General features: G+C 69.5%; 114 protein-coding genes and 1 riboswitch (2 of these 115 only partly in view). Of the genes, 73 read left to right on the top strand and 41 right to left on the bottom strand.

From position 1 onward, the window contains the following. Positions 1-92 carry the beginning of a 2-phospho-L-lactate guanylyltransferase gene (gene cofC, locus ACFYTQ_RS00545; RefSeq protein WP_387355824.1) on the bottom strand. 607 nt of this gene lie to the left of the window's left edge, so the window shows 92 of its 699 coding nt (coding positions 1-92); the start codon lies at positions 90-92; the stop codon falls past the left edge of the window. A gap of 95 nt (positions 93-187) precedes the next feature. On the opposite strand from cofC, the gene ACFYTQ_RS00550 reads away from it, so the two are divergent. The 3 genes from ACFYTQ_RS00550 to ACFYTQ_RS00560 are packed head-to-tail and all read left to right on the top strand — an operon-like array spanning position 188 to position 2,615. Continuing rightward, complete coding sequence (locus tag ACFYTQ_RS00550; protein WP_387355826.1) at positions 188-1,183, top strand: NAD(P)H-dependent glycerol-3-phosphate dehydrogenase; 996 nt, start codon at positions 188-190, stop codon at positions 1,181-1,183. Positions 1,184-1,217: 34 nt separating this feature from the next. After that, positions 1,218-2,291 carry a D-alanine--D-alanine ligase family protein gene (locus tag ACFYTQ_RS00555; RefSeq protein WP_387355827.1) on the top strand — a complete coding sequence of 358 codons (1,074 nt, stop codon included), beginning with the start codon at positions 1,218-1,220 and terminating at the stop codon, positions 2,289-2,291. Positions 2,292-2,315: 24 nt separating this feature from the next. Then, complete coding sequence (locus ACFYTQ_RS00560) at positions 2,316-2,615, top strand: DUF6191 domain-containing protein (protein WP_387355829.1); 300 nt, start codon at positions 2,316-2,318, stop codon at positions 2,613-2,615. Here the strand turns inward: ACFYTQ_RS00560 and ACFYTQ_RS00565 are convergent, their stop codons facing one another. Then, entirely contained in the window at positions 2,616-3,512 is an 897-nt protein-coding gene (locus ACFYTQ_RS00565; RefSeq protein WP_387355831.1) for an NAD-dependent epimerase/dehydratase family protein, read from the bottom strand. Between the two features lie 12 nt (positions 3,513-3,524). Then, the gene (locus ACFYTQ_RS00570; protein ID WP_387355832.1) at positions 3,525-4,622 is read right to left on the bottom strand and encodes a DUF1152 domain-containing protein; all 1,098 of its coding nucleotides are present in this window, start codon (positions 4,620-4,622) and stop codon (positions 3,525-3,527) included. 91 nt (positions 4,623-4,713) lie between these two features. On the opposite strand from ACFYTQ_RS00570, the gene ACFYTQ_RS00575 reads away from it, so the two are divergent. Beyond that, a complete protein-coding gene (locus ACFYTQ_RS00575) occupies positions 4,714-5,172 on the top strand; it encodes a pyridoxamine 5'-phosphate oxidase family protein (RefSeq protein WP_387355833.1) in 459 nt (152 codons plus the stop codon). Here ACFYTQ_RS00575 and ACFYTQ_RS00580 read toward each other — a convergent pair. Then, a complete protein-coding gene (locus ACFYTQ_RS00580; protein ID WP_387355835.1) occupies positions 5,169-5,759 on the bottom strand; it encodes a DUF3515 domain-containing protein in 591 nt (196 codons plus the stop codon). The genes ACFYTQ_RS00575 and ACFYTQ_RS00580 overlap by 4 nt on opposite strands. A gap of 132 nt (positions 5,760-5,891) precedes the next feature. On the opposite strand from ACFYTQ_RS00580, the gene ACFYTQ_RS00585 reads away from it, so the two are divergent. The 3 genes from ACFYTQ_RS00585 to ACFYTQ_RS00595 are packed head-to-tail and all read left to right on the top strand — an operon-like array spanning position 5,892 to position 7,875. After that, positions 5,892-6,857, top strand: coding sequence for a thiamine-phosphate kinase (locus ACFYTQ_RS00585; protein WP_387356948.1), 966 nt, complete (start codon positions 5,892-5,894; stop codon positions 6,855-6,857). A 39-nt stretch (positions 6,858-6,896) separates the two neighbouring features. After that, positions 6,897-7,574: a uracil-DNA glycosylase gene (locus ACFYTQ_RS00590; RefSeq protein ID WP_387355836.1), complete on the top strand. Its 678-nt coding sequence runs from the start codon at positions 6,897-6,899 to the stop codon at positions 7,572-7,574. 40 nt (positions 7,575-7,614) lie between these two features. Then, positions 7,615-7,875, top strand: coding sequence for a hypothetical protein (locus ACFYTQ_RS00595; RefSeq protein WP_387355837.1), 261 nt, complete (start codon positions 7,615-7,617; stop codon positions 7,873-7,875). Here ACFYTQ_RS00595 and ACFYTQ_RS00600 read toward each other — a convergent pair. Together ACFYTQ_RS00600 and rpmB are read right to left on the bottom strand one after the other, a co-directional pair. After that, positions 7,859-8,365 carry a GNAT family N-acetyltransferase gene (locus tag ACFYTQ_RS00600; protein ID WP_387355838.1) on the bottom strand — a complete coding sequence of 169 codons (507 nt, stop codon included), beginning with the start codon at positions 8,363-8,365 and terminating at the stop codon, positions 7,859-7,861. The genes ACFYTQ_RS00595 and ACFYTQ_RS00600 overlap by 17 nt on opposite strands. A 67-nt stretch (positions 8,366-8,432) precedes the next feature. Next, positions 8,433-8,624, bottom strand: coding sequence for a 50S ribosomal protein L28 (rpmB, locus tag ACFYTQ_RS00605; protein WP_011210730.1), 192 nt, complete (start codon positions 8,622-8,624; stop codon positions 8,433-8,435). Between the two features lie 407 nt (positions 8,625-9,031). Here rpmB and ACFYTQ_RS00610 point away from each other — a divergent pair, with 407 nt between their 5' ends. The 3 genes from ACFYTQ_RS00610 to ACFYTQ_RS00620 all read left to right on the top strand — a co-directional run bounded on the left by ACFYTQ_RS00610 (position 9,032) and on the right by ACFYTQ_RS00620 (position 14,316). Next, the gene (locus tag ACFYTQ_RS00610) at positions 9,032-10,921 is read left to right on the top strand and encodes a DAK2 domain-containing protein (protein WP_387355840.1); all 1,890 of its coding nucleotides are present in this window, start codon (positions 9,032-9,034) and stop codon (positions 10,919-10,921) included. Beyond that, positions 10,922-13,189 (top strand): ATP-dependent DNA helicase RecG, encoded by a 2,268-nt coding sequence (gene recG / locus ACFYTQ_RS00615; protein ID WP_387355842.1) that lies wholly within the window; start codon positions 10,922-10,924, stop codon positions 13,187-13,189. Between the two features lie 221 nt (positions 13,190-13,410). Then, the gene (locus tag ACFYTQ_RS00620; protein ID WP_387355844.1) at positions 13,411-14,316 is read left to right on the top strand and encodes a DMT family transporter; all 906 of its coding nucleotides are present in this window, start codon (positions 13,411-13,413) and stop codon (positions 14,314-14,316) included. On the opposite strand, the gene ACFYTQ_RS00625 is transcribed toward ACFYTQ_RS00620, so the two are convergent. The 3 genes from ACFYTQ_RS00625 to metE form a co-directional block, all read right to left on the bottom strand. Further along, positions 14,317-15,738, bottom strand: coding sequence for a short-chain fatty acyl-CoA regulator family protein (locus ACFYTQ_RS00625; RefSeq protein ID WP_387355847.1), 1,422 nt, complete (start codon positions 15,736-15,738; stop codon positions 14,317-14,319). A gap of 183 nt (positions 15,739-15,921) precedes the next feature. Then, complete coding sequence (locus ACFYTQ_RS00630) at positions 15,922-16,608, bottom strand: DUF4352 domain-containing protein (RefSeq protein ID WP_387355849.1); 687 nt, start codon at positions 16,606-16,608, stop codon at positions 15,922-15,924. A gap of 136 nt (positions 16,609-16,744) precedes the next feature. Next, complete coding sequence (gene metE / locus ACFYTQ_RS00635) at positions 16,745-19,000, bottom strand: 5-methyltetrahydropteroyltriglutamate--homocysteine S-methyltransferase (RefSeq protein WP_387356950.1); 2,256 nt, start codon at positions 18,998-19,000, stop codon at positions 16,745-16,747. A gap of 115 nt (positions 19,001-19,115) precedes the next feature. Then, positions 19,116-19,302, bottom strand: a riboswitch (cobalamin riboswitch). A gap of 167 nt (positions 19,303-19,469) precedes the next feature. On the opposite strand from metE, the gene ACFYTQ_RS00640 reads away from it, so the two are divergent. Then, complete coding sequence (locus tag ACFYTQ_RS00640) at positions 19,470-22,874, top strand: pyruvate carboxylase (RefSeq protein ID WP_387355850.1); 3,405 nt, start codon at positions 19,470-19,472, stop codon at positions 22,872-22,874. Between the two features lie 696 nt (positions 22,875-23,570). After that, positions 23,571-24,128, top strand: a complete 558-nt coding sequence (rsmD, locus tag ACFYTQ_RS00645; protein WP_387355852.1) for a 16S rRNA (guanine(966)-N(2))-methyltransferase RsmD — start codon at positions 23,571-23,573, stop codon at positions 24,126-24,128. 262 nt (positions 24,129-24,390) lie between these two features. Here rsmD and coaD read toward each other — a convergent pair whose 3' ends face one another. From coaD to ACFYTQ_RS00660, 3 genes are all read right to left on the bottom strand, one after another. Further along, positions 24,391-24,876 carry a pantetheine-phosphate adenylyltransferase gene (gene coaD, locus ACFYTQ_RS00650; protein ID WP_387355854.1) on the bottom strand — a complete coding sequence of 162 codons (486 nt, stop codon included), beginning with the start codon at positions 24,874-24,876 and terminating at the stop codon, positions 24,391-24,393. Positions 24,877-24,968: 92 nt separating this feature from the next. After that, positions 24,969-26,003 (bottom strand): hypothetical protein, encoded by a 1,035-nt coding sequence (locus ACFYTQ_RS00655; RefSeq protein WP_387355856.1) that lies wholly within the window; start codon positions 26,001-26,003, stop codon positions 24,969-24,971. A 617-nt stretch (positions 26,004-26,620) separates the two neighbouring features. Continuing rightward, the gene (locus tag ACFYTQ_RS00660; RefSeq protein WP_387355857.1) at positions 26,621-27,136 is read right to left on the bottom strand and encodes a GtrA family protein; all 516 of its coding nucleotides are present in this window, start codon (positions 27,134-27,136) and stop codon (positions 26,621-26,623) included. Between the two features lie 176 nt (positions 27,137-27,312). Between ACFYTQ_RS00660 and ACFYTQ_RS00665 the strand changes: the two genes are divergently transcribed. From ACFYTQ_RS00665 to ACFYTQ_RS00695, 7 genes are all read left to right on the top strand, one after another. Beyond that, entirely contained in the window at positions 27,313-28,059 is a 747-nt protein-coding gene (locus ACFYTQ_RS00665; protein WP_387355858.1) for a DivIVA domain-containing protein, read from the top strand. Between the two features lie 331 nt (positions 28,060-28,390). Next, positions 28,391-28,996, top strand: a complete 606-nt coding sequence (locus ACFYTQ_RS00670) for a YceD family protein (RefSeq protein ID WP_387355859.1) — start codon at positions 28,391-28,393, stop codon at positions 28,994-28,996. A 2-nt stretch (positions 28,997-28,998) separates the two neighbouring features. Further along, a complete protein-coding gene (gene rpmF / locus ACFYTQ_RS00675; RefSeq protein ID WP_387355861.1) occupies positions 28,999-29,181 on the top strand; it encodes a 50S ribosomal protein L32 in 183 nt (60 codons plus the stop codon). A gap of 23 nt (positions 29,182-29,204) precedes the next feature. Continuing rightward, entirely contained in the window at positions 29,205-29,942 is a 738-nt protein-coding gene (rnc, locus tag ACFYTQ_RS00680) for a ribonuclease III (RefSeq protein ID WP_387355863.1), read from the top strand. A gap of 1 nt (position 29,943) precedes the next feature. Further along, entirely contained in the window at positions 29,944-30,810 is an 867-nt protein-coding gene (mutM, locus tag ACFYTQ_RS00685) for a bifunctional DNA-formamidopyrimidine glycosylase/DNA-(apurinic or apyrimidinic site) lyase (RefSeq protein WP_387355864.1), read from the top strand. A gap of 55 nt (positions 30,811-30,865) precedes the next feature. Further along, on the top strand, positions 30,866-31,447 hold the full coding sequence (locus tag ACFYTQ_RS00690) for a dihydrofolate reductase family protein (RefSeq protein ID WP_387355866.1): 582 nt from the start codon (positions 30,866-30,868) through the stop codon (positions 31,445-31,447). Further along, a complete protein-coding gene (locus tag ACFYTQ_RS00695) occupies positions 31,447-32,490 on the top strand; it encodes a PHP domain-containing protein (protein WP_387355867.1) in 1,044 nt (347 codons plus the stop codon). Before ACFYTQ_RS00690 ends, ACFYTQ_RS00695 begins: the two co-directional genes overlap by 1 nt. Before the next feature lie 10 nt (positions 32,491-32,500). Here ACFYTQ_RS00695 and ACFYTQ_RS00700 read toward each other — a convergent pair whose 3' ends face one another. From ACFYTQ_RS00700 to ACFYTQ_RS00730, 7 genes are read right to left on the bottom strand one after another with little or no spacing between them, the layout of a single operon-like run. Then, the gene (locus ACFYTQ_RS00700; protein WP_387355868.1) at positions 32,501-32,953 is read right to left on the bottom strand and encodes a DUF350 domain-containing protein; all 453 of its coding nucleotides are present in this window, start codon (positions 32,951-32,953) and stop codon (positions 32,501-32,503) included. 39 nt (positions 32,954-32,992) lie between these two features. Then, positions 32,993-34,159 (bottom strand): glutathionylspermidine synthase family protein, encoded by a 1,167-nt coding sequence (locus tag ACFYTQ_RS00705; RefSeq protein ID WP_387355869.1) that lies wholly within the window; start codon positions 34,157-34,159, stop codon positions 32,993-32,995. Then, entirely contained in the window at positions 34,160-35,152 is a 993-nt protein-coding gene (locus ACFYTQ_RS00710; RefSeq protein WP_387355870.1) for a hypothetical protein, read from the bottom strand. Positions 35,153-35,176: 24 nt separating this feature from the next. Continuing rightward, positions 35,177-35,455 carry an acylphosphatase gene (locus tag ACFYTQ_RS00715; RefSeq protein ID WP_387355871.1) on the bottom strand — a complete coding sequence of 93 codons (279 nt, stop codon included), beginning with the start codon at positions 35,453-35,455 and terminating at the stop codon, positions 35,177-35,179. Next, complete coding sequence (locus ACFYTQ_RS00720; protein WP_387355872.1) at positions 35,455-35,889, bottom strand: OsmC family protein; 435 nt, start codon at positions 35,887-35,889, stop codon at positions 35,455-35,457. Before ACFYTQ_RS00720 ends, ACFYTQ_RS00715 begins: the two co-directional genes overlap by 1 nt. A 57-nt stretch (positions 35,890-35,946) precedes the next feature. Continuing rightward, entirely contained in the window at positions 35,947-36,648 is a 702-nt protein-coding gene (locus ACFYTQ_RS00725; RefSeq protein WP_387355874.1) for a response regulator, read from the bottom strand. Continuing rightward, positions 36,645-39,149 carry an ATP-binding protein gene (locus tag ACFYTQ_RS00730; RefSeq protein WP_387355876.1) on the bottom strand — a complete coding sequence of 835 codons (2,505 nt, stop codon included), beginning with the start codon at positions 39,147-39,149 and terminating at the stop codon, positions 36,645-36,647. Before ACFYTQ_RS00730 ends, ACFYTQ_RS00725 begins: the two co-directional genes overlap by 4 nt. A 251-nt stretch (positions 39,150-39,400) precedes the next feature. Between ACFYTQ_RS00730 and kdpF the strand changes: the two genes are divergently transcribed. Genes kdpF through ACFYTQ_RS00750 form a run of 4 tightly spaced genes read left to right on the top strand, consistent with a single transcriptional unit; the run spans position 39,401 to position 44,110 of the window. Further along, positions 39,401-39,475: a K(+)-transporting ATPase subunit F gene (kdpF, locus tag ACFYTQ_RS00735; RefSeq protein ID WP_387356952.1), complete on the top strand. Its 75-nt coding sequence runs from the start codon at positions 39,401-39,403 to the stop codon at positions 39,473-39,475. Beyond that, a complete protein-coding gene (gene kdpA / locus ACFYTQ_RS00740) occupies positions 39,475-41,148 on the top strand; it encodes a potassium-transporting ATPase subunit KdpA (protein WP_387355878.1) in 1,674 nt (557 codons plus the stop codon). The genes kdpF and kdpA overlap by 1 nt, the downstream gene beginning before the upstream one ends. Next, the gene (kdpB, locus tag ACFYTQ_RS00745; RefSeq protein WP_387355880.1) at positions 41,145-43,217 is read left to right on the top strand and encodes a potassium-transporting ATPase subunit KdpB; all 2,073 of its coding nucleotides are present in this window, start codon (positions 41,145-41,147) and stop codon (positions 43,215-43,217) included. Before kdpA ends, kdpB begins: the two co-directional genes overlap by 4 nt. Continuing rightward, positions 43,217-44,110 (top strand): potassium-transporting ATPase subunit C, encoded by an 894-nt coding sequence (locus tag ACFYTQ_RS00750; RefSeq protein WP_387355882.1) that lies wholly within the window; start codon positions 43,217-43,219, stop codon positions 44,108-44,110. The genes kdpB and ACFYTQ_RS00750 overlap by 1 nt, the downstream gene beginning before the upstream one ends. A 1-nt stretch (position 44,111) precedes the next feature. Here the strand turns inward: ACFYTQ_RS00750 and ACFYTQ_RS00755 are convergent, their stop codons facing one another. The 8 genes from ACFYTQ_RS00755 to ACFYTQ_RS00790 all read right to left on the bottom strand — a co-directional run bounded on the left by ACFYTQ_RS00755 (position 44,112) and on the right by ACFYTQ_RS00790 (position 51,003). After that, entirely contained in the window at positions 44,112-44,603 is a 492-nt protein-coding gene (locus tag ACFYTQ_RS00755) for a beta-class carbonic anhydrase (protein ID WP_387355884.1), read from the bottom strand. A 112-nt stretch (positions 44,604-44,715) separates the two neighbouring features. After that, on the bottom strand, positions 44,716-45,582 hold the full coding sequence (locus ACFYTQ_RS00760) for an alpha/beta fold hydrolase (RefSeq protein WP_387355886.1): 867 nt from the start codon (positions 45,580-45,582) through the stop codon (positions 44,716-44,718). Positions 45,583-45,618: 36 nt separating this feature from the next. Continuing rightward, positions 45,619-46,134, bottom strand: coding sequence for a peptide-methionine (S)-S-oxide reductase MsrA (gene msrA, locus ACFYTQ_RS00765; protein WP_387355888.1), 516 nt, complete (start codon positions 46,132-46,134; stop codon positions 45,619-45,621). Further along, complete coding sequence (gene msrB / locus ACFYTQ_RS00770) at positions 46,131-46,586, bottom strand: peptide-methionine (R)-S-oxide reductase MsrB (RefSeq protein ID WP_387355889.1); 456 nt, start codon at positions 46,584-46,586, stop codon at positions 46,131-46,133. Before msrB ends, msrA begins: the two co-directional genes overlap by 4 nt. Before the next feature lie 129 nt (positions 46,587-46,715). Then, entirely contained in the window at positions 46,716-47,606 is an 891-nt protein-coding gene (locus ACFYTQ_RS00775) for a short-chain dehydrogenase/reductase (protein ID WP_387355891.1), read from the bottom strand. Then, positions 47,603-49,066 carry a flavin-containing monooxygenase gene (locus tag ACFYTQ_RS00780; RefSeq protein ID WP_387355892.1) on the bottom strand — a complete coding sequence of 488 codons (1,464 nt, stop codon included), beginning with the start codon at positions 49,064-49,066 and terminating at the stop codon, positions 47,603-47,605. Before ACFYTQ_RS00780 ends, ACFYTQ_RS00775 begins: the two co-directional genes overlap by 4 nt. Before the next feature lie 18 nt (positions 49,067-49,084). Next, complete coding sequence (locus tag ACFYTQ_RS00785; RefSeq protein WP_387355893.1) at positions 49,085-50,110, bottom strand: PDR/VanB family oxidoreductase; 1,026 nt, start codon at positions 50,108-50,110, stop codon at positions 49,085-49,087. Further along, positions 50,110-51,003 carry a metal-dependent hydrolase gene (locus tag ACFYTQ_RS00790; protein WP_387355895.1) on the bottom strand — a complete coding sequence of 298 codons (894 nt, stop codon included), beginning with the start codon at positions 51,001-51,003 and terminating at the stop codon, positions 50,110-50,112. The genes ACFYTQ_RS00785 and ACFYTQ_RS00790 overlap by 1 nt, the downstream gene beginning before the upstream one ends. 95 nt (positions 51,004-51,098) lie before the next feature. Between ACFYTQ_RS00790 and ACFYTQ_RS00795 the strand changes: the two genes are divergently transcribed. Beyond that, complete coding sequence (locus tag ACFYTQ_RS00795; RefSeq protein WP_387355896.1) at positions 51,099-51,716, top strand: TetR/AcrR family transcriptional regulator; 618 nt, start codon at positions 51,099-51,101, stop codon at positions 51,714-51,716. On the opposite strand, the gene ACFYTQ_RS00800 is transcribed toward ACFYTQ_RS00795, so the two are convergent. Continuing rightward, complete coding sequence (locus tag ACFYTQ_RS00800) at positions 51,713-52,936, bottom strand: Ig-like domain-containing protein (protein ID WP_387355898.1); 1,224 nt, start codon at positions 52,934-52,936, stop codon at positions 51,713-51,715. The genes ACFYTQ_RS00795 and ACFYTQ_RS00800 overlap by 4 nt on opposite strands. A 157-nt stretch (positions 52,937-53,093) precedes the next feature. Between ACFYTQ_RS00800 and ACFYTQ_RS00805 the strand changes: the two genes are divergently transcribed. The 6 genes from ACFYTQ_RS00805 (at position 53,094) to thpD (ending at position 58,054) form a co-directional block, all read left to right on the top strand. Beyond that, positions 53,094-53,804, top strand: a complete 711-nt coding sequence (locus ACFYTQ_RS00805) for a response regulator transcription factor (protein ID WP_387355899.1) — start codon at positions 53,094-53,096, stop codon at positions 53,802-53,804. Position 53,805: 1 nt separating this feature from the next. After that, the gene (locus tag ACFYTQ_RS00810) at positions 53,806-54,816 is read left to right on the top strand and encodes an ATP-binding protein (protein ID WP_387355901.1); all 1,011 of its coding nucleotides are present in this window, start codon (positions 53,806-53,808) and stop codon (positions 54,814-54,816) included. A gap of 95 nt (positions 54,817-54,911) precedes the next feature. After that, a complete protein-coding gene (ectA, locus tag ACFYTQ_RS00815; protein ID WP_387356954.1) occupies positions 54,912-55,499 on the top strand; it encodes a diaminobutyrate acetyltransferase in 588 nt (195 codons plus the stop codon). After that, the gene (gene ectB / locus ACFYTQ_RS00820; RefSeq protein ID WP_387355903.1) at positions 55,496-56,758 is read left to right on the top strand and encodes a diaminobutyrate--2-oxoglutarate transaminase; all 1,263 of its coding nucleotides are present in this window, start codon (positions 55,496-55,498) and stop codon (positions 56,756-56,758) included. The genes ectA and ectB overlap by 4 nt, the downstream gene beginning before the upstream one ends. Before the next feature lie 2 nt (positions 56,759-56,760). Then, complete coding sequence (locus ACFYTQ_RS00825) at positions 56,761-57,153, top strand: ectoine synthase (protein ID WP_387355905.1); 393 nt, start codon at positions 56,761-56,763, stop codon at positions 57,151-57,153. A gap of 19 nt (positions 57,154-57,172) precedes the next feature. After that, complete coding sequence (gene thpD / locus ACFYTQ_RS00830; RefSeq protein WP_387355907.1) at positions 57,173-58,054, top strand: ectoine hydroxylase; 882 nt, start codon at positions 57,173-57,175, stop codon at positions 58,052-58,054. A 145-nt stretch (positions 58,055-58,199) separates the two neighbouring features. On the opposite strand, the gene ACFYTQ_RS00835 is transcribed toward thpD, so the two are convergent. Both ACFYTQ_RS00835 and ACFYTQ_RS00840 read right to left on the bottom strand, forming a co-directional pair. Continuing rightward, complete coding sequence (locus ACFYTQ_RS00835) at positions 58,200-59,318, bottom strand: acyl-CoA dehydrogenase family protein (RefSeq protein WP_387355909.1); 1,119 nt, start codon at positions 59,316-59,318, stop codon at positions 58,200-58,202. 1 nt (position 59,319) lies between these two features. Then, positions 59,320-60,552, bottom strand: a complete 1,233-nt coding sequence (locus ACFYTQ_RS00840) for an acyl-CoA dehydrogenase family protein (RefSeq protein WP_387355911.1) — start codon at positions 60,550-60,552, stop codon at positions 59,320-59,322. A gap of 112 nt (positions 60,553-60,664) precedes the next feature. Here ACFYTQ_RS00840 and ACFYTQ_RS00845 point away from each other — a divergent pair, with 112 nt between their 5' ends. The 3 genes from ACFYTQ_RS00845 (at position 60,665) to smc (ending at position 65,351) form a co-directional block, all read left to right on the top strand. Next, positions 60,665-61,165, top strand: a complete 501-nt coding sequence (locus ACFYTQ_RS00845; protein WP_387355913.1) for a DUF1707 domain-containing protein — start codon at positions 60,665-60,667, stop codon at positions 61,163-61,165. A gap of 60 nt (positions 61,166-61,225) precedes the next feature. After that, the gene (locus ACFYTQ_RS00850; RefSeq protein WP_387355915.1) at positions 61,226-61,654 is read left to right on the top strand and encodes a hypothetical protein; all 429 of its coding nucleotides are present in this window, start codon (positions 61,226-61,228) and stop codon (positions 61,652-61,654) included. 76 nt (positions 61,655-61,730) lie between these two features. After that, positions 61,731-65,351 carry a chromosome segregation protein SMC gene (gene smc, locus ACFYTQ_RS00855; protein ID WP_387355917.1) on the top strand — a complete coding sequence of 1,207 codons (3,621 nt, stop codon included), beginning with the start codon at positions 61,731-61,733 and terminating at the stop codon, positions 65,349-65,351. A gap of 4 nt (positions 65,352-65,355) precedes the next feature. Here the strand turns inward: smc and ACFYTQ_RS00860 are convergent, their stop codons facing one another. The 3 genes from ACFYTQ_RS00860 to ACFYTQ_RS00870 form a co-directional block, all read right to left on the bottom strand. Next, positions 65,356-66,258, bottom strand: a complete 903-nt coding sequence (locus ACFYTQ_RS00860; protein ID WP_387355919.1) for a glycoside hydrolase family 43 protein — start codon at positions 66,256-66,258, stop codon at positions 65,356-65,358. A gap of 61 nt (positions 66,259-66,319) precedes the next feature. Then, positions 66,320-67,150 carry an SAM-dependent methyltransferase gene (locus tag ACFYTQ_RS00865; RefSeq protein WP_387355921.1) on the bottom strand — a complete coding sequence of 277 codons (831 nt, stop codon included), beginning with the start codon at positions 67,148-67,150 and terminating at the stop codon, positions 66,320-66,322. Positions 67,151-67,222: 72 nt separating this feature from the next. Continuing rightward, positions 67,223-68,119, bottom strand: coding sequence for an NmrA family NAD(P)-binding protein (locus ACFYTQ_RS00870; protein WP_387355923.1), 897 nt, complete (start codon positions 68,117-68,119; stop codon positions 67,223-67,225). Positions 68,120-68,224: 105 nt separating this feature from the next. Between ACFYTQ_RS00870 and ACFYTQ_RS00875 the strand changes: the two genes are divergently transcribed. Further along, positions 68,225-68,986, top strand: coding sequence for a TetR/AcrR family transcriptional regulator (locus ACFYTQ_RS00875; RefSeq protein WP_387355925.1), 762 nt, complete (start codon positions 68,225-68,227; stop codon positions 68,984-68,986). A gap of 15 nt (positions 68,987-69,001) precedes the next feature. Here ACFYTQ_RS00875 and ACFYTQ_RS00880 read toward each other — a convergent pair whose 3' ends face one another. Beyond that, a complete protein-coding gene (locus ACFYTQ_RS00880; RefSeq protein WP_030513055.1) occupies positions 69,002-69,391 on the bottom strand; it encodes a DUF2237 family protein in 390 nt (129 codons plus the stop codon). Positions 69,392-69,477: 86 nt separating this feature from the next. Here ACFYTQ_RS00880 and ACFYTQ_RS00885 point away from each other — a divergent pair, with 86 nt between their 5' ends. The 24 genes from ACFYTQ_RS00885 (at position 69,478) to ACFYTQ_RS01000 (ending at position 92,776) form a co-directional block, all read left to right on the top strand. Next, positions 69,478-69,885, top strand: coding sequence for an RpiB/LacA/LacB family sugar-phosphate isomerase (locus tag ACFYTQ_RS00885; RefSeq protein WP_387355927.1), 408 nt, complete (start codon positions 69,478-69,480; stop codon positions 69,883-69,885). A gap of 57 nt (positions 69,886-69,942) precedes the next feature. Next, positions 69,943-71,334 (top strand): signal recognition particle-docking protein FtsY, encoded by a 1,392-nt coding sequence (ftsY, locus tag ACFYTQ_RS00890; protein WP_387355929.1) that lies wholly within the window; start codon positions 69,943-69,945, stop codon positions 71,332-71,334. 200 nt (positions 71,335-71,534) lie between these two features. Then, positions 71,535-72,935 (top strand): ammonium transporter, encoded by a 1,401-nt coding sequence (locus ACFYTQ_RS00895; RefSeq protein ID WP_387355931.1) that lies wholly within the window; start codon positions 71,535-71,537, stop codon positions 72,933-72,935. 4 nt (positions 72,936-72,939) lie between these two features. Further along, on the top strand, positions 72,940-73,278 hold the full coding sequence (locus ACFYTQ_RS00900; protein WP_387355933.1) for a P-II family nitrogen regulator: 339 nt from the start codon (positions 72,940-72,942) through the stop codon (positions 73,276-73,278). A 118-nt stretch (positions 73,279-73,396) separates the two neighbouring features. Continuing rightward, positions 73,397-75,787 (top strand): [protein-PII] uridylyltransferase, encoded by a 2,391-nt coding sequence (locus ACFYTQ_RS00905; RefSeq protein ID WP_387356957.1) that lies wholly within the window; start codon positions 73,397-73,399, stop codon positions 75,785-75,787. Positions 75,788-75,944: 157 nt separating this feature from the next. Next, positions 75,945-76,259 carry a hypothetical protein gene (locus ACFYTQ_RS00910; RefSeq protein ID WP_387355934.1) on the top strand — a complete coding sequence of 105 codons (315 nt, stop codon included), beginning with the start codon at positions 75,945-75,947 and terminating at the stop codon, positions 76,257-76,259. A 62-nt stretch (positions 76,260-76,321) separates the two neighbouring features. Beyond that, complete coding sequence (gene ffh, locus ACFYTQ_RS00915; protein WP_387355936.1) at positions 76,322-77,884, top strand: signal recognition particle protein; 1,563 nt, start codon at positions 76,322-76,324, stop codon at positions 77,882-77,884. 8 nt (positions 77,885-77,892) lie between these two features. Next, positions 77,893-78,987 (top strand): amidohydrolase family protein, encoded by a 1,095-nt coding sequence (locus ACFYTQ_RS00920; RefSeq protein WP_387356959.1) that lies wholly within the window; start codon positions 77,893-77,895, stop codon positions 78,985-78,987. Positions 78,988-79,199: 212 nt separating this feature from the next. Next, positions 79,200-79,745, top strand: a complete 546-nt coding sequence (locus tag ACFYTQ_RS00925; protein WP_387355938.1) for a Uma2 family endonuclease — start codon at positions 79,200-79,202, stop codon at positions 79,743-79,745. A 36-nt stretch (positions 79,746-79,781) separates the two neighbouring features. Continuing rightward, a complete protein-coding gene (locus ACFYTQ_RS00930) occupies positions 79,782-80,405 on the top strand; it encodes a Uma2 family endonuclease (protein ID WP_387355940.1) in 624 nt (207 codons plus the stop codon). Between the two features lie 192 nt (positions 80,406-80,597). Next, entirely contained in the window at positions 80,598-81,026 is a 429-nt protein-coding gene (gene rpsP / locus ACFYTQ_RS00935) for a 30S ribosomal protein S16 (RefSeq protein ID WP_387355942.1), read from the top strand. Further along, positions 81,026-81,268, top strand: a complete 243-nt coding sequence (locus ACFYTQ_RS00940; protein WP_387355944.1) for an RNA-binding protein — start codon at positions 81,026-81,028, stop codon at positions 81,266-81,268. The genes rpsP and ACFYTQ_RS00940 overlap by 1 nt, the downstream gene beginning before the upstream one ends. Beyond that, positions 81,269-81,793 (top strand): ribosome maturation factor RimM, encoded by a 525-nt coding sequence (gene rimM, locus ACFYTQ_RS00945; RefSeq protein ID WP_387355946.1) that lies wholly within the window; start codon positions 81,269-81,271, stop codon positions 81,791-81,793. Position 81,794: 1 nt separating this feature from the next. Then, entirely contained in the window at positions 81,795-82,478 is a 684-nt protein-coding gene (gene trmD / locus ACFYTQ_RS00950) for a tRNA (guanosine(37)-N1)-methyltransferase TrmD (protein ID WP_387355948.1), read from the top strand. Positions 82,479-82,512: 34 nt separating this feature from the next. Then, positions 82,513-84,927 carry a Tex family protein gene (locus tag ACFYTQ_RS00955; RefSeq protein ID WP_387355950.1) on the top strand — a complete coding sequence of 805 codons (2,415 nt, stop codon included), beginning with the start codon at positions 82,513-82,515 and terminating at the stop codon, positions 84,925-84,927. Between the two features lie 93 nt (positions 84,928-85,020). Beyond that, positions 85,021-85,890, top strand: a complete 870-nt coding sequence (locus ACFYTQ_RS00960) for a hypothetical protein (protein WP_387355951.1) — start codon at positions 85,021-85,023, stop codon at positions 85,888-85,890. Positions 85,891-86,076: 186 nt separating this feature from the next. After that, positions 86,077-86,418 carry a 50S ribosomal protein L19 gene (gene rplS, locus ACFYTQ_RS00965; RefSeq protein WP_387355953.1) on the top strand — a complete coding sequence of 114 codons (342 nt, stop codon included), beginning with the start codon at positions 86,077-86,079 and terminating at the stop codon, positions 86,416-86,418. Positions 86,419-86,545: 127 nt separating this feature from the next. Further along, positions 86,546-87,340: a signal peptidase I gene (gene lepB, locus ACFYTQ_RS00970; RefSeq protein ID WP_387355955.1), complete on the top strand. Its 795-nt coding sequence runs from the start codon at positions 86,546-86,548 to the stop codon at positions 87,338-87,340. A 118-nt stretch (positions 87,341-87,458) separates the two neighbouring features. Further along, complete coding sequence (locus ACFYTQ_RS00975; RefSeq protein ID WP_387356961.1) at positions 87,459-88,193, top strand: ribonuclease HII; 735 nt, start codon at positions 87,459-87,461, stop codon at positions 88,191-88,193. 43 nt (positions 88,194-88,236) lie between these two features. Then, complete coding sequence (locus tag ACFYTQ_RS00980) at positions 88,237-88,542, top strand: DUF2469 domain-containing protein (RefSeq protein ID WP_011210678.1); 306 nt, start codon at positions 88,237-88,239, stop codon at positions 88,540-88,542. 96 nt (positions 88,543-88,638) lie between these two features. After that, entirely contained in the window at positions 88,639-88,995 is a 357-nt protein-coding gene (locus tag ACFYTQ_RS00985; protein WP_387355957.1) for a YraN family protein, read from the top strand. A 1-nt stretch (position 88,996) separates the two neighbouring features. Further along, the gene (locus ACFYTQ_RS00990) at positions 88,997-90,505 is read left to right on the top strand and encodes a YifB family Mg chelatase-like AAA ATPase (RefSeq protein ID WP_387355958.1); all 1,509 of its coding nucleotides are present in this window, start codon (positions 88,997-88,999) and stop codon (positions 90,503-90,505) included. A 23-nt stretch (positions 90,506-90,528) separates the two neighbouring features. Next, on the top strand, positions 90,529-91,677 hold the full coding sequence (gene dprA, locus ACFYTQ_RS00995) for a DNA-processing protein DprA (RefSeq protein WP_387355960.1): 1,149 nt from the start codon (positions 90,529-90,531) through the stop codon (positions 91,675-91,677). A 265-nt stretch (positions 91,678-91,942) separates the two neighbouring features. Next, positions 91,943-92,776: a hypothetical protein gene (locus ACFYTQ_RS01000; RefSeq protein WP_387355962.1), complete on the top strand. Its 834-nt coding sequence runs from the start codon at positions 91,943-91,945 to the stop codon at positions 92,774-92,776. On the opposite strand, the gene ACFYTQ_RS01005 is transcribed toward ACFYTQ_RS01000, so the two are convergent. After that, positions 92,773-93,624 (bottom strand): SDR family oxidoreductase, encoded by an 852-nt coding sequence (locus ACFYTQ_RS01005; protein ID WP_387355964.1) that lies wholly within the window; start codon positions 93,622-93,624, stop codon positions 92,773-92,775. The two genes, ACFYTQ_RS01000 and ACFYTQ_RS01005, sit on opposite strands and share 4 nt — an antisense overlap. Positions 93,625-93,739: 115 nt before the next feature. Between ACFYTQ_RS01005 and ACFYTQ_RS01010 the strand changes: the two genes are divergently transcribed. The 7 genes from ACFYTQ_RS01010 to fadD8 are packed head-to-tail and all read left to right on the top strand — an operon-like array spanning position 93,740 to position 100,531. Further along, on the top strand, positions 93,740-94,195 hold the full coding sequence (locus ACFYTQ_RS01010; protein ID WP_387355966.1) for a Zn-ribbon domain-containing OB-fold protein: 456 nt from the start codon (positions 93,740-93,742) through the stop codon (positions 94,193-94,195). Between the two features lie 29 nt (positions 94,196-94,224). Next, positions 94,225-94,668, top strand: a complete 444-nt coding sequence (locus tag ACFYTQ_RS01015) for a Zn-ribbon domain-containing OB-fold protein (RefSeq protein ID WP_387356963.1) — start codon at positions 94,225-94,227, stop codon at positions 94,666-94,668. Next, positions 94,661-95,740, top strand: coding sequence for a lipid-transfer protein (locus ACFYTQ_RS01020; RefSeq protein WP_387355968.1), 1,080 nt, complete (start codon positions 94,661-94,663; stop codon positions 95,738-95,740). The genes ACFYTQ_RS01015 and ACFYTQ_RS01020 overlap by 8 nt, the downstream gene beginning before the upstream one ends. Beyond that, a complete protein-coding gene (locus tag ACFYTQ_RS01025) occupies positions 95,733-96,893 on the top strand; it encodes a thiolase domain-containing protein (protein ID WP_387355970.1) in 1,161 nt (386 codons plus the stop codon). Before ACFYTQ_RS01020 ends, ACFYTQ_RS01025 begins: the two co-directional genes overlap by 8 nt. Beyond that, on the top strand, positions 96,890-97,681 hold the full coding sequence (locus tag ACFYTQ_RS01030) for an enoyl-CoA hydratase-related protein (protein ID WP_387355972.1): 792 nt from the start codon (positions 96,890-96,892) through the stop codon (positions 97,679-97,681). The genes ACFYTQ_RS01025 and ACFYTQ_RS01030 overlap by 4 nt, the downstream gene beginning before the upstream one ends. A 14-nt stretch (positions 97,682-97,695) precedes the next feature. Then, positions 97,696-98,898 carry a Nonspecific lipid-transfer protein gene (locus tag ACFYTQ_RS01035; protein WP_387355974.1) on the top strand — a complete coding sequence of 401 codons (1,203 nt, stop codon included), beginning with the start codon at positions 97,696-97,698 and terminating at the stop codon, positions 98,896-98,898. A 13-nt stretch (positions 98,899-98,911) separates the two neighbouring features. Next, positions 98,912-100,531 carry a fatty-acid--CoA ligase FadD8 gene (gene fadD8, locus ACFYTQ_RS01040; RefSeq protein ID WP_387355976.1) on the top strand — a complete coding sequence of 540 codons (1,620 nt, stop codon included), beginning with the start codon at positions 98,912-98,914 and terminating at the stop codon, positions 100,529-100,531. A 4-nt stretch (positions 100,532-100,535) separates the two neighbouring features. Here the strand turns inward: fadD8 and ACFYTQ_RS01045 are convergent, their stop codons facing one another. Next, on the bottom strand, positions 100,536-102,086 hold the full coding sequence (locus ACFYTQ_RS01045; protein WP_387355978.1) for a succinic semialdehyde dehydrogenase: 1,551 nt from the start codon (positions 102,084-102,086) through the stop codon (positions 100,536-100,538). 73 nt (positions 102,087-102,159) lie between these two features. On the opposite strand from ACFYTQ_RS01045, the gene ACFYTQ_RS01050 reads away from it, so the two are divergent. Together ACFYTQ_RS01050 and ACFYTQ_RS01055 are read left to right on the top strand one after the other, a co-directional pair. Then, positions 102,160-102,834 (top strand): TetR/AcrR family transcriptional regulator, encoded by a 675-nt coding sequence (locus ACFYTQ_RS01050; RefSeq protein WP_387355979.1) that lies wholly within the window; start codon positions 102,160-102,162, stop codon positions 102,832-102,834. 78 nt (positions 102,835-102,912) lie between these two features. Next, complete coding sequence (locus ACFYTQ_RS01055; protein ID WP_387355981.1) at positions 102,913-103,836, top strand: tyrosine recombinase XerC; 924 nt, start codon at positions 102,913-102,915, stop codon at positions 103,834-103,836. Between the two features lie 143 nt (positions 103,837-103,979). Here ACFYTQ_RS01055 and ACFYTQ_RS01060 read toward each other — a convergent pair whose 3' ends face one another. Then, positions 103,980-104,483, bottom strand: a complete 504-nt coding sequence (locus ACFYTQ_RS01060; protein ID WP_387355982.1) for a DUF1990 family protein — start codon at positions 104,481-104,483, stop codon at positions 103,980-103,982. Between the two features lie 106 nt (positions 104,484-104,589). Here ACFYTQ_RS01060 and ACFYTQ_RS01065 point away from each other — a divergent pair, with 106 nt between their 5' ends. Together ACFYTQ_RS01065 and ACFYTQ_RS01070 are read left to right on the top strand one after the other, a co-directional pair. Then, entirely contained in the window at positions 104,590-105,351 is a 762-nt protein-coding gene (locus tag ACFYTQ_RS01065) for a siderophore-interacting protein (protein WP_387355984.1), read from the top strand. A gap of 349 nt (positions 105,352-105,700) precedes the next feature. Then, positions 105,701-106,582, top strand: a complete 882-nt coding sequence (locus ACFYTQ_RS01070; RefSeq protein WP_387355986.1) for a class I SAM-dependent methyltransferase — start codon at positions 105,701-105,703, stop codon at positions 106,580-106,582. A 566-nt stretch (positions 106,583-107,148) separates the two neighbouring features. Here ACFYTQ_RS01070 and ACFYTQ_RS01075 read toward each other — a convergent pair. Continuing rightward, positions 107,149-107,721 carry a TetR/AcrR family transcriptional regulator gene (locus ACFYTQ_RS01075; RefSeq protein ID WP_387355987.1) on the bottom strand — a complete coding sequence of 191 codons (573 nt, stop codon included), beginning with the start codon at positions 107,719-107,721 and terminating at the stop codon, positions 107,149-107,151. A gap of 103 nt (positions 107,722-107,824) precedes the next feature. Here ACFYTQ_RS01075 and ACFYTQ_RS01080 point away from each other — a divergent pair, with 103 nt between their 5' ends. After that, positions 107,825-108,712, top strand: coding sequence for an SDR family oxidoreductase (locus ACFYTQ_RS01080; RefSeq protein WP_387355989.1), 888 nt, complete (start codon positions 107,825-107,827; stop codon positions 108,710-108,712). Positions 108,713-108,783: 71 nt separating this feature from the next. Beyond that, positions 108,784-110,088, top strand: coding sequence for an alpha/beta hydrolase (locus ACFYTQ_RS01085; protein WP_387355991.1), 1,305 nt, complete (start codon positions 108,784-108,786; stop codon positions 110,086-110,088). 18 nt (positions 110,089-110,106) lie between these two features. Here the strand turns inward: ACFYTQ_RS01085 and ACFYTQ_RS01090 are convergent, their stop codons facing one another. After that, positions 110,107-110,649: a helix-turn-helix domain-containing protein gene (locus tag ACFYTQ_RS01090; protein ID WP_387355993.1), complete on the bottom strand. Its 543-nt coding sequence runs from the start codon at positions 110,647-110,649 to the stop codon at positions 110,107-110,109. Between the two features lie 61 nt (positions 110,650-110,710). On the opposite strand from ACFYTQ_RS01090, the gene ACFYTQ_RS01095 reads away from it, so the two are divergent. Beyond that, positions 110,711-111,577 (top strand): alpha/beta hydrolase, encoded by an 867-nt coding sequence (locus ACFYTQ_RS01095; protein ID WP_387355995.1) that lies wholly within the window; start codon positions 110,711-110,713, stop codon positions 111,575-111,577. Here ACFYTQ_RS01095 and ACFYTQ_RS01100 read toward each other — a convergent pair. Together ACFYTQ_RS01100 and ACFYTQ_RS01105 are read right to left on the bottom strand one after the other, a co-directional pair. Next, complete coding sequence (locus tag ACFYTQ_RS01100) at positions 111,537-111,809, bottom strand: winged helix-turn-helix transcriptional regulator (protein ID WP_387355997.1); 273 nt, start codon at positions 111,807-111,809, stop codon at positions 111,537-111,539. The two genes, ACFYTQ_RS01095 and ACFYTQ_RS01100, sit on opposite strands and share 41 nt — an antisense overlap. Before the next feature lie 62 nt (positions 111,810-111,871). Beyond that, entirely contained in the window at positions 111,872-112,258 is a 387-nt protein-coding gene (locus tag ACFYTQ_RS01105) for a hypothetical protein (RefSeq protein ID WP_387355999.1), read from the bottom strand. A 53-nt stretch (positions 112,259-112,311) separates the two neighbouring features. Between ACFYTQ_RS01105 and ACFYTQ_RS01110 the strand changes: the two genes are divergently transcribed. After that, positions 112,312-112,569, top strand: partial view of an alpha/beta fold hydrolase gene (locus tag ACFYTQ_RS01110; RefSeq protein ID WP_387356001.1) — the start only. 453 nt of this gene lie beyond the right edge of the window; the window shows 258 of its 711 coding nt (coding positions 1-258); its start codon is at positions 112,312-112,314; its stop codon lies off the right edge, out of view.

Genomic DNA, 112,569 nt, shown 5'->3' on the forward strand with positions numbered 1-112,569 from the left:
CGGTCGGTGGGCGACAACCGCTCGGCGAGTCGGCTCTTGGCCCGCGCGAGATTCTTCACCGCGATCACGGCGTGGACGGCATCCGGACGCATGGGCCCATCGTCGCACGCCGGGCACAGTGGTGGACGTCATGCCCGGTCAGCGGAATATCGCGAGGATGCCCCATGCCGGGTGGCATATTGGCCACATGACTAGCGCGGCAGTGATGGGTGCGGGATCGTGGGGCACCGCGTTCGCGAAGGTGTTGAACGACGCGGGTACGGACGTGACGATGTGGGCGCGGCGGGCGGAGGTGGCCAAGGCCATCGCCGCCGAGCGGCACAATCCCACCTATCTGCCCGAGGTGGACCTGACGGGCATCGCGGCCACCGACGACTATCGGCAGGCGCTCGACGGGGCCGACATCGTCGTGCTGGCCGTCCCCTCGCAGTCGTTGCGCGCGAACCTCGCGGCGTGGAGCGAGCACGTGCCCGCCGGGTCGACGCTGCTGAGCCTGGCCAAGGGCGTCGAGACCGGGACGCTGCTGCGGATGAGCCAGGTCGTCCACGAGGTCACCCGCGCCGACCCCGGCCGCATCGCCGTACTGTCCGGGCCGAACCTGGCCCGCGAGATCGCCGCCGGGCAACCGGCCGCCGCGGTGGTGGCGTGCGTGGATCCCGAACGCGCCGAAGCGGTTCAGCACGCCTGCGGCACCGGCTACTTCCGCCCCTACACCAACACCGACGTGATCGGCTGCGAACTCGGCGGCGCCTGCAAGAACGTGATCGCGCTGGCCTGCGGCATCGCGGCGGGAATGGGCCTGGGCTCCAACTCGATCGCGAGCCTGATCACCCGCGGGCTGGCCGAGATCATGCGGCTCGGCGTGGCGCTGGGCGCGAATCCGGTGACCCTCGCGGGGCTCGCCGGGGTGGGCGATCTGGTCGCGACCTGCACCTCACCGCTGTCGCGCAACCGGTCCTTCGGGCATGTGCTGGGCGCGGGTGGCTCGATGGAGGCCGCGCAGCGCGCGACCAACGGCCAGGTCGCCGAGGGCGTCAAGTCGTGCACGTCGATCCGCGCGCTGGCCGAGCGCAGCGAGGTGGAGATGCCGTTGACCCTGGCCGTGTCGCAGGTGTGTCACGAGGGCCTGTCGGTGTCCGACGCGGTGGGCCAGCTGCTCGGACGCCGGATGAAACCGGAATGAGTGGCGGCACGCCGGTTTGGGTACGGTTCGCTCTATGACTAATCGGATCAGGGTCGCGGTCGTCTTCGGCGGGCGGAGCAACGAGCACGCGGTGTCGTGTGTCTCGGCGGGCTTCGTGCTGCGCAACCTCGACCCCGACCGATTCGAGGCCGTCCCGGTCGGCATCACCCGCGAGGGCACCTGGGTGCTGGCCGGTTCGGACGCGCGCACGCTCGCCATCGCGGATCGCGCGCTGCCGTCGGTGGAATCCGGGGGCGCGGAGCTGGTGCTCGGCCGGTCCGGCGGTCTGGTGCCCGTAGACGGTTCCGAGGGGCCGGGGCCGATCGATGTCGTGTTCCCGGTGCTGCACGGCGCTTTCGGCGAGGACGGCACGGTGCAGGGGCTGCTCGAGATGGCCGGGCTGCCGTACGTCGGCCCCGGGGTGCTGGCCAGTGCGACCGGGATGGACAAGGAGTTCATGAAGAAACTCCTTGCGGCCGAAGGCATTCCGGTCGGCGACTACGTCGTCCTACGGCCGGGCACGGCCACCGTCGCCGAGGCCGATCGCCGACGCCTGGGACTGCCGGTCTTCGTCAAACCCGCCCGCGGCGGCTCCTCCATCGGCATCACCAAGGTCGACGACTGGGACGACCTCGAGGCCGCCATCGCCGTTGCGCGCCAACACGATCCGAAGGTGATCGTGGAGGCGGGCATCGAGGGGCGCGAGGTCGAATGCGGGGTGCTGGAGTTCCCCGACGGCCGGGTGGAGGCGAGCGTTCCCGCCGAGATCCGCATGCCCGAGGGCGAGGCCGCGTTCTACGACTTCGACACCAAATACCTCGACGACATCTGCGAGTTCGATATCCCGGCCAAGCTGGACGACGATGTGGCCCAACAGATTCGGGACCTGGCCGTCCAAGCCTTCCGCGCCCTCGACTGCCAGGGCCTGGCCCGCGTCGACTTCTTCGTCACCGCCGACGGCCCGGTCATCAACGAGATCAACACCATGCCCGGCATGACCTCGATCTCCATGTACCCCCGCATGTGGGAGAGCACCGGCATCGACAACCCCACCCTCGTCACCACCCTCATAGACACCGCCCTCACCCGCGGCACCGGCCTCCGCTAGCCCCTCGCCGGTACGCTGGACCCCGTGCTCGTCGCGATGACCCTCCCCGGCCTGGCCCTCCTGCTCATCGCCGTGGCCTTCGCCGAGGTCCTGTTCCGCAAGTCCACCGGCCGCACGGCCCTGCCCTGGATGCGCGACCGAGACGGCCGCGGCGCCGCCGCAATCGGTTTCGAGCAGTTCGACGCGGTGTTCGATTCGGGGAAGCGGTACGAGTTCGAGGAGCGTCAGTCGGTGCTTATGCATCGGGAGAGTCCGGGGGATGGGGACTCGGGCGGGGTGGATGTGGATTTGGGTGCGGGGAAGGTGCGGTTGCGGCGGGAGTGATCATCCGGCGCGCCAGGCGTCGCGCACGATCGCCTCGAGGGTGGATCGGTGCGGGCTCCAGGCGAGTTCGCGGATGGCTTTCGCGGGATCGCTGACGATGATTCTCGGTTCGGCGACGGCTGGGTGATGGTCTACTGAAAGACGTTGTCCGGTAACCGTTTCGACCGCATCGATCACCTCGTTCACACTGCTGCCGATTCCGCTGCCGACGTTGTAGGTCGTATGCCCGCCTGGCGGCATATGGTCGATCGCGGCGGCGAAGGCGTCGGCGGCATCCGAGACGTGCAGATAGTCACGCACCGATGAGCCGTCGCCATTGACCGCGAGCGGGCTGCCATCCCGGGCGGCGATGAGCGCGCGTGGGAGCAGCCGAGTCGGATCGGGATCGACTCCACCCGCGACGTTCAGCATTCGGATGACGACGGCGGTCAATCTTCCGGTGCCGCACTGCGATTCGATCGCCGACTCGGCAGCGAGCTTGCTGCTCGCGTAAGGATGCGGAGGGGCGGTCGGCAGCTCCTCCGTCATCGGCTGCGTCTCGGGACTCCCGTAAACGGAACCCGTGGAGGCGAAGACGATCCGACCCACCCCGGCTCCCTCCATCGCCTCGAGCAACGCGACGGTGCCGACCACATTGGCCCGGAAGTACCGGAGCGGTTCCCCCACGGATTCCCGCGCTCTCGCGAGTCCCGCCAAATGACAGACGGCGTCCACGCCCGACACGGCTCGACGAAGGGACCCGGCATCGAACAGATCGGCCATCCGGGTAGCGCTCACCCCGTCGATACGGATAGTGCCTTCGCGCACCATCGCGACAGGCTCATGCCCTCGTTCCGCCAGCGACCCGACGACCGCGCGGCCCACGTACCCGCTTGCTCCGGTGACCAGTACGCGCACGGCGTCATCATGTCAGGCCGAGGGACGCGGCAGGCGGCACTCGTAGAGCGGGGGCCGAAAGTTCCGAGGCCGATGCTGTCGCAGGATCTCTCGCAACGCCTCGGCCGATCGGGTATCCGTCGCGCCCACCAATTCCGATACTCGGCGCAACGTGAGAGCGTCGAGCCCACGACGGTCCGCGTCGGCCACGTATCCGTCGATCATCGCGACCGTCTCGACGGTCGGCGTCCGGGTGGGTGGCCGGTTGGTGAGTCGCTGGCGTTCGATATCGACGTCGCTGTACCCCCGCCGCTTCCGCAGCACCCGCTCGATCTCGTCGAACGTGGCCGTGTCCGCAACCGCCCGCGCGAGCGTGCTTTTCGCGAGGGCATCGGCCGGAACGTCGTGCACGTCGACCGAGGCGTCGCCCACCTCGACGATCACACCCCGCTGAGTCCCCACTCGACCGCGAAATCCGGCCGCCGCGGCGGCGAGCAGACCGTTCGCCTCGGACGGATGCCACATCCAGACTTCTTGCAGCGCGGCGAAATCCGAGGCGACCAACCGTCCGAACGGTTTCGCCTCCAAAGTTGCGAGCCGGTCCGCCGCCTCCGCCGACGTGAGCTCGCCATCGAGCCCGATTCCGGTAACCAGCACCTGCACCGGCAGCCCGGTACGAACCGCTGCGGCGAGCGCGACGGAATCGGCCAGTGGGCTACGCAACCCCGCCTCGTCGCCCGTGGCGAGTATGTCGCCGCCTACATCGACGACGACCAGCCGACCGGCACCGAATGCCGTTGTGGCACAGCGCATATGCGCGGCCAGCCCGACGACACCGGCGGTCGCGTCGGCAAGCAGTATCGGTAGCCGCACGTGCCGCGCGAGTCGCGGCAGCGTCGACCGACCGTCCCCACGAAGACGCGCATCCGCCCGCACCTCCCACACCCCACCCAGGTCGGCCAGCCCCGAGAAATCAGCCACCGCCCGCGGCCCGGGCGTCGGATCCACCATCAACCGATCCCACGACCAGGTCATGATGGCAGCAATCTGCATATCCGGCCTTGCCGCTGCCAATGCGGCCGCCGTGATCGCATCGCCCCCACCACCCGCCGCGATCGCTATCGCCGTCATGGCCGTCACTGTAAGGAACTCGCGCTGGTCGGTTGGACCATACGGAGCGGGTCCTGCCCTCGCTCCGAGCGGCGTACGCGAGGATCGAGGCGTGAACGAACGCGACCACCTCGAGCACTACGTCCGATCGGGCAAGTTGATGCAGCTTGCCAGCGTGAGCGGCGATGGGACGCCGCGCGTGTGCAGTGTCTGGTATCTGCCGAACTTCGCTCCCGACCTGCTGTATTTCGTCTCCCGAGCCGACCGTGAGCATTCGGAGAACATTCGCCGCACGCCCTCGGTCGCGGGGGCGATCATCGATATCCCCGTGGTCGAGTTGGGGCAGACCGCGCGCGGGGTTCAGTTCGTGGGGCAGGCCCGAGAGCTTCCGGGAACCGGGATCGATGAGCTGGCGGCCAGATTCGTGGAGCGCTGGCCCAACGCGAAGCGCGTGTTCGATGCCATGCCCGGGGGTGCCTCGCGGCTCTACGAGATCGCTGTCAGCGAGTGGGTTCTGTTCGATGAGGAGAACTATCGGTCCGATCCTCGTCGGCGCATTTCGGGCCGCTAGTTCGGCACCGGGCCGGGATCGATCGGCTTCGGGGGTAGCACCTTGGTGATCGTGTTCGAGATGTCCTGCAGCGGAGTCGGTCCCGCGCTCGTGGGCATGGTCACCGCGATGTAGGTGCTGCGGTCGACGGCGAACCAGGTGCCCGAGGTGGCGTTGTTGGTCTGGTCGCGGACCTCGAACCAGTTGACGCCGTTGACGATCTGGAGGGGCGATGCCTGGTTGAACTCCAGCGGGCGGTCCAGGCCGCAGCGCAGGACCACCGCGTCGCCGCCTTCGGTCGGCTGCCATGCGGACGTGGCAGGTGGGGCGGGTTGCGCCAGTTCGGATTTGGTGAGGTCACCGACCTTGTCGGGCAGGGCGGCCAGCAGATCCGCGCACGGCTGGCTCGTCGCGCCGGGGGCGGGGACCGAGCCGAGGGCCAGCGGGTCGCGTGTGGTGTGCTGGCGGGACATGACCGCGATGACGAGGACCGCGACGATCAAGGCGACCGGGAGGGCGACGGCCGTAGCGATGAGGGCGGGGGAGGTCGGGGGCGACTCTTCCGCTACCCGACTCTCCGTCTCGGAGCGCTCGCCGTCCTCGCTCATTCCCTGATTCGTCTCCCGCGTCGTCCGTCGTTCGGCCCACCGAGCCTAACGACCAGGGCGATTCCGACCGAACCGGGGGCCACGGTAGCGTAATGCGGCCCACACCCCGCCCGCGCACGGAAGGAGATCGCCATCGCCGAGACGCCGCGGACCGTGCGTGAACTCGGGGAGTTCGGGCTGATCGCGCGCATGAACGCGGGGCGCGCGCAGGGGTCGAATGTCGTGGTCGGACCCGGCGACGACGCGGCGGTGATCGCCGCCCCGGCCGGACGCTATGTCGTGACCACCGACATGCTGGTGCAGGACCGACACTTTCGCCTCGACTGGTCGAGCCCGCGCGATATCGGCGCCAAGGCCGTCGCGCAGAACGCCGCCGATGTCGTCGCCATGGGCGCCGAGCCCAGCGCCTTCGTCGTCTCGCTGGCCTGCCCGCCCGACACCGCCGTCGAATTCGTCGACGGCCTGGTCGAGGGCCTGTGGGCCGAGGCGCGGCGCGCGGGCGGATCGATCGCGGGCGGCGATGTGGTGAGCGCCCCGCTGCTGATCGTCTCGGTGACCGCCTTCGGCGATCCCCTCCGGCCTCCCGTCCTGCGCTCGGGCGCCCAGCCGGGCGACATCCTCGCGGTCGCCGGTCGGCTGGGCTGGTCCGCCGCCGGACTCGCCGTCCTGTCCGCCGGACTCGATCCGGCGGCGTACCCGGAAGTCGTTGCCGCCCACCGTCTTCCGCGACCGCCCTACGAGTCGGTCCGGAATCTGCCCCGGGGCACGGTCGTCACCGCCATGACCGACGTCTCCGACGGCCTCCTCGCCGACACCGGACATGTCGCCGAATCCTCCGGCGTCGCCATCGATCTCGACCCGGACGCCGTCCGCGATCCCGCCCTGACCCCGGTCGCCGAACGCCTCGACGCCGACCCGCTCGCCTGGTCCCTCGCCGGTGGGGAAGATCACGCCTTCGCCGCGACTTTCCCTGGCGGACAGCCACTTCCGCCCGGCTGGACGCAGGTCGGCCGCGTCACGGACGGGACCGGTGTGACCGTCGGCGGCCGCGCATGGTCCGGACCGGTCGGCTGGGAGTCGTTCGCGGGCGGAGGTTGACCTACCGCGGTGGCAACGGCCGCGCTATGTTTTCCGGCCATGGGCGCAAAACCACTGTCGGAGATCATCGATACGGGCTGGGCCGAGGCACTCGCGCCGGTCGCCGAGAAGATCGGCGAGATGGGCGAGTTCCTGCGGGCCGAGAACGCCGCGGGGCGAGGCTACTTCCCGAAGGGCGAGAACGTGCTGCGCGCGTTCCAGCGGCCCTTCGACAAGGTGCGGGTGCTGATCGTGGGCCAGGACCCCTACCCGACACCCGGCCACGCCATGGGCCTGAGTTTCTCGGTGGCGCCGGACGTTTCGCCCGTGCCGCGCAGCCTCGCCAACATCTTCTCCGAATACACCAAGGACCTCGGCTTCCCCACGCCCTCGTGCGGTGACCTGTCGCCGTGGTCGGATCAGGGCGTGCTGCTGCTCAACAGGGTGCTCACCGTGCAGCCGGGTCAGCCCGCCTCGCATCGGGGCAAGGGCTGGGAAGCGGTGACCGAGCAGGCGATTCGCGCGCTCGTCGCCCGCGACCAGCCGTTGGTGGCCATCCTGTGGGGCCGCGACGCGTCCACGTTGAAGCCGATGCTCGGCACCGTGCCCTACATCGAATCCGCCCATCCCTCACCGCTGTCCGCCTCGCGAGGTTTCTTCGGTTCGAGGCCGTTCTCCCGGACCAACGAGTTGCTCGGTACATTGGGTGCCGCCCCGGTCGACTGGCGGTTGCCGTAGCCGTGGCGTGAGGTTGTTCGAGCGAATCAGGAGCAGTTGCATGCAGATGAAATCCGTCCGTGGTGCCGTTGTCACCGCAGTCGCCGGAGCGGCCATCCTCGGTGCGCCCGCCGTGGCGCAGGCCGGGACCATTCCGTTGGAGCCGGAGGCGACCACGCAGGAGGCGGGTCCGGTGCTGGCGCTCTACGATCCGCAGACGGGTTCGGCGTCGCTGTCGTCCAATGTGAACGCGCGGGTGCTGTGCGTCTTCCAGAGCGTCAGCGCGCAGGGTGGTCTGGACTGCCTCAACGGCGGTCAGTGAGTTTCACGCGGCGGACCATGCGGACCTCGACGGCCGGGGTGAACGCCTCGATCTTGCGCGTGCCGTCGAGTTCGAAGCCGTACTTCCGATAGAAGGTCTGGGCGCGCGGGTTCTCCTCGAACACCCACAGCGAGGTGTCGACCTCGAAGTCGAGGATCGCGCGCAGCAGATCGTGAGCGACGCCGGTGCCGTACCAGGGAGCGCGAACGTACATCGCGTTCAGCTCCCGGGGGGCCACCGGCGTTTCCTCTCGGGCGGGGCCGCCGCTGGCGAAGCCGATGACGGTGTCGTCGGTCACCGCGATCACCGTGCTGCCCGGGTAGCGGACGCGGACGCGCTCCCAGGCGGCGGCGCGCTGGTCGACGTCGAAGGCCGCGAGCACGTGCGCGGGGACCAGCTCCCGATACGCCTCCCGCCAGCAGGCGATATGACATTCCGCCAGGCTCCAGACGTGCGGGGCGTCGAGTTCGAGAATGCGCCAGTCGGTCACGATGTCCTCGGGGACGACGAAACCCCGGCACCGTGGGCGCCGGGGTTTCGCGGGTAGTGGGCGCGGCTCAGCCGCGGACGACCTTGCCCGCCTTCAGGCAGGAGGTGCACACGTTCATCCGACGCGTGTTGCCCGGGGCGACCTGGGCGCGCACGGTCTGGATGTTGGGGTTCCAGCGACGGTTGGTGCGCCGGTGCGAGTGCGAAACCGACTTACCGAAGCCGGGGCCCTTGGCGCAGACGTCGCAGACGGCAGCCATAGTCGCGAGCTCCTTCATGTCATGTGGGGACCGCTGTCGCGAGGACAGCCCGTCCGGAAACGTGTCTTCAATGCCTGTCGGCGAGAGCCGCCGACACCCGCGACCGAACGCGGTCGCGTGAGGCAACCCTGCAAGAGTAACGGGCGGTCTCCGCCGATGTCCAATCGCCCCCGCTCGGTTGCTCGTGGCCCGGCCGCCCGTTCCGTGCTCAGGCGCTGCCCGCTCGGCACCACGCGCTTCGGCGGCGCCGGGGAGCCGACGGTCCAGCGTGGCGGCGGGTGTGGTTTGTGCCACGGGGAGGGTGGAACCACCGAGGTGGACATGGCGATGGGTGCGCCGGGGGTGTCGGTGGGGCGGGTTAGGCTTGGCGGGGGTGTGCGCGGGATCGCGGTAGCGGTGGAAGGACGGTGACGGTGCCCGGGGTCCGGGAGGTGCTCGACGGCGCGGCGTTGGCTCGCTGGGGCCGACTCTGCCTGGACGGACTCGAGCGGCACCGCGAGGAGATCAACGCGCTCAACGTCTTTCCGGTCGCCGACTCCGACACCGGCACCAACCTGCTGACCACCATGCGCGCCGCCGTCGAGGCGGTCGCCGCCACCGACTCTGCGCACGCCGTCGCCGCCGCCATGTCCCGCGCGGGAACCCTTGGCGCGCGCGGCAATTCGGGCATCATCCTCTCGCAGGTCCTGCGCGGCCTCGCCGAAGCGGTCGTCGACGGCCCCCTGACCGCCCGCACGTTCCCCGTCGCCCTGCGCCGCGCGGCCGTCCTGGTCCGCGAATCCCTGAGCGCCCCCGTCGACGGCACCATGCTCACGGTCCTGGAGGCCGCGGCCGCCCGCGTCGCGGAGTCGTCCGGAGAATCCCTGGCCGACCTCGCCTCGGCCGCCGCCGAGGGCGTCGCGAAGGCCGTGCGCGAGACCACCTCCCAATTGGGCGTCCTCCGCGAAGCCGGGGTCGTGGACGCGGGAGCCCGCGGCCTGCTGGTCCTGTTCGACGCCTGGGTCGAGGTGATCACCGGCCAGTCCCCGAGCCGCCCGCCGTACCTGAAGGACAACACCGCCGGTTCCATCTCGGAACCCGCTTCTTCCCCTTCGGTTCCCGCTTCCCCCTCGGTTCCCCCTTCTTCCTCGCCTGCTCCCAGTTCTCCCTCGTCCGTTCCCGCTACTTCCTGGTCGGTTCCCGGTACTTCCCCATCGGTTCCTGGTTCGCCCTCCTCGGTTCCTGGTTCGTCCTCGTCGGTTCTCGGTTCTTCCCCGTCTGTTCCCGGTTCTCCCCCACCTGTTCCCACGACTTCCCCTCGTGTTCCCGCCACTTCCCCTCTTGTTCCCGCCGAAGGCAGGGACCTCCTCGCCACCATCGGAACCGCCGAGGTCTCCGACCTGGTTCGCCCCGCCCCCGCCATTCCGCAGTACGAGGTCATGTACGTGATCTCCGAAACGGATGACGAGCGCATCGCCGAGCTGCGGAAAAGCCTTGCGGCGCTGGGTGATTCGGTGGTCGTCGTGGGTGACGGCGGCGGCGCCTTCTCCGCCCACGTGCATTGCGCCGACGCGGGCGCGGCGGTGGAGGCGGGGCTGGCGACCGGCGCGTTGAGCAAGATCCGGATCGAGGGCCTGGCCGTGAATCCCCTTGCGGTGCAAGGCTCCGGCGAACGCGGGATTCTGGCGGTCGTGCGGGGCGCGGGCGCGGCGCGGCTGTTCGAGGACGCGGGCGCGACGGTCCTGGACGGCGAGGTGACCGCCGAGGTGCTGCTCGCCGCCATCCGCGCGCTGCCGCATCGGGAGGTGCTGGTGCTGCCCAACGGCGCGCTGCCCGCCCACGAACTGGTCGCCGTCAGCGTCGCCGCGCGCGACGGGCGGCGCGAGGTGCTCATGCTGCCCAGCGGGTCGATGGTGCAGGGTCTGGCGGCGCTGGCCCTGCACGACGCGGGCCGGATCGCCGTCGACGACGCCTTCACCATGTCCGAGGCCGCCGCGGGCACCCGCTGGGGCGCGCTGCGCATCGCGACCGAGCGGGCCCTCACCATCGTCGGGACCTGCGGCGAGGGCGACGGGCTCGGCCTGGTCGGGCACGACGTGGTGGTCATCGACCCGGACCTGCGGGCCGCCGCGCGCACCCTGCTGGACCGGATGCTCGGCCTCGGCGGCGAACTGGTGACGCTGCTGCTGGGCGCGGACGCCCCCGCCGGGCTGGCCGACGAACTGGCCGAACACATTTCGGCGACCTTCCCGGGCGTGGAGGTCGTCTCCTACGACGGCGGCCAGCCGGTGGACCTGGTGCAGATCGGGGTGGAATAGATGGCGACTCTGGGCGACCGGCTCGATCACGTGCTCGGGGTGAAGGCGGCCGAACCGCTGGCCGACGCCTTCGACATGCACACCGTCGAGGATCTGCTGCGCCACTACCCGCTGCGCTACGCCACCCAGGGCCAGCCGCTCACCGAGGAGGCCCCCGAGGAGGGCACGCACATCACCGTCGTCGGCCGGGTCACCAAGACCGAGCTGCGGCCCATGCGCCAGCGGCGCGGCAAACTGCTCAAGGTCGAACTCGACACCGGCTCCGCGCGCCCGGTGGAGATCACCTTCTTCAACGGCGACAAGGTGAACTACCTTGTGAAACAAGGCGTTCGGGCGATGATGTCGGGCACCGTGCACTGGTGGCGGCCCGACCGCTGGAACCTCTCGCACCCCTCGTACCTCATCCTCCCCGAGGCGGGCGAGACCATCGAGAACCTCACCTCGGTGCGCGGCGGCGGCAGCCTGCGCGGCCTGGCCGAGAGCGCGAAAGGCGCTGCGGGCGTGGACGTCTCGTTCTTCGAACGCGAGTTCATCCCGGTCTACGCGGCCACGGCCAAGGTGCAGAGCTGGGACGTGCTGGCCTGTGTCCGGCAGGTTCTCGACCAGCTCGACCCGATCGATGACCCCCTCGGCCCCGAGATCCGCGCGGAACACGCGCTGATGGCGATCTCCGACGCGCTGCGGCTGATCCATCTGCCCGAACGCAAGTCCGATATCGAACAGGCAAGGGAGCGTTTGCGTTTCGACGAGGCGCTGGCCTTGCAGCTGGTGCTCGCCGAACGCCGCCACGACGTTCAGGGTCGCACCGCCCCGTCGTGCCCGCCCCGTCCCGACGGCATCGCCGCGGCCTTCGAGGAGCGGCTGCCGTTCGAGCTGACCGCCGGGCAGCGGAAGGTGATCGGTGAGATCTCCGACGATCTCGCGCGCACCCAGCCCATGCACCGGCTGTTGCAGGGCGAGGTCGGTTCGGGCAAGACCATCGTCGCGCTGCACGCCATGCTCCAGGTGGTCGACGCCGGATTGCAGTGCGCGCTGCTGGCGCCTACGGAAGTGCTTGCCGCACAGCACTATCGGTCGCTGCGCGCGATGCTGGGCGATCTCGGCACGGCGGGGGAGCTGGGCGCGGACGAACGGGCCACCAAGGTCGTGCTCGTCACCGGTTCGATGCCGACGGCGACGAAGAAGGCGGCCCTGCTGGACGCCATGACCGGCGAGGCGGGCATCGTCATCGGCACGCACGCGCTGATCCAGGACGCGGTGGAGTTCCACGCCCTGGGCATGGTGATCGTCGACGAGCAGCACCGGTTCGGCGTCGAGCAGCGGGACGCGTTGCGCGCCAAGGCGAAAGGCGACACCAGCCCGCATCTGCTGGTCATGACCGCGACGCCGATCCCGCGCACCATCGCCATGACCACCCTCGGCGATCTGGAGACCTCCACGCTGACCGAACTGCCGCGTGGCCGGTCGCCGATCACCACCCGCGTGGTGCCCGCGCGCATGAAACCGGCGTGGGTGGAACGGGCCTGGGAACGCATCCGCGAGGAGGTCGGCGCCGGACGGCAGGCGTATGTGGTGTGCTCGCGCATCGGCGACGAGGACGACGAACCGAAGGGCAAGGGCCGCAAGGCCAAGGCCGCCGAGGACAAGGAACAGCCCACCACCCATTCCGCGGTCGACGTCTACGAGACATTGAGCGCGGGACCGCTGGCCGGGCTGCGCGTGGGTCTGCTGCACGGCCGCCTGCCCAACGACGAGAAGGATCGCGTCATGCGATCGTTCAACGAGGCCGAGATCGATGTGCTGGTGTGCACCACGGTCGTCGAGGTCGGGGTGGACGTCCCGAACGCCACCGTCATGGTCATCGTCGACGCCGACCGCTTCGGCGTCAGCCAGTTGCATCAGCTGCGCGGCCGCGTCGGCCGTGGCAAACATCCCGGCCTGTGCCTGCTGATCACCGAGACCGGGCCCATGGGCACCGCCATGGCCCGCCTCGAGGCCGTCGCCGCCACCCTCGACGGCTTCGAACTCTCCGTTCTCGACCTGCGGCAACGACGCGAGGGCGATGTCCTCGGATCCGCGCAGTCCGGCACCGCCCGCAGCCTGCGCCTGCTCTCCCTGCTCGACGATCTCGAAGTCATCACCGCCGCACAGCAACTCGCCCGCGACGTCGTCACCGCCGACCCCGGCCTCCGCGACCACCCCGGCCTCGCCTCGATGATGCGCGCCGCCGTCGACTCCGAACGCATCGAATACCTCGCCAAATCCTGACGGGCGCCGCCACTTCGACCGGAATCCGCCCGGGGGGCCGCGGTCTGTCGGGATGCTCGGGTCTCCTTGTCCGACCGCAATCAGCCCCGGGGCCGGGGTCTCGGGGTGCTCGGGTCTCCTTGTTCGGCCGGGGACCGCGGTCTGTCGGGATGCTCGGATCGCTCCTTGTCGGTGGGTGATGAGATGCTGCCGGATGGGAGTATGCGGCGAAAGGAGGCGCGGTGGTAGCGATCGAAGTCGGAGGGTGGGGGAGGACGGCTCTGCCGCAGCTGTTTTCGCGCTTGCCGGTGCGGCAGGGAGTGGGCGGGGTGCCGCCGACGCTGCTGGTGCTGGCGGGGATCGTGAGCGTGCAGTTGGGGGCGGCGCTGGCGACGCGGCTGTTCGTGGCGACCGGGCCCGCGGGGGCGGTCAGCTTGCGGTTGTTCTTCGCGGGGATCGTGCTGCTGCTGTTCTGGCGGTCGGGGCTGCGGGTGGGGCGGCGCGCGGTGCCCGCGGTGCTCGGCTTCGGGCTGGTGCTCGGGCTGATGAACCTCTGCTTCTACGAGGCGATCGACCGGATTCCGCTGGGTATGGCCGTGACCGTCGAATTCCTCGGACCGCTCGGGCTCGCCCTCGCCGGGTCGCGGCGCTGGGTCGATCCGGTGTGGGCGCTGCTCGCGGGCGGCGGCGTGCTGTTCCTCACCCGCGCCGACGGGCCGGTCGCCTGGACGGGAATCGGCTTCGCGCTGGCCGCGGCGGTCTGCTGGGTCGGCTACATCCTGCTCAGCGCCAAGGTCGGCGAAACCACCAGCGGCGGTGGCGGTTTGGCGCTGGCCATGGCGTTCGGCGGCCTGATCGTCGCGCCGGTCGGCATCGCCGACGCCGGGGCCGCGCTGCTCGATCCGACGGCGCTCGCTGCCGGATTCGGGGTGGCGCTGCTGTCGTCGGTGGTGCCGTATTCGGTGGAACTCGAGGCGCTGCGCCGCATTCCGCCGCGGGTGTTCGGGGTGCTCATGAGCCTGGAGCCGGCGGTCGCGGCGCTCGCGGGCGTGGTGGTGCTGGGGCAGTTGATGAATCTGCCGCAATGGGCCGGAATCGGTTGTGTGGTCGCGGCTTCCATCGGCGCCACCCGCAGCGCGAAACGGTGATCAGCGCGCCGCGCGCGGATACGGCAGATCAATCGAGCTGTTCTCCGCGATCGCGAGCGGCCGCCCGATCTGCGGGAACGCCCGTTGCGGACAGGCCGCGCGCTCGCACACCTTGCAGCCCGCCCCGATCGGGACGGCCGCGGAGGGATCGTCGAGTTGCAGCCCCTTCGAATACACCAGCCGGTCGGCGTATTCGATATCGCAGCCCAGTCCGATGGCGAATTCCTTACTGGCCGTGCCGAATCCGTGCGGGCCGGGATTGGCCGTGCGCGCCACCCACAGATAGCGCCGCCCATCGGGCATCGACGCCATCTGGGTGAGGATCCGCCCCGGATGCGCGAACGCCTCGTGCACCACCCACAGCGGGCAGCTGCCGCCCACGCGCGAGAAGTGGAACGCCGTCGCGGACTGCCGTTTGGAGATGTTGCCCGCCCGATCGGTGCGCACGAAGAAGAACGGCACCCCGCGCTGCCCCTGCCGTTGCAGGGTGCTCAGCCGATGACAGACCGTCTCGAAGCCGACCTCGAAACGCAGGCTGAGCAGGTCGATGTCGTAGCGCAACTCCTCCGCCGAGCGCAGGAACCTCCCGTACGGCAGGATCAGCGCGCCCGCGAAGTAGTTGGCCAGGCCCACCCGCGCGAGTCCCCGCGATTCGCCGGTCAGCGCGGGCGTGTCGCCGAGGATCTCGTCGATCATCGGGCCGTAGAGCAGGAAGGCCAGCGTGGTCGCGATCTGAAACGCGCGCTGCCCCGGGCGGAGTCGCCGGGCCAGGGTCAGGGTGCGGGTCTCGGGCTCGTAGTACCGCTTGGGGATGTTCGGGTCCGCGCCGTCGCCGCGCACCAGCACCGTCACGCCCGCCTTCTCCTCGGCGACGCGCGCGAGTTGCCGGTCCAGCGAGCCGACCGACAGCCCGCACTCCTCGAACAGGCGCTCGGCGGCGAGGTCGAGCTGGGCGATGTGATTGTGCTGGTCGTAGAAGAAGTCGCGCACGTCCTCGTACGGCATCGGCACCCCGGGCGCGCCGGTCGGCGTCGCGACCTTGGACGACAGCAGGTCGAGCTGATCGGTCGCCGCGCGTAGCCGCCGGTGCATGGACACGATCGTCTTGGCGACCTCGGGTAGCCGCGTGGCCAGATCCTCGACCTCGGCCGCGGGCGGCGCGGTCCCGCCCGCCGCCTCCACGAGCACCTCGTGCAGATCCGAGACCAGCCGCGCGTCGGAATCGGCGGCGAAGAACTGGACGTCGAGGTCGAAGGTCGAATTGAGCTTCAGCAGCACCGGAATCGTCAACGGCCGCTGATCCCGCTCGAGCTGGTTGAGATAGCTGGGCGACAGGTCCAGCGACTTGGCCAACGCGGCCTGGGTCATCCGCCGTTCCTCGCGCAACCGCCGCAGCCTGGCTCCCGCATACATCTTGCGCACGAGCCGATGCTACCCACCCGCCTTCGCAATCATTGCAATATCCCCGGCAGGTCCCCCCAATTCGATCATGGCCCGGCGTTTTGTACCAAACGCCCCCTGCGTAGGGTGCGAACCTATGCCACGGCCCGCGAGACGGCGCCGGTCGGCGCGTCGGGCCGCCGACCGGTCCGCACGAGCAGGCGGCTACTGCAGCGCGACTTTGCCGCCGCCCGAGAACATCGAATCGTGCAGCACGATGTAACGAGGCACGGCATCGGCGGGGAGGTCGAACACGACCTGGGCGGTGACCTTGTTGCCGGGATTCACCGAGGCGTAGAGACTCGTGTCGGGCTGGAGGTTGATCGCCGCCGCGCCGTCGTTCTCGAATTTGCGCCCGCTCTGATCGAAGACGTATTGATCGGACGGTGAGAAGCCGTGCGGCTTATCGGAAGTATTGGTGACCGTCATCGTGACGATCGTGTAGGCCCCCTGGGCGGTCCGCCGCAGGAAGGGGTTGTCCCCGACCACCTTCAGTCCGGTCTCGACGTTGGTCACCACGAACTCGAACTTGCCATCCCGAACCGGGGTGTTCAGGCCGGGGAGTGCCGCCTCTTGCTTCGGCGGCGGTGCCGCGTTCGTGCCCTGGTTGTCGGCCTGCGCGGCGGCGGGTGCGGGTCGAGCGGTCGCCGACGAGGCTGTTTTCGTGTCCTTGCCGCCGACCATCGCGCCGATGACGCCGAAACCGAAGCAGCCCAGGATGATCACGCCGAGGACGATCAGCAGGACGCGCCCGGGACCCGCTCCCTTCTTCGGCGGCATCCCCGGATAGGGCTGCACCGGTTGCCATCCCGGAGGCGGTGATCCCGGCGGCGGCCATCCAGCGTTGGTCATTACTCCACCCTCTCGATTGTGCTGCTGCTCACAGACTTTGCCGAAGCACATCGAGGGGATCGCGGGGTTCGTTACAGGCGTCGGACGACGGGACGGGCTCCTCGTTCTCGGTCCGAGAGCGAGGAGCCCGTGTGCTCTAGCGCAGAGAATGAGCCGCCCGCACCATGTTTCGCAGCGACGCCTCCACCTCGGCAGGCCCTCGCGTCTTCAGCCCGCAGTCCGGATTGACCCAAAGCCTCTCGGCGGGAACGGCTTTCAGCGCCGCCGTCAGTGAGGCCGTGATCTCCTCGACCGAAGGCACACGGGGGGAATGGATGTCGTACACTCCCGGCCCCACGCCCAGATGGAATCCGATCGTGTCGAGGTCGTCGAGGACCTCCATTCGTGATCGCGCCGCCTCGATGGAGGTGACGTCGGCGTCGAGAGCGGCTATGGCGCCGATGATCTCGCCGAACTCCGAGTAGCACAGGTGGGTGTGGATCTGGGTCGCGTCGGACACGCCGCTGGTGGCGAGGCGGAAGGCGCGGACGGACCAGTCGAGGTAGTCGGGCCGGGCGGCCGCGCGCAGGGGGAGGAGTTCGCGCAGGGCGGGCTCGTCGACCTGGATGACGCGGATCCCGGCGGACTGGAGATCGACCGTCTCGTCGCGGATGGCGAGCGCGATCTGCCCGGCGGTGTCGGCCAGCGGCTGGTCGTCCCGGACGAAGGACCAGGCCAGAATGGTGACAGGACCGGTGAGCATGCCCTTGACCGGCTTGTCGGTGCGCGACTGCGCGTAGGCGATCCAGTCGACGGTCATCGGCGCGCGGCGCACCACGTCGCCGTACAGGATGGGCGGGCGAACGCACCGGGTGCCGTAGGACTGCACCCACCCGTTCACGGTCGCGGCGAACCCGTCCAGCTGTTCGGCGAAGTACTGCACCATATCGTTGCGCTCGGGCTCGCCGTGCACGAGGACGTCCAGGCCCAGCCCCTCCTGCAAGGCGATGACCGCGTCGATCTCGGCGCGCATCCGTCGCCGGTACTCCTCGGCATCGATCTCGCCCGCGCGAAACGCCGCGCGCGCCTTGCGAATCTCGGACGTCTGCGGATACGAGCCGATCGTGGTGGTCGGCAGCGGCGGCAGGTTCAGCCGATCCCGTTGCAGCGCACGGCGTTCCTCGGCAGGGGCGCGATGGTGGGTGCCGAGGGCGGCGAGGCGGGCCCGGATCCGGTCGTCGTGCAGCCGGGGATCCGCGCGACGGCTCGCCGAAGCCCTTCGCGCCGTGGCCAATTCGTCCGCCACGGCGTCCGTACCGGAACGCAGCGCGGTCGCCAGGGTGACCACTTCGCGAACCTTCTCCGCACCGAAGGCCAGCCACGAGCGCAGGGCCGGATCGAGATCGGGCTCGGCGATCAGCGAATAGGGTACGTGCAGCAGCGAACTCGACGTCGACACCGCCAGCTCGCCGACGCTGCCCAGCAACGTTCCCAGCGTGCCGAGCGCGCCGTCGAGATCCGCCCGCCACACATTGCGCCCGTTCACCACGCCCGCGACCAGCAGCTTGTTCGCCAGCGCGGGCACGGCGGCGATATCGTCGACGGTGGCGCCGCGGGTGAGATCGACTGCGACGGCCTCGATATCGGTCGCCGCGAGTGCCGCCAGGGCCGGTCCCGGGCGGCCGAAATAGGTGGCGACCAACAGGGCCGGACGTTCGGACGCCTCGGCCAATCGGCCGTAAGTGTCACGCACCGAGTCGATTTCGTCCTCGGTCAGATCGGTGACGAGGATCGGCTCATCGATCTGCACCCACTCGGCACCGGCGGACGCCAACCGCGCCAACAGCTCTCGATACAGCGGCACCAGATCCGCGAGCCTGCTCACCGGTTCCGTGCCGTCGACGCCCTTGGCCAACTTCAGAAATGTCAACGGCCCCACCACAACCGGGCGCGCGGGCACGCCCAGCTCGCGTGCCTCCCGCAACTCCGCGAGCACCTTGTCCGGCCGCAGCGCGAAGACGGTGTCCCGGCCGATCTCCGGAACCAGATAGTGATAGTTCGTATCGAACCACTTCGTCATCTCCAGCGGTTCGATCGACTCCGCCCCGCGCGCCGCGGCGAAGTACCGGTCCAGCGGGTCCTCGATCCCGGCGACCCGAGACGGCAACGCGCCCAACAGGACCGCGGTGTCGAGCATCTGGTCGTAATAGGAGAAGGTGCCGACCGGCACCGAGTCCAGCCCGGCGTCGCGCAGCGCGGTCAACTGAGCGCGCCGCAGCGCCGCGGCGACATCGTGCAGTTCGGCGGCGTCGATCCGCCCGGCCCAGTAGCCCTCGATCGCGCGCTTGAGTTCGCGCCGCGGACCGATGCGCGGAATGCCGAGAACCGTTGCGGTGAACGGCGTGTGGGAAATCTGAGTCACGGTGTTCTCCAGTACTGGAAGTCACTGGTCACCGCCCTAACGGCAGACGAAGCCCCGAAACGCAGTGCCCGTCCGCCCGATCCACGAGGCGGTGGCCGCCGGGTACGGCGTACCCGGCACAGTCGGCAGGTCTTCGGACTCGCGGGCGCGTCTTCGTTCCTACTGGCCGTCGCTTCCCAGGTCGAACCCAGTGCGTGTGACGGCGGTCGTTCCCACTCACCGCTGCGGGACAGTCCCGGATTCCCACCGGGTTCCCTCTCGCCGGTCCGGGGACCGGCTCGACACCGCACTCCGACGCTCGGGGCTCCAACTCGTCGGCGCGGTGAACCAGCTGCGTCCTCGAGCATAAGCTACGGAGCCGTTGACACAACTTCGCAGAAGTCGGGGCTACCCCTGTGAGGATCGGTGCGAAGGCGTCATCGACGTCCGGCCCAGGTCGCGAGGCAGGTACCTTAATATAATGTTCTCCAAAGTGCTGGTCGCCAATCGCGGTGAAATCGCCATCCGGGCCTTCCGTGCCGCCTACGAACTCGGCATCGGAACAGTGGCGGTTTTCCCGTACGAGGACCGTAATTCGCTGCACCGGCTCAAGGCGGACGAGTCCTACCAGATCGGCACGGCCGGCCATCCCGTGCGCGCGTACCTGTCGGTCGAGGAGATCATCAAGGCCGCCGAGACCGCCGGGGCCGACGCGATCTACCCCGGTTACGGTTTCCTGTCGGAGAACCCGGACCTCGCCGCGGCCTGCGCCCGCGAGGGCATCACGTTCATCGGGCCGTCCGCCGAAGTGCTCGAACTGACCGGCAACAAGGCGCGGGCCATCGCCGCCGCGCGGGCCGCCGGACTGCCCGTCCTCGATTCCAGCGCGCCCTCGGCCGATGTCGAGGAACTGCTCGGCGCGGCGACGTCCATGCGGTACCCGATCTTCGTCAAGGCCGTCGCGGGCGGCGGTGGGCGCGGGATGCGGCGCGTGGCCGAGGCGGGGCAGCTGCGCGATTCCATCGAGGCCGCCATGCGCGAGGCCGAGTCGGCGTTCGGCGATCCGACGGTGTTCCTGGAGCAGGCGGTGGTCAACCCCCGCCACATCGAGGTGCAGATCCTCGCCGACCAGCACGGCGATGTCATGCATCTGTTCGAGCGCGACTGTTCGTTGCAGCGGCGGCATCAGAAGGTGATCGAGCTCGCGCCCGCGCCGAACCTGGATCCCGAACTGCGGCAACGGATCTGCGCCGACGCGGTGGCCTTCGCGCGGGAGATCGGTTACAGCTGCGCGGGCACCGTGGAGTTCCTGCTCGACGAGAGCGGCAACCACGTCTTCATCGAGATGAACCCGCGCATCCAGGTCGAGCACACGGTCACCGAGGAGATCACCGATGTCGATCTGGTGGCCGCGCAGTTGCGGATCGCGGCCGGTGAAACCCTCGCCGACCTGGGATTGAGCCAGGACGCCGTCGCGATTCGCGGTGCGGCCCTGCAATGCCGGATCACCACCGAGGATCCCGCCAACGGCTTCCGGCCCGACACCGGGCGGATCACCGCTTACCGCAGCCCGGGCGGCGGCGGGATCCGGCTCGACGGCGGCGCGAACCTCGGGGCCGAGGTCGGGGCGTATTTCGACTCCATGCTCGTCAAACTCACCTGTCGCGGAAGGAATTTCGAGCAGGCCGTGGCGCGGGCGCGACGGGCCGTGGCGGAGTTCAGGATTCGCGGCGTGGCCACGAACATCCCCTTCCTGCAGGCGGTTCTGGACGATCCGGACTTCCGGGCGGGGCGGGTGACGACGTCGTTCATCGACGAGCGGCCGTACCTGCTGAATCAGCGGACCTCCGCCGACCGCGGCACCCGCATCCTGCGGTATCTGGCCGATGTCACGGTGAACAAGCCGCACGGGGAGCGGCCGACGGCGGTGTATCCGCACGACAAGCTGCCCGCCATCGACCTGTCGACGCCGCCGCCGGACGGTTCGCGGCAGCGGCTGCTGCGCTTGGGGCCCGACGCGTTCGCGCGGGATCTGCGCGATCAGCGGGGCGTCGGGGTCACCGACACCACCTTCCGCGACGCGCATCAATCGCTGCTGGCGACGCGGGTGCGGACCAACAGCCTGTTGCAGGTGGCCGATCATGTGGCGCGCATGACGCCGGAGCTGCTGTCGATCGAGTGCTGGGGCGGCGCGACTTACGATGTGGCGCTTCGGTTTCTGCACGAGGATCCGTGGGAGCGGCTGGCGGCGTTGCGGGAGGCTATCCCGAACATCTGCCTGCAGATGCTGCTGCGCGGCCGGAACACGGTGGGGTACACGCCGTATCCGGAGAAGGTCACCCGGGCGTTCGTGTCCGAGGCGACCGCGACCGGGATCGATATCTTCCGAATCTTCGACGCGCTCAACAATGTCGATCAGATGCGGCCCGCGATCGACGCGGTGCGCGAAACCGGCACGGCCATAGCGGAAGTCGCGATGAGCTACACCGGGGACCTGTCGAATCCGGACGAGGATCTCTACACCCTCGACTACTATCTGAAGCTGGCCGAGCAGATCGTGGAGGCCGGGGCGCACATCATCGCCATCAAGGACATGGCCGGTCTGCTGCGGGCCCCGGCGGCGAGCACGCTGGTCGGCGCGCTGCGGCGGGAGTTCGACCTGCCGGTGCACGTGCACACTCACGACACGCCCGGTGGGCAGTTGGCCACGTATCTGGCGGCCTGGCAGGCCGGGGCGAACGCGGTCGACGGGGCGAGCGCGCCGATGGCCGGCAGCACGAGTCAGCCCGCGTTGTCGGCAATCGTTGCGGCGGCGGCGAATTCGGAGTTCGACACCGGGCTGAACCTGCGAAACGTGTGCGATCTGGAACCGTACTGGGAGGCGTTGCGAAAGGTGTACGCCCCCTTCGAATCCGGGCTGCCCGGGCCGACGGGGCGCGTCTACGAGCACGAGATTCCCGGTGGGCAGCTGTCGAATCTGCGGCAGCAGGCGATCGCGCTGGGGCTCGGGGACCGGTTCGAGGAGGTCGAGGCGAAATACGCCGCGGCGGACCGGTTGCTGGGGCGGTTGGTGAAGGTGACGCCGTCGTCGAAGGTGGTCGGGGATCTGGCGTTGTCACTGGTCGGTTCCGGTATCGACGTCGAGGACTTCGCGAAGGATCCGGGCCGCTACGACATCCCCGATTCGGTGATCGGCTTCCTGCGTGGCGAACTCGGCACGCCCGCGGGTGGCTGGCCGGAGCCCTTCCGCACCCGCGCGCTGGCCGGTCGGGGCCCGGCCAAGCCGGAGACGCCGCTCACGCCCGCCGACGAGGCGGCGCTGAACGGAACCTCCCAACAGCGGCGAGAGACATTGAACCGCTTGCTGTTTCCGGGACCGACCGCCGAATTCCTCGCGCACAGTGAGAAGTTCGGCGACACGTCCGGGTTGTCGGCGAACCAGTTCTTCTACGGGCTGCGGCGCGGCGAGGAACACCACGTCCACCTGGAGAAGGGCGTCACGCTGCTGATCGGATTGGAAGCCATCTCCGAACCGGACGAGCGCGGGATGCGTACGGTGATGTGCATCCTCAACGGCCAGTTGCGTCCGGTCACGGTACGGGACCGCTCCGTCGCGACCGAGATCCCCGCCGCGGAAAAGGCCGACCGCGCCAACCCCGGCCACATCGCGGCGCCGTTCGCCGGAGTGGTCACGCTCGTGGTCTCGGAAGGGGATTCGATCTCCGCCGGGGACACGATCGGGACCATCGAGGCGATGAAGATGGAGGCGGCGATCACCGCGCCGCGAGGTGGGGTGGTGCGGCGGATCGCGATCGCGAAGGTGCAGCAGGTGGAGGGTGGGGATTTGTTGTTGGATGTTCGGCCGAATGAGGCTGCGGCTGATTGAGGTTGGGGTTTTCGGGGGCCGGTCTTCGAATTCGCGTCGGTCCTCGAGTTCTCGTGGGGTTCCGAGGGTTTGATTAGCCCTCGGTCCTGAGGTTTCGCCGGTTCTCTGAGCCGTCCGTCGCTGGTCCCTGAGTCTCCTCTCCTGTCCCTGGGCCGTCGGTTCTGAGCTCTCGCCGGTTCTCTGAGCCGCCCCTCACCGGTCCCCTGGGCGTCCCGGCTCTTGTTCCTGGGCGTGCCCGGCTCGTGTTCGTGGGCGTTCGCGCTCTTGTCCTTGGGCCGTGCCCGCTCGTGTTCGTGGGCGTTCGCGCTCTTGTCCATGGGCCGTGCCCGGCTCGTGTTCGTAGGCGTCCGCGCTCTTGTCCGTGGGCGTGCCCGACTCCTGTCGTGGGCGTCCCGGCTCTTGTCCGTGGGCGTCCCGGCTCTTGTCCGTGGGCGTCCCGGCTCTTGTCCGTGGGCGTCCCGGCTCTTGTCCGTGGGCGTCCCCGCTCTTGTCCGTGGGCGTCCCCGCTCCTGTCCCTGGGCGTCCCCCTCTTGCCCCTAGGCGCCTGGCCCTTGTCCTTGAGCGTCCCCGCTCCTGTCCCCGAGCGTTCCCTTCCTGTCCCTGAGCGAAGCGAAGGGCAAGGAAGCTGACGCCTCGATCGACCTCCCGCGAACCGCGAACTGTAAATTCGACCGGACTCGAGAGGAAGGTACTGGTTTGACACGGATCGTGTCCGGAATCGCGGGCGGACGACGGCTGCGCGTACCCCCCGCCGGAACGCGCCCCACCTCCGACCGAGTCCGCGAGGCCCTCTTCAACCTCATAGCCGCTCGAATGGATTTCGACGGCCTCCGAGTCCTCGACCTCTACGCCGGCTCCGGCGCCCTCGGCCTGGAGGCCCTCTCCCGAGGCGCCGCCCACGCCCTCCTCGTCGAATCCGACCGCAAGGCCGCCGCCACCATCCGCGCCAACATCACCGCCCTGGCCCTCCCCGGCGCCGAACTACGCCCCGCCACAGTCACTTCCACCCTCGCCACCCCACCCGAAACCCCCTACGTCCTAATCTTCTCCGACCCCCCCTACGCCCTCGAAACCCCCCTGATCACCGCCGACCTCCAGGCCCTCACCACCAACAACTGGCTCCAAGCAGACGCCCTCATAATCATCGAACGCTCCACCCGCACCCCCCCAACCCCCTGGCCCACCCCCTACACCCCCCTCAAACCCCGCACCTACGGCGAAACCCGCCTGGACCTAGCCACCTACCCCCACTAACCCCCAGGCGCACGAACCCAGCCGCACCCCTTATTCGAATCCGCACCCGTTGCAGGGCTCTACAAAGGGTGCGGATCCAAATAAAGGGTGCGGCTGGGCTGCCGTGCCTCTGGGTGGCGTACCTGGGGCAGTTGTTCGTCCGAGGCGGTGTGGTGCCGTTCCTGGGTGGCCGCACCTTGGGGGCTGTGCGTCCAGTCGCTGCGGCCGGGTGGCCGTCCCTTGGGCAGCCGCACGCAAAGCAGTGCGGCTGCGTCGAATGAGGTTAGCTTCGGCGTTCGGCCAAACGGGTGAGCAGGCGTTTGTGGACGGTCGGGGGAAGCATGTCCGTGACGTCGCCGCCGTAGGTGGCCACCTCTTTGATGAGGGAGCTGGAGAGGTAGCTGTAGGCGGGGTTGGGGCCCAGGAAGTAGGTGTCCACGCCGGAGAGTTTCTTGTTCATCTGGGCCATTTGGAGTTCGTAGCCGAAGTCGGTGGCGTCGCGGAGGCCCTTGACGATGGCGGTGATGCCCTGGTCGCGGGCGAAATCGACCAGTAGGCCGTGCCAGGATTCGACGCGGATGTTGGGGAGGTCGGTGGTCGCCTCGCGGATCATCTCCATGCGTTCGTCGATGGAGAACATGCCCTGCTTGCTCTTGTTGATCATCACCGTGACCACGACCTCGTCGAACTGCGCGGCGGCGCGCCTGATCACGTCGAGATGCCCGTTGGTCACCGGATCGAACGATCCGGGGCAGAGTACTCCAGCCATGTTCGAACGCTAACAGTCCCCGAGGCCGGATGTCTGCAGGGGATCGAGTGATTCGTGCCCTCCCCGGACGGTCCGGGGAGGGCACGAATCGGTCAGAACGGGCGAATGGTCAGCCGCCTCGGCTCAGGGAGATCCGCCTGTAGGACGAAACCCTCCGGACCATCGCCGTGCGCACGGGCCAACGCGCGATGGAGCCGGGGCGCGACCTCGCCGGTCGGGAGCTCGTCCCAGGTCCACCGCACGACGCGATATCCGTTGGCGCGCAACGCGTCTTCGCGCTTCTTCTCGACGAAGACCGCGTCCCCGGGATCCTGATCGGGACGCAGCAGCCGCCCGTACTTGACCCGTCCGTCGAATTCGCCGACCACCCCGGTGCCGTCGTAGTAGAAGTCGACCCGGCCCAGGAGCCGACCCTCCTCCGAGTAGACCTCGCCCTGGGTCGACGGCGCCGGGAAGCCGAGCCGCCGCAGCATGACCCGGCTGCGCGACTCGCCGACGCTCTCGCTGTGCGGATCCAGGAACGCGGCCACGCGCCGGGCCAGTCCCACGCCCCGCCGATATCGGGCGGCCTCCAGTTCGATCGCCAAATCCGTTGGGGTGATACCGAATTCGCGAGCGAGGGCGTCCGCGATCACCACCGCTGCCTCGAACGGGACGGTTCGGGCCACGTCGACGACGGTCCGGGCGGGGGTCGTCAGCAGCATCCCGTGCAGCTCGGCCACGCCGCCGAGCGGTGCGCAGTGGACCTTCAGATGCGGTTTGATGCGGCCGCCGTTGCGCCTGTTGCGGGTGACGCAGACGCGGTCGAGCAGCGCGCCCCAGACCGGCGCGCCGTAGACCACCGCGGCCGATTGGTGACTCAGCACGGCCTCGTCGGTGAGGTCGGGCAGGGCCGCAGCGATGAGGGTGCGGTGGCGGGCCGTCGCGTCGAGATGGGCGAAAGCGGTTTCGTCGGCGTAGGTTCCGCGGCGCACCCGTCGCCAGGAGCCGCCGGTGCACAACCGGCGGATCTGGTCGTCGGTGACGCCGTCCGCCACCACCTCCCGGCGGCGGCGGACCTCGGCGCCCGCACCCGTTCGGGTCTCGGGCCAAAGGTCTTGGCCGAGTGGGGGTTCGGGGTTCGTCATTGGGGCTCGGTGTCGGGGTTGGGGCGTGGTCGTCGCGGGGGAGCGGCCCGGCCCGTGCAGCGGTGCACGCGCAGCACCGGGCGGTCCCGCGAGGTGGAAGATTTGGTGGCGTTGCGCCACGACGTGCGACATCCCTTGCAACGTTTCACTGCGACCTCCACATCCGTTCGGAAGCAATTGGTTTGCCTCCATAGGACGCCGGGTATTCCACTGCGGTTCCATCTTTATTCGACCAGCTCACAGCCGCACCCCTTATTCGGATCCGCACCCGTTTCCGGGTCTTGGAAGGGGTGCGGATTCGAATAAGGGGTGCGGCTGGGGTTGCCGAAACCTTGGGGAGCGGTCGGTTTTGAAGGCCGGGGTGGCTGTGTCGGAAGGCGGGTGTGGCGGGGATGAGGGACCGGTGGGCGGTGTCGAGGGGCCGGTGGCGCGCTGGTGTATTTCGCGCTCGTGGCCGCCGTGTTCTTCGTGCTCAGCACCGGGGGCCTGGCCGAGGGACTAGGGAAGGCTGGGCCGAGGGACTGGAGGCTGGCCGAGCGGCTGGGGCTGGGCCGAGAGACTGGTGGGCGGGGTCGAGGGGCCAGTGTGGTTGGGCCGAGGGGCCTATGAGCGTGGGGTCAGAAGACCCAGAGGCGGAGGGTGAGGAAGCGGAGGGTGCCTACGGCCGCGGTGATGGCTATGACGGCGATGGCCTCGGTGATGTTGTTCAGAGTGGGGGCGGCTACGTCGAGGATGGCGAGGGCCGCGGAGGTGATGGCGAGGCCGGCGAGGGCGAGGCCGCCGCCTTCCAATTGGGCTGTCAGCCAATTGACTCGGTCGGAGGCGTGGAAGGTGAGGCGGCGGTGGAGCTCGTTCGCCAGGGCGGTGCTCACCACCGAGCCCGTGAGGTTGGCCAGTTGCGGGCCGCCGGAGTAGCAGACCAGGAACAGCAGGAAGTAGCCGATATTGCTGAGGCCGCCGACGAGGGCGAAGCGAATCAGCTGCGGGAACCAGTGGTCCGCGCGCAGGAAGGTGACCAGTCGGGCGGGCGACACGCGCGGCGCCACGACATCCGGATATGCGGGGTCGTCCGAACCGGACTGGGGGAGAACCCACATGCCCGGCGGACCCGGATACAGGACAGCCATTGTCATTCCGATCGAACTACGTCTACCGCTCGGTAAGAAGTTACACCAAACGGAGAGCATCCCTCCAGATGTTTTCTGTGGCGTTGGAAACACTCAGCGACACACCGGGAGTGAACTGGGCAGATGATCGTGACGAGAGGCACACTGGGCCGAGAGAGAGTTCGGCAGGAGAGTGGGGTCTGATGTACCGCGTATTCGAGGCACTCGACGAGCTGGTCGCGATCGTGGAAGAGGCGCGGGGCATCCCGCCGACTCGCAACTGCATAATCCCCCGCGGTGACGTGCTCGAACTGCTCGACGACGTGCGCGAGGCGCTGCCCGGCGAACTCGACGACGCCCAGGATGTGCTCGACCATCGCGACAAGATCGTCGACGACGCGCGGTCCAGCGCCGAGAACACCGTCACGGACGCCAATGAGCAAGCGCACCAGACGGTTACGGCCGCCCGCGAGGAGGCCGACCGGATCCTGGCCGACGCCAAGGCCCACGCGGACCGGATGGTCGCCGAGGCCCGGGCCCACGCCGATCATCTGGTGAGCACCGCGCAGGCCGAATCGGACCGGATCGTGGCCGATGGGAAGGCCGAGTACGAGGCCGTTACGGGACGAGCACGGTCCGAGTCCGATCGCATGATCGCCGCCGGGCAGGCGTCCTACGACCGTTCGGTGGCCGAGGGACAGGCCGAGCAGGACCGGCTCGTCGCGCAGACCGAGGTGGTCCGGGCGGCGCACGCGGAGTCGGCCCGGTTGATCGACGCGGCGCACGCGGAGGCGGACCGACTGCGCGAGGAGTGCGATCAGTACGTGGACTCGACGCTCGCCGATTTCGAGGACACGTTGCACAACACGCTCCGGACCGTCGGCCGGGGACGGCAGCAGTTGCGTAGCGGGTTGGGGATCCCGGATTACGCGGCCGACTTCCGTCGCTGAGTTCCGCTCGACTCGAAAGAGCTAGCACCGCTCGCCAACCCGAATCCGCCCGCTAGGGCACCTGCTCGGAAACGAAGCGCTGCTAGAAGCACCCCTTGGAAGCCAGCCTTCAGTGGCCCACGCTCCAAGGATCGAGGCAGCGCAGCCGCACCCTTTATTCGAATCCGCACCCCCTCCAGAGCCCTGCAAAGGGTGCGGATCCGAACAAGGGGTGCGGCTGTGTTCGTACACCACTTGGAGGTAGGAACCCCAGGAGCAGGTTTTGGGGGTCACCAGGGCGTCGCGTATTGTGGAGTGGTTGCCCATTCCACACCTACACGAGTGAGTTGTGATGTCTTCCGATGCCGGGTCCGGTCAGCGTCGTCGATCGACGGATGCGGGATTTGTGCTGGATACGCGGAGGTTGGGGCGGGCGCCTGGGTCTCTGCGGGAGGTGCGGCGGGGGGTGGTCGCGCCGGAGAAGATCGGGTTGGATCTGGTGGGGATTCCGGCGGGGGGTGAGATCGAGATGGATCTGGTCTTGCAGGCGGTTTCGGAGGGGGTGCTCGTTACCGGGACCGTGACCGCGCCGGTGGAGGGGGAGTGTTCGCGGTGTCTGGAGGCGTTCTCCGATGAGATCGAGTTGCATCTCACGGAGTTGTTCGCGTATCCGGATTCGGCGACCGAGCAGACCACCGAGGAGGACGAGGTCTATCGGCTGGTCGATGACAAGATCGACCTGGAACCGGTGATCGTCGACGCCGTCGGGATCGAGTTGCCGTTGCAGCCGCTGTGCGAGCCGGACTGCGCGGGACTGTGCCCCGAATGCGGTGTGCGGATGGCGATTGCGGGTTCCGATCACTCGCATGAGATACTGGACCCTCGCTGGGCGGGGCTTGCGAAATTCGCGGCCGATCCCACAGCGTCAGACCTGAACCGATCACCAGAGGAGAATTAGTCGTGGCCGTTCCGAAGCGCCGGATGTCCCGCTCCAACACCCGTTCGCGGCGCAGCCAGTGGAAGGCCACCGCGCCCACCCTGGTCACCTGCCCCAACCGGGCCTGCGGTCAGAAGACCCTGCCCCACATCGCCTGCCCGAACTGCGGCACCTACAAGGGCCGTCAGGTCGCCTCGGCCATCTGAGCGCGCCATCCGGTAGCCCGATCGTGACCGCAAGCAAGGATTCCGCGGACGCACCGGCCGTGGGCGAGACCGCCGACCACACCCCGCTGCTCGAAGCCCTCGGTGTCGACGTGCGTCCGGATCTGCTGCGGCTCGCGCTCACCCATCGGTCCTACGCCTACGAGAACGGCGGCCTGCCGACCAACGAGCGGCTGGAGTTCCTGGGTGACTCGGTGCTCGGTTTGAGCATCACCGAGCGGCTGTATCTCGAGCATCCGGCCAAGTCCGAGGGCGAGCTGGCCAAGCTGCGCGCCAGCGTCGTGAACATGCACGCCCTGGCCGAGGTCGCCCGCGGTCTCGGCGAGGGCGGGCTGGGTCGGCACCTGCTGCTGGGCAAGGGCGAGGAGCTGACCGGCGGTCGCGACAAGCCGAGCATCCTCGCCGACGGCATGGAATCGCTGCTCGGTGCGGTGCACTTGCAGCACGGCATCGAGGTCGCGCGCAGCGTGGTGCTGCGGCTGTTCGCGGATTTGCTCGAACGCGGTCCGCGCATGGGCGCCGGACTCGATTGGAAGACCAGCCTCCAGGAGCTCACCGCCGAACGCGGGATCGGCGTGCCCAGTTACGAGATCACCTCGACCGGGCCCGATCACGACAAGGAGTTCACCGCCACGGCGGTGATCGGCGGTCAGGCGTACGGCAAGGGCATCGGCCGATCGAAGAAGGAAGCGGAGCAGAAGGCCGCGGGCGCCGCCTGGCAGGCGCTGAACTCCGGAAGCTGAGATGCCCGAACTCCCCGAGGTCGAGGTCGTCCGCCGCGGTCTGGCCGAACACGTGGTCGGCCGCGTCGTCGAATCCGTCGCCGTCAAACACCCCCGTTCCGTGCGTCGCCACCTCATGGGCGGCGACGATCTCGCGGGGCGGCTGGCGGGGCTGCGCGTCGAATCCGCCCAGCGCCGCGGCAAATTCCTGTGGCTGACCTTCGACGACCCGGACACCGCGCTCGTCGTGCATCTGGGCATGAGCGGCCAGATGCTCGTCCAGCCCGCGGACGCGCCGCTCGAGAAGCACGCGCACATCGTCGCGATGCTCGACAGCGGCGCGCAGGTCCGCTTCGTCGATCAGCGCACCTTCGGCGGCTGGGCGCTCAACGACATCGTCGAGGTCGACGGCACCCGCGTGCCCGAATCGGTCGCGCACATCGCCCGCGACCCGATCGATCCGCGCTTCGATCCCGAGGCCGTGGTCGAGCGCATGCGGGCCAAGCACTCCGAGATCAAACGGGTGCTGCTCGACCAGACCGTCGTCTCGGGCATCGGCAACATCTACGCCGACGAGGCGTTGTGGCGGGCCGGAATCCACGGCGAGCGCATCGCCGCCAAGCTCACCCGCCCCGCGCTGCGCGGACTGCTGACCGAGGTGCGCACCGTCATGGGCGAGGCGCTGCTCGCGGGCGGCACCTCCTTCGACGCGCTGTATGTGAATGTGAACGGCCAGTCCGGCTACTTCGAACGCTCCCTGGCCGCCTACGGCCGCGAGGACGAACCCTGCCGACGCTGCGGTGCGCCGATCCGTCGGGAGAAATTCATGAATCGTTCGTCGTTCTCCTGCCCGCGCTGCCAGACGAAGCCCCGCGCGGGGCGCAACTGAAGCGCTACCGTTTTCTTTGCGGGCCGCGACGTGCGGACCGTGAAAGGGAGGACGGATGCGCAAGCTGACCTACTACGTCGCCTCGACGATCGATGGCTTCATCGCCACCGAGGACGGTTCGGTCGACTTCTTCCCGGTCGGGGGTGATCACGGTCCCGCGATCACCGCGCTGTACCCGGAGACCCTGCCCACGAAGGTGCGGGAGTCGCTGGGAGTGGACAAGCCCGGCAGCACCTTCGACACCGTGCTGATGGGCCGCAAGACCCACGACTTCGGTGTCCGGACCGGGACGTCGAGCCCGTACTCGCATCTGCGGCAGCTCGTGGTGTCCACGACACTGCCCGAGAGCCCCGATCCGGACGTCGAGTTGATCGCGTCGGATCCGCTGGACCGGGTGCGAGAACTGAAGCGGGAGAAGGGACTCGGGATCTGGCTGTGCGGCGGCGGGGAACTCGCCCAGGTGCTGCTGCCCGAGATCGATCAGGTGTTCCTGAAGCTGTATCCGATCGTGCTGGGTCACGGCCGGGCGTTGTTCGGTGCGGGCCCGAAACTGCCGGAGCCCACCAGGTTTCGCGTGCTGACCAGTCGCGTGTTCGAGGACGGAGTCGCTTTCGTGAAGTACAGCCGGATTCGCTAGTGTCCCAGGACGTTTCGGGAGCCGATCCGAGGCAGGCCGCGCTGGCCTCCCTCCGGGAGATCGCGTTCTGGATGGAACGCGCCCGCGCGGAGACGCCGCGGGTGCGGGCCTACCGGCGGGCGGCCGATACCGTGGCCGCGCTGTCGGAGGTCGACTTCGATCGGTATCGGCGGGACGGGAACTGGCAGGAGCTGGCCGGGATCGGGCCCAAGACCGCGGCGGTCATCGCGCAGGCCGTCGCGGGGGAGGTGCCCGATCGGCTGGCCGAATTGCGTTCCGGCGCAACGGTTATCGCGCCGACGGGGGCCGAGTTGCGCAAGCGGCTGCGGGGGGACCTGCACACGCACTCGGATTGGTCGGACGGGGGCAGTCCGATCGAGGAGATGATGCGCACGGCGATGGCGCTCGGCCACGAATACTGTGCGCTGACCGATCATTCGCCGCGGTTGACGATCGCGCGGGGGCTCTCGCCGGAGCGGTTGCGCCGTCAGCTCGACGTGGTGGCCGAACTCAACGCCGAGCTCGCGCCGTTCCGGATCCTCACCGGCATCGAGGTCGACATCCTCGACGACGGCGGTCTGGATCAGGAACGCGAACTGCTCGAACGGCTGGATATCGTTGTGGCGAGCGTGCATTCGCATCTGCGCGACGACAGCGAGACGATGACCAAGCGGATGGTCTACGCCGTCGCGAATCCGCTCGTCGACGTGCTGGGCCACTGCACGGGCCGATTGGTCACCGGCGGCCGGGGGACGCGGCCGGAGTCGCAGTTCGACGCCGAGGTGGTGTTCGAGGCGTGCCGCCGGTACGGGACCGCCGTCGAGATCAACAGCCGCCCCGAGCGCCGCGACCCGCCTGGCCGGTTGATGCGGCTCGCGCTCGAGATGGGGTGCTACTTCTCGATCGACACCGACGCCCACGCGCCCGGCCAACTGGACTGGCAGTGGTACGGCTGCGAGCGCGCCCAGGCGAACGAGGTTCCGGCGGAACGGGTCGTCAATACGTGGGGTGTCGAGGAGTTGCTGGCGTTCACGGGGCGGTAGGGCGGACCCGTCAGAGGATCGCGAAGGCGACCACGATCCCGATGCCCAGGTGGGCGGCGGCGACGAGGAGGGACTGGACGGCGTAGGTGGGGGCCTTCAGGAGGCCGCCGATGTCGAGGCCGACGACGCGTTCCAGGATCCGGACCGAGATCACTTGGGCGACAATGCCGATCAGCCCGTAGACGGCCGTGGCGATGAGGCCCTCGAGCAGGCGGCCGGCCGAGGAGTAGATGGCCAGCACCACGATCAGGGCCATGCTGACCATGCCCGCGGCCGCGACGACGACGGCGTTGGGATTGCCCGCGCAGACCATCGACCGCAGCGGGCCCGGGGTGGTGATGTCGATGGCCCAGAATCCGATCAGCATGAGCACGAGCCCGACGACCGCGTACAGGATGATCGCGCCCACGCCGTGGCCGATCGTGCTCCAGTACCCCGATTCGAGCGCAAGGGTGGTGGCCAAGGGGATCCTCCGGTGAGTGATCGATGAGTCAGACGGATGCTACTTGGTCGGTATGCGATGCGGGACGAAGGTCGAACTGTCGTCGGTGATCAATCCCGGCGTCTCCCGGATGCCCATCCCGGCCGACGTGTCGCCGACCATCCACGCCCCGATGACCGGGCGCATTCCGTCGAAATCGGGCAGCGGATCGAGCAACTGGTACACGAAGCCCTCCTCGCCGTACACGCCGCCGGTGGAGGTCTCCATGCCCGCGCCGACGATCGTCATGTTCGCGCCCTCGCGGCCCAGTTTGGGTTTGCGGATGTACTCGGTGAGCTCGTGCGGGTCGTCGATGTAGGCGGGCAACAGGTTCGGATGGCCGGGGTACATCTCCCACAGCACCGCCAGCAGCGCCTTGTTCGACAGCATGGTCTTCCACAGCGGTTCGACCCACACTGTGCTCGGCAGCGAGTCGACCACCCGCTTGCCGAAGTCGTCGTCGAGCACCCACTCCCACGGGTACAGCTTGAACACCGACCGGATGGGTGCGTCGGCGAGGTCGACGAAACGCTCCAATTCGGTGTCCCAGCCGACCTGTTCGATCGGCAGGGCGATCGTGTCGAAACCCGCCTCGGCGGCCGTCTCCTGCATGTAGGCGGTGGTGACGTTGTCCTCGCCGGACGCGTCGGCCGCGGACCAGGTGAAGTGCAGTTCGTTGCCGGGCAGCTGGTCGAGCACCTCTCCCCAGCGTTCGACGAGCTTCTCGTGCAGCGAATTCCATTGGTCGTCACCGGAATACAGGTCGGTCAGCCAGTGCCACTGCACGATCGCCGCCTCCAGCAGCGAGGTCGGGGTGTCGGCGTTGTACTCCAGCAGTTTCGCCGGGCCGCGACCGTCGTAGCGCAGGTCGAAGCGGCCGTAGACGTAGGGATCGGAGCGCTGCCACGACTCCTTGATCGGGCCCCAACTCCATTCGGGCAGACCGAATTCCGCGAACCGCTCGGTCAGCACGACGTGTTCGCACGCCTTCAGGCACATCGAGTGCAGCACCTCGACCTGAGCCTCGAGGCCGAGGATCTCGTCGAGATCGAACTCGTAGTACACCGACTCGTCCCAGTAGGGCCGGGGTTGTCCGTTGGTGTCGACGCCGGGCGAGCCGAACACCAGGCCCTGATCGGCGATGATCTGCTGCCAGCTCGCCCGGGGGCGGGTGCGCACGCGGCGCATCTAGGATCCTCCGCTCTTGGAACCGCCGCTCGTCGTGCCGAGGCCGCCGCGGACGACGGTCCCGCTCTTGGTGGTGACGTGCGCGCCTTTGGGTTCGACGGTGCTGCCGCCGACCGGTGGGCGGCCGACGGTCTGGGTGGGGCCGCCGTAGTAGTAGCGGTACTGGTGGCCGTTGTAGAAGAAGATGCCGGGGCCGAGATACGGTCCGCCGCCGTAATATCCGCCACCGCTGCCGTACGCGGCCTGCGCCTTGACGCAATCGTCGTCGGGCTGCACGGTCTGCTGCCCGTTGTCCTCGGTGATGCAGGTCGCGGTCACGTTCGGCGGGGCGGTGGCCGCGCGGTACGCCAGATACCCGCCGCCGACCAGCGCCGCCACACCCGCGACCGCGCCGCCGCCGATGAGCATCCGCTTGCGCTTGCGCCGCTTCTCCTCGAGCGCCTCCGCCGCCGCGCGCTCGGCCTCCTCGGCCCGCTTGCGCGCCTTCTCCCGCGCCCGCGTCTCGGCGAGCGTCGGCGGCCGCGGCTTGGTCACGCCGGGCTCCTGCCGCTGCATACTGCCGCGCATCCGCCGGGGCTGCTCACCCTGGTCGAAACCGGTGGCGGACAACAGGTCCGGCGGCGTCGCCGGGGGCGGACCCGACGGCTCGGATTCGCCGGAGCCGGGCAACCCCACACTGGCCTGCTGCGCGAACGGATCGGGCGCGCCGGGCATGGGATTCGCCGGGTCCCCCAGGCGGATCGTGGGCGCGTTCCCGGAACTGGGCGTGGCCGGTCCCGTGGGAGTACGCCACCACTCGTCCGAGGTGTCGGCCTCGGCCTGCGTGCCGGGTTCCGGATGGTCGATCCGAGAGGTGGACTCCGTGGCGTCCTTCGCCGCGCCGGACTCGGAAGCCGTTGCGCCCGAAGGGGTTTCGGGTGTGGAGGAGCCGGGGTCCGGGTCGTTCGGCTCGGGGTTGTTGTCGGGACGGTTGCCGGACTTGTCAGTTGCCAACGATCGACTCCCTGTTCCCCGCCGCTACCGTTCCTCGAAGCCGGTGGTACCGCCTTGCGCGGCGCCCCAGTCTTCCACAACCAGATCGACTCGGCCAGGCGTGTTGCCGGACCGCAACAGTCGCAGCAGTGCCTCGCACTTGTCGCGCGGGCCCTCGGCGATCACGTGGACCCGGCCGTCGGCGGTGTTGCGGGCCGATCCGACCAGGCCGAGCTCCAGGGCGCGGGATCGGGTCCACCAGCGGAACCCGACGCCCTGAACCTGGCCGTGCACCCACGCGCTCAACCGGATCGGATCGGCCATCACGCGTCGATCTCGAAATTCAGCGTCACCTTGGTACCGGCCTTCAGGGTCCGGCCCACGGTGCACACCTTGTCGATGGCGCGCTGCACGGTCACCAGCAGCCGTTCGCGCGCGGCCTCGTCGAGCTCGCTCAGATCGAGTTCGAACACCTCGTCCAGCTGCGGGTACACCTCGTTCTCGCGGTCGGCGGCGCCCGAGACGCGGATGGTGGCGTCGTAGTTCTCGCCCAGCCGATTCGACAGCGGGAAGTCCGAACTCATGCCCGAACACGCGGCCAGCGCGATCTTGAGCAGCTCGCCGGGGGTGAACACGCCCTCGACGCTCTCGGAGCCGATGAGCACCTCGGCGCCGCGCGAGCTGCGGCCGGTGTAGCGGCGGGTGCCCGTGCGCTCCACCCACAGGGCGGTCGGCGAGGTGGCGGTCTTTTCTGCCATACGACGATCCTGCCATTGGTTCCGTCCGACCCGCATACCAGTGCCGTGCGGCCCGGCTCACGCCTGGAAGCGGTATCCCATGCCCGCCTCGGTGAGCAGATGCTTCGGCCGCGACGGGTCGTCCTCGAGTTTGCGTCGCAGTTGCGCGAGATACACCCGCAGATAATGGGTTTCGGTCGCGTACGACGGCCCCCAGACCTCGCGCAGCAATTCGCGGCGGCCCACGAGTTTGCCCTGGTTGCGCACCAGCATCTCGAGCACACCCCATTCGGTGGGCGTGAGGTGGACGTCACGGCCGTGCCGGGTCACCTTCTTGGCCGCGAGATCGACCGTGAACGAGGGTGTTTCGACGACCGGGTCCACGCCCTCGCCGACGGTCGTGGCCCGCCGCACCGCGGCCCGCAGCCGGGCCAGCAGTTCGTCCATGCCGAACGGCTTGGTGACGTAGTCGTCGGCGCCCGCGTCGAGGGCCTCCACCTTGTCGCCGGAGTCGGTCCGCGCCGACAGCACGATCACCGGCGCCCGGCTCCAGCCGCGCAGCCCGCCGAGCACCTCGATGCCGTCCATATCGGGCAGGCCCAGATCGAGGACCACGACATCGGGATGTTTCTCCGCGGCCGCGCGCAGCGCCGCGGCGCCGGTGGCCGCGGTGACGACCTCGTAACCGCGCACCGACAGATTGATCCGCAGCGCGCGCAGGATCTGCGGTTCGTCGTCGACCACGAGCACCTTGGTGGGCGCTGGCGCCGGTGTCGTCACCCGTTCTCCTGTTCGTCTCGGTCGGCCGGGAGGTCCAGCACCATGGTCAGGCCGCCGCCCGGGGTCGGCTCGGCGTGCACGGCGCCGCCCATGGCCTCCACGAATCCACGCACCACCGACAGGCCGAGCCCGACGCCGGTGGAGTTGTCGCGATCGCCGAGGCGCTGGAACGGTTCGAACAGCTGATCCTCCAGGCCGGTCGGCACTCCCGGCCCGTAGTCGACGACGGTAATCGACACCCGGTCCCCGGTCCGTTCGGCGGTCACCCGGATGGGCGTGTCGCCCGGCGTGTAGCGCAGGGCGTTATCGATGAGGTTGGCCAGCACCCGTTCCAGCAGACCGCTGTCGGCGCGCACCGAGACGTCGCCGACCTCGACCTTCACCCGGGCCACCGCCGCCCGGCGCGCGCCGCGCGAGCCCATGGTGAGCCCGACGACCGTGCGGCCGACGACCTCGTCGAGGTACACCCGCCGCAGCTGGGGTCGCACCGCACCGGCCGCCAGGCGCGAGGAGTCGAGCAGATTGCCGACCAGTCCGGTGAGCTGATCCACGGATTCCTCGATGGTTTCCAGCAATTCGGCCGTGTCCTCGGGCGAGAACTCGACCTCGTCGCTGCGCAGGCTCGACACCGCCGCCTTGGCCGCGGCGAGTGGAGTGCGCAGATCGTGGCTGACCGCCGACAGCAGCGACCGGCGCAACCGGTCGGCCGCGAGCACCCCGGCCGCGGCCTGGGCCTCCTCGGCGAGTTGCCGCCGCTGCACGAGCCCGGCGGCCTGTTTGGCGACCGCGCCGAGCACCATGCGGTCGGTGGGGGTGAGCGGCCGCCCGCTGAGCAGCAGGCGGTGGCTGTCGTCGCCCGCGTCGATCACGGTGTCCGCCTGCGGGATTCGCGTCGGCGGGCGCTCACCCGCCCCGGCGAGCATCCGCTCGTCGTCGATGAGGCTCGCGGCCCGCTGGCCGAAGGTCTCCCGGGCGCGTTCGAGCAGATCCTCCAGTTCCGCGCCGTGCAGCACGGCCCCGGCGAACAGGGCCAGCAGCTCGGCCTGCCGCGACGCCTGCCGGGCCTCGCGGGCGCGCGCGGCGGAGATGTCGACCAGCGCGGCCACCGCGACCGCGACCATGGCCATCACCACGATCGTGAGCGAGTTGTTCAGCTCGGCGATGGTGAGGCTGTGCCGCGGCGAGACGAAGAACCAATTCAGCAGCAGCCCACCGAGAATCGCCGACAACGCCGCGGGCGCGACACCGCCCAGCAGCGACACCCCGATCACCCCGATGAAGTACAGCGCGCTCTCCCCGTCGAGGTTGAGCCGCCCGTCCAACCAGACCGCGCAGACCACGGTGATCAGCGACGGCACCAGCAGCGCCATCGACCACGAGGCCACCTTGTGTTCGCGCGGCGTCGGCGACCACCGCATCGGCCGGCGGGCCTCCTCGTGGGTGACCATGTGCACGTCGATCGTGCCCGAGCGCTGCACGACGGTCGACCCGATGCCCTCGTCGAGGATCCGCGCCCAGCGCGAGCGCCGGGACGTGCCGACCACGAGCTGGGTGGCATTGACCTGCCGCGCGAAATCCAGCAGCGCGGTCGGCACATCCTCGCTGGTGATGGTGTGCAGTTCGGCGTCGAGTCCGGCGGCCAGATCGCGCAGCCGCTCGAGCCGTTGCGGCGAGACGCCCGCCAGGCCGTCGCCGCGCACCACGTGCACGACGACGAGATCCGCGCTGGACTTGGTGGCGATGCGGCTGGCGCGGCGCACGATCGTCTCCGACTCCCGCCCGCCGGTCACCGCCACCACGACGCGCTCGCGGGCCTCCCAGGTGTCGGTGATCCGATGGTCGGAGCGGTAGCGGGCCAGCGCCGCGTCGACCTGATCGGCCAGCCACAGCAGCGCCAATTCCCGTAGCGCCGTGAGGTTTCCGGGTCGGAAGTAGTTGCGCAGGGCGGCGTCGACCCGGTCGGCGGCGTAGACGTTGCCGTGGGACATCCTGCGCCGCAACGCCTCCGGGGTGATGTCGACCAGCTCGACCTGATCGGCGCCGCGAACCACCCAGTCGGGCACGGTTTCTCGCTGCGTGACGCCGGTGATGCGCTCGACGACGTCGTTGAGGCTCTCCAGATGCTGCACATTGACCGTGGAGATCACGTCGATGCCCGCGTCGAGGATCTCGTGGATGTCCTGCCAGCGCTTCTCGTGCCCGGATCCAGGGACGTTGGTGTGGGCGAGTTCGTCGACGAGCACGACCGCCGGGTGGCGGCGCAGCACGGCCTCGACGTCGAGTTCGGGCAGGGTGGCGCCGCGATAGGTGAGCTGCCGGGGCGGGATCCGCTCGATGCCCTCGAGCAGTTCGGCGGTCTTGGCTCGGCCGTGCGTCTCCACGATCGCGGCCACCACGTCGCGGCCGCGTTCGAGGCGGCGATGCGCCTCGGCCAGCATGGCGTAGGTCTTGCCCACGCCCGGGGCGGCGCCGAGATAGATGCGCAGTTGGCCGCGTTTCACCCGTCCATCATGGCTTTTCTCCGCGCGTATCCCGCGCATTGCGGCGTAAGCGATGCGTCAAGGCGCGGGGCGGGGGCGCTAAGAAGCCGTCAAGGGCGCTCGTTGCGGGGTTGCGCGGCGCTGTACTCACTGCGGTCGTGTTCGTAGAGAGGTTCCGTCATGTCTGTCGTGGTGTTCACGCTGGTGACCGTGGGGGTCTTCGCCCTGCTCGGTCTGATTCAGCGGGGAGTGGAACGGCTGTGACCGCGAATGTGGTCGGCCTGGTGCTGGCCGTGGGTGTCGCCGTGTTCCTGGTGGCGGCGTTGGTCTTTCCGGAGAGGTTCTAGTGTCCACGACAACCGCGGGGATCGTCTTCGTCGGATCCCTGGTCATCGCGCTCGCCCTGGTGCATATCCCGTTGGGCGACTACATGTTTCGCGTGTACACGAGTGAGCGGCACTCGCGGGCGGAACGACTGATCTATCGCGGTATCGGGGTGCGTCCCGGCGTCGAGCAGAGCTGGGCGGTGTACGCGCGCAGTGTGCTGGCGTTCTCGGCGATCGGGGTGCTGTTCCTGTTCTTCCTGCAACTGGCGCAGGGCAGGCTGCCGCTGCATCTCGTGGATCCCGGCACGCCGATGACGGCGGATCTGGCCTGGAACACCGCGATCAGCTTCGTCACCAACACCAACTGGCAGAACTACGCGGGCGAGTCCACGCTGGGACACCTCGTGCAGATGGCCGGGCTGGCGGTGCAGAACTTCGTCTCCGCCGCGGTCGGTATGGCCGTGGCGATCGCGCTCGTGCGCGGGTTCGCGCGGACGCGGACCGGGGATCTGGGCAACTTCTGGGTGGATCTGGTGCGGGGCACCCTGCGGATCCTGCTGCCGATCGCGTTCGTGTTCGCGATCGTGCTCGTCGCCGGGGGCGTGGTCCAGAACTTCCACCTGTTCGACCGGAGCGCGAATACCGTTGCGGGCGCGGCACAATCGCTGCCGGGCGGTCCGGTCGCGAGCCAGGAGGTCATCAAGGAGCTGGGCACCAACGGCGGCGGCTTCTTCAATGTGAACTCCGCGCACCCGTTCGAGAATCCGACCGCGTGGACGAACTGGGTGGAGATCTTCCTGCTGCTGGTGATCAGCTTCTCCCTGCCGCGCACGTTCGGGCGGATGGTCGGTTCATCCAAGCAGGGCTACGCCATCGCGTCGGTGATGGCGATCCTGGCCCTGCTCAGCGTGACGCTGACGAACCTCTTCCAGCTGCGGCACCACGGGACGGTGCCGACCGCGGTCGGGGCGGCGATGGAGGGCGTGGAAACCCGCTTCGGCGTGTCGAATTCGGCGACCTTCGCGGCCGCGACCACGCTCACCTCGACGGGGGCGGTGGATTCGGCGCACGACTCCTACACCAGCCTCGGCGGGCTGTGGCCGCTGTTCAATATGCAGCTGGGGGAGGTCGCGCCCGGCGGCACCGGATCGGGCCTGTACGGCATGCTGATCCTCGCGGTGATCACCGTGTTCGTGGCCGGACTCATGGTCGGGCGGACTCCCGAGTATCTGGGGAAGAAGATCACCCCGCGCGAGATCAAGCTCGCCGCAACGTATTTCCTCGTCACACCGCTGATCGTGCTGACCGGGACCGCCGTCGCCATGGCCCTGCCGGGGGAACGCGCGGCGATGGCCAACGGCGGGCCGCACGGCCTGACCGAGGTGTTGTACGCGTTCACCTCCGCGGCCAACAACAACGGGTCGGCGTTCGCGGGCCTGAGCGGGAACACGGTGTGGTGGAACACCGCGCTCGGACTGGCGATGGTGTTCGGGCGTTTCGTGCCCATCGTGTTCGTGCTCGCCCTCGCCGGTTCGCTCGCCCGCCAGGGCCGCACCCCGGCGTCGATCGGGACGCTGCCCACGCATCGGCCGCAGTTCGTCGGCATGGTCGTCGGCGTCACGATCATCCTGGTCGCCCTGACCTTCCTGCCCGCGCTCGCGCTCGGGCCGCTCGCCGAAGGAATCCACGCATGATCGCCATGCTGATCCGGTCCCTGCCCGACGCGCTGCGCAAGCTCGATCCGCGCACGCTGTGGCGCAATCCCGTCATGCTGATCGTGGAGATCGGCGCGGTCTGGGCGACGATCCTGGCGATCGCCGAGCCGAGTTTCTTCGCGTGGGCGATCGTCGGATGGCTGTGGCTCACCGTGCTTTTCGCCAATCTCGCCGAGGCCGTCGCCGAGGGGCGCGGCAAGGCGCAGGCCGACTCGCTGCGCAGGGCCAAGACCGACACGATCGCCCGGCGGCTGGTGGGATGGTCCCCGGGCGCGGAGCGGGTGCGCGAGGAACAGGTGCCCGCGCCGGAACTGCGGCGGGGTGACCATGTCGTGGTCGAGGCCGGGCAGGTCGTTCCCGGGGACGGCGATGTGGTGGAAGGCATTGCGTCGGTGGACGAATCGGCCATCACCGGCGAGTCCGCGCCGGTGATCCGCGAATCCGGCGGCGACCGTTGCGCGGTCACCGGCGGCACCACGGTGCTGTCGGACCGGATCGTCGTGGAGATCACCCAGGAGCCGGGCGGATCGTTCATCGACAAGATGATCGCGCTGGTGGAGGGCGCGGCGCGGCAGAAGACGCCGAACGAGATCGCGCTGAACATCCTGCTGGCGGCGTTGACGATCATCTTCGTGTTCGCGGTGGCGACCCTGCAACCGTTGGCGATCTTCGCCCGATCGAACAACCCGGGTGTCGCCGACGGGCTCGCCCTGAACGCGCACGGCGTGACCGGGATCGTGCTGGTCTCGCTGCTGGTGTGCCTGATCCCGACCACGATCGGGGCGCTGCTGTCGGCCATCGGCATCGCGGGCATGGACCGGCTGGTGCGGCGCAATGTGCTGGCCATGTCCGGGCGCGCGGTCGAGGCGGCCGGGGACGTGAACACACTGCTGCTGGACAAGACCGGCACCATCACCCTCGGGAACCGGCAGGCCGCGGAGTTCGTGCCCGTGCCCGGCGTCGCCGCCGACGAATTGGCCGACGCCGCACAGCTTTCCAGTCTCGCCGACGAGACGCCCGAGGGTCGCTCGATCGTCGTCCACGCGAAGACCGCCCACCACAAGCGGGAACGCACGCCCGGTGAACTGGTCGGCGCGACGTGGGTGGCGTTCACCGCCCAGACCCGCATGTCGGGGGTGGATCTGCGCGACGGCCATCGGCTGCGCAAGGGCGCGGCCGGTGCGGTCACGGAATGGGTTCGCGCCCAGGGGGGTTCGGTGCCGCCGGAGCTCGGCGCGACCGTCGACGACATCTCCGCCTCGGGCGGTACGCCGCTGGTGGTCGGGGAGATCGTGGACGAGAAGGCCCGGGTGCTCGGCGTCGTCCATCTGAAAGACGTTGTGAAACAAGGGATGCGGGAGCGGTTCGACGAGATGCGGCGCATGGGCATCCGGACGGTCATGATCACCGGGGACAATCCGTTGACCGCCAAGGCGATCGCGGACGAGGCGGGTGTGGACGACTTCCTCGCCGAGGCCACGCCCGAGGACAAGCTGGCGCTCATCAAGCGGGAGCAGGAGGGCGGGCGGCTGGTCGCCATGACCGGTGACGGCACCAATGACGCGCCCGCGCTCGCGCAGGCCGACGTCGGTGTCGCGATGAACACCGGGACCTCGGCGGCGAAGGAGGCCGGGAACATGGTCGATCTGGATTCGGATCCGACCAAATTGATCGAGATCGTGGAGATCGGCAAGCAGTTGTTGATCACCCGCGGCGCGTTGACCACCTTCTCCATCGCCAACGATGTCGCCAAGTACTTCGCGATCATTCCCGCGCTGTTCGTGGTGTTGTTCCCCGGCCTGGACGTGCTCAACGTCATGCGCCTGCACAGTCCGCAGTCGGCGATCCTGTCCGCGGTGGTGTTCAACGCCCTGGTCATCGTCGCGCTGATCCCGCTCGCGCTGCGCGGGGTCGGCTATCGCCCGGCGAGCGCGTCCGCGCTGCTGTCCCGCAATCTCGCGATCTACGGTGTCGGCGGCCTCATCGCCCCGTTCATCGGGATCAAGCTCATCGACCTCGTCGTCCGATTCCTCCCCGGGATGTCCTGATGCACCTGTCCACCTGGATCCGCCAGCACCTGGCCGCCCTGCGCGCGCTGCTCCTGCTCACCGTGATCACCGGAATCGCTTATCCTCTGGCCGTTTTCGCGGTCGCGCAGCTGCCGGGCCTGCACGACAAGGCCGAGGGATCGGTGCTCGCGCGGCACGGCGAGGTGGTCGGCTCGCGCCTGCTCGGGCAGAGCTTCACCGACGGCAACGGCAACGCCCTGGTCCAGTACTTCCAGTCCCGCCCGTCCGCCTCCGGCAAGGGCGACGGCTACGACCCCACCGCGACCAGCTTCGGCAACCTCGGCCCCGAGAGCATCGTCGACACCCTCGACCCCGACCCGTCGAAGACGAAACAGTCTCTGCTGACCCAGATCTGCGCCCGCAGCAAGACCATCGGCGACCGCGAGGGCGTCTCCGGCGCCCGCCCGTTCTGCACCCCCGGCGGCGTCGGCGCGGTCCTGTCGGTCCTCGGCCCCCGCGACGCCCATGGCGAGGTCACCCACCCCACCGAGGTGGTCAGCGTGAACGAACCCTGCCCCGCCACCCCGTTTCTCACCACGTACCTGAAGACCAGGGTCGTCTGCGCGACCCCCGGCGCCGACTACTCCACCGGCCAACTCGTCCCCATCAAGGGCGACGCCCCCACCGCCACCCCCGTCCCCCCCGACGCCGTCACCACCTCCGCCTCCGGCCTCGACCCCGACATCTCCCCGACCTACGCCACCCTCCAGATCCCCCGAATCGCCAAGTCCCGCAACATCACCGAGGACCAACTCCGGGCCCTGGTCGCGACCCACACCTCCGGCCGCGACCTAGGCTTCCTCGGCGAACCCCGCGTCAACGTCCTCGAATTGAACCTGGACCTGGACGAGCGGTTCCCGTACGGGAGGTGACTCAGGCCGTGACCTCGTTCAATTTGCCGGTGGCCACGTCGAAGACGAAGCCGCGTAGGGAGGTCGTGTTGGTGATGAAGGGGCTGGCTTGGACGCGGTGGAGGGATTGGCGGACGTCCTCGTCGAGGTCGGGGAAGGATTCGGGGGACCAGGTGGGTTTGAGGCCGGTTTCGTCTTGGAGGGTGCGTTTGAAGTCGTCGTCGGTGAAGGTGAGCATGCCGCAGTCGGTGTGGTGGATGAGGATGATCTCGGTGGTGCCGAGCAGGCGTTGGCTGATCGCGAGGGAACGGATCTCGTCGTCGGTGACGACGCCGCCCGCGTTGCGGATGACGTGGGCCTCGCCCTCCTTCAGGCCGAGGATGCGGTAGACGTCGAGGCGGGCGTCCATGCAGGCGAGGACGGCGACGTGTCGGCTCGGGGGGAGGGGGAGGGGGCCTTTGAATTGGGCGGCGTATTCGGCGTTGTTGGACAGGTATTCGTCGGTCACCGTCATGATCGCGCCTTCGGGTCGGGGGTGCGGACATTCACATGTACGCATAGACGGTGACCCCCGTCGTCCCCCGACGCGAGGCTTTCGCGCAGGGTGAGGCCAATCCTGGCGAGTCTCAGACCCGCTCGTCGAGTACCCGGTGGAGGGTGCGGGCAAAGGCCGCGGGTTGGCCGGGGTAGCCGGATTCGCCGTCGGCGAATCCGCCGTGGTGGCTGGGGAAGACGACGGGCCGCAGGTCGAGCAGGGCCGCGGTGGCGACGGTCGTGCGGGCGGTCAGGGTGTCGCCGGTCTCCTCGCCCACCGCGAAGACGATGCGGGTGGGCGCCGCGGTCAGGGCGGGGATATCGGGCTCGTAATCGGTTACCGCCCAGGAGGATTCGGACAGCAGCGGATCGTCGCGGGAACCGTCGTCCTCGGACGGCAGCCCGAACTGGGCGGGATCGATCGGGCGGTCGAAGAACTCCTCGGTGAACTCGCCCTGCCACATCGTGGAGGCCAGGAACACCGCCATCCCCGCCCCGGAACCCTTGGCGCGGTAGGCGTCCCGGGTCTGCTCGCGAATCCGCAGAGCGAGATCGGCGTCGGGGAGGGTCCGGATGAGCGGGGGCTCGTGCGCGACCAGGGTCAGCACGTCGTCGGGGTGGGCGGCCACCAAGGCCAGCCCGGTGATCGCGCCGCCGCTGCTGGCGAAGATCTCCACCGGGCCCACGCCGAGTTCCCGGATCAGCGCGTGCAGATCCGCCGCCTGCGTCGTCGGCGAATTGTCGGTCCGGCCGTCGGTACGGACGCTGCGCCCGAGCCCGCGGGGATCGTAGGTGACCACCGTGCGCTCGGGAAAATGGGCGGCCAGCGCGCGGAAACCGCTGGCGGCCATGGGTTGTCCGATCATGAGCAGCGGCGGCCGCCCGTCGCCGGGCGGCAGCGGGCCGTGCACGTCGTAGACGAGATCGACCTCGGGAAGGTGCAGGGTGTACGTCGTCACAGGTATGCCGACGCCACCCGGCACCGAAACTCATCGCTACTGCGCGGCCGCCTGCCGCTTGGGCAGCTTCCAGCCCGGACGCGGGTAGTGGCAGGTGTAGCCGTCGGGGTAGCGCAGCAGGTAGTCCTGATGCTCCGGCTCGGCCTCCCAGAACTCCGCGGCGGGGGTCACTTCGGTGACGACCTTGCCGGGCCACAGGCCGGAGGCGTCGACGTCGGCGATGGTGTCGAGGGCCACCCGCTTCTGCTCCTCGTCGAGGTAGAAGATGGCCGAACGGTAGCTGCTGCCGATGTCGTTGCCCTGGCGATCCTTGGTGGTGGGATCGTGGATCTGGAAGAAGAACTCCAGCAGGGCGCGGTAGTCGGTCCGCTCGGGGTCGTAGACGATCTCCACCGCCTCGGCGTGGCCGGGATGGTTGCGGTAGGTGGGATGGTCGTTCCGGCCGCCGGTGTAGCCGACCCGGGTGGAGACCACGCCGGGCTGCTTGCGGATCAGATCCTGCACGCCCCAGAAACATCCGCCGGCCAGAATCGCCTTTCGCGTGTCGCTCACGCGTCCTCCTTCACGAAGAGAGTCCGGTACTGCCCGTAGCCCTCCGCCTCGAGGTCGTCGAGGGGGATGAACCGCAGCGCCGCCGAATTGATGCAGTAACGCAGGCCGCCCGCCTCGCGGGGGCCGTCGGGGAAGACGTGGCCGAGATGGCTGTCACCGTGCGCGGACCGCACCTCGGTGCGGATCATGAGGTGACTGAAGTCCTTCTTCTCCCGCACATTGCCGTCATCGATCGGCTTGGTGAAACTCGGCCAGCCGGTGCCGCTGTCGAACTTGTCGACCGAGGCGAACAGCGGCTCGCCGGAGACCACGTCGACGTAGATGCCCGGCTCGTGGTTGTCCCAGTACTCGCCGGTGAACGGCCGCTCGGTGCCGTTCTTCTGGGTGACGTGGTACTGCTCGGGCGAAAGCGCGGCCACGGCCGCGGGATTGCGGTTGTATTCCTGTGCCATATGACCTCCTCATATCGACACCCGGTACAACCCGCGCCCCGGTGCGGAAAGTTCCGCCCGGTGGCGGCGTCACACTTCGGTCACATCTGGCGCGTCATCGCACACGATACGCCGCGCCGATAGTTTCCCCTACCCCATACCACCCGTCTCCCGAAAATCGCTCTGCGTCAAGGGTTCCCGCCCCCGCGCCTCGACCCGCCGGATCAGCTCGTGTACGCGCGGATCGCGGGCGAGGCGGCTGTCGAGCACCACATTGACCGCCCCGCGCAACAGGGCGTAGGGCTGCCAGCCCGCCGGGGAGATGGTCCGGGCCGCGCGCCGCTCGATGCCGTCGGCCACGACCCTCGCCGCGTGCTCGGCGCTGATCCGCACGTTCAACGGCCACGGCAGCATGGTCGCCAGGATCCGGCCGAGGGGATCGCGATCGAGGGTGTCGTGGGTCATCTCGGTGTCCACCAACCCGAAGTAGGCGACGCCCGCGCTCGCGCCGACCGCCGCCAGCTCCACCCGCAGCGCCCGCCCGAGCTGTTCCACCGCCGCCTTGGTGATCATGTACGGCGATCCGGCCATGCCGGGAGCGAAGGCCGCGCACGAGGAGACGACCACCACGTGCCCGCCCGCGGCCACGATGGGGTCGAGCGCGGGACGCACGGTATTGAACACCCCGGTGAGATTCACCGCGACCACGCGATCGAACGCCCGCCCGGCCATCGTGCGCAGCGTGGCCGGTTCGGGCGCGATGCCCGCGTTGGCGATCACCACGTCCAACCGCCCGAACTCCGCGACCACCCGGTCCACCGCGTCCGCCATCGCCGCCCGGTCGGTGACATCCGCGCCGACGGCCAGCGCGCGCGGGCCCAGCCCGGCCGCCGCCGCGGCCGCGGCGCTCTCGTCGATGTCGACCGCCGCGATCCGCGCGCCGCGCCGGTGCAGCTCCCGCGCCAGGCGCAGGCCGATGCCCCGGCCCGCGCCGGTGATCAGCGCCACCCGATCGCGGACGGGGAAGGACGGTGCGCTCATCGGGTCACCTCGTAGGATCGCGCGTCGAATCGGCGTGTGCGCCTGCGGTATTCGAAGCTCCAGTTGGGATACAGCCCGGCGTTGCGGCCGTCGGGCGTGGTGTAGTAGCTCTCGCAGCCGCCGGTGAGCCACACCGTCGAGGAACTGCGCTCGGCCATCTCCGCCAGGAACCGCTCCTGCACCGCCGGGCGCACCTCCACCCGCCGGGAACCGTTGCGGCGCACCGTCTTCAGCGCGTCCACGATGTAGGTGATCTGCGATTCGATCATGAAGACGGCGGACTGGTTCCCCGCCGCGCCGAACGGGCCCAGCGTCATGAAGAAGTTGGGGAACCCCGCGAGCGCCACGCCCAGATAGCTCTGCGGCTCTTGGTCGTACAGTTCCGCCACCGAGGTGCCCGCGCGCCCGGTGATGCGGTCGTAGGCGCTCGGGATCGGGGTGAAGCCGGTGGCGTAGACGATGGTGTCCACCGCGCGCTCGGCGCCGTCGCGCAGCACGATCGAATGCGGCCGGATCTCGGCGATGCCGGTGGTGACCACCTCGACATTGGGCCGGGTCAGCGCGGGCAGGTAGGCGTCGGAGAAGATGGCCCGCTTGCAGCCGATCACGTAATCGGGGGTGAGCGTGCGCCGCAGCCGCGGATCGGCGACCTGCCGCCGCAACTGGAACCTCGCCAGCGGCTCGTAGAGGTGCCGGAACCGCTGATCCACCAACGAGATCAGCCCGAACCCCTCGATCGCCGCGTACCAGCTGCCGCGAATCGCCTTCCGCGCCAACGGAAGCCGACTCAGCAGCTGCCGTTCCAGCGCGAGCGTGGGCCGGTCCAGACGCGGCACGATCCACGGCGCCGACCGCTGGAACAGCAACAGCTCTTTCACCAGGGGTTGGATCTCCGGCACGAACTGCACGGCCGAGGCGCCGGTGCCGATCACCGCGACCCGCTCCCCGCGCAGATCGTGGGCATGATCCCAGTGCAGCGAGTGGAAACTCGTCCCGGCGAAGGTGTCGGCGCCCGCGATGCGCGGATACTTCGCCTCGGCGAACACGCCGGTCGCCGAGATCAGGAAGTCGGCGGTGAGCCGCCCGCCCGTGGTGTCGATATCCCACACCGCGCGGTCGTCGTCCCAGCGGGCGTCGAGCAGTTCGGTGCGGAACCGGATGTGTTGCGGCACATCGTGTTCGGCGGCGACCGACCGCAGATACTCCAGGATCTCGCGCTGCTGTCCGTAGACGCGCGACCAGTGCGGATTCGGTGCGAACGAGTAGCTGTAGAGCTGGGAGGGCACATCGCAGGCGCAGCCCGGGTAGGTGTTGGCCCGCCAGGTGCCGCCCAGGTCGTCGGCGCGTTCGAGGACGAGCACGTCGTCGAAACCGGCCTCGCGCAGCTTGATCGTCAGGCCGATGCCGCCGAATCCGGCGCCGATCACCACGATGTGCCGGTGCTCGGGGGTGGGTGTCACGGGCGATCCTTTCGCCGATCAGAGGTCGAGTACGAGATGGTCGCCCGCCGCCCGCGAGACGCACACCAGCATCTGTTCGTCGCGATCGATCCCGGCGTGGTCGCGGTGGTCCACCGCGCCGGACAGCACCCGCACCCGGCAGGTGCCGCAGAACCCTTGGCGGCAGGAGTAATCCACATCCGGCAGTTCGCGGCGCAGCGCGGCCAGGGCCGTCTCCTCGGCGCCCACCCGGATCCGGCGGCCGGTGCGCGCGAGGGTCAGCTCGAAGGCGCGGCCGTCGACGACCGGGGCGGGGGAGAAGCGTTCGGTGTGCAGCGATCCGGTCGGATTCAGCTCGAACAGGTGCCGCCGCGCGGCGGCCAGCATCGGCGGCGGACCGCAGACATACACGGCCGCACCGGGTTTCGCCGCCGCGAGGATCGCGGCGACGTCGGGGACGCCGCACTCGTCGTCGGGCCGCACCTCGGCGCTCGGCAGTTCGTCCAGGAACGGCATGGTCTCGCGGGAACGTCCGGTGTACACCAGCCGCCCGCGCGCACCCGCGGCCCGCACCATCGGCAGGATCGCGGTGATGCCGATGCCCCCGGCGAGGAACAGATACGACGGCGCCTCGACGAGGGTGAACGCGTTGCGCGGACCGCGAATTCGCAGCGCCGACCCGGCGCGCAGTCGGTCGTGGATCTCCAGCGAGCCGCCGTCGCCGTTCGCGATGCGCCGCACCGCGATTCGATACCGGTACCGGTCGCGCGGATCGCCGCACAGCGAGTATTGCCGCTGCCGACCCGAGGGCAGGAAGACGTCCAGATGCGCCCCCGGCCGCCAGCTCGGCAGCGTGCCGCCGTCGGCCGCGCGCACTGTCAGGCTCACCACGTCGACCGCCTCGCGGGTGACCGTCTCGACCACCACGTCCCGGTCGAAACCGGTGCGCCGCAACGGTTTCGGCGGCGACAGCAGCGGCGCGGCCCGGGCCGCGGTGACCACCGAGCGGTACAGGCCCAGCGCGGCCGCGACCATGCGCAACCCCGGCGGGGGCGTCGTGTCCATCACCGGTCCGCGGCGCGCGCGGCGGGGGAGTGCGCGAGGTAGCGCAGCGCGGTGTCCATCGGACCCAGCTGCGAGGGATGGAAGCCGGGCCGCAGATACCGCGGCACCTCGGTGAGGAACACCGTCCACTTGGGGATCACACCGCGGCGCGTCGCGTCGAGGAACTGCCAGCCCCAGAACCGGCCCTTGGTCGGCGACGGATCCTTGCGATACAGATAGGCCGCCGAGAACACGAACAGCGGCAACAGCGTGCCCGCGGCGAGCACCGCCGTGCGGGCCTTGCGCAGATAGCCCCCGTCGAGATACATGTAGGCGTCGTAGACCACGCTGCGGTGCTCCACTTCCTCCGCGCCGTGCCATCGGACCAGATCCAGCATGGCGGGGTGCATCCCCTTGTCCTCGAGCACCTCCGCGTTGAGCAGCCACTCCCCGAGCACGGCCGTGAAATGCTCCATGCCCGCGAACAGGCCGAGCCGCTCCTTGAGCCACTCCTCGCGGGCGCGCCCGGCCAGGCCGTGGTCTCCGAGGAACCGGTCGACCAGCCAGGCGATGCCCTGCACATAGGAGTCGACGTCCAGGCCCAGGGCCTGCAGATGCCTGCGCGCGGCCTCGTGACTGTTCGCGTGCGTCGACTCCTGCCCGATGAATCCGCGCACCTCCTCGCGCAGCCGTTCGTCGCCGATGTGCGGCAGCGCCTCGGCGAGCGCCCGGGCCATCGCGCGCTCGCCCTCGGGCAGCACCAGATGCATCACGTTCACGATGTGGGTGGCCAGCACCTCGCCCGGGATGTAGTGCAGCGGAACCGAGTCGAAGTCGAAGCGGACGTCCCGGGCGGTGATGGCGTGCGCCTCGTCGCGATAGTGATGCGTCGTCGCATCAGCCGTATCAGCCATGCCTCGACCGTACAATGCAACAAACCTCCTCGCAATGTTGCGCAACAATTCGATATAAACGTTGCACAAAGGCGTCCGGCTGCTAGTTTGAGTGGGTGACGACCGCGTCGAAGACCCCAGCATCGCGCGCGGACATCGCCGACGAGGTCGAGGAGCGCATCCTGGACGCGGCGCTGTCCCGATTCCAAGAGGTCGGCGTGAAGAAGACGACCATCGAGGACGTCGCCCGCCACGCCGGGGTCGATCGCGTGACGGTCTATCGCCGCCTGGGCTCGCGCGACGATCTCGTGGCCGCCGTCGTCCGGCGCGAGGTCGGGGCCGTGCTCGCCGAGATCGCGGGCATCCCCGAGCGCCACGACACCCTCGACGGACTGGTGGCCGACATCTTCGTCACCGTCGTAACCCGTTGGCGCGCACACCCTCTCGTGCGCCGCATGCTCGACATCGAGCCGGAACGGGTGATCATGAACCTGACCGTCGCGGGCGCGAACGTCTTCGCCATGAGCGTCGCCACCGCCGCCGCGGCCCTGGAACAGGCCGTCGACCGCGGGCTACTGGCCCCCGTGCCCGACCTGACCGGGCGCTGCGAGGTCATCTGCCGCGTGGTGCACTCGCTGATCCTGACCCCGCAAGGTGCGCTGGATCTGGCGACCGAGGAGCGGCTGGCCGACTTCGCCCGCCGCTACCTCGTGCCGATCGTCGTCGCGCCCTAACGCAGGGCGCTGCCCGCCTGCCATTCGGCCCACGGGATGGTCCAGTCGCCGTTGTTCCAGGACTGCTGCGGCGGGCCGGTGGTGCCGTGGATCTCGACCACGTCACCGGGCATCGACCAGTCGAAGAACCATTTGGCGTTCTCGCCGTTGAGGTTCAGGCAGCCGTGCGAGGTGTTGGAGCTGCCCTGCGCCCAGACCGTCGAATCGAGCTGATGCAGGTAGATGCCGTCGCCGCTGATGCGGGTGGCCCAGTTGATGGCCTCCTTGTAGCCCAGCCGGTCGTTGACCGGCAGGCCGTAGGTGGAGGAGTCCATGATGACCGGGTTGCCCTTGTCCATCACGGTGTAGACGCCCGCGGGGGTGTTGAAGTAGATCGTCTTGTTGCCGATCTGCTCGCTGCCCCCGCGGCCCATCGAGGTGGGCATCGTGCGGATGAGCTTGCCGTCCTCGAAGACCTGCACCTGATGGGTGCTGTCGTCGGCGATCGCCACATGTGACGGGCCGATCTTGAACGTGGTCTTCGTATCCTCCTGGCCGTAGAGGCCGTTGCCGAGTTCGGCGCCGTAGATGTTGGCCTGCACGGTCACCTTGGTGTTCGACGGCCAGTACTTCTCCGGCCGCCAGTGCGCGTTGCGGTCGTCCATCCAGTACCAGGAGCCCTGCACCGGCGGATCGGTGGTGACCGTGAGCCGCTTCTCGGCCGCGGCCCGGTCGGGGATGTCCTCGTCGAAGTGCGCGACGATCACCGTGCCCACGCCGTAGGTGCCGCCCTCGGCCAGCGTCTGGCCGCCCGTGGTGGTGAGGTACAGCTTGGTCTGGTTGCTGGGGGTGATGGTGGCGAAGGACGCCTTGAACGGTCCGGTCGGCCCGGTGATGGACAGGCCCTTCGCGTCGACGGTGTAGGTGTGGTCGTAGCCCAGCGGGCCGCTCGGCTTCCACGCGGTGCGGTCGGGGGTGAGAATGCCCTCCACCGGCTTGCCCTGTTCGTTGACCATGCTGACGTCGGTCAGGATGCCGTCGGAGGCGCTCACCTCGATCTTGCCCAGCGGATCGACGTTCTTGCTGCCGTTCCCGGGCGTCACCGCGATGACGGGAGTCGCCGGGCCCGGCGTCGCGGGCCCCGGTTTCGACACGGTCCCCGACGAGGACGAGCACGCGGCCGACAACATCACCAGGGCACAAGCCACGGCGATACCGAATCGGCAGCGCCGACCTGACATGGTTTTCTCCTGCGAAATCGCCCGACTGTCTCCGACGGGACAGTCTACGCAGCGCCTGCGACCGGCCGCACATCCGCGGGTGTTGCCGCGGGTTTACGCGGGATGGGCGGTGGGTACCCAGCAAACCGTCGTGTGTCGGTGGCGAGGTGGTTGAGTGATGGGCGCGAACCTGATGATCGTGGAGGACGACGACCGGGTCCGCACCGCCCTGCGGCTGGCCATGGAGGACGAGGGATACGACGTCGCCGAGGCCGAGGAGGCCGAGGACGCGCTCGAGCATCTGCGCGACAACGGCGCCCCCGATGTGATGATCGTCGATCTCATGCTCGGCGATATGGACGGCTTCAGCTGTATCCGCGAGATCCGCCGCGACCACGACGTGCCGATCATCGTGGTCAGCGCCCGCGACGACACCCACGACGTGGTGGCCGCGCTGGAGGCGGGGGCCGACGACTTCGTCACCAAACCGTTCGAGATCAAGGAGATCACCGCGCGGATGCGCGCCCTGCGCCGCCGCGCCCAGCAGTTCGCCGAGCCGCCCGCCCCGCAGGAGGTCGTGCTCGACGCGGATCCCGAAGCGCCGCTGCTGCTTTCGCCGGAGGCGGGCACCGTGCGCCGGGGCGACGAGGAACTGCATCTGACGCTCACCGAGTTCCGGCTGCTGTGCGAACTCGCCGAGACGCCCGGCCGGGTGCTCTCCCGCAGCGTGCTGCTGGAACGGGTCTGGGACCGTGGCTTCTTCGGCGACGAACGGATCGTGGATGTGCACGTGCGCCGGTTGCGCACCAAGGTCGAGCGCGATCCCTCCGAACCCGCCCTCGTGGTGACCGTGCGCGGGCTGGGGTATCGGCTGGACGTCCGGCGGTGAGGTGCTGACTCGGCCCGAGCGCCGCCAGAACCTGCGCGCGCGAGCGGTTTTCGCGTTCGCCGCCACCTCCGGAATGGTCTCGGCGCTGCTCGCGGCGTCGGTCACCCTGCTGCACCGCGGCTTCTGGGAGACGCTGATCACCTGTGCCATCGCCGGAACCGGCATCGGCGCGGTGTTCGGGCTGTGGCTCTCGCGCCGCCTGCTCGGGCCGCTGCGCCAGGTGACCGGCACGGCCGCCCGGATCGCCTCGGGTCAACTCGGCACCCGGCTGCCCGACACCGACGATCCCGATCTCGCGCCGACCGTCGACGCCTTCAACGCCATGGTGGATTCGCTGCAACGGCGGATCGACCGCGAGCGGCGGCTGGTGGGTGACGTCAGTCACGAATTGCGCACGCCCCTCACGACTTTGACCACCAGCGTCGAGGTGATGAGCCGTCACGCGGACGAACTGCCCGAGCGCTCGCGCCGGGCGCTGGATCTGGTGCGCGCCGAACTGGACCATCTGCGCCGCCTGCTCGACGATCTGCTGGCGCTGGCCCGCGCCGAGGCGCGCCTGCACGCCGCCGACGCCGAACCGCTGTCGGTGCGCGAACTGCTCACCCACACCCTCGCCGAACTCCGCGTCCCGCCCGATCTGCTGCGCGTCGAGGGCGAGGCGACCGTGCTGGGCCGCAAGCTGGAACTCGAACGGGCCGTGGTGAATCTGCTCGAGAACGCCCAACGCCACGGCGGGGGAGTTGTTGCCGTCGGCGCCCGGCGTGCCGGTACCGAGGTGATTATCACAGTCGACGACGCCGGTCCGGGGATCGCTCCCGAGGACCGCGAACGCGTCTTCGAGCGGTTCGTCACAGTGCGCCGCGGGCGGCGTTCCGGCACGGGCACCGGCATCGGATTGGCGCTGGTCGCGGAAACCGTTGCGGCGCACGGCGGCCGGGTGCGCTGCGGCGAACGGGACGGTGGCGGAGCACGATTCACGGTCTGTCTACCCATAAGTGACGCAACTCACTGAAAACGCCTGCGTAACACGACTGTAATGAAGCCGACAGGTTGCCCGCAAAGAAATCTGGCAAATCTAACTACGTGAAGCAGACCCGAAGACCGAGTATGCCGAGCAGTTCCTCCGGCGCCGCCACCCTCGAAAGAGGGCGGGCCCACTCGCAGACCGTGATTCGCACCCCGCGCCTCGGCGACGGCGCGCGGATGTGGCAGATCGCGGTCGATTCGCAGGTGCTGGACGCGAATTCGAGCTATGCCTATCTGCTGTGGTGTCGCGACTTTCGCGGCACCTCGGTGGTCGCCGAAATCGGTGGTCGAATCGCGGGATTCATCACCGGATATCTGCGGCCGCAGGCGCCGGATGTGCTGTTCATCTGGCAGGTCGCCGTCGACCACGCCTTCCGCGGCCGGGGGCTGAGCGTGACGATGCTCGAGCATCTGGTAGATTCCGTTGCGGCCCAAGGCATTTCGACCTTGGAGACGACGGTGTCGCCGGACAACGAGGCATCGCTGGCGATGTTCGCCTCGCTGGCCCGCCGCCGCGGCGCGCGCATGACGCGCCAGACCTTGTTCGAACCCCAGGATTTCCCGGACGGGCACGAAGCAGAGGACCTGTACCGGATAGCGCCGCTCACGACCGCGGCGCGGGAGAAGGAAAGCGCAGTTGCGCACACCTCAGGAAGGATCATTCGATGACCACCGCTGAGATGACCGTTTTCGAGAATTTGGAATCGAATGTGCGCGGCTATTGCAGGTCCTGGCCGACGCTGTTCGACACCGCTCAGGGTGCGTGGCTGCGAGACGGCGAAGGCCGCGATTATCTGGACTTTTTCGCGGGCGCGGGAGCGTTGAACTACGGGCACAACAATCCGGTACTGAAGCAGGCGCTGCTGGATTACATCGCGCGCGACGGCATCACGCACGGCCTGGACATGTCGACCGTCGCCAAACAGCAACTGCTGGAGACGGTGAACCGGGTGCTGCTCGAGCCGCGCGGGCTGGACTACAAGGTGCAGTTCCCCGGGCCGACCGGCGCGAACGCGGTCGAGGCGGCGCTCAAGCTGGCCCGCAAGGTGACCGGCCGCACCACGATCCTCAACTTCACCAACGCCTTCCACGGCATGACGCTGGGCGCGCTGTCGGTGACCGGTAACGCCGCCAAGCGCGCGGGTGCCGGTGTGCCGCTGGTGCACGTCAACCCGATGCCCTACGACGGCTACCTCGACGGCGGCGACGAACTCGACTGGATGGAGAAGGCGCTCGACGACAACTCCTCCGGCGTGGACAAGCCCGCCGCGGTGATCGTGGAGACCGTGCAGGGCGAGGGCGGGGTCAACGTGTCGCGCCCGGAGTGGCTGCGCCGGTTGTCCGAATTGTGCTCGGCGCGCGGCATTCTGCTCATCGTCGACGACGTGCAGATGGGCTGCGGCCGGACCGGGCCGTTCTTCTCGTTCGAGATCGCGGGCATCACCCCCGACATCGTCACGCTGTCGAAGTCCATCGGCGGGTACGGCATGCCGCTGGCGCTGGTGCTCATGCGCCGCGACCTGGACCAGTGGTCGCCGGGCGAGCACAACGGCACCTTCCGCGGTAACAACCCCGCCTTCGTCACCGCCCGGGTCGCGCTCGAGCACTTCTGGAGCGACGATCGATTGGAGAAGTCGACGATCGCCAAGGGCGACCGGATCCGAAAGTCGTTCTCGGAGTTGGCCGAGCAGTACACCGGCGTGTCCACCCGCGGCCGCGGGCTGGTGCACGGGCTGGTGTTCGACGAGCCCACCCAGGCGGGCAAGGTCAGCCGCATCGCCTTCGAACACGGCCTGCTGGTGGAGACCTCCGGCGCCGAGGACGAGGTGGTGAAGCTGTTGCCGCCGTTGACGATCACCGACGACGAACTCGACCACGGCCTGAGCATTCTGGGCCGGGCCGTGGACATGGTGCGAGGAGGTAACTGACCATGATCGTCCGGACCACCGACGAGATCACCGGGACCGACCGCGACGTCGCGGCCGAGAGCTGGCGCAGCAAGCGCATCATCCTGGCCGGGGACGGCGTCGGATTCTCGTTCCACGAGACCACGATCGAGCCCGGCACGACGCACGAGTTCCACTACGCCAACCATGTGGAGGCGGTGTGGCTGGTCGAGGGCGAGGGCACCCTGCACGACCTGGACAACGACGTACGCTATGAACTGGGCCCCGGCACCATGTACCTGCTCAACGGTCACGAGCGGCACCGCGTCGAGACCCGCACGAGGATGCGGATGCTGTGCGTGTTCAACCCGCCGGTGACCGGCCAGGAGGTGCACGACGAGAACGGCGTCTATCCCCTGATCGCCGTCCCGCAGTAGTGAGGAGGAGAACACTTCGATGACGTTGGCCGAGAGTCGAATCGACCGTTACCCGACCCGCACGGCGGGGCCCGCGCCGCTGGCCGAGCGCACCGATCCCACCGTGTGGGGGCGGATCGAGTCGCCCGCGCTGGCGGACTTCGACGCCGACGGGTACTCGATCATCGACGCGCTGTTGAGCCCGGAGGAGGTCGCCGGATTCTCCGCCGAGATCGATCGCCTGGCGAACGATCCCGAACTGCGGCTGGACGAGCGGGTGATCGTCGAGAAGCGGTCGAATCGGGTGCGGTCGATCTTCGAGGTGCACCGGATCAGCGCGGCGGTGGCCGAGTTGGTCCGCGACGAGCGGGTGCTCGGGCTGGCCCGTCAGGTGCTGGGCTCGGAGGTCTACATCCATCAGAGCCGGGTGAACTACATGCCCGGCTTCGAGGGGACCGGTTTCTACTGGCACTCCGACTTCGAGACCTGGCACGCCGAGGACGGGATGCCCGCGCCCCGGGCGGTGAGCCTGTCGATCGCGCTGACCGACAACTACCCGTTCAACGGCAGCCTCATGGTCATGCCCGGTTCGCACCGCACCTACGTGCCGTGCCAGGGCGAGACCCCGGCCGACCACTACCGGGAATCGTTGCGGGAGCAGCAGATCGGCGTTCCCTCGCACGCGCACATCACCGAACTGGCCGACCGCCACGGCATCGCCCAGTTCACCGGCGCGCGCGGCTCGGCGTTGCTGTTCGACTCGAACGTCATGCACGGCTCGGCCAACAACATCACCCCGTTCCCGCGCTCGAACATCTTCCTCGTGTTCAACAGCGTCGAGAACACCCTCCAGGATCCGTTCGCCGCCCCCGCGCCGCGACCGACCTACATCGCCGCGCGGGATTTCACGCCCGTGCGCTGAGGTGCGCATGAAGCGCCGCCCACTGATGGAAAGGTGATGCGATGAGGTTCGGGCGAAGCGCCGCCCGCTGACTGGGAAGCGGGTGGGCTGAGCTCCGCGCGAAGCGCCGCCCACTGTGCCGGAAGTGGGCGGCGCTTCAGGGTTTTCAGGGCCGGGTGAGGGCCGCGTAGCGCGCGATGTGGGCCGAGGTGCTGCCCCATTCGTTCTGGATGGCGGTGAGGCGTTTGAAGTAGTGGCCGATGGCCAGTTCCTCGGTCATGCCCATGGCGCCGTGCAATTGGACCGACTCCTGGCCGATGCGGCGGGCGGCCCGGCCGACGGTGGCCTTGGCGGCGGCCGCGGCGCGGGCCCGCACCGCCGGGTCGGCGTTGAGCTTCAGGGTCACCAGATACGTTGCGGCGACGGCCTGTTCGAGTTCCAGGAGCATGTCGACCATGCGGTGCTGCAATGCCTGGAACGCGGCGATCGGGACGCCGAACTGCTGACGCTGCTTGGTGTATTCGACCGTGTCCGCGAGCACCCGGCGCATGGCCCCGACGGCCTCGGCGCAGATCGCGGCGATCGCCTCGTCGGCGGCCGCGGCCAGGGACTCCTCGGCTCCGCCGTCCGCGCCCAGCAGCGCGTCGGCGGGCACGCGCACGCCCTCGAGAACGAGGTCGGCGGCGCGGCGCTCGTCGATGGTGCGGTACGGGTGCTGGGTGATGCCCGCGGTGCCGCTGTTCACCACGAACAGCGACAGACCCGCCTCGGTGCGGGCGGTGACCAGCAGCTGGGTGGCCAGCGGGGCGGTCGTCACCACGATCTTCGCGCCGTCGAGCACCCACGAATCCCCGTCGCGCCGAGCGGTGGTCGCGACCCGGGTGAGGTCGTGGCCCGAATCCGCCTCCAGCGCGGCCAGAGCCGTGATCACCTCGCCGGAGGCGATGCCGCGCAACAGCTTTCGCGCGCGGTCGCCGCCCGCGCGCCGCAGCAGGCCCGCGCCCACCACGACGGTGTCCACGTACGGTTCCACGACCAGCGCGCGGCCCAGTGCCTCGGCGATGATCATCGTCTCCACCGGGCCGCCGTCGAAGCCGCCGACGCTCTCGGGCAGGCTCGCGCCGAGGATGCCGACCTCGTCGGCGAAGGCGCGCCAGATCTCCGGCTGCCAGCCCGCGCCCGTGCGGGCCGCCGCGCGGCTCTTCTCCAGGTCGTAGCGGGCCGCCAGGAACTCGGTGACGGTGTCGCGGAGCAGCTGTTGTTCGGCGGTGAGTTCGAAGTCCATGTCACAGTCCCAGGGTTGCCTTGGCGATGATGTTGCGCTGAATCTCGTTGCTGCCGGCGTAGATCGAGCCCGCGCGATCGTTGAAGTAGCGCAGCGGCGCGACCGCCTGCCAGTCCTCGCCGCCGAGGTAGCCGTCCGCGGGCGGCACGTAGTCGGCGACCGGGCCGCCGGGCATGGCGGCGTGCGGCTGATAGGCGCGCCCGCGCGGACCCGCCGCCTCGAGCGCGAGTTCGGTGAGTTGCTGGCTCAATTCGGTGCCGAGGATCTTCAGTGTGGACGCCGCCGGTCCCGGATTCCTGCCCTGCGAGATCGCCGACATCGTGCGGTACTCGAGGATCTCCAGCACGTCCGCGCGGATGCGGACATCGGCCAGTTTGGTCGAGAACGACGGATCGTCCAGCAGCGCACCGCCGTTCGGGCCGGGCTGTCGGCCCGCCTGCTCGGCCAGCGCCTCCGCCATCACCTGCAACATGGGGCTGAGCGCGGTGCCGCCGCGTTCGAAGTTCAGCAGATACTTCGCGACCGTCCAGCCCTCGTCGATCCGGCCCAGCACATTGGCCTTGGGCACCCGGACCTCGTCGAAGAAGACCTGATTCTGCACCTGCTCACCGGAACTCATGACCAGCGGCCGGATCTGGATGCCGGGCGCGTCCATCGGGATGAGCAGGAACGTGATGCCCTGCTGCTTGCGTTCCAGCTTCGAGGTGCGGACCAGGCAGAAGATCCAGTTCGCCTCGGTGGCGTGGGTGGTCCAGATCTTGCTGCCGGTGCAGACCAGATCGTCGCCGTCGGACACCGCGGCCATCGCCAGCGACGCCAGATCCGATCCCGCCTCGGGCTCGGAGTAGCCCTGGCAGAAGAACACCTCGCCGGTGAGGATGCGCGGCAGGAAGAAGTTCTTCTGCTCGTCGGTGCCGAAGGCGATGATGGCGTGCGCGACCATCTTGATGCCCATCGGCGACAGCGCCGGGGCGCCCGCGACCATCGACTCCCGATCGAAGATGTAGTGCTGGGCCGGACTCCAGTCGCAGCCGCCCCACTCCACCGGCCAGGCGGGCGCGGCCCAGCCGCGGGCGTGCAGGATCCGCTGCCACCGCATGCTGGCCTCGTGATCCGGATACACGCTCGTGGCGAGCCGACCGGCACGACGCAACTCCGGGGTCAGGTTCTCCTCCAGAAAATGCCTCACCTCATCGCGAAACGCCAGATCGGTGGGCGACCAGTCCAGATCCACGGACAACTCCTTGCGGGATTATTGGAGCTCTACCTTCTCATTCTCCCGCTGGGGATTGCAAATGGTCGTTAACTTAGCGGCTCCGCGCTTGACATTCCACTGTGGAGGGCTCATGCTGATACGACATTCCACTTTGGAACATCGACAGGACGCGATCATGGACATCTCGACCGGAATCCGGGTCTCCGACGCCGAGCGGCAGCAGGTGACCGAACTGTTGGTGCGGGCCGTGGGTGAGGGGCGGATCGATCTGAGGGAGTACGAGGAGCGGTCCGCCCTGGTCTACGCCGCGCGCACCGCCGAGGACCTGCGCGCGGTCGTGGCCGATCTGCCCGCGGCCCCCGTGCGGACCCGGTCCGCGGCGACCCCGCGCGTGCCCATCTGGCAGCGCATCGAGGGGGGCGCGTGGCTGGGCGCGGGCGTGCTGAACCTGCTGATCTGGGCGGCGGTGAGCCTCGGGGTGGGCGAAATGGTGTACTTCTGGCCCATCTGGGTCATCGGGCCGTGGGGCGCGGTGCTCGCCTTCCGGGTGCTCACCGGGTGGGAGGCGGGGCGGAAAGCCGACCGCCGGTCGGGAATTCCCGGTGCGGCACACCCAATTCGGGCACGGTGACAACCAAATTGTCATAGCCGCTTGCGATCTCGGGTGGGGTGTGCGGAACAATAAGGCCCCATGACCGCATCTCGAGTGTTTCGTTCGTTGCTGCGTGCCGTGCCCGCGGTGCTTCTCGCCGTGGTCGCCGCGGCGACGTTCGCCGTGGCGGGCGGGGTCGCCAGCGCCCAGGCGCCGGGCATCCCCTCCGTGCCGAACTTCAACCACCGCTTGGAACTCGGCCCCGGCCAGAGCCAGTACACCGGCAGCGTCGCGCAGGGCAAGTCCGAGGGCTACGCCATCGCCGCCGGGCCGGGCCTGACCATCCACCTCGAGGTCGCCTCGCCGAACAACAACGCCCGCGTCTCGGTCGCCCCGCTCATCGGCCCGATGATCGCCACCGAGGCCCCGGTCGCCGACTTCGTCACCGACGGCACCGACTACCAGGTGCGGATCACCTCCGCCGACGGGTACGCGGCCGACTACACCCTGACGGTCACCGTCTCCTGACCGCCGACCTGCCGGGCGAACACGATCGCCCGGCATACTCGGGGCAACGGCCCCCGACGAGGTAGCCTGGCCGACTGTGCACCTGAAGAGTCTGACGCTGAAGGGATTCAAATCCTTCGCGTCCGCGACGACGCTGCGCTTCGAGCCGGGCATCACCTGTGTGGTGGGCCCCAACGGCTCGGGCAAGTCGAACGTCGTCGACGCGCTCACCTGGGTGATGGGTGAACAGGGCGCGAAGGCGTTGCGCGGCGGGAAGATGCAGGACGTCATCTTCGCCGGGACCGCGGGCCGCGCGCCGCTGGGCCGCGCCGAGGTCACGCTCACCATCGACAACTCCGACGGCGCGCTGCCCATCGACTACGCCGAGGTCTCCATCACCCGCCGCATGTTCCGCGACGGCGCGGGGGAGTACGAGATCAACGGCAACACCTGCCGATTGATGGATGTGCAGGAGTTGTTGTCCGACTCCGGCATCGGCCGCGAGATGCACGTCATCGTCGGCCAGGGCCAGCTGTCGGCCATTCTGGAATCGCGTCCCGAGGACCGCCGCGCCTTCATCGAGGAGGCGGCCGGTGTGCTCAAACACCGCAAGCGCAAGGAGAAGGCGGTCCGCAAGCTGGAGGCCATGCAGGCCAATCTGGCTCGCCTCACCGACCTCACCACCGAACTGCGCCGCCAGCTCAAACCGCTGGGCCGGCAGGCCGAGGTGGCCCGCCGCGCCGCGACCGTGCAGGCCGATCTGCGCGACGCCCGATTGCGTTTGGCCGCCGACGATCTGGTGGGCCGCCGCCGCGAACTGGAGAGCCAGCAGAGCAAGGAGGCGTTCGCGCGCGAGCAGCAGATCAATGTCCAGGCCGAACTCGACGCCGCGAATGCCGCACTGGCGCAACAGGAATTCCAGCTGTCCCGGCTGACGCCCAGCGCCGAGGCCGCCGCGCAGACCTGGTTCCAGCTCTCGGCCCTGGTGGAACGGGTCAACGCGACCATCCGCATCGCCCGCGACCGCGCCCGCAACCTCGCCATGGAACAGACCACCGGCGGCGGCCGCGACCCCGAACAGCTCGAGGCCGAGGCCGCGCGGGTGGAGGCCGAGGAGGCCGAACTGCTCGAGGCGGTCGAGATCGCCACCGAGACCCTGGAGGCCGCGCGCGATCAGCTGCACGAGCGCGAACAGGCCGCCAAGGCCGCCGAACAGGCCCATCTCGCCGCGGTGCGGGCCATCGCCGACCGCCGCGAGGGCCTGGTCCGGCTCTCGGGGCAGGTCGACAACCTGCGCCACCGCGCCCAGTCCGCCGACACCGAGATCACCCGGCTGTCCACCGCGCTGACCGAGGCGCGCCGCCGCGGCGCCGAGGCGGAGGCCGAATTCGAGTCCGCCCAAACCGAATTGGGCGAACTCGACGCGGGCGAGGAAAGCCTCGACACCGCTTACGAACACGCCGCCCAGGCCCTGGAACTCGCCGATCGGCGCGTCACCGAACTGCGCGAGCGGGACCGCGAGGCGGGGAAGAAGGTCGCCTCGCTCACCGCCCGCATCGAGGCGCTGACCATGGGCCTGTCCCGCAAGGACGGCGGCGCGTGGCTGCTGGAGAACCATGGGGCGGGGCTGCTCGGCCCGCTGTCGGGAATGCTGCGCGTGCACCCGGGCTACGAGGCCGCCGTGGCCGCGGCCCTCGGGCCGCTCGCCGATGCCGTTGCGGCCGAATCGGATTCGTCGGCACAGGCGGCGTTGCGCGCGTTGAAGGAGGCCGATGGCGGCCGGGTCGCCCTCGTCTTCGGCGGCGCCGCCGCGCCCGGTGCGCCCGGTGTCGCGGGGGGAGCGGCGCTTCCGCCCGGCGCGCGCCCGCTGGCGGAGGTCGTCGACTGTCCGGCGAATCTGCGCGCGGCGATCGACGCCATGACCGCGGGCACCGTCGTCGCCGACGATCTGACGGTGGCGGCGAATGTGCTTGCCGCGCAACCGAAGCTGCGGATCGTCACCCGCGAGGGCGATCTCACCGGAACCGGCTGGCTGCTCGGCGGCTCCGACCGCGCGCCCAGTCAACTCGAGATCCAGGCCGATATCGACGCCGCCACCGCGGATCTGGCCTCGTGGCAGCGGCAGGCCGAGGAGGTCGAGGCGGCGCTGTCGGGGGCGCTGGCCGAGCAGAACGACCGCAAGCAGGCCGCCGACCAGGCGCTGCTCGCCCTGCACGAATCCGATCAGGCGATGGTCGCGATCTACGACCGGCTGGGACGGCTGGGCGAGACCGCGCGCAAGGCGCGACAGGAATGCGACCGGCTGCTCACCCAGCGCGCCGACGCCGAATCCGCGCGCGACGAGAATCTCGCGAAGCTCGCCGACCTCGAGGAGCGGCTGCGCCACGCCGAATCCGAACAGTCCCTGCTGGATTCGGACTCCGACGCCGGAACCGAGACCGCGGGCCAGGCCCGCGAGGAGGCCGCGGCCGCGCTCGCCGAGGCCCGGTCCCTGGAGGTCGAGGCGCGGCTGGCGGTCCGCACCGCCGAGGAACGCGCGGAATCGGTTCGCGGCAAGGCGGATTCGCTGCGCCGCGCCGCCCGCGCCGAACGCGAGTCCCGCGCCCGCGCCGAACGCGCCCAGGCCGCCCGCCGCAAGGCCGCGGACGTGGCCGCGGTGGTGGCGGATTCGGCCGAGCGCGTCGCCGCCGAACTCCAGACGGTCGTCGGCCGGGCCGCCGCCCGCCGCGACGATCTGGTGCGCCGCCGCACCGAATGCGCGGCCCAGGTCGAGCAGACCAAGGAACGGGTGCGCGCGCTGGGCGCCCAGCTCACCCAGCTGACCGACGCCGTGCACCGCGACGAGGTGGCCCGCGCCGAGGCCGCGCTGCGCATCGAACAGCTCGAGCAGAACATCGCCGAACAGTTCGGCATCGCGCTCGACGACCTGATCGCCGAATACGGCCCCGACGTCCCGATGCCGCCGTCGGCGCGGGAGATGCAGGAGTACGAGCAGGCTCGCGAGCGCGGCGAGGCGGTCAGCGAACCGCAGCCCATGCCCTACAACCGGGCCGTCCAGGAACGCCGCGCCAAACAGGCCGAGAAGGACCTCACCACGCTCGGCAAGGTGAATCCCCTCGCGCTGGAGGAGTTCGCGGCCCTCGAGGAGCGCTACACGTTCCTGTCCACCCAGCTCGAGGACGTCAAGAAGGCCCGACAGGATCTGCTGGACGTGGTCGCCGAGGTGGACGCGCGCATTCTCCAGGTGTTCGCCGAGGCGTACGAGGACGTGTCGCGCGAATTCGTCGAGGTGTTCGGCAAGCTGTTCCCCGGCGGCGAGGGGCGGCTGCTGCTGACCGAGCCGGGCGATCTGCTCGCCACCGGCGTCGAGGTCGAGGCGCGGCCGCCCGGCAAGAAGGTCAAGCGGCTGTCGCTGCTGTCGGGCGGGGAGAAGTCGCTGACCGCGGTCGCCTTGCTGGTGGCCATCTTCCGGGCCCGCCCGTCCCCGTTCTACGTCATGGACGAGGTCGAGGCGGCGCTGGACGACACCAATCTGCGGCGGCTCATCGGACTGTTCGAACAGTTGCGGGAGAAGTCGCAGCTGATCGTGATCACCCACCAGAAGCCGACCATGGAGATCGCCGACGCGCTGTACGGGGTGAGCATGCGCGGCGACGGCATCACCCAGGTCATCTCGCAGCGGCTGCGCGGGGAGAACCTGGTGGGCGCGCCGACCTAGGGGGCTACAGCCGTTCCGGCAGGACGGTGAAATGGCGGACGGTGCCCGAGATGCCGGGCAGCTCGGCCGGTTCGGTCCAGGTGCGGAAGGTGTCGAAGCTGTCGCTGTAGAGGTAGGTGCCGCGTTCGGGTTCGTCCAGGTCGTAGTGGTCCAGGAAGATTCGCCACCGGCCGTCGGGCAGCTGGATCACGCACTGCCCCTCGCACGGCCCGCCCCACCCGGCCCAGTCGCCGGTCTCGACGAATCGGTATGGGCCCGTGGGGGATTCGGCCACGGCCAGTTCCACGAGCTTGGTGGACTCGTTCTTGGTGAAGGCGTGGTAGCGCCCGTCGGCGGCCACGATCGTGGTGTCGATGTAGCCGAGCGTGTCCGGCGCGGGGTCGAAGCCGGGCAGCGGGGTCAGCGGGCTCCACGAGCGCAGCGCCGGATGCAGGGCGGTCATCAGGTACGGCCGGAAGTTCGGGCCGGTGTTGAGCGAGACCACCACGCCGATCCGGCCGCGGCGGTCCACGAACCACTCCGGGGCCCAGGTGTGTCCGACGTCGGGGACCGGGACGAGCAGTTCGTAGAGGAAGGTCCAGTTCACCCGGTCGGTGCTGCGGGCGAAGCCGATGGTGTCGCCGTCCCAGCCGGTGGTGTAGGTGAGGTAGTACGCGCCGTCGAAGCCGCGGAAGAGGCTGGGGTCGCGGCACAGTCCGGTGGGCGGGCGGTAGGCCGCCGCGCGCAACAGCGTGAAATTGGTCGCGTCCGTGGATTCGTAGACGTACATATCGGTTTCGCTGTCGTTGGTGAACGCGGTCATCGTGTACCGCATCGGCACCCCCGTCGCCGCGGCGCGACCGGCGATCGTCATCCCCAGCGGCAGGCCCGCCGCCAACGCCAGCATCGATCTCCGGGACAGCGTCATGCGCGAATTATGGGACGCGCGGACGCCGAAGGTTTGCCGACACTCCGATCGGGTACGGGGGTCAGCCCTTTTTCACGCCGACCGCGCCGACGGTGTCGAAGTAGGAGACCATGGTGTCGTCCTCGGGTTCGGGCCGCCACAGCGGCACCCGGACCAGACCGGGTTCGGCCAGCTCGAATCCGTCGAACATCGGCTCGATCTCGGCCCGCGAGCGCAGGATCAGCGGCGTCGGCGTCCGCCTGCTGACCTCGACGGTGTCGGCCAACTCCTGCGGCGGCCAGTCGTCGCTGCACATGTGCGAGATCACCAGCATGCTGCCCGGGGCGAGCCGGTCCCGCAGATCGGCCAGCATCCGCCGCGGGTCCGCGCTGTCCGGGATGTAGTGCAGCAGCGCGACGAGCAGCACCGCCACCGGTTTGCCGAAGTCCAATTGCGCGCGCACCTCCGGATCCGACACCAGGGCGTCCAGATCGCGGGCGTCGGCGCGGATCGCGGTCGCCCACGGGACATCGGTGAGGATGCGGCGGCTCATGGCGACCGCCACCGGATCGATGTCGGTGTAGACCACATGCGCGTCGATATCGAGATCGGCGAGGATCTCGTGCACATTGCCCGCGGTCGGGATGCCCGAACCGATGTCGAGGAACTGCGTCACGCCCTGTTCGGCGCAGAAGGTGACCGCCCGGCGCAAAAACGCCCGATTGGTCCAGGCCGCGCGCAGGCTGTGCGGCCACTTCTTGCGGCTGCTCTCGGCCACCTCACGGTCGACGCTGAAATTGTGCGAGCCGCCCAGCGCGTAATCGTAGATGCGCGCGATGCTCGGTACGGTGGGGTCGATGTCGTCGCTGGCCCAGTCCGGTAACAGCGGGGACGAATCGGAGTTCTCGGGCATCGGTCCCCACTTCGCGGTCGTTGTCGTACACGGGCCGTCGATGCGGCAGACCCACCATACCGGCAGCGTGGGTCAGCGTCGCGCAAGCAGCGACTTCAATTGCGCCGCACCGGTTTCCGCGAGCCAGGCGTCGAAGGTCCGCAGGCCCGGGTGGATCGCGCGCAGCGCCGGGATGTCGGCGTGCCAGCGGGCGCCGCCGCGCACCAAGGCGAGCACCGAGGCGATGAGCGGGCCGAGCGGGCCCAGTTCGTCGTCGGTGAGCTGGTGGTAGCGGACCGGGTGGCCGGTGGCCGCGGCGATGGCCGCCGCGGCGGCGACCGGGGTGAGTTCGTCTCCGGCCAGTTCCAGGACCCGCCCGTGGAAGCGGTCGGGATCGGTGAGGGCCGCGGCGGCGATGGCGCCGATGTCGTCGACAGCGATCACCTGCATCGGGCCCTCGGGGTCGAAGACGTGCCGGTGCACGCCGTCGACGATGCCGTCGATGGGGGTGTCGCGGGCGAGGTAGTTCTCCATGAAGCGCACCGGTCGCAGCAGCGTGTACCGCAGGCCGCTGGCGATCACCGCCTCCTCGATGACCCGCTTGCCCACGGCGACGGGTTCGTCGGTGGTCTCGGCGAACGAGGCGATGCTCGTGAACACGATCTGGTCGGCCCCGGCCCGCCGCGCGGCCTCGAGCACGGCCAGACCGCGCGACTCCTCGGACTCGCGATCGGTGGCGGGGCCCACGGGATTGGGGGTGACCGCGAAGACCGCCCGCACCCCGGCCGCCGCGGGGCCGAGGGTCTCGGGCCGGTCGAGGTCGCCGGTCACCAGTTCGGCTCCGGCCGCGGCCAGTTCGCGCGCGGCGGGAGCGGCGGGATCGCGCACGAGCGCCCGGACGGGGCGGCCCGCGGCGAGCAGGTGGCGTGCCGTGGCGCCACCCTGTCGGCCGGTGGCGCCGACGACGAGGACGGGATGCTGTTCGGACATGGTGTGTCGACTCCTTTGGGTAGAATCCGGGTTACTCGACCCGTATCGCGACCGTACGAGCGCCGCGCCCGGGACCGCCAGCCGCACAAGGATTTCCGTAACGAAATGAGCCTCACCACCGCGCCGGATCCGCACCCCCGCGCCGACGCCCGCCGCAATCGCGCCCTGATCCTGCGCGCCGCCCAACAGGCGTTCGCCGAGCGCGGGACCGAGGTGTCGCTGGCCGAGATCGCCCGGCGCGCGGGCGTCGGCGCGGGCACCGTGCACCGGCATTTCCCCGCCAAGGCCGACCTGCTGGAAGCCGTTGTGCAGCAACGGATCGACGGCCTGGCCGCGCTGGCGCTGCGGCGACGGGGCACGGCGGATCCCGGCGCGGCCCTGATCGAGCTGTGCGTGCTGGTGGTGACGCGGGCGCGGGAGCACAAGGCGGTATGCGATCTGCTCGGCGCCGACGACGGCTGGCCGCGCGCCCTGCTGCCCCGCGCGGGGGAGCGGTTCCGGCGCGCGCTGGGCGAACTGCTCGCGGAGGCGCAGCGGCACGGGGACGTGCGCGCCGATCTGACCGTGACCGATGTGGAGGTGCTCATCGCGGGTTGTGTTGCCATGCAACGGGCTTCGCGGAGCGGGCGGACGCTGACCCGGCCCGCCGCGATGCTGCTGGCGGCGATGCGCGTCGACGGGGGCGTGACGAAACCCGCGGATTCCGGGGAACCGCGTAACGAAACCCATTCGGGTTACGTCACATCGAGTACCGACTGCGCGGTTTGCGGTGCGGCCCTTCGGCATTCGCGGACCGGCCGACCGGCGCGCTACTGCTCGGCGGCGTGTCGGCAGAAGGCGCACCGGGAGCGCGCCGCGGCGAGCTAGGCCGTCCCGGAGAACTCAGAGCAGATCGCTGACGTCGTCGGGGACGTCGACGGCGTACTTGCGCAGGGTCTCCATCGGGACCACCTCGAGCGCGTTCTCGTGCGTCGCCGCGAGCACGACGGGTGCGGCCACGCCGTCCTCGTGCGCGTGCAGCCAGCGCACCGCCACCACACACCACCGGTCACCCGGTTGCAGGCCGGGGAAGTTGTTCTCCGGCCGCGGGGTGAGCAGATCGTTGCCGATCGACTTCTGATGCTCCAGGAACTCCTGGGTCACCACTGTGCACACCGTGTGGCTGCCCAGGTCTTCGGGGCCGGTGCTGCAACATCCGTCCCTGTAGAAGCCGGTGAGAGGATCGGTGCCACACTCCTCCAGCGGTCCCCCGAGCACATTTCGATCGGTCACTCCGCCGATCCTATTGTCTCTGTGTTGGATTCGCCGCGCCTTCCGGCCCGTGGTGTACGCACGGCGAGAAAACTACCCTCGTGGTCATGCGGATTGCGTTCGGCACCGACGAAACGACCGACCTGACCCGCCACGTACAGGGGTGGCTCACCGAGCACGGGCACGAACTCGTCCTCGTCGCGGCCGATCTGGCCTGGCCCGACGTGGGCCGCGACGTCGCCGAGGCGGTCGCCGACGGCCGCGCCGAACGCGGTGTGGTGTGCTGCTGGACCGGTACGGGTGTCTCGATCGCGGCCAACAAGGTCGCGGGCGTGCGCGCGGCCCTGTGCACCGACCGGGCCACCGCCGAGGGCGCCCGAAAGTGGAACGACGCCAACGTCCTCGCCCTGGGCCTGCGCCTGACCTCCCCGACGGTCGCCGAGGAGATGCTCGACGCCTTCCTCACCACCGCGCCCGAGGAGTCGGAGGCGGGCAACTTCGGCCGCCTCGGCTGAGGTCGGCGCGCGTGGCGTGCCGCAGACCACATCGGGCAGTTCTGACAGGATGGGCCCGTGACTGCGCAAGCTTGGATTCTGATCGCCGCGATCGCCGCCGTGCTGGTGGTGGCGCTCGTGGCCGGGTTCGTCCTGTACAAACGCCGCCGGGTCACGCTGACCCCGGCCGCTCCCGACAAGGAGCTGACCGATCGGTCCGGCGGGTATACGGCGTCCGGCGGGTTCAGCTTCAGTCAGGGCGGGGCCGGGACCGGGACGCTGACGCCCCCGAAGGAGCCCGAGCCGGTCCCCGTCGAGCGCACCGACGACGAGGGCCAGCCGCACATCGGCGACGACGCCGCGATCCCGCGCGATTCGGCCCGCCGGTCCATCACCGACGTCCGCCTGCCCGAGCCGGAGATCGAGGAACCGAGCGAGCCCGAGGCTGCGGCGCCGGCCGAGCCGCCCGTACCCGCCGAACCCGAACCCGAGACCGACGGCGCGACCGCGCTCGCCGAACCCGAGGCGCCCGCACCGATCGAGGAGATCGAGCCCACCAGCGGCCGTCTCACCCGCCTGCGCGGCCGCCTGGCCCGCTCCCAGAACGCGGTCGGCAAGAGCCTGCTCGGCCTGCTCGGCGGCGGCGATCTGGACGAGGACTCCTGGGAGGAGATCGAGGACACCCTCGTCATGGCCGACCTCGGCACGGCCAGCACGGCCACCGTGGTCGACCGGCTGCGCGAGGAGCTGGCCGCCCGCACGGTCCGCACCCCCGAACAGGCCCGCCAGGTGCTGCGCGACGTGCTGGTCGAGGCGCTGCGCCCGGAGATGGACCGGTCCATCCGCGCGCTGCCGCACGACGACCACCCCTCGATCCTGCTGGTCGTCGGCGTCAACGGCACCGGAAAGACCACCACCACCGGCAAATTGGCGCGCGTGCTGGTCGCCGACGGCCGCCGGGTGCTGCTCGGCGCGGCCGACACCTTCCGCGCCGCCGCCGCCGACCAGTTGCAGACCTGGGGCGAGCGCGTCGGTGCGGAGACCGTGCGCGGCCGCGAGGGCGCCGACCCCGCCTCGGTCGCCTTCGACGCGGTCAGCACCGGCATCGACAACGGCGTGGACGTGGTGCTCGTGGACACCGCGGGCCGCCTGCACACCAAGACCGGCCTGATGGACGAGCTGGGCAAGGTCAAGCGCGTGGTGGAGAAGAAGGCGGCCGTGGACGAGGTGCTGCTGGTGCTCGACGCGACCGTCGGCCAGAACGGCCTCACCCAGGCCCGCGTCTTCGCCGAGGTGGTCGACATCACCGGCGTGGTGCTCACCAAGCTCGACGGCACGGCCAAGGGCGGCATCGTCTTCCAGGTCCAGCATGAGCTCGGCGTTCCGGTGAAACTGGTTGGTTTGGGCGAGGGGGCCGATGACCTCGCCCCCTTCGAACCGGGCGCCTTCGTCGACGCGCTACTCGGCTGACCAGCGAAAACGCCTCCGACTTCCGCATCGCGGCAGTAGTCTCACCCGGAATTACAAACCGCTGAGAGAGCGCCGAAACACAGACGCAACACCGGCGGCCGATCCGTTCACGCAGGTGAAACATCGCAGCGGCACGGATGAAACACCGAATCGCGAACCTTCTGTGCAGGCTCGTAGCCGTAGTTCTGGCCGGGCCCGAGATGAGGAGGAACAAGGTGGCGTATCCCTTGGTCGGTGTCCCGGACACCGGTGACACCGCTTGGATGCTGGCGAGCTCGGCGCTCGTCCTGCTGATGACACCAGGGCTCGCGTTCTTCTACGGAGGCATGGTCCGTTCGAAGAACGTGCTCAACATGATCATGATGTCCATCTCCGCGATGGGCATCGTGGGCGTGCTATGGGCGATCTACGGCTTCTCGGAAGCGTTCGGCGACAACAAGTTCGGCGTCGTCGGCAATCCGGGGCAGTTCTTCGGGCTGAAGGGCCTGATCGGAGGTAACGGCGTCAAGGCCGCGCCCGCCGATCCGGCGACGGGGGCCGCCGCGGTCTCCGGCACAGACATCCCGCTGGCGGGCACGATCCCGATGACGGTCTTCGTGGCCTTCCAGTTGATGTTCGCCATCATCACGGTGGCCCTCATCTCGGGTGCGGTCGCGGACCGCTTGAAGTTCCGTGCCTGGCTGGTCTTCGCCGCGATCTGGGCGACGGTCGTCTACTTCCCGGTGGCGCACTGGGTGTTCGACTTCGACGCCAAGGACGCCGCGGGCAACGTGGTCCACTCCGGCGGCTGGATCGCCAACAAGCTGCACGCGATCGACTTCGCCGGTGGTACCGCGGTGCACATCAACGCCGGCGCCGCGGGCCTGGCGCTGTGCCTGGTGCTCGGCCGCCGCAAGGGCTGGCCGCAGACGCCGATGCGCCCGCACAACCTGCCCTTCGTCATGCTGGGCGCCGGTCTGCTGTGGTTCGGCTGGTTCGGTTTCAACGCCGGGTCGTCGGTCAGCTCCAACGGTATGGCCGGGTCGACGTTCCTCACCACGACGTTCGCCACCTGCGCGGCCATGCTCGGCTGGCTGGTCGTGGAGAAGGTGCGCGACGGCAAGCCGACCAGCCTGGGCGCGGCCTCGGGCATCGTGGCCGGTCTGGTCGCCATCACGCCGTCCTGTTCCTCGGTGAACGTGTTGGGCGCGTTGATCATCGGTCTGGTCGCCGGTGTGCTGTGCGCGCTCGCGGTCGGGCTGAAGTTCAAGCTCGGTTTCGACGACTCGCTCGACGTGGTCGGCGTGCATCTGGTCGGCGGTCTGGTCGGCACCCTGATGGTCGGTCTGGTCGCCGCGCCCGAGGCGCCCGCGGCCGTGTCCGGTCTGTTCTACGGTGGTGGTTTCGATCAGCTCGGCAAGCAGGCGGTCGGCGCGTTCAGCGTGCTGGCCTTCTCGTTCATCGTGTCGTTGATCATCGCGTTCGCGATCAAGTTCACCATCGGCCTGCGGGCCTCCGAGGAGGAGGAGTTCGAGGGCATGGACGACTCGGCGCACGCGGAAACGGCATACGATTTCGCTGCTGTGGGTGGCACGGCACGTACCGCCGTCAAGGAGGCATGACCAAATGAAACTCATCACCGCAATCGTCAAACCGTTCACTCTCGAGGACGTCAAGGCCGGGCTCGAGCAGGCGGGCGTGCTGGGCATGACGGTCAGCGAGGTGCAGGGCTACGGACGGCAGAAGGGCCACACCGAGGTCTACCGCGGCGCGGAGTACTCGGTCGATTTCGTCCCGAAGGTCCGGGTCGAGGTCGTGATCGACGACGCCTCCGTGGAGAAGGTCGTGGAGGTGATCGTCGAGGCCGCCCGCACCGGCAAGATCGGTGACGGCAAGGTCTGGGTCACTCCGGTGGAGTCGGTCATCCGGGTCCGCACCGGCGAACGCGGCGGCGACGCTCTCTGAGCGGAAACGCGGAAAACAATTCCAACGGCGGCCTCGCCCTGCACCGGGATTCCGGACGGGCGGGGCCGCTCGCATTTCAGGGCGGTGGGTTGTGGGCAAGCAGGCGAAAGACGAATCCATGGACGGCGCGAAGGATCTGGTGCGCGCGCGCGATCAGCTCCTCGAGGGCGGCGACACCCGGCGTCCCCGGCTCGACGCCGAATCCCTGCGCCAGGCGCTGGTCGATCTGCACGATCTGTGGCTGACCGGCAAGGGCGCCGAACTGGGCATCACCCGCGACAGCGGGCTGGCGGTGATCGCGGTCGGCGGGCTCGGCCGCAAGGAGATGCTGCCGTACTCGGACCTGGATCTGGTGCTGTTGCACGACGACGTGGACCCCGCGCGGGTCGCGGAGGTGGCCGACCGGCTCTGGTACCCGCTGTGGGACGCGCACATCAAACTCGACCACAGCGTCCGCACGGTCCCGCAGGCGCTGCGGGTGGCCGCGAGCGATCTGACCGCGGCGCTGGGCCTGCTCGACGCCCGGCACATCGTGGGCGACGAGGAACTCAGCAATCTGCTCATCGGCGGCGTGCGCCGCGAATGGCGGACCGGAATCCGTTCGCGCTTCGGCGAATTGGTGGAACAGGCGCAGACCCGCTGGAAGCGCAGCGGCGAGATCGCCCATCGCGCCGAACCCGACCTCAAGAACGGCCGCGGCGGCCTGCGCGACATCCAGCTGCTCGACGCCTTGGCCATCGCGCAACTGACCGACGCCATGCCCGGACTGGGCCCCGACGTGCCCGGCGGCGGCCTGAAACAGGCCCGCCGACGGCTGCTCGACGTGCGCACCGAACTGCACCGCGTGGCCGGGCGCGCCCGCGATCAGCTGCGCGCCCAGGACGCCGACGAGATCGGCGCGGCGCTGCGCATCGGCGACCGCTTCGATCTGGCCCGCACCCTCAGCGACGCCGCCCGCACGGTCGGCTTCTCGGTCGACATGGGCCTGCGCACCGCCGGAAACGCCCTGCCGCGCAAGGGTTTGGCGCGGCTGCGCCGGATGCCGGTGCGCCGCCCGCTGGACGAGGGCGTGGTCGAACACGCCGGTGAGGTGGTGCTCGCGAGAGACGCTCGGCCGCAACGGGATCCGGGCCTGATCCTGCGCGTCGCCGCGGCGTCGGCGCAGTCCGGGCTGCCCATGTCGGCGACCACGCTGAACCGGCTCTCCGAGGACGCGCCCGAACTACGCGAGCCCTGGCCGCGCGAGGCCCTCAACGATCTGCTCGTCCTGCTCGGCACCGGCCGCGCCCTGGTCGACGCGATCGAGGCGCTGGATCGAAGCGGCCTGTGGGGCAGGCTGTTTCCGGAGTGGGGCGCGGTGCGCGACCTGCCGCCGCGCGATCCCATGCACACCTGGACCGTGGACCGGCACCTGGTGGAGACCGTCGCCTACGCGGGCGCGCTGAGCACCCGCGTCGCCCGCCCGGACCTGCTGCTGCTCGGCGCGTTGCTGCACGATATCGGCAAGGGCCGCACCGAGGATCACAGCATCGTCGGCGCCGAACTGGCCACCCAGATCGGCCGCCGGTTGGGGCTGTGGCCGTCGGATGTGCGCACGCTCAGCGCGATCGTGCGCTATCACCTGTTGCTGCCCGACACCGCGACCCGGCGCGATCTCGCCGATCCGCAGACCACGCAGTCGGTCGTGGACGCGCTCGACGGCGATCCGCAGCTGCTGGAGTTGCTGCACACCCTGGCCGAGGCCGATTCGCTGGCCACCGGTCCCGGCGTGTGGGGCGACTGGAAGGCGTCGCTCATCGGCGATCTGGTGCGGCGCTCGCGGCTGGCCATGGCGGGTGAGCCACTGCCGCAACCGGATCCGATCGATCCGGAACTGGTGGAGAAGGCCAAGTCCGGCGGCGTGCACGTCGAGCTGCGGCCCGGCGACGGGCGCTACACCCATCTGGTCACCGTCATCGCCCCCGACACGCCCGGCCTGCTCTCCGAGGCCGCGGGGGTGCTGGCCCTGCATTCGCTGCGGGTGCTGTCGGCGTCGCTGGGCGGGGCGGGGGAGTCGGCCATCGACACTTTCGTCGTCACCCCGAAGTTCGGCGATCCGCCGGACGCGGGGCTGCTGCGTCAGGAGCTGATCCGGGCGATCAACGGCGACCTGAACGTGGAATCGGCACTGGCGAAGAAGGAACGCGATTCGGGCCTGCGGTCCAGCCCGTACGCCCAGGCCGAACCGCGAATCATGTGGAGCGACAGCACGATCGGCGGCCCGGTGCTGCTGGAACTGCGCGCCGAGGACCGCATCGGGCTGCTCACCCGGCTGGCCGCCGCGCTGGCCCGCACGGGCGCGGACGTCCGCTGGGCGAAGGTGGTGACGATGGGCGCGGCCGTGGTCGACGCGTTCTGCCTGGATCTCGGGGCCGACGACACCCCCGCCCGCCGCGCGGAGATCGAGGCGGCGTTGCTGGCGGTGGTTCCGCATCCCGAACCGAAGAAACCGCCGGAAACGGACAGCTGAACCGGGTCCGCGGCGAGTATCCGGACTGGACACCTGCTGGTTAACCAGATCGTTGCAAGCCGTCGCTCCGACTCGGCCGCCGAGCCCGTGCGCCCACCCTAATATCAGCCTCGTCCGAGCTTCACAATGCTGGTCGAGCGTGAGGGGAGCGGGATCGGTGGCCATCGAAGTCGTGTCCGCATCGATCATGACCAGCGACCGCACCCGGCACATCGCGCGCTGCGTCGGCGACGACCGGTGGGTGGTGTCGTGGCTGCCCGGCCGCACCCTCACCGGCACGCAGGCCGTCACCGCGATGACCATCGCCGCGACGGTCGACGAGCAGACCGGGTTCGGCGACGTGGACTGGTCCAGCCTGGACCCCATGGCCCGCCAACTCGGCCTGACCGCGCGCGAGGCGGCGGGCATGGTGGCCGCCGAGGATCGCGACATCCGCCAGACCCCTCGGCCCAGGCGGCGCTCACTGGATTGATCCGTGCCCGTACCCTGGTATGACGAGTGACGTCCCCTCTCGAGAAACCAGGAGCGCGATCGGTGTTCGAATCCCTGTCCGACCGGTTGACCGGTGCCCTGCAGGATCTGCGCGGGAAAGGGCGACTGTCACCGGCCGATATCGACGCGACCGCGCGGGAGATCCGGCTCGCCCTGCTCGAGGCCGACGTCGCGCTGCCGGTGGTGCGGCAGTTCATCGCGCGGATCAAGGATCGCGCCAAGGGCGCGGAGGTCTCGGCGGCGCTCAACCCCGCGCAGCAGGTCGTCAAGATCGTCAACGAGGAGCTCATCGGCATCCTCGGCGGCGAGACCCGGCGGCTGCGGTACGCCAAGAACCCGCCCACGGTCGTCATGCTGGCGGGTCTGCAGGGCGCCGGTAAGACGACCCTCGCGGGCAAACTCGCGAAATGGCTGCGCGGCCAAGGACATACGCCGCTGCTGGTGGCCTGCGATCTGCAACGCCCGGGCGCGGTGACCCAGCTCCAGGTGGTCGGCGAGCGGGCCGGGGTGCCGGTGTTCGCGCCGCATCCGGGCACCTCGATCGGCGGCGAGAACCAGTTGGGCATCACCGCGGCCGATCCCGTCGAGGTCGCGAAGGCGGGCGTCGAGGAGGCCCGGCAGAAGCAGTACGACGTGGTCATCGTCGACACCGCGGGCCGACTCGGCATCGACGAGGAGCTCATGCGGCAGGCCGCGGGCATCCGCGACGCGGTCCAGCCCGACGAGACGCTGTTCGTGCTCGACGCCATGATCGGTCAGGACGCGGTCACCACGGCCGAGGCGTTCCGCGACGGTGTCGGCTTCACCGGCGTGGTGCTCACCAAGCTCGACGGCGACGCCCGCGGCGGTGCGGCGCTGAGCGTGCGCGAGGTGACGGGCGTGCCGATCCTGTTCGCCTCCACCGGTGAGAAGCTCGAGGACTTCGATGTCTTCCACCCCGACCGCATGTCCAGCCGCATTCTCGGCATGGGCGATCTGCTCACCCTGATCGAGCAGGCCGAACAGGTCTACGACCAGCAGCAGGCCGAGGAGGCCGCGCGCAAGATCGGCTCGGGGGAGATGACCCTCGAGGACTTCCTCGAGCAGATGCTCGCCATCCGCAAGATGGGCCCGATCGCCAACCTGCTCGGCATGCTGCCCGGCGCCAACCAGATGAAGGACGCGCTGGCCGCGGTCGACGACAAGCAGCTCGACCGGGTGCAGGCCATCATCCGCGGTATGACCCCCGCCGAACGCGACAACCCCAAGATCATCAACGCCTCCCGTCGGCTGCGCATCGCCAACGGCTCGGGCGTGACGGTCTCGGAGGTCAACCAGCTCGTCGACCGCTTCTTCGAGGCCAAGAAGATGATGGCCGCGATGGGCCGTCAGATGGGTATGCCCGGCGGCAACCGGCGCGGCGGCAAGAAGGGGAAGAAGGGCAAGAAGGGTGGTCGCGGCCCGACGCCGCCGAAGGTGCGTGGTGGGTTCCCCGGGATGCCCGCGCTGCCGGGCGGTATGCCCGCCGGATTCCCCGACCTGTCGAACATGCCCGCGGGCCTGGACCAGTTGCCGCCCGGCCTGGACGGCATCGACATCTCGAAGCTGAAGTTCCCGAAGAACTGACCGTGCGGCTGCATCTGCGCGGAGTGGTCCTGCCCGACGACGAGGTCCGGGACCTGTGGGTGCGCGACGGGCGGATCTCCTTCGAACCCGTCCGCGACGCCGAAACCCTGTGCGACACAGGCTGGATCGTGCCCGGCCTGGTCGACGCCCACTGTCACGTCGGCATCCGCTACGGCGGCGGCCACGAGGACCGCGCCGGGGCGGTCGCCCAGGCCGAGACCGAACGCGACGCGGGCGCGCTGCTGCTGCGCGACGCGGGCTCACCCATCGACACCCGCTTCATCGACGACCGCGACGACCTGCCGCGGATCATTCGCGCGGGCCGCCACATCGCGCGGCCCAAGCGCTACATCCGCGAACTCGGCATCGAACTCGACGACGAACGCGACCTGCCGCGGATCGTCGCCGACCAGGCCCGCCGCGGCGACGGCTGGGTCAAGATCGTCGGTGATTGGATCGATCGTTCGGTCGGCGACCTGCGCCCGTTGTGGAGCGACGCGATCCTGAAGGAGGCCATCGACGCGGCCCACCGCGAGGGCGCCCGCGTCACCGCGCACGTCTTCGGCGAGGACGCCCTGCCCGGCCTCATCGAATCCGGCATCGACTGCCTCGAACACGGCACCGGCCTCACCGACGACACCATCGCCCTGATGGTGGCCCACGGCACCGCCCTGGTCCCCACCCTCGTCAATATCGACACCTTCCCCGACATCGCCTCCGGCGCAACGAAATACCCCACCTACGCCGCCCACATGCGCGACCTCCACCGCCGCGTTCGCGACACCGTCGCCGACGCCCACGACGCGGGCGTCCCCATCTACACCGGCACCGACGCGGGCGGCTCCATCCGCCACGGCCGCATCGCCGACGAGATCCAGGCCCTCGCGAACGCGGGCCTCACCCCCCACGAGGCCCTCGGCGCGTCCTCCTGGAACGCCCGCACCTGGCTCGGCCACCCCGGCCTCGAACCCGACGCCCCCGCCGATCTCGTCGTCTACCAATCGGACCCACGCACCGACCTCGCCACCCTGGCCACCCCCACCCACGTCGTCCTCCGCGGCCACCCCTACCCCGGCCGCGACCCCGTCACGACCCACCGCTGACCGCAACCCGGCGAACATTCCTTCCATCCGATAAGATCTGGACAACCGTCCACCGGCCCGGGGCAGGCGGTTGAGGGGATGCCCCGGCCGGGGGCGCACGGTGTCGGCGTCGGGTTCTCGACCCTGTCCGTGTCAGAATGTCCTCGTTCGAAGGACCGATCCTTCACCCGATGCGACCGGACGGATTCGACGATGGCCGCCGAGGACCTCGCATGACGATTTCACCGCTACCAAGACTGCTGTCGCTGGCCGAGTGGGACGAGTTGCCGGAGGACACCAGTGCTCACATCGAGTTGCAGGAAGGTGTGCTCATCGTGTCGCCCCGCCCGATGCGAACACACGCGCGTGCCGGTCTCCGCCTGGCCCGGCAACTGGCCGAGCAACTCCCACCCGACCTCGAGGTGCTGACGGAGTTCGAGGTGTGCGTCGACGACAGCGACCCGCCCACCATCCGGATCCCGGATCTCGTCATCACCCCGACGGACGGCCCGGAGAAGCGATTGCGTCCCGAGGAAGTCCTGGTAGCGGTCGAAATCATCTCTCCCGGATCGCGACGGACCGGCACGGTCACCAAACCCGTCGAATACGCCGAAGCCGGAATCCCCAACTACTGGGTCCTCGACCTGGTCGCCCCGATCACCTTGACCGCCTACCACCTGGCCGGTGACTTCGGCTACGTCGAAGCCCCCGCCGCCTCGGGCCGCTTCACGACCACCGTGCCGGTCCCGCTCGCGATCGACCTCGACGGGCTGGTCTGACATGTGTCGGAACGCCACGTGTCAGAATGAGTGCTGTTGGACATATCCCACACCACCGACGCGATCGGACGGATCATGACCATGAGCGCCGAGGTATCGACGATTCACCCTCTGGGTCCCACGACTGTGGAAGACTGGCTGGCCGAGGAACAGCCGGTTGATGGATCTCGACTCGAGCTCATTCTGGGGTATCTGTACATGACGCCGCCGCCTACGGGTTCGCATCAGCACGCCAGCTTTCGGCTCGCCATGTGGTTGGACGAAGCCTTGAAAGCCGCGGGGCGGGGTGATCTCCATGTGCTTCCCGGGGTGGGCGTGCGTTTGAGTACGGCGTTCCGGACCGGCGTCATCCCGGATGTCGCCGTGGTGGACGTCGATTTCCACCACACCAGTTTCGCTCCCGAGAACGTGGTTCTCGCGGTGGAGGTCTGGTCGCCCGGCAACAGTCGCGCCGAGCGGGACACCAAGGTCGCGGCGTATGCGGGGGCGCGGATTCCGTACTTGTGGATCGTGGAACTGCCGAATCGGGAACCCGCCAAGTTCTGGGGATACCGGCTCGGGGAGAACGGCTATCGACAAGAGGTCTTCGTCGAGTCCGGCGAGATCATCAGCCCTCCCGCACCTGTTCCGGTCGAAGTCCGCACGGCGGATCTGCACTGAGAACGGACCGATTTCAACCACCGCCACCCCGTCTGGCAGAATGGTCGATCGTCCTCGTCGAGGACGGTGTCAGCCCGTCTCCGGTTCCGTACCGCGCGGCGGTCACCGCACCTGACGCAAAACCGGGCCCGTACTCCGTGCGGGTCGCTGAATTGCGACCGTGACCGAAACATCGAAAGGCATCAGCAGCACATGGCTGTCAAGATCAAGCTCACCCGGCTCGGCAAGATCCGCACCCCGCAGTACCGCATCGTCGTCGCGGACGCGCGGACCCGTCGCGACGGCCGGGCCATCGAGTCGATCGGCAAGTACCACCCCAAGGAGGAGCCCTCGCTGATCGAGGTCGACTCCGAGCGCGTGCAGTACTGGCTGGGCGTCGGCGCGCAGCCGACCGAGCCGGTCAAGCGCATCCTGGAGATCACCGGCGACTGGCAGAAGTTCAAGGGCCTGCCCGGCGCCGAGGGCACCCTGAAGGTCAAGGCCGCCAAGCCCTCCAAGCTGGATCTGTTCAACGCCGCGCTGGCCGCCGCCGACAGCGAGCCCGTCGCCGAGGCCGTCACCCCGAAGAAGAAGGCCGCCAAGAAGGCCGACGAGGCCGCCGAGACCGAGGCCGCGGAGTAATGAGCACCGTCGTCGCCGATGCCGTCGAACACCTGGTTCGCGGCATCGTCGCCAATCCCGACGACGTCCGCGTCGAACTCATCACCAGCCGCCGCGGCCGCACGGTCGAGGTGCACGTCCACCCGGACGATCTGGGCAAGGTGATCGGCCGCGGCGGACGCACCGCGACCGCGCTGCGCACCCTCGTCGCCGGGATCGGCGGCCGGGGCATCCGGGTCGACGTGGTCGACACCGATCAGTAGATGGAACTCGTCGTCGGGCGGGTCGCCAAATCCCATGGGGTGCGCGGCGAACTCGTCGTCGAGGTGCGCACCGACGAACCCGAGCTGAGGTTCGCCCCGGGCGCGGTCCTGCGCGGCCGCGCCCCCCGCTCGACCGACATCCGGTCCTACACCGTGGAGTCGGCCCGTGACCATTCGGGCCGTCTCCTCGTCCGGTTGACCGGCGTCGACGACCGCACCGCGGCGGACGCGTTGCGCGGCACCCTGTTCCTGGTCGACACCGCCGACCTCCCGCCGTCGGAGGATCCCGACGAGTTCTACGACCACGAACTCGAGGGCCTCACCGTCCGGCTGCCCGACGACACCGTCGTCGGCGAGGTCACCGAGGTACTGCATTCGGCCGCGGGCGAACTGCTGTCGATCCGCGCCGCCGACGACGGCCGCGAGATCCTGGTCCCGTTCGTCACCGCGATCGTGCCGACCGTCTCGATCGCCGAGGGCCTGATCGTCATCGATCCGCCCGAGGGCCTGCTCGACGGGGAGTGAGATGCGGATCGATGTGATCACGATCTTCCCCGAATACCTCGAACCGCTGCGAACGGCGTTGCTGGGCAAGGCGATCGAGAAGGGCATCGTCGAACTGGGCGTGCACAATCTGCGCCGCTGGACCCATGACGTGCACCAGGCCGTCGACGACTCGCCCTACGGCGGCGGCCCCGGCATGGTCATGAAACCGACCGTCTGGGGCGACGCCCTCGACGAGGTCTGCCCCGACGACGCCGTCCTGATCGTCCCCACCCCCGCGGGCGTCCCGTTCACCCAGGCCACCGCCCAACGCTGGTCGCGCGAGCGGCATCTCGTCTTCGCCTGCGGCCGCTACGAGGGCATCGACCAACGCGTCGTCGACGACGCCGCCCGCCGCGTGCGCGTCGAGGAGGTCAGCATCGGCGACTACGTCCTCATCGGCGGCGAGGCCGCGGTCCTCGTCATCACCGAGGCCGTCGTCCGACTCGTCCCCGGCGTCCTCGGCAATCAGCAATCGCATCAACAGGATTCGTTCTCCGACGGCCTCCTCGAGGGCCCCAGCTACACCCGCCCGGTCTCCTGGCGCGGCCTCGACGTCCCCGAGATCCTCCTCTCCGGCAACCACGCCAAGATCGAATCCTGGCGCCACGAACAAGCTCTCGCGCGCACCCGGGAACGTCGCCCGGACCTGTTGCCGCCGGAGTGAATTCGCCCGAATCTCCCCGGTCCGCCGCACCGAAATGGGTGCGTATGTGGATGCCCGTCGGAGGAACTCTGTAGTGTCTGCGGACGTGACGACAGCCTCCGAACCCGTCAGCACCGTCCGCCTGGCCAGTGTCAGCCGTCGCATCGCCGACGAGCTGAGTGTGCGCGACGAACAGGTCAGAGCGGCCGTCGAACTGCTCGACGGCGGCTCGACCGTGCCGTTCGTGGCGCGCTACCGCAAGGAGGTCACCGGCGGCCTCGACGACGCGCAACTGCGTCATCTCGAGGAGCGCCTGCACTACCTGCGCGAACTGGACGAGCGCCGGGTGTCGATTCTCGAATCCATCCGGGGCCAGGGCAAATTGGACGCCGCGCTGGAGCAGCAGATCATGCTCGCCGAGACCAAGGCCCGCCTCGAGGACATCTACCTGCCCTACAAGCCCAAGCGCCGCACCAAGGCCCAGATCGCGCGCGAGGCCGGACACGAACCCGTCGCCGACGCCCTACTGAAGGATCCGTCCACCGACCCCGCCCAGTACACTGCCGAACAGCTCGACGGCGCCCGCGCGATCCTGGTCGAACGCTTCGCCGAGGACGCCGACCTGGTTGGCGAACTGCGCGAACTCATGTGGAACCGCGGCCGCATCTCCTCCCGGGTACGCGCGGGCAAGGAGGAGGCGGGCGCGAAGTTCTCCGACTACTTCGACTTCAGCGAGCCGTTCACCAAACTCCCCTCGCACCGCATCCTCGCCCTGCTGCGCGGTGAGAAGGAGGAGATCCTCACCCTGCACCTCGAACCCGACAGCGAGGAGCCGGAGGAGGGCGAGCGCAGCATCTTCGAGGGCCGCATCGCGCTGAAGTTCGACATCGCCGACCGGGGTCGCCCCGCCGACTCCTGGCTGCTGGACACCGTGCGCTGGGCCTGGCGCACCAAACTCCAGGTCAGCCTCGGCATCGATATCCGCATGCGGCTGCGGCAGTCCGCGGAGAAGGACGCCGTCGACGTCTTCGCCGCCAACCTGCGCGATCTGCTGCTCGCCGCGCCCGCGGGCAACCGCACCACCATGGGCCTGGATCCGGGCTACCGCACCGGCGTCAAGGTCGCCGTCGTCGACGGCACCGGCAAGGTGCTCGCCACCGAGACCATCTACCCGCACAAGCCGCAGGGTCAGACCGAGAAGTCGCTGGCCGTGCTCGCCGCGCTGGTGGCCCGGTTCAATGTCGAGCTGATCGCCATCGGCAACGGCACCGCCTCCCGCGAGACGGATGCCCTTGCCGCCGAACTGATCTCGCGCATTCCCGACAACAAGCCGACCAAGATCGTCGTCTCCGAGGCAGGCGCGTCGGTGTACTCGGCCTCGGCCTACGCCTCCCAGGAACTGCCCGACCTGGACGTCTCGCTGCGCGGCGCGGTCTCGATCGCCCGCCGCCTCCAGGACCCGCTGGCCGAGCTGGTGAAGATCGAGCCCAAGTCGATCGGCGTCGGCCAGTACCAGCACGACGTCTCCGAATCCCTGCTGGCCCGTTCGCTGGGCGCGGTGGTCGAGGACGCGGTGAACGCCGTCGGCGTCGACGTGAACACCGCCTCGGTGCCGCTGCTGTCGCGCGTGTCGGGCATCTCGTCCACGGTCGCGGAATCCATTGTGACGCACCGTGATCAGAACGGGCCCTTCCGCAGCCGCACCGCGCTGCTGAGCGTTCCGCGGCTGGGCCCCAAGGCGTTCGAACAGTGCGCGGGCTTCCTGCGCATCCGCGGCGGCGACGATCCGCTCGATACCTCCGCGGTGCATCCCGAGGCGTATCCGGTGGTGCGGCGCATCCTCGACGACACCGGCCGGGGCATCCAGGAACTCATCGGCAACACCTCGGTGCTGCGCTCGCTGCGCCCCGACGCGTTCACCGACGACACGTTCGGTCTGCCCACCGTCACCGACATCATCGCCGAACTGGAGAAGCCGGGCCGCGACCCGCGCCCGGAGTTCAAGACCGCCGAGTTCGCCGCGGGCATCGAGAAGGTCGCCGACCTGAAGCCCGGCATGGTGCTCGAGGGCGTGGTCACCAATGTCGCGGCGTTCGGCGCGTTCGTGGACGTGGGCGTGCATCAGGACGGTCTGGTGCACGTTTCGGCCATGTCGCACAACTTCGTTCGCGATCCCCGCGAGGTCGTCAAGTCCGGCGACGTGGTCAAGGTGAAGGTGCTCGAGGTCGATGTCGCGCGCCAGCGCATCGGCCTCTCGCTGCGCCTGGACGACGAACCCGGCGCGGGCGGCAAGCCCGACAAGGGGCAGGGTCAGCGCGGCGGCAATCCGCGCCAGCGCGCCCAGGGCCAGAACCAGAACCGGGGCAACCAGGCGAAGGGCAATCAGAACCGCGGCGGCCAGCGCCGCAACGCCCCCGAACCCACCGGCTCGATGGCCGACGCGTTGCGGCGGGCGGGCTTCGGCCGCTGACATCCGCTCGACGGCCGCGGTTCGGCCCGATGTCGCGTGCGTGCTGCACAATGTGGCTGGGCGAAGGTATCGGACACGCGGGGGCGAGTGGGTATGACGGATGTGCGACGGTGGTTCGACGACTCCGTGCTGGACGCGGGGCGATTGCCGTTGATGTGCTTCCTGCTCGGCTTCATCGTGGGCTTCCTGCTGATCCGGCTCAGCGTGCGGCTGATCCGCAAGCGGGTGCGGTGGTGGCCGGGCAATCTGCGCGCCGGTGACGTGCACATCCACCACATGGTGTTCGGCGTGGTGCTGGTGCTGCTGTCGGGCATCGGCATGGTGACGACGTATCGCAGCGGGGTGGGCACGGTCAGCGCGCTGGCCGCGTCGTTCGGCGTGGGCGCGGCGCTGGTGCTCGACGAGTTCGCGCTCATCTACTACCTGCGCGACGTCTACTGGGAGGAGCAGGGCCGCACCTCGGTGGACGCGGTCTTCGTGGCGCTCGCGGTGACCGGTCTGCTGTTGCTCGGCTTCCATCCGCTGTGGCTGCTGGACATCAACGACATCCGCCACGACGACAGCCTGCCCGGCCGCGCCCTCATCACGGTGTTCTCGCTGGTGAACCTCGGTCTGGCCGCGATCGTGATCGCCAAGGGCAAGATCTGGACCGGCCTGTTCGGCATGTTCTTTCTGCCGCTGCTGCTCGTCGGCGCGCTGCGTCTGAGCCGCCCCGGCGCGCCCTGGGCCCGCTGGCGCTACGCGGGCCGGTCCCGTCTCATGCAGCGCGCGATCCGCCGCGAGCGCCGGTATCGCCGCCCGGTCATCCGCGCCAAGATCTTCGTCCAGGACCTCATCGCCGGAAAGCCCGACGTCGCCCACGTCCGCCGCGCCGCCGAGGAGGAACTGGCCCGCAAGGTCGTGCCCGCCCCCGCCCCGCCCGCCCAATCCCGGGTGACCCGGCAGGTCGCCGAGATGCACTAGCGACCGGCCACCGGCGGACCCATCGCCCCTGGCAGGGCCCGATTAACGGTGTCCCCGCGCGGTCTGGCACAATAGCCGGGTTGCCCTGGGCCCCCGGCCCGGCGCACCGCCCATATCCGGAGCACGAACCGGTCGAGCTCGAGCCGCCAGGTTCCTCTGTTCACGCGAACTTCCCAAAGGACGGAAATGAACACCCTCGACTTCGTCGACGAAAAGTCGCTGCGCACCGATGTCCCCGACTTCCGGCCGGGCGACACCGTCAATGTGCACGTGAAGGTCATCGAAGGCAACAAGGAGCGCATCCAGGTCTTCAAGGGCGTCGTCATCCGGCGCCAGGGTGGCGGCATCCGCGAGACCTTCACGGTCCGCAAGGTCTCCTTCGGTGTCGGCGTGGAGCGCACCTTCCCGGTGCACAGCCCCAACATCGACCACATCGATGTCGTGACCCGCGGTGACGTTCGCCGCGCCAAGCTGTACTACCTGCGCGATCTGCGCGGCAAGGCCGCCAAGATCAAGGAAAAGCGCTGAGCGACGGCTCATCTCGAGACCCCCGGCCCGCGGCCGGGGGTCTTCTGTTTGCGGCGGTGGACATTTCATGGCATACGCTCAGGCGGCGGCGCGCCCACTCGGGGCGTGCTCGGCTAGTCTGATCGGCGTGGCAGAGGAGAGTGAGTCGGTGACGGTGCCGGAACCAGGCGACGGGCGCTCGGGCGAACACTCGCCGAAACGGCGCCGACGCGGCGACAAGAAGAAGAGTCGCCCGTTCTGGCAGGAGTTGCCGATTCTGATCGTCATCGCGGCGGTCATCGCGGCGCTGGTGGTCAACTTCATCGGCCGCCCCTACGTGATCCCGTCGGAGTCGATGGAGACGACCCTGCACGGCTGCACCGGGTGCACCGGCGACCGCATCTACGTCGAGAAACTGAGCTACGACTTCGGCGATCCCAAGCCCGGTGACGTGGTCGTATTCGTCGGCCCCACCGATTCCTGGAACCGGACCTACCACTCCAACCGCAACAGCAACGTCGTGCTGCGCGGCATCCAGAACTTCTTCTCCTTCTTCGGCCTGGTCCCGCCCGACGAGAACGACCTCGTCAAGCGCGTCATCGCGGTCGGCGGCCAGACCGTGCAGTGCTGCGACTCGCAGGGCCGCGTCCTCGTCGACGGCAAACCCCTCGACGAGCCGTACGCCCGCTACCTCGTCCCCTACACGCCCGGCCTCCCCTATGCGTCCTCCAATGCCGTGGGTCGCGAGTTCGGTCCGATCAAGGTGCCCGACGGGCATCTGTGGGTGATGGGCGACAACCGCAACCGCTCGGCCGACTCGCGCGCCCACGTCGAGGACCAGTACCAGGGCACCGTGCCGGTGAGCGACGTGCGCGGTAAGGCCGTGTTCAAGATCTGGCCGCCGAGCCGGATCGGTCCGGTGCACGCGCAGAACCCGCAGTAGCCGCGGGGTCGGGCGCAGCGAACACGGACGGCCACGGCATAATCGAACGGTGGGTGCAGTGGGGCGCAAGCAGCAGCGCGTCGCTCGGAACGGCAAGAGCGGCAAAGGGATTCGGACCATTGCTGTTCGGGGCGGTGATTGGCCGCCGCGAGTGGTGATGCGCAAGGCGGGCGGGTTGCGCACCCTCGAGGCGGCGTTGATCCGCAGCGGGCTGGGTCCGGTCGCGGGGGTGGACGAGGCCGGACGCGGGTGCTGCGCGGGCCCGCTCGTGGTGGCGTCCTGCCTGCTCGCGCCCAAGGCGTACGACTCGCTGGCCGACCTCGACGACTCCAAGAAGCTGACCGAGGCCACCCGCGAACGCCTGTTCCCGGTGATCCAGCGCCGCGCCCTGGCCTGGAAGGTCGTGATCATCCCGGCCTGGGAGATCGACAGCATCGGCATCCACGTCGCCAATATCGAGGGCATGCGCCGCGCGGTGATGGGCCTGGACACCGAACCCGGTTACGTGCTGACCGACGGCTTCCGCGTGCCCGGCATCCCCGTGCCGTCGCTGCCGGTGATCGGCGGCGACGCGGCGGCGGCCTGCATCGCCGCGGCGAGCATCCTGGCCAAGGTCACCCGCGACCGCATCATGGTCGAGATGGACCGGCGCCTGCCGGGTTACGGATTCGCCGCCCACAAGGGCTACAACACCCCCGAGCACATGGCCGCGCTGAAGGAGCTCGGCCCCAGCAGTGAACATCGCCGCTCGTGGCGCAATGTCCGGCTGACCGATTCCATCGATCCGATCGAGATCGACCCGGACATGCCGGATGCGACGCGAGTGGCTGTCGATGCCGCGCATGCGAGATGATGTCAGCACCGCATAAGTGGCCAGAAGGAGGACGTCCCACCCGATGAGTGCCGAGGACCTCGAGAAGTACGAAACCGAGATGGAACTCTCGCTGTATCGCGAGTACAAGGACATCGTCGGTCAGTTCTCGTACGTGGTGGAGACGGAGCGGCGCTTCTACCTCGCCAATTCGGTCGAGCTGCGACCCCAGAACGCCGACGGCGAGGTGTATTTCGAGGTGCGCATGTCCGACGCATGGGTGTGGGACATGTACCGTCCCGCCCGCTTCGTCAAACACGTCCGCGTCATCACCTTCAAGGATGTGAACATCGAGGAGCTGGAGAAACCGGACCTCCGCCTGCCCGAGTGACGGGGAGTTGTCCACAGCGAATCCGTTGTCCACAGGCTATCTGTTTCCCCAGGTCGCGCCCCCGACCGAGCCCGCCGGACGAGCCATGCTGAGCGGGTGGCAGACAAACTGGCGCTCGGCGCACACGGTGAGGAACTGGCGGCCCGCTACCTACGCGACGCCGGAATGCGAATCGTCGATCGGAACTGGCGCTGTAGACACGGCGAACTGGATCTGATCGCCCGGGACGCGGCGGTGACCGCGTTCGTGGAGGTGAAGACCCGCACCGGCCTGACCTTCGGCCGTCCCGCGGAGGCCGTCACCTGGGCCAAACAGCAACGCATCAGACGTCTGGCCGTGCTCTGGCTCAAAGAGCATCCCGGTGTCTGGCGGCGCGTCCGCTTCGACGTGGTGTCGGTGCTGCTGCTGCCCGACCGCGAACCCGTGATCGAACACCTCGAGGCGGTGTTCTGAGATGGCTCTGGGACGGGCGTTTTCGGTGGCGGTCACCGGTTTGGAGGGCCAGCTCGTCGAGATCGAGGCCGATATCGGTCAGGGCCTGCCGTCGGTGCATCTGGTCGGCCTGCCCGACACCACCCTCCAGGAGTCGCGCGACCGCGTGCGGGCGGCGGTCACCAATTCGGGGGAGAAGTGGCCCGACGGCCGGGTCATCCTCGCGCTGTCCCCGGCGACGCTGCCCAAGGTCGGCAGCGTCTACGACCTAGCCCTGGCAGTGGCTGTGCTGGACGCGAATTCGGCGATTCCGGGGGAGCGGCTGGTAGGCACGGCCCTGCTCGGCGAGCTCGCGCTCGACGGCCGGGTGCGGCGCGTGCGCGGCATCCTGCCCGCGGTCCTGGCCGCGCGCGGCGCGGGCCGCACGACCGTGGTGGTCCCCGGTTCGGGTCTGACCGAGGCCGGCTTGGTCGACGGCATCACGGTTCTGGGCGCGGAGACCCTGCGCGAGCTGATCGACTGGCTCCGCGCCGAGGGCGAGTTACGCGGTCCCGACGGCCCGCTGAGCGCGGCGCCCGGCTCCTACGGCGATCTCAACGAGGTGGTGGGTCAGGACGAGGCGCGCTGGGCGCTGGAGGTCGCCGCGGCGGGCGGCCACCATCTCCTGCTCACCGGCCCACCCGGCATCGGCAAAACCATGCTGGCTCAACGTCTTCCGGGCCTGTTGCCGCCGCTCACCGACCGCGAGGCCCTCGAGGTGACGGCGATCCACTCGGTCGCGGGCACGCTACCCCCGGACCATCCCCTGATCACCTCCCCGCCCTTCGTCGCCCCGCACCACTCCACCTCGGTGAGCGCGATCGTCGGCGGCGGCTCGGGTTCGGCGCGGCCGGGCGCGGTGAGCCGGGCCCATCGCGGAGTTCTCTTCCTCGACGAATGCGCCGAGATCGGAACCAAGGTCCTGGAGGCGCTGCGAACCCCGTTGGAGGAGGGCGAGGTTCGCATCGCCCGCCGCGACGGCGTCGCGCGCTACCCGGCCCGCTTCCAGTTGATCCTGGCGGCCAATCCGTGCCCGTGCGCCCCGGCCCGCGACGTCGACTGCATCTGCGCGCCGCTGGCTCGCCGCCGTTATCTGGGCAAACTGTCGGGGCCGCTGATGGATCGGATCGATATCTGGGTGCAGATGCACGGCCAGGCCGCGGGCGCGTTCGCCGCCTCCGAGGCCGAGAGCAGCGAGGTCGTCCGCGCCCGAGTCACCGCGGCGCGCGCGACGGCGGCCCGGCGCTGGCGCGACTTCGGCTGGTCGGCCAACGGCGAGGTCCCGGGTCACGTTCTGCGCCAACGCTTCCGGTTGCCGCGCGAGTCGCTCGTACCCGTGGAGAGCGCTCTGCGGCAGGGCCGCATGTCCGCCCGCGGCGCGGATCGCGCGATCCGGGTGGCGTGGACGATCTGCGATCTGCGCGGCGGTGAGGTGCCCAGCGCCCAGGATGTCATGCAGGCGTTGAACTTTCGGCAGCGCGGTGCGCTGTGACGACGATGACGCGAGGGGGAGCGATGTTCGGGCGCGACGAGAATGTGGTCCCGCTCGACGCCGACCGGCGGCGGCTGGCGTGGGTGTATCTGTCCCGGGTGGTGCAGGGCCCGTGCCCGGCCCTGTCCGCGCTGATCGAGCAGGTCGGCGTGGTGGAGGCGGCGCGCGCGGTGCGGGAGTGCGCACTGCCGGAATCGCTGCGCCGCCCCACCGAGAAGCGCCGCGAAACCGATTGCGCGCAGGCCGATCTCGATCTCGTCACCCACCTGGGCGGCCGCGTGATCACCCCCGACGACCCGGAATGGCCCGCCTGGCGCCTCCTCGCCCTGAGCCGCCTGGACCCCGGCCGCGACGCCGACGCCGCACCGCCGCTGGTGCTCTGGGCACGCGGCCCGCTATCCCTGCTCGAGGCCACCGAACAGGCCATCGCCGTCGTGGGCGCGCGATGCAGCAGCGGCTACGGCGAACGGGTGACCGGCGAGATCGTCGGTGACCTCGTCGACCGCCACTGGACCATCGTCTCGGGGGCGGCCTTCGGCATCGACGGCACCGCCCACCGCACCGCATTGGCCTGTGGCGGAACGACCGTCGCCGTCCTCGCCTGCGGCGTGGACCGCCCGTACCCCGCCCAACACGACCGACTCCTGTCCGAGATCGCCGACACCGGCCTGGTGATCAGCGAATACCCACCCGCCAGCCCCGCCCACAAACATCACTTCCTGGCCCGCAACCGCCTCGTCGCCGCCCTCGCCGACGGCGTCCTGGTCGTCGAGGCGGGCCTGCGCAGCGGCGCCCGCAACACCGTCAAATGGGCCCGCCGCCTGGGCCGCCCGGCCCTCGCCGTCCCCGGCCCGGTCACCGCCGCCTCCTCGGTCGGCTGCCACCGCATGATCCGCGAGGGCGAGGCCCTCCTCGTCACCAAGGCCGAAGAGGTCCTGGCCGAAGCAGGCCCCCTCCGCCTCCCCCTCCCAACCCCCACCCCCCTGACCCCCGAAGAATCCACCATCTACGAAGCCCTCCCCAAATCCGGCTCCCACCAACCCACCGACCTGGCCACCCGAACCGGCCTCCCCCTCCCCACCATCCGAGCCACCCTCCCCGCCCTAGAACTAGCGGGCCTGATCGCCTGCGACTCCTCGGGCTGGCACCGCATAGAAGGAGACCCACGATGAAACCGCATTCGCCGCGCCCGTCGCAACCGATGAATCAGTCGATGGGTATCTGTGTCCGCTGTCCGCCGAGCCCCGGCGGCTTCGACCGTCGAACTCGGTGATTCCGAATGATTTTCGGAATCGCGCCATTCGCGGCCCCGCTGCGTCGAGACGACCTCGAGGCACAGCTGATCGCCCCTTCATGGGACGAATCAGCGTTCGCCTCCTCCGAAAGCGGTTGTCCTGTACCGTTGAGCCCACATATCTCATAGGTGTTCGGTGGGGAATGTCGAAGAAGCTCGAGTCGGGTACGTTGGCGGTGCTTGCGGGCTTGGCGCTCGCCATCTCGGCCTTGGATCTTTCCGGTGCGCTGGACGGGGCCTCCTGGTTGAAAGGTCGCGTGCCCGTACTCACGCTACTGGCCGTGGGTGTGATCATCACCCATATAGCGGTGGTCTCGTGGAACAGCGGCAAAGAAATGGAGAAGCTGACCCAACTCATCGCGGGTGAAATGCGGGAGGCCGTCAATGGCGTGAAGTTTCGCGAGATCGCCGACACCGCCTCGTACTATCGGTGCATCGTCGATCTCATCCTCAATGCTCGAACCTCGATCGACGATCTGACATGGGGTGTCGTATCGCCCGCGCAGACCTCGATCGCGACGACACGTGCTTACGAGGCGTATACGAATGCTGTCGTCCAAGCGTGTGGCGGGCGGGGCAACCGGTCCACTCTGGTTTACCGAGAGATAATGTCCTTTCCGGACGGGGCGCGCATCGGAAAAGTGAAGAAGTTGTTCGACCGAAACCTGCCGAACTATCATCTGAGGTTCTTCGATTATTCGCATCAGGGCACCCCACCGCTCTTGCAGTTCTTCGTATTCGATGGAGTCGAGGTGCTCGTGGCGGTCATGGCCACGACCTCCTTCGAGAACCGGTATTTCCGGATAGAGGGTGCGGCGATAGCTCAGCTCTTCCGTTCGTACTTCGAACTGGCCTGGCGCCAGGGGATCGTATTGAAGGACTCGCATCAAGTCCGTCGCAATCTCCTGCGGGAGATAGAGCTCAGGGTCGGAGACGGAATTTCCGACTCTTCAATGGGAGGCCCAGACCCGCACTAGCCCAACCGAATCCGCCGATGATAAGCCGCCCGAGCCGCCGCATCCGGCTTCGTGAACGCCGTCGTCATCCCGCTCAACTCCGACGTCACCCGCCGAACGCGGTACGGCAGCAGCGAACTCAGCCGGATCACCGGACCCAACGACCGCGGCACCGTGACCAAGGGGCGGTTGCGGCCGATGCAGCCGACAATTGCGTCGGCGACGTCCTCCGGGTCCAGCGTGGTCACGCGCAGCATCCACTCCGGCATATTCGCCCCCGCCGACAACTCGGTGCGGACATTGCCCGGCAGCACGGCGGTCACCTGGATACCGGAGTCGGCCAGTTCCAGATGGACCGCCTCGGTGAACCCGACGACGGCGTGCTTGCTCGCGCAATAGGTGGCGAGGCCGGGAATGCCCGCGGTCCCGGCGAGCGAGGCGATATTGATCAGATGTCCGCTCCCGCGCGGCACGAAGCGCTGCAAGGCCAGTCGCGTCCCCGTCATCACCCCGCGCACATTGATGTCGAGGATCCGATCCGTCATCGCCTCGGGCTCGTCGGCGAACAACCCCGACGGCATGATCCCCGCATTGTTCACCAGCACGTCGAGCGGACCCAGCTCCCGCTCGGCGGCATCGAGAAAGGCGGCGAACGAACCACTGTCGCTCACATCGAGGGGCAGGCCCACCACGCCGCCGCCCAGCGCGACCGCGGTCTCGGCGACCAGATCCGCGTCGATGTCCCCGATGGCCACCTTCGCCCCGGTCGCGAGAAACGCTCGCGCCGTGGCCGTTCCGATGCTCCGCGCCCCACCCGTGATGACCACGACGCGCCCAGCCGATCCGACGCGCCTCGGTGTCCGTGCCATGCCCATGCCCTTCAGTCGACGACGCGAGCAGCGTATGCCGCGAACCCCGATTCCTCAATCACTTGATTGAATCATCTGATTGAGGCACACTCCACACGACGAGAGGAGTTGTCCGATGACCGCACGCGGCGATGAGAGCCTGTGCGCCCCTTACGAGATCGAGTTCCCGTTCGAGCGGACGGTCGGGCCGGTCCTCGGAACGTTCCTCGGCGGCCTGCGCGACGCGCGACTGCTGGGTGCACGGACCCCGCGCGGCACCGTGGTGTGCCCGCCCGCCGAATTCGATCCCGTGACCGGGCAGGAGCTGACCGAACTGGTCGATCTGGAACCGGTCGGCGTCGTCGAATCCTGGACCTGGGTGCCGCATCGGCCCGGCGATCCGGTCGACCGCGATTTCGCCTGGGCGCTGATCCGCGTCGGCGGGGCGGAGGGCACGTTCTTCCACGCCCTCGACACCGGCGGCGATCCGTCCGTGCCCCGGCCGGGGCTGCGCGTGCGGGCACGCTGGGCCGACGAACGCCGCGGGGAGATGCGCGACCTGATCTGCTTCGAACCGGAGGTCGCCCCGTGAATCGCCCACTGCCCGAACCGATTCGGCTGATGCCGACCCCGCTGCGCATGGAGTACACCTTCGTCGCGGGCACCGGCCGCTCCACCTTCCTGCGCGGCCTGGCGCAGCGCCGCCTGCTGGCCCGCACCTGCCCGTCCTGCGAACACGTCTACCTACCCGCCCCCGAGTTCTGCGCGCGCTGCCTCGTCGAACTCGACCAGCCCGCCGAACTCGACGGGCGCGGCACGGTCTCGACCTTCTGCGTGGTCAGCTTCCCGTTCCCGGGCCAGACCATCGATCCGCCCTATGTCGTCGCCTACATCCAACCGCACGGCGCGGACACCCGCCTGATGCATCTGATCCGCGAGGTCGACATCGCCGACGTCCACATCGGCATGGCGGTCGAACCGGTCTGGGCCGAGGGCGACACCCTCGAACCGTCCTGGATGAGCATCCGCCACTACCGGCCCGTCGCGGAGGTGCCACATGCGTGAGGTCGCCGTCGTCGCCAGCGCCCAATCCCCGTGCCTGGCCGCCAACCGCCGCGACGATATGGCGGGCATCCTGCTGCCCGTCATCCGTGAGGCCCTGGCGAGCATCGAATTGCCCAGGGACCGAGTCGATTTCGTGGTCTCCGGCAGCCACGACTTCCACGAGGGCCGCACCTTCGCCTACATCGATTCCCTCGACGCGGTCGGCGCGTGGCCGCCGATCTCGGAATCGCATGTGGAGATGGACGCCGCGTGGGCGTTCTACGAGGCGTGGGCGTGGCTGCAACTGGGCCACGGCGATATCGCCCTGGTCTACGGCATCGGCCGCGGCTCCCTGCCGAGCGATCTGGACCAGGTCGTTCCCACTCAGTTGGATCCGTACTTGCTCACCCCGCTGCGTCCGCACCAGGATGCGATCGGCGGCCTGCAAGCCTGCGCGCTGCGACAGGCCGGGATCGTCTCGGAGCGGCGGATGGCGGAGATCGTGGCACGCAGCCTGGCCGATGCCAGGTCGAATCCGCACGCCCAGATCAGCGGCGAGCACGACATCGACGAGCTGCTCACGAAACCGTATGTCGCCTCGCCGCTGCGTGCCCACGACATCGCGCCCGTCGGCGACGCGTCGGCGGTCGTCGTCCTCGCCGCGGGCGACGTCGCGCGCTCGCTCACCGACCGCCCCGCCTGGGTGCGCGGCATCGATCACCGCATGGACACCCACTATCCGGGTTCCCGCGACCTGACCCGATCCCCCTCGGCCCAGCGGGCAGCGGCCGAGGCCGCGAAGTCCGCGGGCTTCACCGCCGCCGACACCGACCTCGCCGAACTGCACATCGAGTACTCCGCGCAGGAACCGCTGCTGGCAAGGGAATTCGGCCTCGGCCCGACGACGGCGATCAACCCCTCCGGCGGCCCGCTGGCCGGTCGCCCCACCACCGCCACCGGCCTGCTGCGCCTGGCCGAGGCGGCCCGCGCGGTGCGCACCGGCCGCGCCGATCGCGCCCTCGCCCACGCCACCAACGGCCAAGCGCTGCAACAGAATCTGGTCTGCCTCCTGGAAGGAGACGCCCGTGGCTGAACCCATAGCCGTCGTCGGCATCGGCCAGGGCAAACAGGCCAAACGCCGGGAGGTGACCATCGGCGCACTGGTCCGCGAGGCGGTGGCCGCGGCGCTCGCCGACGCGGAACTCGAACTCGGCGAGGTCGACGCGGTCGTATTGTCCAAGACCCCGGACCTGTTCGACGGCGTGATGAATCCGGAGCTCTACCTCGCCGACGCGCTCGGCGCGCGCGGCCTGCCGGTGACCCGCGTATTCACCGGCGGCAGCGTCGGCGGACACGCGGCCATCTACGGCGCCCATCTGATCGAGGCCGGCCTCGCCCGGCGCGTGCTCGTCGCGGCGTATTCCAAGGAGTCCGAGGGCAATTTCACCTGGGCGCTGTCGCGCGGCCTGCCCTTCAGCGCGCGGTTGGGCGCCGGTGCGGGCGGCCACTTCGCCCCGGTGATCCGCGAATACATCCGCCGCTCCCGGGCGCCCGAGCACATCGGCTGGCAGGTGGCGGTGAACCACCGGCTCAACGCGCTGCGCAATCCCTTTGCGCACGTGCACATGCCGGACATCACCGTCGAGAAGGTCCGCGAGTCCAAGATGCTGTGGGACCCGATCCGCTACCTCGAATCCTGTCCGTCCTCCGACGGCGCCGCCGCCATCGTCCTGGCCGGAGCCGCCGAGGCCGACACCGCGACCCGCCCGCCCGCGTGGATCCACGGCATGTCCTGGCGCACCGAGACCGGCCACTTCGCCGGACGCGACGAGGTCAACCCCCGCGCGGGCGCCGAATGCGCGGCCGACGCCTACCGGCAGGCGGGCATCGCCGACCCGGCCGCCGAGATCGACGTCGCCGAGCTGTACATCCCCTACAGCTGGTACGAACCGATGTGGCTCGAGAACATCGGCCTCGCCCCGCTGCACGAGGGCTGGAAACTCGTCGACGACGGCACCACCCGCTTCGACGGCGAGCTGCCCATCAACCCCTCGGGCGGCGTCCTGTCCGGCAACCCCACCGGAGCCACCGGCCTGGTCCGCTTCCTCGAGGCGGCACAACAGGTTCGCGGGCTGGCGGGGGAGCATCAGGTCGACGGTGCCCGGCGCGCGGTCGGACACGCCATGGGCGGCGCGTCCCAGTTCCACGCCCTGTGGGTCGTCGGTGCCGAACGGCCGAATTCATGAACGCCACAAAGGAATCCCCGCTGCTCGTGGAGCGCGTCGGCGCGGTCGCGGTGCTCACCATGAACCGCCCGCACCGCCGCAACGCCCTCGACCTGGAGCTGATCGGCCTGCTCGCCCACGCCTGGGACGAGATCGACGCCGACCCCGACATCCGCGTCGCCATCCTGACCGGCGCGGGCGAAAGCTATTGCGTCGGAGGCGATCTGTCCGACGGCTGGATGACCGATGGCCGCGCCCGCGCCGACTACGACCCCACCGTCATCGGCCGCGGCCTGCTGCTCACCCGCTCGCTGGCCAAACCGCTGATCGCCGCCGTCAACGGCGCCTGCCTCGGCGGCGGCCTGGAGATGTTGCAGCAGACCGACATTCGCGTCGCCGAGGAGCACGCCACCTTCGGCCTGCCCGAGGTGCAGCGCGGCCTCATCCCCGCCGCCGGATCCACGGTCCGGCTGAAACGGCAGATCCCCTACACCCGGGCGATGGAGATGATCCTCACCGGCGACCCGCTCACCGCGTCCGAGGCCCTCGCCATCGGCCTCGTCGGCCACCTCGTTCCCAGCGGGGGCGCGCTCGCGAAGGCGCACGAGATCGCCGATCGCGTCGCGCGCAACTCGCCGCTGGCGGTGCGCAACGCCAAGGCCGCGCTGCTGGCCACCGGCTGGCTGCCCGAGGAGGATGCCCGCGCGATCGAATACCGCTTCGCCCGTGAGGTCATCGCCTCCGACGACGCGCGCGAGGGCCGAAAGGCGTTCGTGGACAAGCGAGAACCGAGATTCACCGGACGGTGAGGAAGGACAGCAGTATGCGACGGGTATTCGTCGTCGGCGTCGCCATGACGCCGTTCGTCAAGATCGGTTCGCGCGAGTGGACCTATCCGCGGATGGTGGGCGAGGCCGTGCGCGGCGCGCTCGGCGACGCGGGCATCGGCTACGAGCAGGTCCAGCGCGCCGCGGTCGGCTACGTGTTCCAGCCGTCCACGGCCGGACAGCGCGCCCTCTACGACATCGGGCTGTCCGGCATCCCGATCGTCAACGTCAACAACAACTGCGCCACCGGCTCGACCGCCCTCATGCTCGCCCGCGAATGGGTCGGCGGCGGACTCGCGGAGGTGACCCTCGCCGTCGGATTCGAGCAGATGACCAAGGAGGCCATGGCGGGCCCGGCCACCAAACCCGCGGTCACGACGGTCGATCCGCACCTGCGCGCGATGGCCGAACAGTACGACTTCGCCGCCGCGCCCCTGACGACGCAGTTCTTCGGCAACGCGGCGATCGAGCACATGAAACGCTACGGCACCACCCCCGAACAGCTGGCCCGGGTGGCGGTCAAGAACCACGACCACTCCACGCGAAACCCGTTGGCGCAGTTCCAGGTTCCGTACACCCTCGAGCAGGTGCTCGGCGACCGTCCTGTGCACGGCCCGCTCACCCGCTCGCAGTGCTCGCCCATGTCCGACGGCGCGGGCGCGGCCGTACTCGCCAGCGAGGACTTCGTGCGCGCCCACGGCCTCGAGGCGCAGGCGGTGGAGATCCTCGCCCAGGAGCTGGTCACCGACGGCGACGCCGCCTTCGGCACCGGCTCGATGATCGACGTCGTCGGCGCGCCCATGACCCGCGCCGCCGCGAGCCGCGCCCTCGACACCGCGGGCCTCGGCATCGGCGACATCGACGTGATCGAACTGCACGACTGCTTCTCGATCAACGAACTGATCACCTACGAGGCGCTCGGACTGTGCGGCGAGGGCGAATCGGGACCATTCGTCGAATCCGGCGCCACCACCTACGGCGGCGACCTGGTGGTCAACCCGTCGGGCGGACTGATCTCCAAGGGACATCCGCTCGGCGCCACCGGTCTGGCGCAGGCCGCCGAATTGTCCTGGCACCTGCGGGGACTGGCCGGTGACCGCCAGGTCCCCGGCGCCCGGACGGCGCTGGCGCACAATCTGGGCCTCGGTGGGGCCTGCGTCGTGACGATCTACGCCGCGCCCGGCGGCGGCCATGCCTGAGGATCGGAGAGAAGTGCTCGAAACATCTGTCATCGCAAGCGATCCCGCGACCCGCCTGCGCCTGCCCACGCACAACGGGCACGCCCTGCTCGCGGGCCTGCGCCGCCACCGCCGGGATCCGGTCATGACGCTGGGGGAGACGGTGCTCACCGGCGGCGACGTCATCGACGCGCTCAGCCGCTACGCCGCCGCGTTCGCCGCGCACGGCATCGACACCGGCACGCCCAGCGCGCTGCTCGCGCTGAACCGGCCCGAGGTGCTGTTCATCATCGCCGCCGGCCAGATCCGCGGGCATCGCCGCACCGCGCTGCATCCGATGGGCGGGCTCGACGACCACGCCCACGTGCTCACCGACGCCGGGATCACCTCGCTCGTCATCGATCCGCTGCCCCAATTCGTCCGCCGCGCACGCGAACTCGTGGACCGGGTGCCGGGCCTGACCAAGGTGCTCGTCCTCGGCCCGGTGCCCGACGAACTCGCCGATGTCGGCGTCGACCTGCTCGCGGCCGCCGACGAATTCGAGCCCGCGCCCATCGAGGCCGTCGATCTCCCACCGGATTTCGTCGTCTCGGTCAGCTACACCGGCGGCACCACCGGCAAACCCAAGGGCGTCATCGGCACCGCGGGCGGTATGGCGGCCATGACCCAGATCCAGCTGTCGGAATGGGAGTGGCCGCGCCGCCCTAAGTTCCTCATCTGCACCCCGCTCTCGCACGCGGGCGCGGCGTTCTTCGTGCCGGTCGTGCTGCTCGGCGGGGAGGCCGTGGTACTGCCGCGCTTCGACGCCGGAGAGGTGTTGCGCGCCATCGAGGAACATCGCATCACCGCAACCATGCTGGTGCCGTCGATGCTGTACGCGCTGCTCGACCATCCTGATATCCACACCCGCGACCTGTCCTCGCTCGAGACCGTCTACTACGGCGCCTCCGCCATCGATCCGAGCCGCCTCACCCAGGCCATGGAACGCTTCGGGCCGATCTTCGCGCAGTACTACGGCCAATCCGAGGCGCCGATGGCGATCAGTTACTTGGCCAAGGACGAACACGATCCGGCTCGGCTCACCTCCTGCGGACGCCCCTCGGCGGCCCTGCGCACCACGCTGATCGGCGCCGACGGCACGGTCGTCGCGCCCGGTGAGGTCGGCGAGATCTGCGTGTCCGGTGCGCTGCTCGCCGCCGGATACCTGAACCTGCCCGAGGTCACCGCCGAAACCTTCCGCGACGGCTGGTTGCACACCGGCGATCTCGCGCGCGAGGACGAGGACGGCTTCTGGCACATCGTCGGGCGCAGCAAGGACATGGTCGTCACCGGCGGCTTCAACGTGTTCCCGCGCGAGGTGGAAGACGTTGTCGCCGAACATCCCAAGGTGCAGGGCGTCGCCGTCGTCGGCGTGCCGGACGACCGCTGGGGTGAGGCGGTCACGGCCGTGATCGTGCTCGAACCCGGCCTCGCCGAACGAGCCGAGGCGGTCGCGACGATCACCGAGGAGATCCAGCGGGAGGTCAAGCGCCGCAAGGGTTCCGTGCAGGTGCCCAAGCACGTCCTCGTCGTCGACCGGCTCCCGCTCACCGGTCTGGGCAAACTCGACAAGAAGGCGGTGCGGGCCACCGCGGTCGAACTGCTCGGCGGCTGAGCCGCTAGCGCAGCCGCAACCGCCGCATCATCCGCAGCGTGCGCACCGTGCGATCGACGTACCGGTCGTAGGGCCGGTCGGGCGGCGGGGTCAGCACCTGACGTTTCAGCGTGGCCACGTTGGTGGACTCGGTGAACTTCAGCAGGCCCCGATCGCCGTTGCGCACGCCCATGCCCGACGCCTCGAGCCCGCCCGAGGGCGCGCTCTTGCCCGCGTACGCCAGCGCCGCGCTGTCGTTGACGTTCACGTGTCCCGCCGCGAGCCGCGCGCCCACCGCCCGCGCCGCGGCCAGGTCCCGGCCCCACACGCTGGCGCTCAACCCGTACCGGGTGTCGTTCGCCCGCGCGACGGCCTCGTCCACGGTCGCGAACGGATACAGCGACACCACCGGGCCGAAGGTCTCCTCGGCGAACAGATCGGTTCCGGCCGTGACGTTTTCGAGCACGGTCGGTTCGTAGAAGGTCGGTCCCAGATCGGGCCGGGCCCGGCCGCCGGTGAGCACCCGCGCGCCGCGCTCCCGCGCCTGCTCGACCTGCGCGGCCACCCGATCGCGATGCTCCGCGGAGATCAGCCCGCCCATTTCGATGTCGAAGTCGTAGCCCGGGCCGACGCGCAGTGCCCCCACCCGGGCGACGAACTTCTCCCGGAACGCCGCGTACACCGACTCGTGGGCGTAGACCCGCTCGATGTGCAGGCACAGCTGCCCGGTGTTATTGAACACGCCCGCGACGGCACTCGCGACGGCCTCGTCGAGGTTCGCGTCGGGCAGCACGATCATCGGATTCTTGCCGCCCAGTTCCAGACACGCCTCCACGAGCCGCCCCGCGGCCTGCGCGGCGACCCGGCGGCCGGTCGCCTCCGAACCGGTGAACATGACGAAATCGGCCCGATCCACCACCGCCGGACCCACCACCGGGCCGTCGCCGCAGACGATCTGGACCAGCCCCTCGGGAATCCCGGCCTCCCGCAACAACTTCAGACCGTAGGCGGGGCTCAACGGCGTGCGATTGTCGGGTTTGAGCACGACGCCGTTGCCCGCCAGCAGCGCGGGCACCGCATCGCAGTAGCCGATGGCGAACGGGAAGTTCCAGGGCGCGATCACCCCGACCACACCGCGCGGCTTGCGGATCTCGGTGGAGGTGCTGACGAACGGGATCGCGCCCGGATGCCGCACCGGCCGCAGGATCCGCTCGGCGTGTTTCAGATAGTGACTGGTGGCCATCGGGATATCGCACAGCTCCTCGAAGGCCATCCGCCGCGCCTTGCCCGTCTCGAGCTGGATGAGGTCGGTGATCGTTCGATGGTGCTCGAGCACGAGCCGATGGAAGCGTTCGAACACCGCCAGGCGCCGCCGCATCGGCCAGCGTGCCCAATCCGCCTGCGCCGCACGGGCTTCGGCGAAGGCGGTGTCCACATGGGCCGCCGAGGACTGCGGCAGCCGCGCCACCGTCTCCCCGGTGAAGACCTCCACCACCGGAATCGTGTCGTTCGGGTCGCCGGTGACGAGTGCGGTCAGGCCCGAGAGGTCGTGCACGGGAGCGGTCAGCGTGCTCATGCCGGGGGACTCTATCAGTTGATTAGATCACTTGATAGAGTTCGGTGAAGGCGCTGGCCCGCCGGTGATTACAATGCGGCGGGTGACCAATGGACAGGGCGGCGAGGCCGAGTTGCGGGTGAGCGCGGAGGAATTGGCGATGCCCACCGATCAGCGCCTGGTGCTGGCCGCGGAACGGCTGTTCGCCGAGCGCGGCGTCGACGCGGTCTCGCTGCGCGCGGTCATGGCCGCCGCCGGAACCAATGTCGCGTCCGTGCACTACCATTTCGGCTCCAAGGACGCGTTGATCGAGGCGCTCATCCGCCAGCGCAGCGACGCCGTCGCCAGCCGCCGCACCGCCCTGCTCGACGAGATGGAGGCCGCCGGCGAGATCACCGCCCGCGGCCTCGCCGAGGCTTTCGTGCTCCCGGTCTGGGAGATGGCCGTCGGCGAGGGCAGCGCCTGGGTCAAATTCATCGCGGGCATCCTCGGCAGCGGCCACCCCGCCCTCCGCACGGTCGCCGACGGCTTCACCGACCAGGCCGTCCGCTTCACCGCCCTCCTGGAATCCCGCTACCCCGACCTCCCCCGCCCCACCGTCCGCTTCCGCCTCGCCCAAGCCATGACCCTCACCTTCCAGGTCCTGGGCGACGTCCACCAAACCCAAACCCTCCTGGCCATCTCCGGCGTCCGCCTCGCCCCCGACGAGGTCCTCCCCGAACTGGTCGAGGTAGTCACCGCCATCCTGGCCGGCCCGCCACCGGAGTGAGATCGAAGGCGGCTCCGAGCGTCGTCGGTCCCGGCGCGGGACCTTGCCTGCCGCACGCTCGTCGGCCACCGTGGAGGCATGGACGAGTTGCCCGAGGACCTCACCGAGCTGTTGGAGGAGTACGCGCGGCATCTGCGTCTGGGCCGCAACCGATCCGCGCACACGGTGCGCGCCTACGTCGGTGACGCGCGCTCGCTGCTGTTGCATCTGTGCGCGCGGGCGGCGGATTCGGGGGTGGGGGAGATCGACCTGTCCTTGCTGCGCTCCTGGCTGGCCGAACAGGGCGCCGGGGGAGCGGCGCGCACGACGATGTCCCGGCGGGCCTCGTCCGCCCGCACCTTCACGGCCTGGCTGACCCGCACCGGCCGCCTGCCCGTCGATCCGGGCCCTCGGCTCGCCTCACCCCGCCCGCACAAGGTCCTTCCCGCGGTCCTGGGCCGCGACCAGGCACGCGAGGCCCTGACCGCGGCGGAATCCGGTGCCGCCCAGCACGATCCGATCGCCCTGCGCGACCGGCTCATCGTGGAACTGTTGTACGCCACCGGAATTCGCGTGAGCGAACTCTGCGGCCTCGACATCGACGACGTGGACCGCGAACGCCGCCAGGTCCGCGTCCTCGGCAAGGGCAACAAGGAACGCTCGGTCCCCTTCGGCGTCCCCGCCGATCAGGCCCTGGAATCCTGGCTCCGCTACGGCCGCCCCCTACTGGCCGCCACCGATTCCGGCCGCGCCCTCCTCCTCGGCAGACGCGGCCGCCGCCTGGACCCCCGCCAAGCCAGAACCGTTGTCCACGAAGTGGTCTCCGCCATCTCCGGCGCCCCCGACCTCGGCCCACACGGCCTCCGCCACACCGCCGCCACCCACCTCCTCGAAGGCGGCGCCGACCTCCGCGTGGTCCAGGAAATCCTCGGCCACGCCAGCATGGCCACCACCCAGCTCTACACCCACATCTCCATAGACCGCCTCCGCCAGGCCCACGACCAAGCCCACCCCCGCGCCTGACCAGGTGCCCGCCCCCCGGCTCGCAGCACCCTCGGCAACGACGTGATCACCACCGACTCCGACCCGGCACCTGCTCGTGTGCCGCCGTCCATGCCGGTCCGCCGCTATAGCAGACCGCGAAACCGCCTGCCGCTCTGCGACATTCAACTATCGAGCGCGTCGATATACTTCCCCGCGAACCGTCGCTGAAACGCGCGCATGATCGGCCCCCCTAGCCGCAGATACCAGGTGCCCGGCCGCGAGAAGGCCGCGACGGTCGCGTGGACCGCATCGTCGGCCGGGTCGTAGTCCACCTCGAACAACTCCTCGCCGATCGCCGGATGCCCCGGCAGGGTGCCGTAGGCGAAGCCGCGGCGATCCGGTTCGTCGACCACGTAGATCACCCGGCACGGCGCGTTCATCCCGAACGGCCCCAGCCCGAGCCGGACCGTCAGCTCCGTGCCCGGCCGCGCCGTCGGCGTATCCGCCTCGCGAAAGATGCCGGTGCCCCGCTGCATTCGATAGCTCAACACCTGCGCCGCGGCCGCCTCGAACCGTTTCCGACCCGACCCGATCCGCCGACGCACCCGGAAATGGTCGTAACCGGGCGGGAATTCACGCGCGGTGGCGCCGACTTCTGCATAGGTGAACGGCCGTTGCTCCGACATGACCCCATCCTGCTGGCCCCGCGACAAACTTGCCAGATATATCGCGAGCTATCAGCGATACGACTTGCTACCATCCTTAGGTAACCCTAATACGGAGGTGTCTCCCTTGGCTCGTCCCCGCCACAACTTCGTGGTCCGCGGCACCGAACGCCTGACCGATCATCTGATCCGAGTCCGGCTCGGCGGCCCCGGCTTCGCGACCTTCCAGCCCAACGACTTCACCGATGCGTACGTCAAGCTCGTCTTTCCCCGCCCCGACGGCGAGGTCGTGCGCACCTACACCGTCCGCTCCGTCGATCCCCGGACCGAGGAGATCGCCATCGACTTCGTCTACCACGGCGACGAGGGCGTGGCCGGGCCTTGGGCGGCCGCCGCCCGCCCCGGCGACCCGATCGAGCTGATGGGCCCCGGCGGCGCCTACGCCCCGCGCCCCGACGTCGACTGGCATCTGCTCGCCGGTGACGAGGCGGCGCTGCCCGCCATCGCCGCCGCCTGCGCGGCCCTGCCCGCCGACGCGGTCGGTCGTGTCTTCGTCGAAGTCGCCTCCGCCGCAGACGAAATCGCGGTCGAACACCCCGCCGGTGTGGAACTCACCTGGGTCCACCGCGGCGACCGCGATCCGGGCGAGGCCCTGGCCGCCGCGGTCCGCGCCGAACCATGGCGCGAGGGCCGCGTGCACGTCTTCATCCACGGCGAGGCCCAGGCCGTCATGCACGATCTGCGCCGCTACATCCGCCGGGAGCGCGACGTCCCCGCCGACCTCGCCTCCATCTCCGGCTACTGGCGCCGCGGCCGCACCGAGGAGGGCTTCCGCGACTGGAAGCGCGCCCTCGCCGACCGCGAACAAGCCGACGCCACCGTGCGCTGAACCACTCGGTGGCCTCGGCCACAACCCACACCGTTCGTCTCCAGCACGCCCTATACCTGTACCGAACCCTCGGCGACCGCCCGGGCGTGCAAAGGAGACGAACGCAATGCCGCACCAGCCCTTGATAACCCATGTCTCCGACACGGCGGTAAACCATGTCTCCGACACGGCGGTAAACCATGTCTCCGACACGGCGGTAAACCATGCCTCCGACACGGCGGTAAACCATGCCTCCGACACGGCGGCAACCCATGCCTCCGACACGGCGGCAACCCATGCCTCCGACACGGCGGCAACCCATGCCTCCGACACGGCGGCAACCCATCTCTCCAACACCGCGGCACCCCATGTGTCCAACACAGCGGGCACTCGTGTCTCCGACAGCGCGGTAACCCATGTCCCCAACGCCGCAGTAACCCATGTCTCCGACACCGCGCGGTGGGTCGCGGCGCATCGCGCGGTGGAGTCGGAGCGCCCGGACGCCTTGTTCGAGGACCCGCTCGCCGACCGCTTGGCCGGAGCGCGCGGCCGCGCCATCGCCGCGACCGCCGAATCCTCGATGTCCGACAATTGGTTCCTCGTCACCCGAACCAAACTCATCGACGACCAGGTGACCGCCGCGATCGACCAGGGCTGCGAGGTGATCGTGAACTTGGGCGCGGGCCTAGACACTCGCCCCTACCGCCTGCCCCTCCCCGCCGATCTCACGTGGATCGAAACCGACCTCCCCGACCTCATCGCCGAGAAGGAAACTCTCCTGACCGACGAGACCCCGCGCTGCCGCCTCATCCGAACCGCCCTCGACGTAACCGACATCGTCGCTGTCGCAACACTTCTCGACACGATCGCCGACCGCCGCGCACTGGTACTCACCGAGGGCCTGCTCATGTACCTGCCCGAACCCGCCGTCGCGGCCCTGTCCACCACCCTCCACCGCCCCAAGGTCCAATGGTGCCTGGACTTCAGCACCGCCGGAGTGGCCAACCTCATGACGAACCGAAACGAGGATCTACTCCAACGCGCCCCCTGGATCTTCCTGCCCCCCAACGGAATCGCCTACTTCGAAACCCAAGGCTGGCAAACCGAATACCTCGATTCGATCTTCACCGCCGCCATAACCTTCGACCGCCTCCCCTTCCCCAACGCCCGAGAAGCCCTGACCGGCCCCCAACCCGACCCCCGCGCCCCCGGCGACTGGCCCTACAGCGCGGTCGCCCGCCTGACGTACTGATCCCTCCGCAGCAGAAGCCCGCGTTGTCGGCTCCTCGCCCGTCAGGTGTCGCTCTGTCGGCTCCCGTTGCCCCCTCGGCTTGTTAGCCCTTGCCCGTTGGTCTGTTGGCCGTTGGTCGATGGCCCGTCGGGAGTGTCCCAGTTCGGTTTCCAGCTCCTCGGCGGTGCTGCCGTCGTGGTCGCGCAGGGCGGCGGCGACCTCGGCCTGTTGGTTTGTCGGCCCGTCGGCCCGTCGGCCCGTCGGCCTGTTGGTTTGATGGTCCATCGGTCCATCGGCCCATTGCCCCGAATCCCAGCCGTTCCTCGGCCCCCAGATCCGGCATGAGGTCGGCCGGGAGAACGTCTTTGGCCCATTGGCCTGATGGTATGTCGGTCTTCGGGCTGTGGGCCCTCGGCCCGTCAGCCTCTCACTTGCAGGCCTCGGCGTGGCGGCCGGGCGGCGCGGGGAGATGCCAAGCTAGTTAGCCTCTCGCTCTCAGCCCCTCGGCCCGTCAATCTCTCGGCCTCAGCTTGCATACTCTGGCACCGCCCGCGAATCAGTTTGCCTGGCTTGCGAACCCCGCCCCTTCACTCGAGAGCGGCAGCCGCTGTTTTCAGGGCCTCGAGTTCCCGGCGGGCAAGAGCGGGGAGGGGATGGTCGTTGGCCGGGTCGATCCACCGTTCGTAGGCGTTTTCAAAGGCACGGACGCCGAGTTCGGCCGCGAGGCTGGCCGTGGGTTCGGGGATGCCGCGGGCGTGGAGGGCTTCAGTGATGGCGGTGGCCAGGCCCGCGTGTTTGAAGGCGGCGCGTTCTCGTAATTCGGGGTTGGCGGCGATGACTTCGCGCAGTCGGGGCCCGAATTCGCGCTGGGTGGGGGTGAAGGAGGCGGTGACGGTGTCGAGGCCCGCGGCGACGGCTTCGAGGGGGGTGGCCGAATCGGATACGGCGGCAATGCCTTCCGCGAGGAGACGCCCGTGGATCTCCTGCCCGGCGAACAGGACCTCGCGCTTGTCGGGGAAGTGGCGGAAGAAGGTGGTTTTGGTGAGGCCCGCGCGTTGCGCGATCTGGATGACGGTGGTGCTCTCGTAGCCCTGCTCGCCGAACAGGTCCAGGGCCGCGAGGACGAGTCGTTCGCGCGCGTTCGGTTCCCATCTCGCCATGCCCATTAGCCTAGGTGAAGTGACCGAGTTCCGTCAGTGACGTGACTCGGTACCGTCACGGTGTTACGGTGACGGCACCGAGTCACATCACCGAGGAGTTCCCATGCGAGTCTTCGTCACCGGACCGTCGGGCCATATCGGCTCCGCCGTCATCCCCGAACTAGTGAAGGCGCGCCACGAGGTCGTCGGCCTGGCTCGATCCGAGTCCTCGGCCGAGGCCGTGCGCGCGCTGGGCGCGGAGGTCCGTCGCGGTGACCTGAGCGATCTCGACGGCCTGCGTGCCGCGGCGACCGCTGCCGACGCCGTCGTCCACCTCGGTTTCAAACACGACGACATGCGCGCCGGGGACTTCGCCGGTGCCGTCGCCGCCGACCTGGCCGTCGTGCGAACCTTCGGCGACGCCCTGGCGGGAACCGGCAAGACCTTCCTGGGCGTCGGCCTCGCCCAGGGCGACACCGAGGAGAACGACGCCGCCATTCGCGCCAACCCGCGCTCGGAGGTGGCCCGGACCATCGCCGGGTTCGCCACTCGCGGCATTCGCCCGCTGCTGATCGGCATCCCGCCGGTCGTCCACAGCAATCGCGACCGCCACGGCTTCATCCCCATCCTGATCGAAACCGCCCGCGGCACAGGTGTTTCCGCCTATATCGGCGACGGCGCCAACCGCTGGCCCGCCGTCCACACCCTGGATCTGGCCCGCCTCTACCGCTTGGCGTTGGAGCACGCGCCGAGCGGCCTCCAACTCCCGGCCGCCGCCGAGGAGGGTGTTCGGGTCCGCGATATCGCCGACACCATCGCCCGCCACCTCGACATTCCCACCCGTAGCCTCGAGCCCGCCGAATCCGCCGCGCACTTCGGCTATTTCGGCCCCTTCGCCACCATGAACATCACCATGCCGCCCGCCGCGGCCCGCGAACTCCTGGACTGGCGGCCGACCCATCCCGACCTCATCGCGGACCTCGACGAAGGCCACTACTTCGCCCGACCCTGACCGACGCCGGACGCGAAACCCCTTCATTCCGACGTGCGTCGGGCACGATGAGAGCGGTGGAAAGGGGTGCGATGCCGGTTCGCTCGTCGCCGCGTCGGCAGTGGTTCCGAATCGTATCGGGCTCCCTGCTGATGGTCGCGGCCGTGGTCCTCGGCGAGGTCGCGGCCGTGGCGGCGTTCTTCGGGGCGGCGCTCCTGACCGCCACGGTGCCGATCCTGATGGTGACCTCCGTCGTCGTAGCGTTCGTAATGTGCTGGCTGGCAGCGCTTTTGGTGACGCGCCTCGTCCGGCTGCCTCGGCCGCTCGCCACGATCGCCGCCACCGTCGGCGTTCTGTGCCTGGTACTTGTCGCGACGCTGACGGTCCTCCGGCCGTTACCCGGTACGCCGAGCCGACCACGGCCACCGGAAGGATTGGCGTACTGGGCACTTTCGACGGGCTCGCGTCTCGCGGTGCTTCACATCCCCGCCGTCGGGCCGCCGCGGCCGACGCCGATCGTCGTGGTCGGCGGCGGACCGGGGGAGGAGGACGTCGCCGATCCCTCCCTGGTCGACTTCTTCCGGCGATTCGCCGCGCTCGGCTACGACGTCTACCTCTACGACCAGATCGGCAGCGGCCTGTCCGAACGGCTGACCCGGCCCGAGGAGTACCGCGTCGCCCGGCACGTCGCCGACCTCGAGGCGCTCCGCGAACGCCTCGGAACCGAGCGCATGATTTTGTCCGGCGCGTCCTGGGGCGGCAGCCTGGTCGCCACCTATATGGCGAGCCACCCCGATCGCGTCGACCGCGCCGTCTTCACCTCACCCGCGCCCCTCGATTTCGCGGAATGGTCCGACGCGGACCTCACCCCCGCCGCGCGCCTGACGCCCGAGCAACGCGAACGAGCCGACGCACTGCTGCCCGGGACACCGCGATTCCTGTTGTGGTACTTCCTCGGTCGAGTCAACCCCGACGCGGCCCACCACCTCGTCCCCGATCGCGAGGCCGACGCGTTCTTCGACGCCTATTTCCAGCACCTCGCCCCGGGAACGGTCTGCGACCCGGCCCGCCTACCACACGAGGCGGTGAGCGGATTCGGCTTGTACGACAACGTCTTCACCGTGCGCGACGCCGAAAGCCGCCCGCCCGCAACCCGTTCCGCCCTCACGACCAACACCACACCTGCCCTGATCATCACCGGCGGCTGCAACTACGTCCCCTTCGACATCACCCGCCAATACCGCACCACCCTTCCCAACTCGACCCTGGTCTGCCTCTCCGACGCCGGACACGTCGTACGCCTCGATCGACCCGACATCTATTTCGACGCGATCCGCGCCTTCCTGCTCGACGCCCCGTCCCCGATCCCGCCGTGGACGGACTCCCGATCCTGCTGACATCCCAACGACACCCGATCAATTCGATTCGGACGGCTCGTCATCCGGGAACAAGATCGGGCTGACGAGATACGGTCTGCGACCCGGACCCGGCGCATTGGCCGCCAAGGGGGCGACCACCTCGTTCAGGCGGGCGAGCATATCCGCGAGTTCGTCGGCCGACAGCCACAGCGTCGCTTGCCGATAGCTGACGGAATCGGCGTAGGGATCGGCGCCGGGCCGGTCGAGATAGGCGTTGAACTCGGCGATCAGAACGGCCATGGCCGCGGCGAATCCGCGCCGGTGCTCGTCGGTGCTCATGGTTCCGCCCGCCTCCGGAGCGATCCTGGGCCGGTCGGGCCGCAGCCGATACAACCGTTCGACGCCCCCGCGCACCCGGCGCTCGTCGGCGACCTCCAATATCCCGCCGTCGACGAGCAGGGTGAGGTGGCGGTAGATGCTCGTGCGCGACACATCGGGAAGGCGGTCACTTAAATCGTTCGCATTGCGCACCCGCCCCCCGGACAGCGCGTGCACGATGCGCAGTCGCACGGGGTGGAGCAGGAGATCCGTCGGAGCCATAGGCGAACTATCCCATTTCTGGTACCGTTCCCAAAGTTGGGACTGTTTGAGAAGGTGTGTCATGCGCGATGTGCCGGGGCGGCGAATATCCCTGGGCGGCAACGAGATCTACCTCGAGGAAGCCGGTTCCGGGGAAACGCTCGTCGTGTTCGAATCCGGTTCGGGCGCGGGCCGCACCCTCTGGGACGCCGTGGTGCCGCTGCTGTCCGACGTCGCCCGCACCGTCGCCTACGACCGTGCCGGTCGGGGCCGCAGCGGCCCGGTCGCGCCGCAGAGCATCGACGACATGGCCGCGACCCTCACCGCGTTGATCGACGACCTCGCGCCGAGCCGCGTCGTCCTGGTCGGACACAGCATGGGCGGACTCATCGTTCGCCGTGCCGCCGAACGACTTTCGATCCGCCCGGCCGGACTCGTCCTGGTCGACCCGACTCCCGAGACCGCGCCCTGCTACGACGACTGGACACCCACGGCCCGCAAGACCGACCGCATCCTGGCCGTCCAGCAGCTGCTGGCCCACTCCCGCCCGCTCATGCGCCTGCTGACCCGCTCCTACGGCCGCATGTTCCCGGCCGACACCTACGCGACCATGCTGGCCGAGGACTTCACCCCGGCGGGCATCGCGCGCACCCGGCACGAGGTGCGGGCCGTGGCGGCCGCGCTCGGCGAATTCCGCGCTCGCCCACCGCGATTGCCCGACTGCGGCGTCGTGGTCATCTCCGCGCGACGCGCCAACCGTTTCCAGTCGCGCAACCTGGCGACCCTCCGCGAGCATCAGCGCCGCTACGCCGAACAGGTCGGCGGCCGGTTCGAGGACGCCGATTCCGAGCACATCATCCCCGCCGAGCGTCCCGAGCAGGTCGCCGCGGCGGTCCGCGGCCTCGTGCTCAGCGCAGTTCGCGGTCCCAATCCTCCGCCCACGCGGTGAGCGGCCGCATCGCCGCCACCAGCCGCCGCCCGATCGGCGTCAGCGCGTAACCGCCGTCGTGCCGCACCAGCCCGACCTCGCCGAGTTCGCGCAGCCGCCTGGTCAGCACGCTGGAGGACACGTCGCCGCACGCGGCGCGCAACGCCCGGAAGGTCAGCGGCTCCTCGGACCGATCGAGCTCCCAGATCACCCGCAGCATCCACCGGCGTCCGGCCAGATCGAGCAGGGCCATGACCGGGCGCCCGGTTGCCGACCCCCGAACCTGCCGTCCCGGCCGCGGCGCGTCGGCCACCGCTACGCCCCCGGCTGGGGCAGCGGCGAATCCTCCAGTCGCGCGGCCATTGTCGCGACCGCCGCCCGCAGCGCGCGCAACGGTCGCAGGAACAGCGTCACATGCGCGAGCCTCCCGTCGTCGGTGAATTCCTCCCGGACCAGACCTTGCAATTCGCCGCCCGCCGCCCGCGCCGCGAAGGCGAACAGCTCATCGCCCGCGCCGTGCCACCGACACGTCTCGGCGACCTCGTCGAGAACGGTGGCGATCAGCCCCAGCATGTGCGCGACATTCGCGCGCCCGTGGTAGTCGGCGACCGGGCTGGAGAAGATCGCGTCCTCCGCCAACCGGGCCGCCACGCCTGCGGTGTCACCCGAACGCCAGGCGCCGAGTGTGATGCCCTCATCCATGCCTCTATTTTAGAGGCAAGCCCGGATCGGGGTCTCGGCCCGATGATGCTGGGATGCGATCGACACATGTGCGCACCGAAGACGGAATCTCCTTGCACGTCGGCGTCTCCGGCGAGGGTCCGGATGTCGTCGTCCTCTCCGGCGGACCGGGCTGTGTGCACTACCTCGAGCACGACCGGCTCGCTCCGCGCGGCACGCGGGCCTGGTTTCCCGAGCCCAGGGGAGTCGGGCGCTCGGAGGGCGGCCCGCACGATCTCGCCTGTGCGATAACCGATCTCGAAGCCGTGCGCAGGGCGAACCACATCGAGCGG

It is taken from the genome of Nocardia sp. NPDC004068 (genome assembly GCF_042874315.1).
Lineage (GTDB): Bacteria > Actinomycetota > Actinomycetes > Mycobacteriales > Mycobacteriaceae > Nocardia.

Bases quoted from the DNA above. Each gene is read 5' to 3' on its own strand.
- ACFYTQ_RS00785 (WP_387355893.1), bottom strand. From the start codon at position 50,110: ATGGACACGACGCCCCCGCCGGGGTTGCGCATGGTCGCGGCCGCGCTG.
- ACFYTQ_RS00905 (WP_387356957.1), top strand. From the start codon at position 73,397: ATGGACGGCGCGAAGGATCTGGTGCGCGCGCGCGATCAGCTCCTCGAG.
- ACFYTQ_RS00665 (WP_387355858.1), top strand. From the start codon at position 27,313: ATGTACCGCGTATTCGAGGCACTCGACGAGCTGGTCGCGATCGTGGAA.
- coaD (WP_387355854.1), bottom strand. From the start codon at position 24,876: ATGGCTGGAGTACTCTGCCCCGGATCGTTCGATCCGGTGACCAACGGG.
- ACFYTQ_RS00865 (WP_387355921.1), bottom strand. From the start codon at position 67,150: ATGCCCGAGAACTCCGATTCGTCCCCGCTGTTACCGGACTGGGCCAGC.
- ACFYTQ_RS01105 (WP_387355999.1), bottom strand. From the start codon at position 112,258: ATGGATGAGGGCATCACACTCGGCGCCTGGCGTTCGGGTGACACCGCA.
- ACFYTQ_RS00835 (WP_387355909.1), bottom strand. From the start codon at position 59,318: ATGGACTTCGAACTCACCGCCGAACAACAGCTGCTCCGCGACACCGTC.
- rplS (WP_387355953.1), top strand. From the start codon at position 86,077: ATGAACACCCTCGACTTCGTCGACGAAAAGTCGCTGCGCACCGATGTC.
- ACFYTQ_RS01060 (WP_387355982.1), bottom strand. From the start codon at position 104,483: ATGTCGGAGCAACGGCCGTTCACCTATGCAGAAGTCGGCGCCACCGCG.
- ACFYTQ_RS00750 (WP_387355882.1), top strand. From the start codon at position 43,217: ATGCACCTGTCCACCTGGATCCGCCAGCACCTGGCCGCCCTGCGCGCG.
- ACFYTQ_RS01030 (WP_387355972.1), top strand. From the start codon at position 96,890: ATGAACGCCACAAAGGAATCCCCGCTGCTCGTGGAGCGCGTCGGCGCG.
- ACFYTQ_RS01080 (WP_387355989.1), top strand. From the start codon at position 107,825: ATGCGAGTCTTCGTCACCGGACCGTCGGGCCATATCGGCTCCGCCGTC.
- ACFYTQ_RS01090 (WP_387355993.1), bottom strand. From the start codon at position 110,649: ATGGCTCCGACGGATCTCCTGCTCCACCCCGTGCGACTGCGCATCGTG.
- ACFYTQ_RS00850 (WP_387355915.1), top strand. From the start codon at position 61,226: ATGACCGCATCTCGAGTGTTTCGTTCGTTGCTGCGTGCCGTGCCCGCG.
- ACFYTQ_RS00955 (WP_387355950.1), top strand. From the start codon at position 82,513: ATGGGTGCGTATGTGGATGCCCGTCGGAGGAACTCTGTAGTGTCTGCG.
- ACFYTQ_RS01045 (WP_387355978.1), bottom strand. From the start codon at position 102,086: ATGAGCACGCTGACCGCTCCCGTGCACGACCTCTCGGGCCTGACCGCA.
- ACFYTQ_RS00705 (WP_387355869.1), bottom strand. From the start codon at position 34,159: ATGCGCCGCGTGCGCACCCGCCCCCGGGCGAGCTGGCAGCAGATCATC.
- rpsP (WP_387355942.1), top strand. From the start codon at position 80,598: ATGGCTGTCAAGATCAAGCTCACCCGGCTCGGCAAGATCCGCACCCCG.
- ACFYTQ_RS00885 (WP_387355927.1), top strand. From the start codon at position 69,478: ATGCGGATTGCGTTCGGCACCGACGAAACGACCGACCTGACCCGCCAC.
- ACFYTQ_RS00980 (WP_011210678.1), top strand. From the start codon at position 88,237: ATGAGTGCCGAGGACCTCGAGAAGTACGAAACCGAGATGGAACTCTCG.
- ACFYTQ_RS01095 (WP_387355995.1), top strand. From the start codon at position 110,711: ATGCGCGATGTGCCGGGGCGGCGAATATCCCTGGGCGGCAACGAGATC.
- ACFYTQ_RS00775 (WP_387355891.1), bottom strand. From the start codon at position 47,606: ATGAGCGCACCGTCCTTCCCCGTCCGCGATCGGGTGGCGCTGATCACC.
- ACFYTQ_RS01035 (WP_387355974.1), top strand. From the start codon at position 97,696: ATGCGACGGGTATTCGTCGTCGGCGTCGCCATGACGCCGTTCGTCAAG.
- ACFYTQ_RS01085 (WP_387355991.1), top strand. From the start codon at position 108,784: ATGCCGGTTCGCTCGTCGCCGCGTCGGCAGTGGTTCCGAATCGTATCG.
- ACFYTQ_RS01075 (WP_387355987.1), bottom strand. From the start codon at position 107,721: ATGGCGAGATGGGAACCGAACGCGCGCGAACGACTCGTCCTCGCGGCC.
- rimM (WP_387355946.1), top strand. From the start codon at position 81,269: ATGGAACTCGTCGTCGGGCGGGTCGCCAAATCCCATGGGGTGCGCGGC.
- ACFYTQ_RS00875 (WP_387355925.1), top strand. From the start codon at position 68,225: ATGAGCCTCACCACCGCGCCGGATCCGCACCCCCGCGCCGACGCCCGC.
- ectB (WP_387355903.1), top strand. From the start codon at position 55,496: ATGACCACCGCTGAGATGACCGTTTTCGAGAATTTGGAATCGAATGTG.
- ACFYTQ_RS00960 (WP_387355951.1), top strand. From the start codon at position 85,021: ATGACGGATGTGCGACGGTGGTTCGACGACTCCGTGCTGGACGCGGGG.
- ACFYTQ_RS00825 (WP_387355905.1), top strand. From the start codon at position 56,761: ATGATCGTCCGGACCACCGACGAGATCACCGGGACCGACCGCGACGTC.
- ACFYTQ_RS01000 (WP_387355962.1), top strand. From the start codon at position 91,943: ATGTCGAAGAAGCTCGAGTCGGGTACGTTGGCGGTGCTTGCGGGCTTG.
- ACFYTQ_RS00720 (WP_387355872.1), bottom strand. From the start codon at position 35,889: ATGGCAGAAAAGACCGCCACCTCGCCGACCGCCCTGTGGGTGGAGCGC.
- ACFYTQ_RS00940 (WP_387355944.1), top strand. From the start codon at position 81,026: ATGAGCACCGTCGTCGCCGATGCCGTCGAACACCTGGTTCGCGGCATC.
- rpmB (WP_011210730.1), bottom strand. From the start codon at position 8,624: ATGGCTGCCGTCTGCGACGTCTGCGCCAAGGGCCCCGGCTTCGGTAAG.
- ACFYTQ_RS00895 (WP_387355931.1), top strand. From the start codon at position 71,535: ATGAGGAGGAACAAGGTGGCGTATCCCTTGGTCGGTGTCCCGGACACC.
- mutM (WP_387355864.1), top strand. From the start codon at position 29,944: ATGCCCGAACTCCCCGAGGTCGAGGTCGTCCGCCGCGGTCTGGCCGAA.
- ACFYTQ_RS01010 (WP_387355966.1), top strand. From the start codon at position 93,740: ATGACCGCACGCGGCGATGAGAGCCTGTGCGCCCCTTACGAGATCGAG.
- ACFYTQ_RS00900 (WP_387355933.1), top strand. From the start codon at position 72,940: ATGAAACTCATCACCGCAATCGTCAAACCGTTCACTCTCGAGGACGTC.
- ACFYTQ_RS01055 (WP_387355981.1), top strand. From the start codon at position 102,913: ATGGACGAGTTGCCCGAGGACCTCACCGAGCTGTTGGAGGAGTACGCG.
- thpD (WP_387355907.1), top strand. From the start codon at position 57,173: ATGACGTTGGCCGAGAGTCGAATCGACCGTTACCCGACCCGCACGGCG.
- ACFYTQ_RS00555 (WP_387355827.1), top strand. From the start codon at position 1,218: ATGACTAATCGGATCAGGGTCGCGGTCGTCTTCGGCGGGCGGAGCAAC.
- ACFYTQ_RS00715 (WP_387355871.1), bottom strand. From the start codon at position 35,455: ATGGCCGATCCGATCCGGTTGAGCGCGTGGGTGCACGGCCAGGTTCAG.
- ACFYTQ_RS00550 (WP_387355826.1), top strand. From the start codon at position 188: ATGACTAGCGCGGCAGTGATGGGTGCGGGATCGTGGGGCACCGCGTTC.
- ACFYTQ_RS00790 (WP_387355895.1), bottom strand. From the start codon at position 51,003: ATGGCTGATACGGCTGATGCGACGACGCATCACTATCGCGACGAGGCG.
- ACFYTQ_RS01100 (WP_387355997.1), bottom strand. From the start codon at position 111,809: ATGGCCCTGCTCGATCTGGCCGGACGCCGGTGGATGCTGCGGGTGATC.
- kdpB (WP_387355880.1), top strand. From the start codon at position 41,145: ATGATCGCCATGCTGATCCGGTCCCTGCCCGACGCGCTGCGCAAGCTC.
- ACFYTQ_RS00690 (WP_387355866.1), top strand. From the start codon at position 30,866: ATGCGCAAGCTGACCTACTACGTCGCCTCGACGATCGATGGCTTCATC.
- dprA (WP_387355960.1), top strand. From the start codon at position 90,529: ATGTTCGGGCGCGACGAGAATGTGGTCCCGCTCGACGCCGACCGGCGG.
- ACFYTQ_RS01005 (WP_387355964.1), bottom strand. From the start codon at position 93,624: ATGGCACGGACACCGAGGCGCGTCGGATCGGCTGGGCGCGTCGTGGTC.
- ACFYTQ_RS00640 (WP_387355850.1), top strand. From the start codon at position 19,470: ATGTTCTCCAAAGTGCTGGTCGCCAATCGCGGTGAAATCGCCATCCGG.
- ACFYTQ_RS01015 (WP_387356963.1), top strand. From the start codon at position 94,225: ATGCCGACCCCGCTGCGCATGGAGTACACCTTCGTCGCGGGCACCGGC.
- ACFYTQ_RS00595 (WP_387355837.1), top strand. From the start codon at position 7,615: ATGCAGATGAAATCCGTCCGTGGTGCCGTTGTCACCGCAGTCGCCGGA.
- ACFYTQ_RS00845 (WP_387355913.1), top strand. From the start codon at position 60,665: ATGCTGATACGACATTCCACTTTGGAACATCGACAGGACGCGATCATG.
- ACFYTQ_RS00925 (WP_387355938.1), top strand. From the start codon at position 79,200: ATGACGATTTCACCGCTACCAAGACTGCTGTCGCTGGCCGAGTGGGAC.
- ACFYTQ_RS00570 (WP_387355832.1), bottom strand. From the start codon at position 4,622: ATGACGGCGATAGCGATCGCGGCGGGTGGTGGGGGCGATGCGATCACG.
- ACFYTQ_RS00655 (WP_387355856.1), bottom strand. From the start codon at position 26,003: ATGACGAACCCCGAACCCCCACTCGGCCAAGACCTTTGGCCCGAGACC.
- ACFYTQ_RS00630 (WP_387355849.1), bottom strand. From the start codon at position 16,608: ATGACCAACGCTGGATGGCCGCCGCCGGGATCACCGCCTCCGGGATGG.
- ACFYTQ_RS00860 (WP_387355919.1), bottom strand. From the start codon at position 66,258: ATGACGCTGTCCCGGAGATCGATGCTGGCGTTGGCGGCGGGCCTGCCG.
- ACFYTQ_RS00800 (WP_387355898.1), bottom strand. From the start codon at position 52,936: ATGTCAGGTCGGCGCTGCCGATTCGGTATCGCCGTGGCTTGTGCCCTG.
- ACFYTQ_RS00590 (WP_387355836.1), top strand. From the start codon at position 6,897: ATGGGCGCAAAACCACTGTCGGAGATCATCGATACGGGCTGGGCCGAG.
- recG (WP_387355842.1), top strand. From the start codon at position 10,922: ATGGCGACTCTGGGCGACCGGCTCGATCACGTGCTCGGGGTGAAGGCG.
- ACFYTQ_RS00660 (WP_387355857.1), bottom strand. From the start codon at position 27,136: ATGACAATGGCTGTCCTGTATCCGGGTCCGCCGGGCATGTGGGTTCTC.
- ACFYTQ_RS01050 (WP_387355979.1), top strand. From the start codon at position 102,160: ATGCGGCGGGTGACCAATGGACAGGGCGGCGAGGCCGAGTTGCGGGTG.
- ectA (WP_387356954.1), top strand. From the start codon at position 54,912: ATGCCGAGCAGTTCCTCCGGCGCCGCCACCCTCGAAAGAGGGCGGGCC.
- trmD (WP_387355948.1), top strand. From the start codon at position 81,795: ATGCGGATCGATGTGATCACGATCTTCCCCGAATACCTCGAACCGCTG.
- ACFYTQ_RS01020 (WP_387355968.1), top strand. From the start codon at position 94,661: ATGCGTGAGGTCGCCGTCGTCGCCAGCGCCCAATCCCCGTGCCTGGCC.
- ACFYTQ_RS00755 (WP_387355884.1), bottom strand. From the start codon at position 44,603: ATGACGGTGACCGACGAATACCTGTCCAACAACGCCGAATACGCCGCC.
- ACFYTQ_RS00870 (WP_387355923.1), bottom strand. From the start codon at position 68,119: ATGTCCGAACAGCATCCCGTCCTCGTCGTCGGCGCCACCGGCCGACAG.
- msrB (WP_387355889.1), bottom strand. From the start codon at position 46,586: ATGGCACAGGAATACAACCGCAATCCCGCGGCCGTGGCCGCGCTTTCG.
- ACFYTQ_RS00670 (WP_387355859.1), top strand. From the start codon at position 28,391: ATGTCTTCCGATGCCGGGTCCGGTCAGCGTCGTCGATCGACGGATGCG.
- ACFYTQ_RS00805 (WP_387355899.1), top strand. From the start codon at position 53,094: ATGGGCGCGAACCTGATGATCGTGGAGGACGACGACCGGGTCCGCACC.
- ACFYTQ_RS00580 (WP_387355835.1), bottom strand. From the start codon at position 5,759: ATGAGCGAGGACGGCGAGCGCTCCGAGACGGAGAGTCGGGTAGCGGAA.
- ACFYTQ_RS00990 (WP_387355958.1), top strand. From the start codon at position 88,997: ATGGCTCTGGGACGGGCGTTTTCGGTGGCGGTCACCGGTTTGGAGGGC.